Source organism: Mesorhizobium sp. WSM3873 (genome assembly GCF_001672445.1).
Taxonomy (GTDB): domain Bacteria; phylum Pseudomonadota; class Alphaproteobacteria; order Rhizobiales; family Rhizobiaceae; genus Mesorhizobium.
This window is the reverse complement of the sequence record NZ_LYTM01000045.1, coordinates 224,143-312,035: the sequence shown is the minus strand read 5'-3', so window position 1 is coordinate 312,035 and position 87,893 is coordinate 224,143. Positions and strand designations below refer to the sequence as shown.

Genomic DNA, 87,893 nt, shown 5'->3' with positions numbered 1-87,893 from the left:
CACCGCGTGGCGTGGTGGCCGTCGACGGCAAGGCGCTGAGGCGCGGTTATGAGAAGGGCCGTGCCTTCATGCCGCCGCTGATGGTCAGTGCCTGGGATGCCGAGACGCGGCTGGCGATTGCGGCAACGCGGGCGCCGGCCTCCGACGAGGTTGCGGCGACGCTGGCGCTGCTGAAGAGCCTGGATCTCAAGGGCTGCACGGTGACGGCCGACGCCTTGCATTGTCGCCCCGAGACGGCCAAGGCGCTGCTGGCGCAGAAGGCGCATTATGCCCTTGGGCTGAAGGCCAACCGGGGTCGTCTGTTTGCCGCGGCCGAGAAAAGCTTCGCCGCGGCGGGCGAGATCGCCGGCTTCGAAACACGCGACAGCGGCCATGGCCGCACCGAAGTGCGCCGCGCCAGCGTGCTGCCGCTTGCCAGGCTCAAGGACGCGCCCGCCTTCCCCGGCCTCAAGGCCATTGGCCGTGTCGAGGCCCTGCGCACCACTGCCGACGGCAAGACGACCACATCGGTCCGCTATATCGCCCTCTCCAAGGTGCTGACGCCCAACAAATTGGCTGAGACGGTTCGTGCCCACTGGACGATCGAGAACCAGTTGCACTGGAGCCTTGATGTTGTCTTCCACGAGGATGACGCCCGCACCCGAAAGGACAACGCGCCACAAAACCTGGCCGTCATCCGCAGGCTCGCCCAAAACATCTTGGCTGCCCATCCGCTCGACAAACCAATCGCCAGCAAGATGCGCAGGGCCAACTGGAGCAAAGACTTCTTCTATGAACTCTTTACTCATATGCGATAGCCCTGCCTTCTCCCCCGGGGGAGAAGGGGAAGACAAGTGCTACTATTTCAGCACGTCGGCCCATTCCGGATGGCGGCGGAACTGGGCGTTGGCGAAGGGGCAGAGCGGGATTATCTTCTTGCCCGCCGCGCGCGCGTCCTCGACGGCGCGGGTTACCAGGCGAAGCCCGGCGCCCTGGCCGCGAAAGACATCCGGCACCTCGGTGTGATCGATGATGAGCTGGTGCTCGCCGACCTTGGTGAAGGTCATTTCGGCCTCGGCGCCGCCCGGTCCGCGCAGCAGGTAGCGACCCTTGGAGCCGCGATCTTCCAGTTCGATCCCGGGCAGCTGGTCAGCCATTTTTTGCGCCTCCTTCGCTGGCGGGCGTGAGGGCGAACAGCCGCCGCGCCGCTTCGATTTCATTCGGCCGCACCTCGTGCCCGCCGTCGTGCCATTCCACTGTGACATCGGCCCCGTCAGCGCGCAAATAGGCCTCCAGCCGCGTTGTCAGGTTCGGCGGGCAGATCGGGTCGCGCCTGCCGGCCGTGATCAGGATGCGGCGCCCGGCAAGGCTGCCCTGCACCTGCGGCTCGAACGGGATCAGCGGATGCATCAGCACCGCGGCATCGAACAGTCCTGGCTCGGCGAACACCACCGAGGCCAGGATGTTGGCGCCGTTGGAATAGCCGAGGCCGAACACCGCCGAGGGCTTTGCCGCCTCGACATGCGCCTTGACGAAGCCGGCCATCTTGGCCGTCGCCCGCGCGAGGTCGTCCATGTCGTAGACGCCTTCGCCGGTGCGGCGGAAGAAACGGGCGGCACCTTGCTCCGACACATCGCCGCGCGGCGAGACTAACGTCGCCGAAGGCGCGAGCTCGCGACCGAAGGACAGAAGCTGGTTCTCGTCGGCTCCGGTGCCGTGGAAGACGAACAGCAGCGCGCTGCCCGGCGAACCGGGCAGCACTTTGTGGATGTAGGCGTCCTTGCTCATGGCGTCAGTCTTCCAGCTTCTGGAGATGCTGTTCGAGATAGGGTCTCAGATGCTGATGCTGCGTCGGCAGCTTCAGCGCATCGCCGAGATGCGCTGTGTCCTCGTCGCGGTTGAAGCCCGGCTCGTTGGTCGACACCTCGAACAGCACGCCGCCCGGCGTGCGGAAATAGATCGCCCAGAAATAGTCGCGATCGATGACCGGCGTCACGCCGTAACCTGTGTCGACAAGCGCCTTGCGCACTTCGAGCTGCCTAGCGCGATCCTCGACCGCGAAGGCGACATGGTGCACCGAGCCGGCGCCGAGATTGGCAAAGCCTGCGCCCGGCAGCGATTCGATGTCGACGACGTCGGCGCCGTTGCCGTTCTTGATCGCCATCCGGCGGATGTTGCCGGACTTGTCGACCTCTTCATAGCCCATGAACTTCAGCAGCTCCTCGGTGGCGCCGCCGTCCTTCAGTCTCAGCGCGACGGAGTGGAAGCCGCGGATCGCCTCATCGGCGGGGACGCCGCCCTTCACCCAGGGCGCTCTGCCGTCGGCCTTGTCTTCGACCAGCGCAAAACTGTCGCCGTCGGGGCCGGTGAAGGCAAGCCGCTTCTCGCCAAAGCTTTCGCTGCGGCCAACACCGCTGACGCCCTCGTCGGCGAAGCGCTTTTCCCAATAGCCGAGCGTGCCTTCCGGCACTGAGAAGACGGTGGTGCCGACCTCACCCACCCCATGCCGGCCCTTGCCGATGTCGGGGAACGGGAAATAGGTCATCACCGAGCCCGGCGTGCCGAACTCGTCGGCATAGTAGAGGTGATAGACGTCCGGTGCGTCGAAATTGACGGTCTTCTTCACCCGACGCAGGCCGAGCTTCTTGGTAAAGAATTCATTGTTGCGGCGCGCATCGCTTGCCATCGAGGTAACGTGATGCAGGCCCTTGATCTGATTGAGCATGGTCTTGCTCCTTCCCTATCCTTGCTGCGGCCCTTGCCGCTGTCCACCGCAATATGAGGATAGCGCCGGGCCCGGCAAAGCGACCAAACTCAGAATGGACTGTATCACAAGAGTGAACGGCCATAAGACCGATGTTCACCAATTGATGAAACTGCCTCCTTGCGCCGATCGGGATATTTCGGCTCCATGAGCGGGCGCACCGTCTTGAGGAGAAGAGTTTGGAGAACCGAGTGAGCCGCCCGAATGTTCTTCTCATCACCTGCGACCAGTGGCGCGGCGATTGTCTGTCGGCGGCGGGACATCCGGTGGTGAAAACGCCGAATGTGGATGCGCTCGCGGCCGAGGGCGTGCTGTTCCAGCGCCACTACGGTGGAGCGGCGCCCTGCTCGCCGGCGCGCGCCTGCCTCTACACCGGCCTCTATCAGATGAACAACCGGGTCTGCCGCAACGGCTCGCCGCTCGACGCCCGCCACGGTAACATCGCGCTTTCCGCTCGCGCGGTGGGTTATGACCCCACGTTGTTCGGTTATACCGATATGGCGCCGGACCCGCGCCGGCTTGCGGCCGGCGATCCGCGGCTGAGGAGTTATGAAGGCGTGCTGCCCGGCTTCAGCGTCCGGCAGTTGCTGCCCGAACATCAGAAGCAGTGGCTGTCCTGGCTGCGGACGCAAGGCATCGACACGAGTGCCGGGGCACCGGGCATCCATCGTCCGGCTGGCAAGCAGGGCAAGGTCGGCGATGATGTAAGCAACGCGCCGCCGGTCTATTCGAAGGACCAGACGCCGGCGGCCTTCCTGGCCGGCGAATTCATCCGCTGGCTTGGCGAACAGGAGCAGTCGGCGCCGTGGTTCGCGCACATCTCCTTCATCAGCCCGCACCCGCCTTTCATCGTGCCGCAGCCCTACAACACCATGTACGACCCGGCCGACGGCCCCGCTTTCCGGCGCGCGGCGAACTGGCAAGCCGAGGCGCAAAGCCACCCCTACCTCGCATACGATCTTGGCCTGCAGAAGCGGACGAAGTTCGTTCCCGGCGTCGAGGGCAAGGTGCGGGATTGGAGCGAGGAGAATTTCCGCCGGATCCGTGCGCTTTACTACGGCATGATCTCCGAGCTCGACGCGCAGCTCGGCCGCATCTGGGAAGCGCTGAAGGCGGCCGGCAGTTGGGATGACACTGTGGTTGTGCTCACCTCCGACCATGCCGAGATGATGGGCGACCACTTCATGCTCGGCAAAGGCGGCTTCTTTGACGCCAGCTACCACATTCCGTTGATCGTGCGCGATCCGCGCCGGACAAAAGCGGCCGGCGCATCCATCGATCGCTTCACCGAGGCGGTGGACGTCTTCCCGACCTTGCTCGACCTGATCGACGCAGCACCCGAACCGCACCTCGACGGCAGGTCGCTGGCGTCCTGGCTCGACGGCGAGGAGCCGGCCGACTGGCGCGACGCGGCGCAGTGGGAATTCGATTTCCGCTCGGCCGCCGACGGCGAAGCCGAGCGGCATTTCGGCATCGGCTCACGCGACTGCAACCTTGCCGTCCTTCGCACCGAGGCTTTCAAATATGTCCATTTCGGCGGCGGCCTGCCGCCGCTTCTCTTCGACCTGGCTAGCGATCCGGACGAGTTGAGCAACGTCGCGCACGACCCCGCCTATCTGCCGGTGCGCGTGGAACTCGCCGAGAAGATGCTCACCTGGCGCGCCAACCATCTCGACCAATCACTCGCGCTGGCGGAGCTGACAAAGGACGGAGTGGTCGGCCACGTGAGCAAGACAGCAGGCAGCAGGGAATAGCGAAACGCGTATTCCCTGCTGCCCGCTGCCCGCTGCCTGGTCCCTTACTGCAGGACCATCCTCTGCTTGTCGCGGTTTGCGGCATAGGAGCTCTTGTCGTAGGCTGCCTGCGCCTCCAACTGCTCCTTGGTGAAGTTGGTGTAGAGATACTTATTGCCGTCCTTGTCGGTCATGAACTTCAGCTTATCCATGCCGAGGGCGACTTCCTTCTCGCCGATGCCTAGGAAACCGCCGACATCGATAACCACCGCATCCGGCTTGTTGTCGGGCGTCAGCACGACGTCGCCAATCTCGCCGATCTCGACATCGTTGGCGCCGTATACCGTGGTGCCCTTCAGGTCGTCGACTCTGATGTTGCCCATCGGCATTTCGTTCAACGTCGATTTGTCGATCGAGGCTGTCTTGGTCGTGTCGGTGGCGGCTGTGCCGGTATCGGCCGGCTTGTTCTCAGCCGTCGTATTCGCAGCCGGCGCCGCGGGCTTGGTCTCAGCCGTCGTCTGGGCCGGCTGAGCCGGTTTGGCCTCCTTGTCGGCCGTGGTGTCGGACGAGGTCACGGCAGGGGTGGTCGTTGCCGGAGCAGTGTTCGAAGCCGTGGTGGCTGCGGCCGGCGCCGGATCATAGGCCTTGCGGTTGAAGTCCGGCTGAGCCTCCAGCTCTTCCTTCGTCGTCTCGGCGATCAACCAGCGATCGCCATTCTTTTCTGCCCATTTGGCCTTGGCGAAGTCGAAGGTAACGTTCTTCTCGCCAATGCCCAGGAAGCCGCCGACGCCGATCACGAGGGATTCGGCCTTGCCGTCCTTGGCAAGAACGATGTCGTTGACGTCACCGATCTTTTGGGCGTCGTCGGCGGTGCCGTTATAGACCGACTCGCCCATGATGTTGGTGGCGAGATTGCCTTCAGCCTTCTCTACCGGCTGGGCCGGCTGCGCGGGCGCTTGCGCCGTTCCGGTGTCAGTGGTCGCAGGCTGCGTGGCATCGGTCGTTTGCGCCGGGGCCGGATCATAGGCCTTGCGATCGAAGGCCGCCTGTGCGTTCAGCTCGTCTTTGGTCGTCTTCGCTACGAGCCAGCGGTCGCCGTTCTTCTCGGCCCATTCCAGCTTGTTGTAATCGAAGGCGACATCCTTGGTGCCGACGCCAAGAAAGCCGCCGACGCCGATGATGACGGATTTTACGTTGCCGCTTGCATCGAAAACGACGTCATCGACCTTGCCGATGTCTTCGGCATCGTCGCCGGTCCCATTATAGACGGACTCACCGATGATGTTGGTCATCAGCGCCCCGTCTGCACGTACTACTGGAGCTTGGGTCTCGGCGGCGGGCGCGGGGGTTTCGGTGGCGGGCGCCTGCGCCGGTGCAGGCGTTGTGTTCTGCGCAATGGCCCCGGTTGCTAGGAGGGTTGCAAGCGCGGTCGTTGCAAAAAGAGTGCGGATCATGATCGTCTCTCCTCGTGCCTGATTTCCTACGCGCCGCGTTCGCGGCCTCGCACAAGGCAAGGGCGAGCGCGGCAATATTCCACGATTTCACAACGTCGTGAGGGGAGCCTTGTTCCAAACGGCGCCCGTCCACGGCGCTTGACTTGCTCGCTGACGCGGAACCTTCGGCGGCCCCTTTCCGTTTCAGCCTCCGGCTGAGAGCTCGTTTTTGGCCTAACAATAGCAGGACGGAGAGGGGCATGCGGTTTGCTGCGGTGCTGAACAAGGACGGGGGCACCCTGCGCACGACCGATGTTGCAGCCTTTGCCGACCGGGTCCGCGAGCTTCTGGAAGCGGCCGGCCATTCGGTTCAGATCGACATCGTTGCGGGCGGCGAAATCGCCACGGCTTTGGAAAAGGCCATAGCCAGGCGCACCGTCGATGTCGTGCTGGCCGGAGGCGGCGACGGAACGGTGTCCACCGCCGCCTCGCTTCTGATGAACAAGAAGAAGGCGTTGGCCATATTGCCGGCCGGTACGATGAACCTTTTCGCGCGCAGCCTTGGCATCCCCCAAACGCTGGAGGCCGCCTTGAAGGCCTTTACCGACGGCGAGGTCAAGGCTGTCGATATGGCGACCGCGAATGGCCGTCCCTTCGTGCATCAATTTTCAATCGGCATGCATGCCAGAATGGTCCAGCTCCGCGAGAAGATGGATTTTGGCTCGCGGCTGGGAAAGATGCGGGCGTCGGTTCGCGCCGCATGGGCAACGATCAAGAACCCGCGCACCCTCAAGGTGACCTTGACCATCGGCAAGACCGACATCATCACCCGCGCGACCGGAATTGGCATCAGCAACAATCTGTTCGGCGAGGGCCATCTGCCTTATGCGGACAATCCGGCCGGCGGCGTGCTTGGCATCTATGTCAGCGTTGCGCGCCGGCGCCGTGACTTGGTAAAATTGCTGCTTGCCATGCTGCGCGGCCGGTGGCGCCAAAGCGAACATGTCGAGATCCACCAGGCTGACAAAGCCGTGCTGAAAATTCATTCCTCGCCGACAAAGTTCAAGGCGGTGATGGACGGAGAGTTGGTCAAGCTGGAACGCGAAACCACGGTCGAGATCCATCCAGCAACCCTTAACGTGCTGGTCCCTAGAAGCAGCGCGCAGGCAAAGGCAGCCTGAATGAAGCCAAGACCTCAAAACTACTGTGTTTGACCGCTGGGAGCAGGCGCCTGCTCGGTCCCTGGAGGTTGTGGGACGTGCTGCTGCTCGGTGCTCGGCTCTTTGATCAGCACGCCATAAATCTCGGCTACGCCCCAGGCGATGAATACCAGCAGCAGCCCGGCGACGAGAATCCTGAGCGCATGCCAGCCCCAGTGCCCCTGGCGGGCTTCGTTTTCAGGAACGGTCTTGGGCATTGTCGGTCTCCAGGTGTGGGGGCGCGCACGCCGAGCACGGCATGGTCGGGTAACGGACCCTTTCCGCGAAAGTTCCCAATCCGACAGCTATATCCGGCACGGTCGGCCGCCCCGACCGGCTTGCCGCGCCTATGGCGTTTCGCTGCGATCCTTGTCTCGAGGCCCAGCCTTCACGTTCTCGCGGTAGATGGCGTAGGCGGCGAGCGCGATCGCGGGCGCGAGAAGCGTCCCCAGGCCGCCCTTGCTTTTCGCGAGCGCCGGGAGCAGAGCGAGCGCCGCGGTAACGCCAACCGCCGTCATGTCGGCCTTTCGCCTTCGCGCGCGCCGCCGCGCCCGCATGCTGGTTGTGAGCTTGTGGATCACGACAATCAGCCCGGCGATCACCAGGAAGCCGATGCCGAAGCCGAGGCTGGTCGCTAGCGGCCCGTAGCGCGCCGCCAGCCAGATATAGGCCGCGCCGATGAGGAAACCGACGCCGCACAGGGCAAAAACACCGGCAAGTCCGTAGAGGATTGCGGTCAGCCGCGCTCTTTGCAAGGCCGCCACCGCCTCGCCGGAAGCAAGGCCGGAAATAAGCGAAACCAGCGTCCCCATATGAGGGCTGCTAGCGGCGCGACAGCATCGCGAACAGGAAGCCTACTCCCGCCGCAATCGCCAGCGACGTCACCGGCTTTTCGCGAACGCTGGCTATCAACTGCGCTTCCAAATCCTGAGCGCTTCCGCGCATGCTTTCGAACGCTGCCTCGCCGTGCGCGCGCAGCTGCTCGACGCCTTCGGCGGCCGCGCGGCGCGCTGCCCCGTAACTGTCGTCCCGGGTCTTGGCCAATTGCCTGGTGAGCTCTTCGATATCGGCCTTCAACTGCCGGATGTCGGCTTCGAGGTCGGCGCTGGGGGGAGTATCTGTTGCGGATCTGCCTGCGGCGGTCGCCATTGCGTAACTCCTTAAGTTTGCTTCCATTTCAACGCTTGGCCGAGACCGGGGTTCCGTTCTGCCGGTCGTCGTCAGATGAGCGGTCTGCGCTCCTCACCCAAACCTTGCCAGCCGGCCAACTCCGTCAGCCCCTCATGGCTGATAACCTCGCAACCACCGTCACGCCAAATGATCAGCTTACGGTCCATCAGCTTGCGGATCGTCTTGTTGGTATGCACTAGCGACAGGCCGAGCGTATCGGCGATATGCTGCTGCGTGATCGGGATCTGCACCGGCCGCTTGCCGTTAAGGCCTGCGCCCCGGGCACGGCTGGAGATGAAGGCGACAAGATAGGCGGTGCGCTCCAGCGCGGAACGGCGACCGATGCTGAGCAGGTTTTCATCGAGCATGCGCTCCTCGCGCGACGCCATCCAGGTGATGTCATAGGCCAGGCCCGGGTAGTTGCGGTAAAGCTCGTGCAATTGGTCGCGCTCGAAGACGCACAGCAGCATCGGCGACAAGGCCTCGACGGAATGCTGCATCTCGCCCATTAGGCTGCCTTGCAGGCCGATGAGATCGCCGGGCATGGAATAGTTGAGGATTTGCCGCCGCCCGTCGCGCAACAGCTTGTAGCGGAATGCCCAGCCTGAAAGTATGGTGTAGAGATGCGCGCTGTGGCTGCCTTCGACCAGCACGGTCGCCCCCTTGTCGACCGCAAGCTCTCCTTTCTTGAACCCGCTGACGAACAACAGCTCCTGACTCTCGAATTCGCGAAAGACTGGCAACGGCCGCAACGGGCATTTGCCGCAAGGATATTGGCGGTTGGCAAGGGAATATGCGCTCTGGCTGGACATTTCGACCCCTCTTCGAAACCCCTGCCCCGATAGGGCGAATACAAACGCTTCACCCGGACCGAGGTTCCGCCGCTCACGCAATGCATCGCCGGTCATGTCTTTTTTAAATGACAGAGCGCCAAATACCGCGCATGACTGCAGCCTTATAGGAGTCGCCGCCACGTGCCCCCATTGCTAGACGGATTGCGTATCCTGGTCTTGGAAGACGAATTCCTGATAGCGATGGATGTCGAGCAACTATGCCGCGACCAAGGCGCCGCCGAGGTCGCGATTGTTGGCGATCTGGCTGAAATCGACCTGCGGGATGGGTTTTCCTGGTTCGACGCCGCTATCGTCGACCTGATGCTCGGCGGCACCTCGACACTCGACTTCGCCGAGCGGCTGCGCAGCGCGGGCATTCCATTCGTCTTCGCGTCCGGCTACTCCGACGCCGAGGATCTCGAAGGCTCTTTTCCCGAGATTAAGCTGGTCACCAAGCCCTACTCGGGAGACGATCTGATCCAGGCCCTGGCGCTCGCCTGCAGGCGTGCGAAAGCGGCGTGACGACGTAGCGTCGAAGAGCCGGAGGTCGGTGTCAGGCGGCGTTTGATCCTGTAACCTGCGCCGAGATCGCGTCGGGGCCGTATTCGTCCTCGCCAGAAATCTTCAGGATGTCCTGCAGCCGGGCGCGCGCGCGGCTGACCCGGCTCTTGATCGTGCCCACCGCGCAGCCGCAGATCTCCGCCGCCTCTTCGTAGGAAAAGCCGGACGCGCCGATCAGGATAATGGCTTCGCGCTGATCCTCCGGGAGCTGCTCCAGCGCGCCGCGGAAATCCTTGAGGTCGAGCTGGCCATGCTGGGCCGGGTGGACGGCGAGCCTGGCGGTCATGATGCCGTCGCTGTCCTGCACCTCGCGGCCGCGCTTGCGCATCTGCGAATAGAATTCGTTGCGCAGGATCGTGAACAGCCAGGCCTTGAGGTTGGTGCCCGGCTGGAAACTCTCATGTTTGTCCCACGCCTTGACCAGGGTTTCCTGGACGAGGTCGTCCGCCTTGTCGGCATTCTGCGTCAGCGACACCGCAAAGGCGCGCAGGCTTGGGATCGCGCCGAGCAGCTCGGTCTTGAAGCTCTGGGAGACCGCCGCCATGTCTCAGTCCTTTTTCTCGGCGGGTTCGGCCTTTTCCAGCTGGCTGAGCAACTGAGCGAAGCGATCCGGCACCTGATCGGAGACCAGCTCGTCGTAATATTGCTTGAGTTTGCGGGCGATTTCGGAGTTCGGTCCGAGCGGACTGCTACCCCCGTTCCGGTGCCTGCTCGGGGCGCCAGTTATTGAATTCTTTGACATTTCTTTCATGTTTGCCCTAAGTCCCAGCACCTGAAACCGCTTTAAAACCATAGATCACGACGCAAGCGGCACCCTTGTCTGGTTGCCCATCCCAAAGCCGGAAACGCCCGCTTCCTAATTTAGTTCCCTGCCCGGCGGAACTTTTTCAGAAAGCCGACGTTGGTTTTGCCGGGACTTCCAGTGAGTCTAGCCTTTGCAATGCAACAACGTCATCTGAGGGAGACGTCAAATATGAGCCTGTCCGCAACCATCGCTCCTCATCTGCCTTTCCTCCGCCGTTTCTCGCGCGCCGTGTCGGGATCGCAGGAAAGCGGTGACGCCCTGGTTGCTGCGATGCTGGAGGCCATCATCGCCGACACCGAAGTTTTCCCCAAGGCATCGAGCGATCGCATTGCGCTGTACAAGGTCTTTGCCAGACTTTTCACTTCGATTGCGATCCGCGTGCCGCAAGAGCATGCGCAGACAGCTTGGGAGCAGCGGGCGGCCGCCAATCTGAACGCAATCGCGCCGCGGCCGAGGCAGGCTTTCCTGCTGGTCGCCGTAGAGGGTTTCAGCGAGGATGAAGCCGCGGAAATCCTCGATGCCGACGAACAGGAGTTCTCCGAATTGCTTGCCCAGGCAAGCAGCGAGATTTCTCGCCAGGTCGCGACCGACGTGCTGATCATCGAGGACGAGCCGCTGATCGCCATGGACATCGAGGAAATGGTCGAAAGCCTCGGCCATCGCGTTGTCGGCACCGCCCGCACGCACGCCGAGGCGGTCGCCGTTTTCGGCAAGACGCGTCCGAAAATGGTGCTGGCCGACATCCAACTCGCTGATGGCAGCTCGGGCATAGAGGCGGTCAACGAGATCTTGTCCTCGACGCCGGTGCCGGTGATCTTCATCACCGCTTTCCCTGAGCGCCTGTTGACCGGCGAGCGTCCCGAACCGGCGTTTCTGGTGACCAAGCCCTTCAATCCAGACATGGTGAAGGCCCTGATCAGTCAGGCGCTGTTCTTCGACCGGCAGGCGAAAGCCGCGGCCTGACCGCATGTCCGATCATTGAGCTCTCATGCGAGGCGCCCGCGCCTCGCACGATGCGGCGCGGAGTCCCATCCGTGAAGCGTTTTCAGGGGATCGTCTTTTTCCGCAAATGGTGGAACAAACGCCATCCAGCAACGTTTTTTCCAGGACGTTAGAAGGAGAGATATCATGCTGTACTGGGCGCTCGTTTTTCTTGTGGTCGCGATCATCGCCGGCGCGCTTGGGTTCGGCGGCATCGCCGGCACGTCGGCTGGCATCGCGCAGATATTGTTCTTCGTCTTCCTTGCTTTCCTGGTGATCTCACTCATCGCCGGCCTCGTCAGGAGAACCTGACCAGGGGCAGTGCCGAACACTGGAAGCCGCACCCCTCAAACGGTTTCCAGCCACCGCCGGGCGATGTCCCCAAAAGGATGTCGTCCGGCGGACCGCTTTTGGGCAGCGTAAGTGTCAGTAGGTCAAGACCGGGGCAGCATCGTAAGCCGTTCGCGCCTGGATGCGGGAAGTATCGAATGCGTTCCAAGGCCTCAGAGAAGGACTATACGCAAGAGCGCAGCGACGAAGTAATCGCGATGCATCCGGCGGAAAGCGGGATGCAGGTGGGGCGCGCGCTGCTCCACGCGCTCCACAATGCTGGAATTTCGGTCCTCTACCAGGATCGTGAAATGAAGACCGTCTGGGCGCGCAACATGCGCGTCCCGTGGGCCTGCGAGACGGCCGAGGGCAAGGGTGTGCTTTCCCCCGCGCAGTCCGAGCGCATAGGCGCAGCCAAGCGCAAGGTGATTGAAACCGGCAACCCGGATCGCCTCGAGCTCGGCATTTCCGACAGTGACGGCGTGCGCTGGTTCCATGTCTGGATCGATGCCGATCGCAGCGACTCCGGCGAGGTTCAGGGCGTAGTCACCACCATGGTCGAGACGACGGAGCAGAAGCGCCGCGAGCAGACGCTGAAGACGCTGCTGCGAGAGGTCAGCCATCGCTCGAAGAATCTACTGGCCATCATCCAGAGCATAGCCACCCAGACCGGACGCTACTCGGAGACGCTCGGCGATTTCCTGACGCACTTTCGCGGCCGCATCCAGTCGCTCGCCTCGTCTCAGGATCTGGTGACATCCTCCAACTGGCGGGGAGCGGCGCTTCGTGAGCTCGTGTCCGGCCAGGTCGGCCGCTATAGCGCCGATCCAAGTCGCAGCCTGCGTTTCGATGGGGAGAACCCTTACCTCAATCCGAACGCTGCCCTTCATATCGGACTGGCCATGCACGAGCTGGCCGTGAATTCGGTAAGCTACGGCGCGCTGTCGCAGCCTGACGGACGGATCAGGGTAAGCGCCAGGATCGCGGCCGGCAGCGAGACTTCGCCTGGCCTTTTGCTGATTTGGACAGAAAGGATCGGCGCCGGTCGGCGCACCGAAAATCGTTTTGGCAGCGTCGCCCTCGAACGCGTCGTGCCGACGTCGCTGAACGGCTCCGCCAGTCTCGATATCGACGACGATCGTCTCGAATATCGCCTGACCATCCCGCGCGGCAATTTCGAGATAGAATGACAACCACGTCCCGGGGCAACGGTCAGCCGCCGGAGAGGCGTTTAACCTGCTGTTCACCATAAAATCCGATTGTGTTCCCCGGCAGAAGCAACTCCAGGATAGCGCGCAATGCCCTTCCGAGTTGCGTAAACCTTGGAGTGGATCGGCGATCCCGTGAGGAGCTGAACCGCTCGCGACGCATCAAACCCAGCCGCGCAATCACACCGCGATTTGGGAGGAACCGAATGATGATTGCCGATATGAACAGGCTGGAGCGGGCCGCCCGCGTCTCGATGGGCGGCTTCCAGGACGCCGAAGCACCGCCCTCGCCCCGTTCCTCCCATCCATCGCTTCGCCTCGGCGCCGTCGCGCTTGTTGCTGCTCTCGTGCTGGCGATGGCCTGGCAACTGGCCTGATCTTTCCAATCGAGCAGCCGGCCGGCGCCAAGGCACGCGCCATTGCGCGCCGACTCCGCCGAGCAGGAACTTTTGAGCGGCAACAATCGTTCTTTGCGGCGGGAGGATTCGACCCGTGGAACACATCGCCGCCTTGCTCCTCGTCATTGGCTGCTCGGACACCATGACCGATTGCCGCGAACTGTCGTTGCCGGTCAGCGTCTTCGAGACTTTCGAGGCTTGCATCGCCGAACGGCCGTTTGCGCTGGGCGACCTGCAGGGGCGCACGCCGCGTGTCAAGGGCGAGTGCCTTGCCGTCGATCCGGCACTTGAAGACGACTACGATCAACTGCTGTGGACCGTGCGTCCCGACGGCAGGCTCGTCGCGTCGCTGGAAACTTCCGGCGCGCTTGTCGCGTCAAACGGCGCACGCCCGTAAGACACTCTCTTCAGCAATAACAAGATCGGGCAGGCAAAGCCCGTTTTTTCGTGCTAAACGGCGGTTGGCACTGCCAAAAGTGAGGACAAAATTAAGGAGCTATTTATGCGGAAAATGATCATTGCCATGGTTGCCGTGGTCGCCGTCAGCGGCTGCACCACGACCGAGCAGGATGTCGTCGGGGGCGGCTTGATCGGCGCCGGCGTCGGCGGCCTGGTCGGCGGCGGCAGGGGCGCGCTGATCGGCGCGGCTGTGGGCGCCGGGTCCGGCCTGTTGGTTCGCAACCTGCGCAATGGCTATTGCATATATCGCCACGCTGACGGCACGAGATACAAGGCCCGCTGCAACTGATTTTCCGCGAGACACAGTCATCTACCCGGGGGCCGACCAGCGGTCCCCGGGTAGATCGTTGTTAGACCCTGACTGACAGGCGCTCAGCCTGGCAGGGGTATTCGGATTTCCACCTTAAGCCCGTCGGCCCGGTAGTCGCGCTTGATCGTACCGCGCAATTCTCGCGTGACATTGAGATCGATCAGCTTGGTGCCGAAACCGGTCTTTGCCGGCGGCTCCAGTTTCTTTTGCCCGGCCTCGCGCCAATCGAGCACCAGCGTCCGCTCCGGGCCACGTCCTTCGACCCGCCAATCGACCTTCAGGGCGCCCACCGAGTTGCCGGCCTCGCCATATTTCAGCGCGTTGGTGGCAAGCTCGTGAAAGGTCAAGCCAAGCGCCTGCGTCGTCGTCTCGTCAAGCAGCACTTCCGGCCCCGACAATATGCCTTCGGAAAGCTCTTTGCCGAACACCTGCCCAAGCTCGGTGCGCAGCAGGTCGCCGAGGTCCGCCTTCTGCCAGCGCGAGCGTGTCAGCATATCCTGCGAGGCAGCCATCGCCTGCAGCCGCGCCGAGAATGATGCCGAGAACTCCTTCACGTCGGTGGCCTGCGAAGCAGTCTGCCGCGCGATCGCCAGTACCCTGGTGATCGAGTTCTTGATGCGGTGCTTCATCTCCTGCAGGATCAGCTCCTTTTCCAGCAGGCTCTTCTCCGTCGCCTCATGCAGCAGCGACTTCGCCTCGTAGGCGCGCTCCTGATAGCGGGCCACCAAGGCGATCGCCCCGGCGAGCAGCAGACCGAACAGCCCGAGCATCACCGGGATGGCGCGCGAGGAAGGCAGCGCGAAGGCGCTCGTCGGCCGAAACAGGATAGTCCAGGGTCGGCCGGCCACGACGATATCCCGGCGCGCCAGCAGCTTTCCGCCGAGCGATTCGGCCGGCGGCGCCTCCGACCGGAACAGGAGATTGTCGGCTCCCGGCTGGCCGTCAAAGATTTCGACGTTGACCGGCAGCAGCGGAGCCTTGCTGAGCGCCACCTGGAACAGATCGCGTGCACGGAAGGAGGCGTAGAGGAAGCCGGCGGTCGAGGAGCGGCTGGCGTTGATGACGTCCGGGGCCGTTTCCACGTTCAGCCGCACGAAGACCAGAAATCCGGGGAAGGTCTGCTCCAGCCCTTGTCCCTGGCCAAGTTGAACGAGCCCGCTGGCATGCTGCTGGTCGTCGGCCATGGCCTTCTCGATTGCCGCCCGCCTTGCCGGGTCGCTGAACATGTCGAAACCGATGATCGACTGGTTGGAGGTATCGAGCGGCTCGAAAAGCACGATGGGCGTGCGCCATTGCTGCTGCGTGATGGCCGGATAGACCGGGTGGGCCGAACCGCGAGCGCGCAGGATGTCGCGCTCGAGCTTGGCCTCGTCGCCGGTCTTGGCCAGCCTCAGGAAGCCGATGCCGCGCAGTCCGGCGAAGTTGTCGTCGATGTCGAGCGCGGTGAGGAAGGCCTTGAACTCGCCGCGCGTGATATCGCCGTTACGAGCATCGAACAGCGCCTGGGTCGAGCGCAGCAGCGACAGATGCAGGTCGATGCGGCTCTCTATGCGGTTGAGCGCATCGTCGGCGGTTCCCTCGAACTTGATGCGTGCCGCCTCCTGGGTCGCGAAATAGGCGAACCCCGCCATCGTCAGGCTGATCAGCGCGACGGCGATGAAGGCGACGATCGGGAAAAGCTTTTTCAATGCAGGGTGCGGCCCATGGATGGTTGGCCACCTTTATGGGCAAGTCTCCGCGCCAATACAATGGCAAGGCCAACCCAACGCCGCGATTGGCTCATCAAACAAGTCGCAAATTAGGCAACCAATTTATGGTCTTAGGCCGCGATTTTCAGCGCTCCCGGGCCTGGCATGGCGCCCGGCGGGCACTTGCCCAGAATGATCATGCCGAGCACCTCGTCCTGGGTCACGTCGCTGGTGCGCGCCGTGCCCACGACCTGGCCGTTCTTCATGACGCAGACCCTGTCCGCCAGCTCGAACACGTCATGGATGTCGTGGCTGATCAGGAAGATGCCGATGCCGTCGGCCTTGAGCTGCCGCACCAGTTCGCCGACCTGGGCCGTCTCCTGAGGGCCGAGCGCTGCCGTCGGCTCGTCCATGATCAGGATTCGCGCGTTGAACAGGATCGCGCGCGCGATCGCCACCGACTGCCTCTGTCCGCCGGACAGCTTGATCACCGGCTCCTTGAAGCGCTGGAAGCGCGGATTGAGCCGGCCCATCACCTTGCGCGCTTCGGCCTCCATGGCGACGTCGTCAAGCGTGCCCCAGGCGGTCATCAGCTCGCGGCCGAGGAAAAGGTTAGCGGCGGCGTCGACGTTGTCGGCAAGCGCCAGCGTCTGATAGATGGTCTCGATGCCGTATTTCTTGGCATCGCGCGGGTTGGAGATTGCTGCCTCCTCGCCGTTGACGAAGATCTGCCCGGCATCGCGCTTGTAGGCGCCGGACAGTATCTTGATCAGCGTCGACTTGCCGGCGCCGTTATGGCCGAGCAGCGCCACCACTTCGCCGGGGAAGAGATCGATGGAGGCGTCGTCGACGGCGCGAATGCCGCCGAAGGCGATCGAGATGTTGCGCATGTCGACCAGCGGGGCGCCGGCGGGAGCGTTCTTGTCTGCCATGATGCAGCCTCCTTCACACCCGCTTGCGGTAGATTGTGTCGAGCCAGACCGCGATGACCAGCACGGCGCCGACGACGATGCTTTGCAGCGGCGAATCGACGCCGAGGAGCACCATGCCGGACTGCAGCGACTGCATCAGCAGCGCCCCGAGCATGGCGCCGAGCACGGTTCCCGAGCCGCCGGCGAGCGAGGTGCCGCCGATGACCGCCGCGGCGATGACCAGGAGCTCGTCCAGCGTGCCGAGCGCATTGGTCGACGAATTCTGCCGCGCCGACGAGATCGCCGCGGCGATCGTCGCCAGCACACCCATGATCATGAACACCTTCATGGTGATCCAGCGCGTGTTGATGCCGGCAAGGTTGGCCGCTTCCGGATTGCCGCCGATGGCAAAGACATAGCGGCCGAAGCGGGTGCGCTTGGTGATGAAGGTCATGACGAGACCGACGGCGATCGCCATCAGCACCGGAATGGCGATGCCGTGGGCGATGAACAGGCCGCCTTCGGGGACGGCGATGTTGTTGGCGGCGGCGTAGCGGTTCACGATGCCGACCGGCCAGGGATAGGAATTGGCCAGCCACACCGCGCCCATGATGACCGCGCAGGTGACCGCGCCGAGCAGCGTCTCGGCCCAGATCGGACGCAGCGGGAAACGGAAGCGCTTGCGCTGCACCCTGCCGTTGAACAGCGCAAACACCACGGCAACACAGGCGACGGCGCCGACGATCCAGCTCCATCTGGCGCCGATCGAGCCGGCCGGTCCGCCGCCCATCAGCTGGAAGGTGGCGTCGAGCGGCGCCACCGTCTGGCCGCTGGTGACCCACCAGGCGGCACCGCGCCAGACCAGCAGCCCGCCAAGCGTCACGATGAAGGCCGGCACTTCGAGATAGGCGATGACGAAGCCCTGGAAGGCGCCGATCAGCAGGCCGAGCGCCAGGCCGATCAACAGTGCCAGCACCCAGATCCAGGGAGTGCCAAGCTCGAGCCCAACCATTCGCACCAGGAAATGCACTTGGGCAAAGCCCATGACCATGCCGATCAAACCCTCGGCGGATCCGACGGAGAGATCGATGTTGCGCATGACGATGACCAGCACCATGCCGGAAGCCATGATGGCCACGGCCGAGGTCTGCACCGACAGGTTCCACAGGTTGCGCGGCGTCAGGAACGTTCGACTGTCGAAATCGAGTGGATTGACGCCGAGCCGCAGGCTCGAGATGACATGCAGGCCGATCCAGATGATCAGCAGCGCGCCGACCATGCCGAGCATGCGTGTGTCGAGCTCAGTCGCCTTGAGGAAGCGCCCGACGGTGCTCAGTTCGGAAGGCCGCGCGCGATCCGCCGCCGGGTTGGCCGGCGTATCAGAGGTCGTATCGGTCATGATCTCCTCCCACCGGCTTGCCGTCTGGCGCGGATGCCGGACCACGATGCTAGAGCAATTCCAGGAAAAAGTGCGTAGCCGCCTGGAATTACGCACAAACAAACGGCTGGAGCAGTTCGGCGATCCTGCCGGACAGTGAACTGCCCCAATGGTCTCCGGCTTCAGTACGCCCGAAAGCCTTTGGAGAAACGCCGCGGCCCAACGGCCGCGGCGCTGCGTTTGAACCTGACGGCCAGCTTAGTTGCAGACCGCGATGCTGCCGGCGGCAACACCCGCGCAGACTTCATCCTTCTTTATCCAACCCGCGTCGATGACGAGGTTGAGATTATCCTTGGTGATTGCGACCGGGGTCAGGAACAGCGACTTGACGGTGTTGCCGCCAGGCGTCGTGAAGTCCTTGGCGCCCGCGATGTCGGTCATCTTCTTGCCGTCGGCGAGCTGCGAGGCGATCTCGGCGGCGTGCTTGCCGAGCTCGCGCGCGTCCTTCCACACCGACACCGTCTGGGTGCCGAGCGCGATGCGGTTCAGCGCGGCATGGTCGCCGTCCTGGCCCGAGACCGGAACGGTGCCGGCCAGCCCTTGCGCCGTCAGCGCCGCGACGACGCCGCCGGCAGTGCCGTCATTGGCCGCCACCACCGCGTCGACCTTGTTGTCGTTGGCGGTCAGGAACTGCTCCATGTTCTTCTGCGCGTTGGCGGGCAGCCAGCCGTCGGTATAGGCCTCGCCGACATTCTTGATCTTGCCGCTGTCGATGGCTTCCTTCAGCACTTCCATCGAGCCGGAGAACAGGAAATCGGCATTCGGGTCGGCGCCCGAGCCCTTGATAAAGACGTAATTGCCCTCGGGCTTGGCCTTGAACACCTCGCGGGCCTGCATGCGGCCGACTTCCTTGTTGTCGAAGGTCAGATAAAACACGTCCTTATTCTCGATCAGGCGGTCGTAGCCGACGACCGGAATGCCTTCGTCGAGTGCCTTCTGCACCGCCGGCCCGATCGCGGAGGCGTCTTGCGCCAGGATGATCAACGCATTGGCGCCCTGCGAGATCAGGCTTTCGACGTCGGTCAGCTGCTTGCCTGGATTGGACTGTGCGTCGGCGGATATGTACTTGTCGCCGGCGGCCTCGATCGCCTTCTTCATCGCCGCTTCGTCGGTCTTCCAGCGCTCTTCCTGGAAATTGGACCACGAGACGCCGATCACCTTGTCCTTCGCCTCGGCGACCGACGCCAGCGTCAACGACATGGCGATGCCCGCCAGCATGGCGGTTGCGAATCTCTTCATGATATCCTCCCTGCGCCCCTCGCGGCGCGATCCAGATTGGCCCCGAAGGCCATGTAGAAACTTTTTTTCGAGCCTCGAAAAAATACTGATCCAAGGCTAAGGTACTGTCAACTGCAATTCTGACGGTTTTTGAGGTGTCGCGTACTTTTTTCGAGACCCGCAATAAATAATGACAGTGCCGACCGCTTCTGCCACTATCGCGCAACAGTTCGGTGGAGGCGCAGCCCGCGTCCACCGAAACTTGCAAAAACCGGGACGGTTCGGGTGCCGGCGTCCGGGACTGAACCGATCTGGCGCGTCGCCGGGTCCTGTGCATGATCGAGAGGCCGCGCTGACTGGGAGGAGAAAAAATGTCGGTCGGAATCCGCCACGACGATCTGCGCCGGCGCAACCGCGCCATGGTGCTCTCGGCCGTGCGCCGGGCCGGCCAACCGTCGCGCACGGAAATCGCCGCGACCACCGGGCTCAGCCATTCGACCATTTCGGCGATCTCTTCCGACCTGATCCAGGAAGGCATCTTGGCCGAGAGCAAGCCGAGCGAGACCGCGTCTCTGAAGCGCGGCCGGCCACAGGTGGGCCTCGCGCTCAGGCCTGAGGCGGCGGCGGTGGTGACGGTGGTGCTGTCGCTCAATTTCCTCTCGGTCGCCGTTATTGATTATGCGGGCCAGGTCATCGCCGAGGAGCAGCGCCGCCTCGATACCCTCACCATGCCGCGCAACGAGCTGATCGGCGAATGCTTGGCGATCGTGCGGCGCCGGCTGGACGATCCGGACCTCGACGTCGGCAGCGTCGCCCGCATCGCCATGGGCATCCAGGGCATCACCGATTCCCATGCCCGCGCCATGCTGTGGTCGCCGATCACGCCGCTGACCGACATTCCCTTCGCCGACATCCTGGAAAAGGAATTCGGCATTCCGGCCACCATGGAAAACGACTGTAACATGATGGCGGTGGCGCTGCAGTGGCGCGATCCCGACCGCTATCGCGACAATTTCATCGCCATCCTGCTCTCGCACGGCATCGGCATGGGCCTGGTGCTGAAGGGCGAGCTGTTCACCGGCACGCATTCTTCCGGCGGCGAGTTCGGCCACATGATCCATCGTCCGGGCGGCGCGCTTTGCCGTTGCGGACGCCGCGGCTGCGTCGAGGCCTATGCCGGCAACTACGCCATCTGGCGCAGCGCCATGAAGATGAGCGAGGACGCCGAGCCGGTCGATGTCGGCGACGCCGACATGCGGGCGCTCGCCGCCAAGGCGCGCGAGACGGATGGCCCGGAGCGCGAGGCCTATCGCCGGGCCGGGGAGGCGCTGGGCTTCGGCCTTGGCAGCCTGTTCGCGCTGATCGACCCGGCGCCGGTCGCCATGGTCGGCGTCAGCGCCGCCGCCTTCGACCTGATCGAGCCGGCGCTGCGCGAGGCGATCGGCCAGACCGCCGGAGGCCAGCATTCAAACTCGATCTCCTTCGATACCGAGCCGAACGAATTGCCGCTGATCCGCGAGGGCTGCGCCATGCGCGCGCTGACCTTCGTCGACCAGGAGATTTTCGCCTCGGGCGTGCAGGCGAGAATGGGCAAGAACGTGGCCTGAGCAGCTTCGATAGCGATCGTTGGCTTCTGTGCGTCCTGCAGACGCCGGAGATTAGCGAAGGCCCCGCAGCTTCGTCATTCGGGCGGAGCAGGAGCGAAGCTCCGTCGCACAGATCCTGGAATCCATGCCATTACCGGCGGAGCAGAATTTCTGCACCGCCGCGGCGCGAGGAAGTCGCGTGGATCGTCGGGTCTGCGCCGCGTCGCGACGCTTCGTGCTCCGCCCGTGGACGGCGAAGCACCAGTGTCTCGATAACCCGCCAGCGCAGATAGAACCCGTCAGACCTTCGGTGCCCTGGCTCTAGTCTTCCCTGATCGCGTAGCCCGCCCCACGGATGGTACGTATGACGTCCGGCATGCGGCCGTTGTTGACCGCCTTGCGCAGGCGGCCGACATGCACGTCCACGGTGCGCTCGTCGATATAGATCGTCTCGCCCCAGACATTGTCGAGCAGCTGGCTGCGCGAGAACACCCGGCCGGGATGCCGCATCATGAATTCAAGCAGCCTGAACTCGGTCGGGCCGAGCCGGATCTCGCTCTTCTTGCGGTAGACGCGGTGCGATTCGCGGTCGAGGACGATGTCGCCGACCTTGAGCACGCTGGACAGCACCTCCGGCTTGGCGCGGCGCAGCAGCGCCTTGACCCTGGCCATGAATTCCGGCGTCGAGAACGGCTTGACCAGATAGTCGTCGGCGCCGGTCGAGAGGCCGCGCACCCTGTCGCTTTCCTCGCCGCGCGCCGTCAGCATGATGATCGGCAGGCGTTCGGTCTCGGGCCGCATCCTGAGGCGCCGGCAAAGCTCGATGCCGGACACCGCCGGCACCATCCAGTCGAGCACCAGAAGGTCGGGCACATTCTCCTGCAGGCGGATCTCGGCCTCGTCGCCGCGCGTCACCACCTCGACCTGATAGCCCTCGGATTCGAGGTTGTAGCGGAGCAGCACCCCCAGCGGCTCCTCGTCCTCCACCACCATGATGCGTGGCGCGATCATTTAGCAGGCACCTTCGCTGTCAGGCCGCCGGCGCCGACATCGCCGTCTCGTCCTGCTTAGGACGATTCGCGGGCAATTGCGTGCCGGTCAGCACATAGTAGGCGTTCTCGGCGATGTTGGTGACGTGGTCGCCGATGCGCTCCAGATTCTTGGCGCAGAACAACAGATGCGTGCAAGCCGTGATGTTGCGCGGATCCTCCATCATGTAGGTGAGGAGCTCACGGAAGACGGAGGTGTATTTGACGTCGATGCGCTCGTCGTCGTTGCGGAGCTTGGCGAGCGCCGTGGCGTCGCCGGCCGCGTATTCCTCGATCACGCCCTGGACCTGGATCAGCACCAGCTGCGCCATCGAGTCGATGGAGTGCGACAGATCGCGCGGCGCGGCGCTGACGCCGACCGAGCCGACGCGCTTGGCGATGTTCTTGGCAAGGTCGCCGATGCGCTCGAGATCGCCGGCCATCCGGATGGCGCCAACGACGCTGCGCAGGTCGTCGGCCATCGGCTGGCGCTTGGCGATCAGCGTGATGGCGCGATCGTCGAGCTCGCGTTGGCGCGCGTCCATGATGGCATCGTCGGAGACCACGCGCTGCGCCAGCGCGTTGTCGGAATTCAGCAGAGCCTTGGTCGACGCGCCGACCATCGAGCCGGCAAGATCGCCCATGTCGCGGATGAGCTGGCTGATCTGCCTCAGATCCTCGTCGAAGGAAGCGACCGTATGGGCCATGGTTATGTCCTCGTATGAACTCAGCCGAAGCGGCCGGTGATGTAGTCCTGCGTGCGCTTCTCGCGGGGCGAGGTGAAAATCTTCTCGGTCCGGTCGAATTCGATCAGCTCGCCGAGATACATGAACGCCGTCTGCCGCGACACGCGCGCCGCCTGCTGCATGTTGTGGGTGACGATCACGATCGTGTAGTCGGCCTGCAGCTCGTCGATCAGCTCCTCGATCTTGGCGGTCGAGAGCGGATCGAGCGCCGATGCCGGCTCGTCGAGCAGGATGACCTCCGGCTTCACCGCCACCGTGCGGGCGATGCAGAGCCGCTGCTGCTGGCCGCCCGAAAGGCTCTGGCCACTGGCGTTGAGCTTGTCCTTGACCTCGTTCCACAGCGCGGCGCGCTTCAGCGCCTGTTCGACGCGATTGTCCATCTCGGCCTTGCTGATCTTCTCATACAGCCTGACGCCGAAGGCGATGTTCTCGTAGATCGACATCGGGAACGGCGTCGGCTTCTGGAACACCATGCCGATCTTGGTCCTGAGCAGGTTGAGGTCCTGCGAGCGGTCGAGGATGTTCTTGCCGTCGAGCAGCACCTGGCCTTCGGCGCTCTGCTTCGGGTAGAGCTCGTAGATGCGGTTGAGCACGCGCAGCAGCGTCGACTTTCCGCAGCCCGAAGGTCCGATGAAGGCGGTGACGCTCCGCTCGGGCAGCGACAGGTTGATGTCCTTCAGCGCCTTCGACTGGCCATAGTAGAAGTTGAGGTTCTTGACTTCGATCTTGGCCTTCTCGGCGGTCGTCTCGGCTACGTTCAGGTCGGTGGACAACATCGGTTTCATCTGTCCTCTCTGCGTCCGGTAAGGCTGCGGGCGAAGATGCTCAGCCCGAGAACCGTCAGGGTGATTATCAGTGCGCCCGTCCAGGCCAGTTGCTGCCATTCCTCATAAGGGCTCAGCGCAAACTGGAAGATGGTCACCGGCAGGCTGGCCATCGGCGCGTTGAGATTGCTCGACCAGAACTGGTTGTTGAGCGCTGTGAAGAGCAGCGGCGCCGTCTCGCCCGAAATGCGGGCGATCGCCAGCAATATGCCGGTGACGATGCCGGACAGTGCGGCGCGATAGGCGACCGAGCGGATCACCACCCAGCGCGGCGCGCCGATGGCGGTGCCAGCCTCGCGCAGCGCGTTGGGCACAAGGTTCAGCATGTCCTCGGTGGTGCGCACGACAACGGGGATCACCAGGATCGACAGCGCCACCGCGCCGGCGATCGCCGAGAAATGACCCATCGGCCGCACCATCAGCTCGTAGACGAACAGGCCGACGATGATCGACGGCGCCGACAACAGGATGTCGTTGATGAAGCGCACCACTGTCGTGAGGCGCGAGAAGCGCCCGTACTCGGCCATATAGGTTCCGGCGAGCACGCCGATCGGCGTGCCGACGACGATGCCGATGACGGTCATCACGATGCTGCCGTAGATGGCGTTGAGCAGGCCGCCGGCGTCGCCGGGCGGCGGTGTCATTTGCGTGAACACCGAAAGCGAGAGCCCCGAGAGTCCCTTATAGAGAAGGGCGCCGAGGATCAGCGCCAGCCAGACGAGGCCGATGCCCGCCGCTATGGTGCACAGCGCCATCATCACGGCGTTCTTGCGCTTGCGGCTTCGGTGGAGCGATGCGGCTGTCGACATCGGTCAGGCTCCCGTGCGGCTATCGATGCGCAACAGCATGTAGCGTGCGAGCGCGAGGATGATGAAGGTGATGATGAACAGGATCAGTCCGAGTGCCACCAGTGAGGACGTGTAAAGCTCGCCGTCGGCTTCGGTGAATTCGTTGGCGATGGTCGCCGAGATCGTCGTGCCGGGCGCAAACAGCGAGGCGCTGATGCGGTGCGCATTGCCGATGACGAAGGTGACGGCCATCGTCTCGCCGAGCGCGCGGCCAAGACCGAGCATGACGCCGCCCATGATGCCGACCCGCGTATAGGGGATGACCACACGCCGGGTCACTTCCCAGGTTGTGCAGCCGATGCCGTAGGCCGATTCCTTCAGCACCGCTGGCACCGTGTCGAACACGTCCTTGGTGATCGAGGTGATGAAGGGCAGCACCATGATGGCCAGGATCAGCGACGACGTCAGCAGGCCGATGCCGTAGGGCGGACCGGCAAACAGGCTGGCGAGACCCGGTATGCCGTGGAAAAGATTGATGATGAACGGCTGTACCGTCGTCTGCAGGAATGGCGCGAAGACGAACAGGCCCCAGATGCCGTAGATGATCGAGGGAATGCCGGCGAGCAGCTCGACCGCGATACCGATCGGGCGCCTGAGCGGGCGCGGGCAGAGCTCGGTCAGGAAGACGGCGATGCCGATGCCGATCGGCACGGCAATGAGGATGGCGATGGCCGAAGTGACGACGGTGCCGTAGATGGGCGCGAGCGCGCCGAAATTCTCGGTGACCGGATTCCAGGATTCAGTCGTCAGGAAGGAGAAGCCGAACTTCGATAGCGCCTCCCACGAGCCGGCGATCAGCGAGACCGCGACGCCGCCCAGAAGAACCAGCACGAGTATGGCGGAGAGGCGCGTGACCGTTCGGAAGATCGTGTCGGTCAGGGCGAAGCGGCGCACCGTCGCTTCCCTGGTCCGTATGGCGGACGATGTCACGGCTTCGGAAACGGCTGTCATTTGCCCCTCGCATTTCGAAAGAGACAGGAGGGCGCCCGAGGCGCCCTCCTTATTCCGGAGGAATTACATGCCGGAGTAGAGCGGCTTGCCGTTGCTGTCGACGATGTCCTTGCTCCACATTTCCTCGACGCTCTTCACGACCGCGTCGGGCATCGGAACATAGTCCAGCTCGGCGGCCATGTCGTCGCCCTTGGCGTAGGACCAGGCGAAGAACTTGAGTGCTTCGGTGGTGGCCGCCGCATCATCGGGCTTCTGGTAGACGAGGATCCAGGTCGCGGAGGTCATCGGCCAGCTTTCAGCACCAGCCTGGTTGGCCAGAATGACGCCGTAGCCAGGCTTGGAGCTCCAGTCGGCATTGGCTGCAGCGGCCGAGAACGCGGCAGCGGTCGGCTCTACCTTCTTGCCGTCCTTATTGATCAGGTCGGTATAGGTGAGCTTGTTCTGCTTGGCATAGGCATACTCGACATAGCCGATCGCGCCACCGGTCTGCGCTACGTTGTTGGCGACGCCTTCGTTGCCCTTGGCGCCGATGCCCACCGGCCACTCGAGCGCGGTATTGACGCCGACCTTCGACTTCCAGTCGGCGCTGACTTCGGCCAGATAGTAGCTGAAGTTGAACGTGGTGCCCGAGCCGTCCGAACGGTGGACGACCGCGATCGCCTGGTCGGGCAGCTTGACGTCGGGGTTGAGCTTCTTGATCGCCTCGTCGTTCCAGTTGGTGATCTTGCCGACGAAGATGTCGGCCAGCGTCGGGCCGTCGAGCACCAGTTCGCCCGGCTTGACACCTTCGAGGTTGACGACCGGAACGATGCCGCCCATCACCATCGGGAACTGCGCGAGCCCGGTCGACTTGAGATCCTCGCCCTTGAGCGGCGCGTCCGAGGCGCCGAAGGTCACGGTCTTGGCCTTGATCTGCTTGATGCCGCCGCCGGAGCCGATCGACTGATAGTTGAGACCGATGCCGGTCTCCTTTTTGTAGGCGTCGGCCCACTTGGCATAGATCGGATAGGGGAAGGTAGCGCCGGCACCGGAGATGTCGGCCGCCATAGCGGCGGAGAGGGAAAGCGTGGATGCCGCAGCCATTGCAATCGCAACGGCCGCCGAGCGGATGAAATGTCTCATGTGGCCTGCTCCTGTTCGGAATATGGTCTTTCGGCAACCCTTGTCTATCGGCGCCTGGTGAGCGCAATAGACTTCGATTATTACAGTCGCATGACAGTTTCGTGTCAGCCCGGTAACGCCTGAACAGGGATGCCTGGGGGGCCTGCGGCCGCCATTTGCGGACCGAGCCGAAGTTTGCTGCGGGAATCAGCAGCTTGTCGACTTTTGAATCAAAAATTATCCCGGCGGCCGGGATCTCCGGCCGCCGGTAAATAAAATCCGGACGAGAGCGCGTTGCCTGTGCGCCAGAGCGGATCATGGCCTGGCCATCGCCGAAAACAGGTCCGTTGGGGTAGAGTCGACGCTGTTCCTTGCCGGCGGTCGCTGCTCCCGCCCGTAACCGAAGGGCGGAATCGACAGGAACTATTGTCCTGACCTGGCCTTCGTTTTGTATGGTGCGATCACACCATATGTCTGCGTTGGACGCAGATGACGGGCCTCGTCGACGACGCCGTGAACGGCCGCGCAGAAAGGCTGTTATCCGGCGCTGCGGCGAACTTCCGCGCCCGACCCGAGCCATCTTTCAAGCTTCTCGAGCAGCGCCTTCGGGCTGATCGGCTTCGGCAGGTAATCGTCCATGCCGGCTTCCAGGCAGCGCTCGCGGTCGCCCTTCAGCGCATGCGCGGTGACGCCGACGATCGGCACATGCGTGCCCATCTCGGCTTCGAGCCGGCGGATGGCCGCGGTCGCCTCCAGGCCGCTCATCTCGGGCATCGACACATCCATCAGGATCATGCGCGGGTTGAGCCTGCCGAAGGCGTCCAGCGCCTTGCGGCCGTTGCCGACGATTTCGAACTGGTATCCGGTCTCGCCCAGGATTTGCGTGAACACCATCTGGTTCACCTCGTTGTCCTCGGCGACGAGAATGTCGAGCCCGCGCTCCGCGCCGGCCAGGCGTGGACGGGCACGCGCCGGCGGCGGCTGCAGCAGGACGCGATCGGCCACCGTCGCCTGCGCCGTGGACGCCGGCGGCGCGCCGGCCGCAGTCTCGACGCCGCCGATCAACGGCGGGTGGATGGCCGCCGTGCTGTGGCGATGACGCTGGATGGTGGCGACCAGCGTCTCCAGCAAGATCGAGGAGCGCGCCGGCTTGATCAGCTGCGCATCGATGCCGAGATCGCGGTAGGCGGCGCTGGCGAGCGACTGGTCGACCGAGGTCAGCATGATGATCGGCGTGTGCGCGAGGCCGGCGGTGTTGCGCACGATGCGCGCCATTTCGGCGCCCGTCATGCCCGGCATCTGGTAGTCGAGCACGACGCAGTCGACAGGCACGCCGTAAGCGGCAGCCGCAATCAGCACCTTCAGTCCCTCGCCGCCGCTTTCGGCCGCGCAGGAATCGAAGGTCCACGAAGCCATCTGCTCGCTGAGGATCGCGCGGTTGACGGCATTGTCGTCGACGATCAGCACGCGCGCGCCGGTCACGTCGACCGGCATGATCCGCTGCCCGCCTCGCTCGGCCCGCGGCAGCGTGACGGTGAACCAGAAGGTCGAGCCCTTGCCCTCGGCGCTGTCGACGCCGATCTCGCCGCCCATCAGCTCGACCAGCCGGGAGGTGATGGCAAGGCCGAGCCCGGTGCCCTCGTGCCGTCTTGTCGAGGAGGTGTCGACCTGGCTGAATTTCTCGAACACCAGCTTCAGCTTGTCTTCGGGAATGCCGATGCCGGTATCGGTGACCGAAATGGCGAGCTTCGTCCCCGACGGAACCCGCACGCCGGTCACGTCGACCAGCACATGGCCCTTGTCGGTGAACTTCACCGCATTGCCGAGCAGGTTGGTGACGATCTGTCGGATCCGGCCGACGTCGCCGACGAACTGCCCGTCGAGCCCGGGCTGGACGCGAACGATGAGCTCGAGGTCCTTTTCCTTGGCGCGCGTCGACACCAGCGTCGCCACATCCTCGATCGCCTCGGCAAGGTTGAAGGGCGCCGGGTCGAGCACGAGCTGGCCGGCGTCGATCTTGGAGAAGTCGAGGATATCGTTGATGATGGTGAGCAGCGCGTTGCCCGATTTGACGATGATGTCGGTGAACGTCTTCTGCTTTGGGTCGAGGTCCGACTTGGCGAGCAACTCGGCCATGCCGAGCACGCCGTTCATCGGCGTACGGATCTCGTGGCTCATATTGGCGAGGAACTCCGACTTGGCGCGGTCGGCAAGCACGGCGCGCCGGCGCGCCTCGCTGAGCTCGGCCTCGCGCTGTTTCAGTTCCGTTATGTCCGTGGTCGACCCGATCAGATAGAGCGAACCGTCCGACGCGATCATCGCGCCCTTGCGCGCGAACTGGTGACGCACGCTGCCGTCCGGCAGCGTCACCTGTTCTTCGATCTCCTGCGTCTCGCCGGTGCGCAGCACCGCCAGGTCGCCGGCGACGAAAGCTTCGCCGTCCGCGCCGAAGATCTCGACGTCGGTCTTGCCGATCGCCTCTTCCTGGCTGAAGCCGGTAAGATCGCACCAGCCCTTGTTGACGTAGAATTGCCTTAGATCCGAACGCTTCGCGTAGATCGACACCGGCACGTTGTCGATCAGGTTGCGGAACACCTCGTTCTCGCTCATGCTTTCCTTGAGTGCCCGCTCGCGCGCCTTGACCTCGGTGATGTCGGTGCTGGAACCGACCAGACGCACCGATCCGTCGGTCGCGACGAGGCGGCTCTTGCGCGTCATCAGCTGCCGCACCGTGCCGTCGCGATGGCTGACAGGCTCCTCGACTTCGCGCCCCTTGCCGGTCGCGATGACCTCGGCATCGTCATGGCTGTAGCTTTCGGCGTCCTCGGCGCCGAAAAGCTGCCGGTCCGTCTTGCCGATGACGTCTTCCTTGGCAATGCCGGTCAGCGCGCACCAGGCCTTGTTGACGAACTCGATTGTAAGATCCTCGGCCTTGATGAACGCCGCCACCGGCAATTCATCCATGACATGCCGGTAAAGGTCGATCTGCCGCATCGAGTCGCGCAGCGCCTTCTCGCGGGCCTTGATGTCGGAAATGTCGACGCGCACCCCTATGAAAGTGCCGTCGTCCGCTCTCATGTCGTAGACCTGGAACCAACGACCGTCGGGATTGAGCCGTTCATAGGACGAATTGGGCAGGTGGTAACGCTTCAGCATGGCGTCGAGCCAGCGTTCTTTGTCGACACCATAGAGATTGTCGATCTCGACGTCGCCGCTCGACCGGAAATAGCCGGCGGAATGACCGAGAGCGAGCGCCTCGCGTAAGGTGCGGCCCGGCTGCCAGGCCGGCTTCAGCGCCGGCAAACTGTCATGCAGCTTGCGGTTGGCGAAGACGAATTCATCGTGGCGGTCATAGATGATGACGCCGGCCGGCAGCGACTCCAGCACCGTGGCGAGATTCTTGCGCGCATCCTCTGCCTCGGTCTCGCGATGCTTCATGTCGGTGATGTCGACATAGGAGATCAGACGCTTGCCGCCGGCAAGCGGTGCCAGCGAGGCGATCAGCACGCGGCCGTCATTGCGCGGCAACTGCCTGGAACCGGCAACGCCCGCCCGGATTTCGGCCTCGCGCTCGGAGATGTGGCGTTGCCAGCCCACCTCGTCGGCACCATAGGGGTCGGCGTCGCGGCTGGCCTCCATCAGCTCGCGGAAGCCGCAGCCGGCAGTGGCGCGAAGCGGATCAATCTTCCAGAAGTCGTAGAAGGCGCGGTTGATGATCTCCGCCCTGAGGTCGGCATCGAGGACAATGACGCCGATCGGCATCGAATCGACCGTCAGGCGAAGATTGGCGAGCGCCTCCGAGGTCGCGGCCGCATGCTGATCGGGGGCGCGGGGGACCTCCGCCTCGCCGCGCTCGACCGCGCCTTCGAAAAAACGGGCGGCGCCCATCTCGAAAGTACCGTCCGTATCCGCCATCCCTACCCCCAGGCCGAACCCTCCCGGTTCGCCGGCGGAATGTGCCCGACAAGCATTAACGATCGGCTAACCTTAACGATTCGCAACCGAACACGCCCGATGCCGTTAACGGGTTTTAGTCGGACGCCGGTCCGATCTCGCTGCGGTAATCCGTCCGTTGGCGAACCCACCGCTGCCGGGCTATAAAATCGGTGGGGGTATAGCTGATGCTTGGTCGAATGCTGACTTTTGTTCTCTGTCCGGCGCTGCTCGCGGCGAGCGGCTGCACGCGCAGCGACGACGGAACCGTCATCATTCCAAGCCGGATGGACGTCAGGCGCATTTGGGACAAGGCCCCGCCAGGGACAACAGCTTCGCGGCAGATCGCGACGGACGTATTTCCCCAGCCGCCGAGCGCCCCGGTGAGTTCCCCCAGTCGAAGACGTGTTTCGACGGCCCCTTCCTTTCAGCCGGATTTGGCTGATGCGTCCTCCCAGCCACAGAAGGCGCTCGCCTGCCGGAATGTCAGCGAACCCGGCAAGCGCTATCGCGTGGTCTGCGAGTAGCGTCGCGGCTACGATCAAGATCGCTTGTTTCCTCACTGCGCGTGAAACCTTTGTGTGGCGTCTGGCGTTATCGGCGCAGCACGAAGGGGAGCGAAGATGTCTGTTCATTTCACCGTCTCAGGCCTGACCAGAAACCTGATCCATTCGCTTGGACTGGATCACGAGCGGGCCCCGAGGCGTCTGACACCCGAGCAAAATCTATTGCTGGAATGCTATCTGGCCGGACAAATTCCGGAATCGGCCTGGAGCGACTATGTCTTCGAGATGCCGCAACTGGAAAAACACGCCAATGCCCGCCGCGGGCGCAATCCGGCGTAGCGCTGTCCAGCAACAAAGCGCCACCTAGAAAGCATAGCCGTTTTCTGTTGGAAATCGGCGAAGGCGAAACTGAGCAACTTGGCAGTTCTACTGCTGAATTGCTTTGGCGTTGTCCTTCGGCGAATTGAATTGAAGCGTAAAGATCTTCCCGGGAATTCCTTTTGCGAGGTCCGGCGAAAAGCTGAGCGGCAGGCAATTTCGCAGGGCGGCGGTCGCCGCGTCGACATAGGCCTGACGCGCCTTGTCATCCCCGTTGACCTTGATGGCCGTTGGCTTCGGCGGGCCGATCAGCGTGCCGTCGCGCTTGAAGCTGAAACTCAAGGTGACCGAGGCAGTTCCGGCTTCGGCCGGCGGCGTCCAGCACGCCTGCAGCGCGGCGCCGACCTCGTTCATCGTGTTGAGCGATGCGGCATCTGCCGGAAAAGGCATCGCCAGCAGCGCGCCTGCGATCGCTGAAAGTCTAGCCGTGCTTCTCATGGCTCTGTCCTCGCCGCTTTCGCCCGTTCGCATGGTACGATCAACGACGCGGATGACAATAGAATTTCAACCGCGCCGGCAAACCGACAAAATCATGGTGTCGTGACGCTGGCGCGCCGGCGCAAAAGCAAAAGGCCGGCGCTGAGCCGACCTTTCCTTCTCCTCGGCAATCGCGCCAGTACATCCGTGGTCGCAGCGAGGACCGAGACACTAGACAAGGGTTTGGTTAACGAAACCCTAAACCTCGCGCATTTCTTAAGCCGTGGCCTGAGCCTTCACATGGGCGATGTAGCCGCGTACGTCGCCGGCCGGCTCAACATAGGCCTTGCCGAGCTTCTTCTCGATCGCAGCCATATAGTCCTTCGCCCAGCTGGGCAGCGCATAGTCGATGACCGCCAGAAACTCCAGTGTCGCCGCCAGACGGATGTCGGCGATCGACGGGTTGTTGCCGCCGATGAAAGGCTTGCCGTCCCTGAAGAAGCTATGAAAGACCTCCAGCGGCTCGGCGATTGCGGCGATGGCAGCCTTTTGCGCCTCCGATTTCTTGTCGGGATGGGCATCGCTGTGGCCGACCTCGCCGGCATATTGCGGAAAGCCAAGTGCCGGATAAGTGGCCCTGGCCACATAGGGATAGAGCGTTCCGACCAGGTAGAACATGGCGCTGTCGACCATCGCCCGCTTGGCCGGCGCCTTCGGATAGAACTTGTCCAGCCCGTGCTTGTTGGCGAGGTACTGCATGATTGCGCAGCTTTCCCAAAGCACGCCTCTGGGAAGTCCTTTGTCCTCGATCATCGGAGTCAGATGCGCCGGGTTCCGCGCCAGGAATTCCGGCGTGCGCGTCAGGCCCCAGGCGTCGGTCTCGGCATGGTCGAGCCCGGCCGCTCGCGTGAACACCCGGACCGTCATGTTGTTGACGCTGGGCCTAAGCATGCTGAGCTTGACCGCGGGCTTCTTCGCCGGCTTCGCCTTGGCTTTAAGCGCGGCCTTTGCCGTTGCTTTAGGCGCGGCTTTTGCCGTCGCTTTAGGCGCGGCTTTTGCCGTCGCTTTAGGCGCGGCTTTCGCCGTCGCGTTAGGCGCGGCTTTCGCCGTCGCGTTAGGCGCGGCCTTTGCGGCCCGCTTGACTGCTTTGGCCGACATCTTGGCGGCAGTCACCTTTGCCGCCGGCTTTGCGATCTTCGCTGCCGGCTTGGCGGCCGCCTTCTTCATTCCCTTCGTTGCAGCCTTTGCCATCTGGTCCTCCCTCTGACCTGTTCAGTATGGATTCTTCGCCGCCCGGTTCTCGGACAATGTTTCGCGCGATCGCTCGACCAGCGCCTGGATGGCGTCGGCAAGGTGCGCCTCGGCGATATTGTAGTCGCCGCGCGCAACGCGGATCTTGTGCGCCGCCATCAGCACGTCGGCATGGCTGAAGCCCGCGGGCGGCTCGAACCGGTAGGAGGCAAGCTCGATCAGCAGCCCAAGCGGATCCTCGAAATAGATCGAATCCATAAAGCCGCGATCCTTTACGCCGCTGTGCTTGATGGCGCGCTCGTCGAGCCGGCCGACTGCCTGCAGGAACGTCACGCGCGACACCGAGAACGCGATGTGGTGGACACAGCCCGTATCGGTCGGTGTGCGCCGCTTGACCGGGCTGCGGCTCTCGTCGGTGAAGACCGTGATCAGCCGGCCATCGCCCGGGTCGAAATAGAGATGGCTTTCGCTCGCTTTGTCGAGATTGGGCTGCTCGAAGATGAATGGCATGCCGAGCACGCCTTCCCAGAAATCGACGGAGGTCTGGCGATCGGCGCCGACCAGCGTGATGTGATGGACGCCTTGCGACTGCAGTTTTTGCATTGGCTCCTCCCGGCGCCGCCGCGCCTGCCGCCGGACGATGTGGTCAGGCAGCCTCTAAATCGGCGCCCGGCAGGCGACCGCCGCGCGGCTTCGCTCCCCTGGGTTCCGCATTCCGCATCCTGCTGGATCGCGGCCGAAACTTTGATTATCGGATGCTAATTCAATCCGAGGCGTTGCGCCAGAAGCGGCGACACGGCATCGCACCAGCAGGTCATCGCCGGCCGCAAGGAGGATGCGCAAGGCTCTGCTGCACCATGCTCGAGGGCCGGCCGGGCCAGCGGAACCGCCTGCCCGACACCGCCGTTTGCAACGATGGCATTGGCTGACGACATCCAAATGGCGTTCTGCAGGCCGAGCAGCACATCAAGCGCCAGCGCGCGCGCATCGCTGCGCTAAAGCGCTGTCGGTTACCGCGAGGCGAGGCGTCCAGCTTTCTGCAGTTGCTTGAAGACGCCCAATCGATCCACCTGCATCAGCTGTCGCTGTTGTTGGAGAGGGCGTCTCGTGAACGGACCCGAGCCGGCATTTTAGACTTGGCCGCTTGGTTCAGTGTCGGCAGCCTGCGGAAGCCTTATTTGTAGACCGTCCTTGAGGGCGCCCGAAATGGCGCCACCGCTACGCTTTCACGTCGCCGATCAGCGAAGCTTCTCAGCGATAGCGGCGACACTCACGCCGTCCTCGCGCCGCATGGCTCCTCATGGTAGCCCGCTCTCGGGTGTTACTACCCGCAGCGCGGACACTCTCTCAATCTACCTTCGAAGAAGAAGCACTACTCCGACTTCGCCGGGGTTTCTTTCTTGATTTCCGTCGATGTTGACGTGTCGGACTTGTCAACACTCGCCGTCTGCTGCGCGTCGACTGAGGCTTGATCCTTCGCGTGTGCCGGGCAATTGGCTGATGCTGCAGAGACGGACAGGCCCAGCGCTAAGATCGTTCCGAGGAAGGCTTTCATCATCATCCTCCTTTTGGCAAGTGACATAGCGTAACCCGCGCGTTGCGCGCCGCAAAATCACTTTTCACTCCCCGCATCACAGCTGGCTCGCGCGTCGAGGCCGCAGAGAACTTTATTGAGCGGATGGACCGAGCTGCGTTGCTCCGGGGATGGAGGCGCTGTCTACGCGCCAGAGCGTGAAGCCCCCAAGCCCTTCGCCTGGGGGCGATATGGTCAAACGCGATTTGCGTAGCGCGCCCGATCGCGTTCGATCTCGTCGGCGGTGTAGTTTTCGGCGCCAGCGTCAAAACTCGTCCAGCCGTCCGCTTCGTAGGCACTGCGGCGATCTTCCAAGTTCACCGATCTTGATTGACCGAGGATGCTCTCGGCTTCGCCGGCCAACGCGTCGCTAACCTTGGCCGTGACCAACGTCCCGCCGCGGCGCACACCTTCGGCGTAGACATGAGCATCCCTTTCCGGGACCCCGGAGTCGGTAAGGGCTCCGACGATGCCCCCGGCAGCTCCGCCGACAACTGCGCCTCCCAATGCGCCTGCAGCGGTAGCGGCGAGCCACCCTGCGGCGACAACAGGGCCCACGCCTGGGATAGCCATGATCCCTAGCCCCGTCAGCAACCCGCCGGCGCCGCCAATGAGGGCACCCACACCGGCACCGCCAGCCGCATCTTCGGCGGCATTCGAGCGATCATCTTGGTACCAGCCGGTCGAATTATTGGCGACGATGCTGATGTCGGAATGCGGAACGCCGATTGCTTCGAGTTCACCGACGGCATCGGAAGCGTCGTCATAATTGTCAAATAGTCCGGTCACGGTTCTCATGGTTGAACTCCAATCCGTTCTCAGTTGCTGCCGGCAACGACGTTGCCTTGATAATCGAGCGCCACGGTTGTCTTCTTTCCGTCCTTGGTGGCCTGACCGCGCCAGATGCCTTGATCGTCCTTGGTTAGCGCTGAGACATCCGAGAAGCCGGCATCCTGGATCCGGCTCTTGGCCTGGTCTTCGGTGAAGCTATTGGCGCCTGGCACCGGAGCAGCCGGATTTTTTGTGTCGGTCGTGGTGACGGCGGGAGTTGTCGAACTCGTCGTCGTGCCGGTCTCATCGTCCATGGTGGAAGCGATCTTCTCGATCATTTCCTTATGCATTTTGAGTGTGGGCAAGGTCTCCGAAGCGAACGCCTTGAGCTGGGGATTGTCGCCATCCTTGGCGTAGTTCTCGAACAGCTCCACGGCATCCGCGTGCGCATCACGCTGCATCTGCACATAGGTCTTTTCGACCTGATCCTTGCCGTTCTGAAGGGCGTCGAGGTCGCTCTTGTGCTTGGCATCCGTCTCGGCGGGCACTTTGAGCTTCTGCTCGCCGGCAATCGTTTCGAGTTTTGCATTGGCCGCCCCATGCTCGTCGATCATCTTTTGGGCGAAGTCTTTGACCGCCTGATCCTCGGCTTTGCCTTGGGCGATCTTACTCGACTCGACCTCGAACATCCCCCCGTTGGCAGCCTTGTCGACGAACCCCTGGGCGTCGTCGGCGGCAAAGGCAGGCACTGCGAATGTGATGGCGGCGGCTGTGGTCAGCGCAACCAGTAGATGGCGATTTTTCATGGAGAAGTTCCTAGTTGGGCAGATGTGCTGCAAACCCAACAAGCGTCCGACACCTTTGTTCCGAGCGCTGTTTGATTTAGCCGAGGAGTACCGGCATTCTTTTCCCTAGGACCCGGCTGCCGGGTTTTCGGTCCCGCCACGCTCCTGAACAAAAGCCAATAGGGATCGCGGCCAGCAGGATTCTTTCAGTATGGCTTGTCGCCAATGGCAAGCAGGTTGAAGGGGGTGCCACCGGAGATTTTTGCGGCTTTCCGAGCGGCCTTCGTCCAGGACTTTATGCGTCTAAATCAAGCGGCTCGTGATCCAGCCTGTTGATTGCAAGATGACCTCGCTTGCTGGCCTCTCGGCAAACTTTTCACGTTAGACGGAACCTTCGTGATCACCGGCTCTTCCCTTGTAATTGCTGGGAGGCAATCAATGGCAAACCTGGGAAGACTGGCTGTCGCCATATTGGGCATTCTCGCCTACCAAAATCGCGACAAGATCGGAGAGCTGCTCCGTGGCGCGGGAAATCGCGATCCAAATAGTCTGCAGGGAGGGATCTTGGATCAACTGTCCAAAGGCGTATCGGGGACGGCGCTTGGGGATATTGTCGACCGCTTCAGAAATGCGGGAGCCGGTTCCAAGGTGGATTCTTGGGTTAGTAGCGGACCCAACCAGCCGATCGAGCCGAAAGATGTCGAGGCGGCAATAGACGATGAAACACTGGCTTCTCTTTCAATGCAGACCGGCTTGTCCCGCGATGAGCTGATAGCCAGGATAACCAGGGACTTGCCCGAGGCGGTCAACAAGCTGACGCCCAATGGCGAACTGCCACCCGCGGGGCCCGACGATGTCACCCTGCTCGATCCGGTGCCACCACAGCGTTGATGGCGCGGCAAGGTCACACTCCAAGTCCGTCAGCGTTTGCGAAAAGCCTGTCTTGAGAAGCGCGAGGACTTGCAACGGTCATGGCGCAACTCATCCCGCTTTCGCAGGTGAGCGGTTTGCCGCTTCCGTTTGGGAGCGTGCTGACTATGAGCGGTCAATCCCATCAGGGGTGTAGCCGCAGAGGCAACCAAAGGTCCCTCGCTTGCGCTCATTAATCGCGACGGCGTTTATTAGCTACGCCTAAAGTTCTGATGTCAGCCGTCGAAAGGTGGCGCATAGTACAGACTTGCCCCTTGCCCACATGGGGTAAAAGGCCCGGCCTGTCTGCCTAGGTCCCCGATCACGCAGGCCGGGCGCCCCCATCTTTAGGCTGCACTGTTCCGCGCCGCCTTTTTTAGCAAGCGCGATAGATTCACGTCGTGAAGCTCCTGAATGCTTTGAAGAAGAGCGCCTTGGCGGTGGGCAATTCGAGGCGTTGTAGTTCGGCTGGGGAACAAGGGAGCGTTAGCTCGCATGGTGGAGGCCACTGAACAGGCAGCGGAGCTATCCGTCTTTGCGCCTACTGCAGATAGATGAGCCGCTTCTCCAATCGATACGATGAATCGCATCATTGCCCGATGCTACTTTGAGGAGGCAACCGGTTTTGCAGCCCTAGCAGCCAATAGGCTTGAGGGGTTGGATATGAGCAGAACAACTCTCGTTGCGATTGCTTTCCTCGTCATCAGCATCGGCCCGACCGAAGCCAATGGCCATAAAGTTTTGCCGGTTTGCACCGCGTCGAGCTCACTGTCCGAGGTCTTGCATGGCAAGTGTTTTCTCGTCAAAGGCTCGATGATATATGGCGACATCGCCGATCTTTCCCAGATAATCCAATTGGGATGGTAGCCAAGGCCGAATCGGTGCCTAGACGCTATCGCATGACTGAGCCACGCCGTTTCTTACCGGGAAATAGCGGAGCGCCTTCCTCTCATGGGGAGCGGAGAAACAGGGGCTTCAAAGCCCATGGGCAAAAAAGCGCCGCTCCGATATCGAGTATAACGCCAGGCGCGCGCCAGTGGCGGATTCGTGCGCCTATCTTCCATCCCGGCGCGTAACGCATTGCCGCCGCAAACTGGCGCGGTTCATTCTGGTCGCGAGCCCATAGAGTGGATGCGTGGTTGCATTCCAGGCTGGAGGCCTTTGCCGCATCAACCGAAAATCAAGCAGAAATACGCGGCCGACAGCCTGTCGCGACCGGCCCCTAAAGGTCGACCTTGGCGACATTATCCTTGTATTCCTGCTTCGGGTCATATCCGAGCAGCATCTTGATGCCCGAAACCACGCTCGACGCATCGAGCCAGATTTCGGCTCGGTCCGGATCGAAGCGCAACAGCGTGAGTTTCGGATCGTCTTTGCCGCCCTCGAACCATGCTTCGACATAGGGGTTCCAGAGCCGATCGATCACAGCCCGATCATTGTCGACGCGAAGCTTGCCCTGCACCGTTGCGAAGAGGTCATGTCCCTTGGAGACGAACGTGGCCGTTGCCTGGTCGCCGCCGGAAAGGCCCATCGGAAGCTCCGTGTCTTTCGCCGTGAAAAACCAGATCGGACCGGTATCGTCCTTCTCCAGTTGTGCCGTCATGGGCCGAGGGATGATGTTGGAGCCGTCGAGGCCGATCATCATCGTCATGTCAGATTTCAGTGCTTTCCAGAATTTCGCTTCGAGCTCAGCGGGTGTCGGCATGTCTCATCCTTTCACTGAAAGAAAGGCAAACGGCCGACGGTGCTGTGTGTTCCTTCGCGCATTGCCTGGCTAAGGCTTCTCGATCGCTATTCGACGCGTCGTCGTTCAAAGCAGCTAAATTATTGGAATCAATGGTACGCCCAAGGGGAATCGAACCCCTGTTCCCGCCGTGAGAGGGCGGTGTCCTGACCGCTAGACGATGGGCGCGCTCAAGAACCGGCTACATAGGATGAAGGCCGGAAAAAAGCAACTGGGGTTTCGGACTGTTCGCGGACTTTGCGGACTGCCCTCGTCAACCCTGCCGTTTCGGCTCGATCAGATCCCAGAGATTGCCGTAGAGATCGGCAAACACCGCCACCGTGCCATAGGGCTCGAAGCGCGGCGCCTCGCGGAATTCGACGCCCCTGCCAAGCATCGCCTGATGGTCGCGGGCGAAGTCGTCCGTTTCGAGAAAAAGAAACACCCGGCCGCCGGTCTGGTCACCGATGCGGCTTGCCTGCCTCTCGCCGGAGGCTGCCGCCAAGAGCAGCCGCGCGCCCTGCCTGTTTGCCGGCGTGACCGTCACCCAGCGCTTGCCGCCGCCGAGGTCGACATCCTCGCTCAGCACAAAGCCAAGCCGCTCGACATACCAGGCTATCGCCTCGTCATAGTTTTCGACGACGAGCGCCACGGTCGCAATGCTGCGGTTATCGGCAAAGCCGCTCATTTGTTCCGAATCGCGAACTGGCCGATGACGCGGCGCTCGGCAATGTCGTAGAGAAAGATGGAACGGCTGCCGTCGGCGAGCTCGGCATCGATCGACAGGCGGTTGCCGGACAGTGCCTGACTGACGACCTTGGCGCCGACCGGCAGCACGATATCGCCGGAGAGGGGCGCGCCGGCCGGAGCCTGGACATCGCCGGCATGCACCGATCCGGCGCCGGGCGCATTGCGGGCTTTGTAGACAAGGGCTCCGATCACCACCATAAGGGCGAGGAACAGAAGACCGAGATTGACGATCATGAAGCGGATGAGTTTCCGGCGCACTTTTTCGGCCGCAGGGTCGAGCGGCTTCTCCTCATCTTCTTCGGCGATCGGCCGGGCCATGACTAAACAATCCGCAACGGGTTTCGATGAGCGCTCATAGCGAAGAGACCTCGATTTTGATAGGGCCCCGATTTTGAGACAGGATGAATTGCCGGGCGATGAGTTGGATGGAGCGGTGGAGCTGGAAACCGGCGCCGATGCCGCAGGCCAGCGCCTCGACCAGTGGCTCACCGCCCAGCTCGGCCCGGAGATCTCACGCAGCCGCGTGCAGGCCCTCATCAAGCAGGGTGCGGTTACGATCGCCGGCAAGCCGGTCGAAGAGGCAAAGCGCAAGATGGCGCCGGGCGAGCGTGTCGCGGTCATCATGCCGCAGCCGGAGCCTGCCGAGCCGCAAGGCGAGGCCATTCCTCTCGACATCCTTTACGAGGACGACGAGCTGATCGTCGTCAACAAGCCGGCGGGGCTGGTTGTGCATCCCGGCGCCGGCAACTGGACCGGCACACTGGTCAACGCGCTGATCCATCATTGCGGCGACAGTCTTTCCGGCATCGGCGGCGTCAGGCGACCGGGCATCGTCCACCGGCTGGACAAGGAAACCAGCGGCGTCATGGTGGTGGCCAAGACCGACCGCGCCCACAAGGCACTGTCCGAGGCCTTCGCCGATCATGGCCGGACGGGCGACCTCGAACGCGCCTATCTGGCGCTGGTCTGGGGCATTCCGCAGCGGCCGACCGGCACCGTCGAGGCCGCGCTCGGCCGCGCCGCCGACCGGGTGCGGCGCGCGGTGGTTCCCGAAGGCCGGGACGACGCCCGGCATGCCGTCACCCATTTCACCGTCGTCGAGCGTTTCGGCGGGCGGCAGAAGGAATTCACCACCGCAAGTCTGATCGAATGCCGCCTCGAGACCGGCCGCACGCACCAGATCAGGGTGCATATGGCGCATATCGGTCATCCGGTGGTCGGCGATCCGGAGTACGGCCAGGCCTTCCGCACCAAGGCCAACCGGCTGCCGGAACCGCTGAAAGGCGAGGTCAAGGCATTTTCCAGGCAGGCGCTCCATGCCTGGCTCCTTGAATTCCGACACCCGACCACCCATCTACCGATGCGGTTCGAGGCGCCGATGCCGAGGGACATGGAGGAACTTGTCGGCGGCTTTCGAATGCTCTGAACCGCCATCAAGACGCTTCAAACCAGCCATCAAAAAACCTGACTGGCGTTGTTCACTTCAGCGTGACACACTGTTTCGTGTTGAACAAATGCCTGTCCTTTCTGGTTTTGTTCCTATATACAGCAGTTGCCGCGAGTGAGCCGATTGGCATTCGCGTCACATGCCCGCCGCGTTACGGGGGCATCACTCCAATAGAGAGGGGGCGCTATCATGGCCCAGTCACTACCCAGTATCGTTTCCGGTGAAGGCGGTCTCGCCCGCTACCTGGAAGAAATCCGTCGCTTTCCGATGCTTCAGCCCCAGGAAGAGTACATGCTCGCCAAGCGTTATGCCGAGCATCAGGACACTTCCGCCGCGCACAAGCTCGTCACCAGCCATTTGCGGCTCGTCGCCAAGATTGCCATGGGCTATCGCGGCTACGGCCTGCCGATCGGCGAGGTGATCTCGGAAGGCAATGTCGGCCTCATGCAGGCTGTCAAGAAATTCGAACCGGAGCGCGGCTTCCGGCTCGCCACCTACGCTATGTGGTGGATCAAGGCCTCGATCCAGGAATACATCCTGCGCTCGTGGAGCCTGGTCAAGATGGGCACCACCGCCAACCAGAAGCGCCTGTTCTTCAACCTGCGCAAGGTGAAGGGCCGGATCCAGGCGCTCGACGACGGCGACCTCAAGCCCGACCAGATCGCCGAGATCGCCACGCGTCTCAACGTTTCCGAGGCCGAAGTGGTATCGATGAACCGTCGCCTGTCGGGCGACGCTTCGCTCAATGCCCCCATCAGGGCGAGCGAAGGTGAGTCCGGCGAATGGCAGGACTGGCTGGTCGACGACCACGAAAGCCAGGAGGAGATGCTGATCGAGCAGGACGAGCTGGAAAACCGGCGCTCGATGCTGTCGGGCGCACTGTCCGTGCTCAACGACCGCGAGCGGCGCATCTTCGAGGCGCGTCGTCTGGCCGAAGAGCCGCTGACGCTGGAAGAGCTGTCGGCCGAGTTCGACATCAGCCGCGAGCGCGTGCGCCAGATCGAGGTGCGCGCCTTCGAGAAGGTGCAGGACGCGGTCAAGGCCGCGGCCAAGCGTCAAAATCAGGCGCTGCGCACCATCGAAGCGCAGCCGGCGGCGTAAAAGCTCGAGGCATTACGCAAAGACAAAACGGCGGCGCCAGCGTCTGGCGCCGCCGTTTTTTAACGTTGCAACACCTGCGCTTTGGCAAGCTTCGCAAAGGCAGATGCAAATGTCTTCCCGCCAAGACAAGAAGAGAATTTGGCACGTTTGCGAGTTGCACCGCCAAAGCCTTGGCAAATGTTGCTATCCGTATTACGACAGGTATCGGCGTAGGAAATTTAGCGCTCTGAACGAGCAGACACATGTGCAGAGCGATGCGTCAATGAAAAATGTTCAGTTAATCGATGGCGCCGACAACACCGCGTACAATATCTATGCAGTTTCAGATGAAGATTTTGAGTTAATTTTTCCGAATGGTCAGGATATCGAGTTCATTGAGGATTTCTTTAAGCGCGTTGGGAGCAAAAGGGCGAAGCAGGTTCAAGAAAGTTTAAGTAGAGGTTTACAAAGAAAAACCGAAGTTAATGGTATACACGGAACACTGTTCTATCAGCTAAAACGGCAGAAGAAGCGCTATTACCCAAACAAAAAGTTTTCAGACGACCCTTCATCGACGCGTTGATCGTACGCGAGCAGTCAGAATTGGTATATTAACTCGTCGACCTCCGGCTTCGCGCTTTTGCGGTCCGACAATACGTTCCAACGCCTGCGATTGGCGAAGGCGGCGAAACAAGCCCTTTCTCCCCGTCACGATACGGGGAGAAATGTCCGGCAGGACAATGAGGGGCAGCGCCGACGCTGCAAGGTTGATTGCTCAGCAAAAATCTCCGAGCAGCTTGGCGCTCATCTATCGAACGCCGCGCCGCCCCTCATCCGCCTTTCGGGCACCTTCTCCCTGTGGGACGGGGAGAAGGAAAGCTCACGCTGTCGGCTGCTTGGTCTTGCGCAGATACGGCAACACCGTCTCGTAGGCGCCGAAGCGCTTGATCGCGTCCTCGTTGGAGACGGCGGCGGTGATGATCACGTCCTCGCCCTGCTTCCAGTTTGCCGGCGTCGCGACCTGGTGCTTGGCGGTCAGCTGGATGGAATCGATGACGCGCAGGATCTCATCGAAGTTGCGGCCGGTGGTCATCGGATAGGTCAGCACCAGCTTGATCTTCTTGTCCGGGCCGATGACGTAGACCGACCGCACGGTGGCGTTGTCGGCCGGCGTGCGCCCTTCAGAGCTCTCGCCGGCGCCCGCCGGCAGCATCTCGTAAAGCTTGGCGACGGCGAGATCCTTGTCGCCGATCAGCGGATAGTTCACCGTCTGGCCGGTAGCTGTCTTGATGTCGGCCTGCCACTTTTCGTGGCTCGACACCGGATCGACGGAAATGCCGATGATCTTGACGTTTCGCTTTTTGAATTCGCCCTCGAGCCCGGCCATCGTGCCGAGCTCGGTCGTGCAAACCGGCGTGAAGTTCTTCGGATGGCTGAAGAGCACTGCCCAGCCGTCACCGATCCATTGATGGAAATTGATCGTCCCTTGCGTGGTCTCGGCCGTGAAATCCGGCGCGATATCGTTGATACGAAGGCTCATCGCGGGCTCCCTACCCTGTGACATGGCGCCGGCATGGGCCAACCCCAGCGGCGCGCGTCAGCTTCTATACCGCCGGAAGGAACGGTTCAAAAGGCTTGTGTCTGCAAGCGTGATCGGAACGACGGAAAAATTTCTGCTTTTCCTGGAAAAGACAGCAGAATTTCCATAGCGGACGCAGGGGATTGGTGGCTTAAGCCTTCTTCACCGCCAGCGTCGTCGCAAGGTCTTCCATGCGCTGCGCAAGTGCCGCGAGCGCGGTCGTCAGCACGCTGTCGCTCTTGTCGGCCTTGGTCAGCGCCTCGTCGCGCGTCTTGCGCAGCGTCAGCACCTCGCTCTCCATGCCCTTGACCCGCTTGTTGAGCTCCGAAAGCTCATCCATCACCATGATGCCGGCCATGACCGTCAGCCGCTGGTCGCCGATCTCGCCGAACGAATCCTTCAAATGCATGACATACCGGTCGAAGCGCTCGGCGAGGTCGATCAGATGCTCTTCCTGGCCCTCGTCGCAAGCCATCCTGTACTGCTTGCCGTCGATGGAAACGGTGACCTGTGCCATTGGCTTACCTGTCCAGTACCGCGCGAATGGTTTCCATGGCGGTCACCAGCCGGCGCGACACTTCCTTGTTGGCGTCTTCCAGCCGTTCGGCGCGCGCCTCGGAATTGTCGAGCTCCTGCGCCAGCCGCGAGCGGTCGGCGTTCATGCGCTGCACCTCAGCCTCGGCTTCGGAATAGTCGCGCTCATGCTCGAGCCGCGCCGCGACGGCGTTTTCCAGTCCCTCCATGGCTTTGCCTAGCCTGGCGATGACTTCCTTGAGGGTCGTTTCCCCGGTCATGGCCTTCGTCCTATGCCCTGCCCGTCACCGAATCGCTCGCGTTCAGAACGCGTTATCTCGGAAAGATTAGGCGCCGGGTGAAGCGCGCGTCAACAAAGCTCTCGCGACTGTCCCCCGCTAACGCTAATGTAGCGTCGCCGGCGCCTTCACAAGGCCGGCAAAAAAGCACCGATTTGTTGACTCAAAGGCCGCGCCTGCTATGTGTCGCGCACCCTTTCCACGGGCTCTCCCAAGGCTCCAACCCCTATTCCGGAGGAAGCATGACCTCGCGTGAACAACATGATCGGATGGCCAATGCGATCCGTTTTCTTTCCATGGACGCCGTCGAGAAGGCCAATTCCGGCCACCCCGGCCTGCCCATGGGCTGCGCCGACATCGCTACGGTGCTGTTCACCCGCTTCCTGAAATTCGACGCCAAGGCCCCGCACTGGGCCGACCGCGACCGTTTCATCCTGTCGGCCGGCCACGGCTCGGTGCTGCTCTATTCGCTCCTGTACCTCACCGGCTACGAGGACATGACGATCGACCAGATCAAGAATTTCCGCCAACTCGGATCTAGGACCGCCGGCCATCCCGAATACGGCCATGCCGCTGGCATCGAGACCACCACCGGTCCGCTCGGCCAGGGCCTCGCCAACTCGGTCGGCTTCGCGCTCGGCGAGCGCATCATGAACGCCGCCTTCGGCAACGACCTTGTCAACCACTACACCTATGTGCTGGCCGGCGACGGCTGCTTGATGGAGGGCGTCTCCCAGGAAGCCATCGCGCTCGCCGGCCATCTCAAGCTCAACAAGCTGATCGTCTTCTGGGACAACAACAACATTTCGATCGACGGCCCGGTCTCGCTCGCCGACAACACCGACCAGGTCGCCCGCTTCCAGGCCAGCGGCTGGAACGCCAGCCACATCGACGGCACCGATCCGGAAGCCATCGCCTACGCCATCGAAGCCGCCCGCCATTCCGACAAGCCGACGATAATCGCCTGCAAGACGACCATCGGCTTCGGCGCCCCGACCAAGGCCGGCACCAACAAGGCGCATGGCTCGCCGCTCGGCGCGGACGAAATCGCTGGCGCCCGCAAATTCTTCAACTGGGAATCGCCGCCCTTCGAGATTCCGGCCGACATCCTCGACGCCTGGCGCGGCGTCGGCACCGCCGGCGCCAAGGCGCGCGCCGATTGGGAAGGCCGCCTTGCCAAGGCCGACGCCAAGCTGAAGGGCGAATTCGAGCGCCGCCTCGCCGGCAAGCTGCCGGACAATTTCGACGCCGTCATCGCCGAGTACAAGAAGAAGCTCTCGGCCGACAAGCCGAAGGTGGCCACCCGCAAGTCCTCGGAAATGGCGCTGGAAGTGATCAACGGCGCTGTTCCCGAAACCATCGGCGGCTCGGCCGACCTCACCGGCTCCAACAACACCAAGACCAGCCAGACCAAGAACATCACTCCGGACGACTACGGCCAGCGCTATGTTCATTACGGTATCCGCGAGCACGGCATGGCGGCGGCCATCAACGGGTTGACGCTGCATGGCGGCCTGATCGCCTATGGCGGCACCTTCTTGTGTTTTTCGGACTATGCCCGCCCTTCGATGCGCCTTGCCTCGCTGATGGGCATCCGCTCGATCTTCGTCATGACCCATGACTCGATCGGCCTCGGCGAGGACGGCCCGACCCACCAGCCGGTCGAGCATCTGGCCGCACTACGCGCCATTCCGAACCACAACGTCTTCCGCCCGGCCGACGCGGTCGAGACGGCGGAATGTTGGCAGCTGGCGCTGGAGTCCGAAAAGACGCCTTCGACGCTCGCGCTGACCCGCCAGAACCTGCCGACCGTGCGCAGCGAACACAGCGAGAAGAACCTCAGCGCCTCGGGCGCCTATGAGCTTGCCGCGGCAAACGGCGAGGCGGCCGTGACGATCTTCGCCACGGGCTCGGAGGTCGAGGTCGCCCTTGGCGCCCGCGAGTTGCTCGAAAAACACGGCCATCCGACCCGCGTCGTATCGGTGCCCTGCTTCGAGCTGTTCGACCAGCAGGACGAGGACTATCGCAGGAAGACCATCGGCAACGCCAAGGTGAAGGTCGCTATCGAGGCCGGCATCCGCCAGGGCTGGGACCACCTGATCGGTATCGACGGCATCTTCGTCGGCATGACCGGCTTCGGCGCCTCCGGCTCGATCGAGCAGCTCTATCCGCATTTCGGCATCACCGCCGAGGCCGCGGCCAAGGCCGTGGAGGCGCGCCTGCACGGCAAGTGAGCCATCGCATGTCGCTCAAAAGCGCGCAGCGATCTCGAGCGGCATGCATAAAAAGCAACGCCCCGTCCGGCGAAGCCCATTCAAAGGATGTCGCCGGACTGGACCAACCTAATCGATTTAAATTCCGGCTTCTGCGGCTGGATTCTTTGCACGCCCGCCGCTATGAAGCAGCGGACCCATCCACTTTCCAGCCCCTGGGAGAGAAACATGACCGTCAGAGTTGCCATCAACGGATTTGGCCGCATCGGCCGCAACATCCTGCGCGCCATTCATGAATCCGGCCGCAAGGACATCGACGTCGTCGCCGTCAACGACCTCGGCCCGGTCGAGACCAACGCGCATCTGCTCCGCTACGACAGCGTGCATGGCCGCTTCCCGCATGAGGTGACGGTCGACGGCGACCAGATCTCCGTCGGCAAGGAGAAGTTCAAGGTCACCGCCATCAAGGATCCGACCCAGCTGCCCTGGAAGGATCTCGGCATCGACATCGCGCTCGAATGCACCGGCATCTTCACCGCGCGCGACAAGGCTGCCGCGCATCTGACGGCCGGCGCCAAGCGCGTCATCGTCTCGGCCCCGGCCGAAGGCGCCGATCTCACGGTCGTCTACGGCATCAACCACGACAAGCTGACCAAGGACCACGTCGTCATCTCCAACGCGTCCTGCACCACCAACTGCCTGGCGCCGCTTGCCGCCGTGCTGCACGAGACCGTCGGCATCGAGAAGGGCATGATGACGACGATCCACTCCTACACCGGCGACCAGCCGACGCTGGACACCATGCACAAGGACCTTTACCGGGCCCGCGCCGCGGCACTGTCGCAGATCCCGACCTCGACCGGTGCCGCCAAGGCGATCGGCCTGGTGCTGCCCGACCTCAAGGGCAAGCTCGACGGCATCTCCATCCGCGTGCCGACCCCGAACGTCTCGGTCGTCGATTTCAAATTCATCGCCAAGCGCTCGACCACCGCGCAGGAGATCAACGAAGCGCTGATCGCCGCCTCCAAGGGCAAGCTGAAGGGCGTGCTCTCGGTCACCCATCACCCGAACGTCTCGATCGATTTCAACCACGATCCGCACTCCTCGATCGCGGCGCTCGACCAGACCAAGGTCATGGACGGCAACTTCGTCTCGGTACTCTCCTGGTACGACAACGAATGGGGCTTCTCGAACCGCATGGGCGACACGGCTGTCGCCTTCGGCAAGACCATCGCCTGACCTCAGGGCTTCCTTTTTGATCGTGTGAAACGCCCGGCTTCGGCCGGGCGTTTTCGTTCGACGCAGCGGCATGGGGCAAAAAAGCCACGCTGCCGCCTTGCACTGGTCATGTGTTCGCCCCACTCTGCCGTAAAGCGGGAGGGACGCGGATTTGAGGGGCAATTCCGGATGGAGCATGCGATCTATCTCGTGACGCTGGTCGGCACAGCGCTTGTTGTCGCCGCCGCCTTTTCGAGCCTGATCGCCTTCCGCTTCGGCGCGCCGCTGCTGCTCCTCTTCCTCTGCATTGGCCTTGCCACCGGCGTCGACGGCCTTGGCATCGAATTCGACAATGCGCGGCTGGCTTACTTCGCCGGCTCGTTGGCTCTGGCCATTATCCTGTTCGATTCCGGTTTCGGCACGCCGCTCAACGCCTTGCGCCAGGCGGCCGGGCCGGCGCTGTCGCTGGCCACCGTCGGCGTCCTCCTGACCACCGGCATCTTCGGCGTCGCCGCCTACTACCTCCTCAATCTCAGCTGGCTGGAATCCTCGCTGCTCGGCGCCGCCGTCGCTTCCACCGACGCAGCGGCGGTGTTCTTCCTGCTGCGCGCCGGGGAGATCCATTTGCGCGAGCGCGTCCGCTCGACGCTCGAGGTTGAATCCGGCACCAATGATCCGATCGCCATCTTCCTCACCATCTCTTTGGTCGAGATAATCGCCGCGCATGCCAACCCTGAGGCAAACGTTCTCGCCACCAGTTTGGTGATCGGCTTCTTCATCAACATGGGACTCGGCGCCATCATCGGCGTGCTCGGCGGCTTGGCGATCGTGCGCCTCGTCGAGCGGCTGAACCTCGACCACGGCCTGCTGCCGATCTTCGTGCTGACGCTGTCGCTGATGGTGTTCGCTGCGGCCGGCGCCGTCGGCGGCTCGGGCTTCCTTGCGGTCTATCTCGCCGGCCTCGTCGCCGGCAATTCCGACATTCGCGCCGTCACCATCCTGAAGCGTTTCCAGGACGGCATGTCGTGGCTGGCGCAGATCATCATGTTTTTGATCCTCGGCCTGTTTGCCACGCCCTCGCAATTCCCAGCGATCCTGCTGCCGGCGATCCTGCTCGGTCTGTTCCTGATCTTCGTGGCGCGGCCCTTGGCCGTCTGGCTCTGCCTGATGCCGTTCCGCCTGCCGCGTCCGGAGGTCGCCTTCGTCTCCTGGGTCGGGTTGCGCGGCGCCGTTTCGATCCTGCTTGCCATCACGCCACTGCTCGGCGGCCTCGCCAACGGTCGCCTCATCTTCAATGTCGCCTTCATCATCGTGCTGGTCTCGCTGGTGGTGCAGGGCTGGACCGTCGGTCCGCTGGCGCGCCGTCTCGGCCTCATCGTGCCGGCACGGCTTGGACCGCTCGACAAGGTCGAGCTCGAGCTGCCGGGCTCGGCCCACCACGAGCTGCTCGCCTATCGTGTCGCTCCCGGTAGTCCGGTGGCGCGCGGCGAGCGCATCCCGCGCTGGGCAAGGCCTTCGCTGGTGCTGCGCGACGGCCGCTCCATGCGATTCCAGGACATGGGCCGGCTCGCCGCCGGCGATCAGGTCTACATCTTCGTGCCGGATCGGTATCCGCGCCTGCTCGACAAGCTCTTCGCCAGCCGCGCCGTCGTCGACCCCGAGGATGCCGACTTCTTTGGCGCCTTTGCCGTCGATCCGGCCCGCTCCGCCGCCGAGCTCGAAGCCGCCTACGGGCCCGGCCTCACCGAGGCCGAACAGAAGCTCACCGTCGCGGCACTGGTCACCGAGCGGCTCGGCGGCCAGGCCGAATATGCCGACCGCGTGATGATCGGCCCGATCGAGCTTATCGTGCGCGATGTCGACGAGAAGGGCCGGATCACCGGCCTCGGCCTGTCCTTCGAGCCGACCGCGCCGGTGGCGCGCGTGCCGGTTTTCCTGAGCGCCGGCGAGATCGCCGACCGCGTCGCCGCCTTTATCCGCGGCTGGCGCAAACCGGCGCCAAGCCAGATCCCCCAAAGCGAGCCGGACGAAATGACGACGTCCGAGCCCGTAGCGCCAAAATCAGCCAGCGAGAGTTGACGTCACACAACGACATCATTTTTGCACGCGCTGTGCGGCCCAGGCCTTGCATCGTGCCCGGTGGCGGGTAAGGTCGCCGCGTTTTTGGCGGAAAGGAACGACCATGGCCGGCTTCAAGACACTCGACGATATCGGCGCCGTTGGCGGCAAGCGCGTCCTGGTGCGCGTCGACCTCAACGTTCCCGTCGCCGACGGCAGGGTGACAGACGCCACCCGCATCGAGCGCATCGCACCGACCATTTCCGAGCTCTCCGGCAAAGGCGCCAGGGTGATACTGCTCGCGCATTTCGGTCGTCCGAAGGACGGCCCGTCGGCCGAATTCTCGCTGGAGCCGATCGCTCGCGCCACGGCGGAAGTGCTCGGCCGCCCGGTCGGCTTCGCCTCCGACTGCATCGGCGACAAGGCCGCCGACGCGGTTGCCGCCATGAAGGATGGCGACGTCCTGCTTTTGGAAAACACCCGCTTCCACAAGGCCGAGGAGAAGAACGATCAGGCCTTCACCGAAAAGCTCGCCGCCAATGGCGACATCTACATCAACGACGCCTTTTCCGCCGCGCACCGCGCGCATGCGTCGACCGAAGGCCTGGCGCACCGCCTGCCGGCCTATGCCGGCCGCACCATGCAGGCCGAGCTCGACGCGTTGGAACAAGGTCTCGGCAATCCGGTGCGGCCCGTCGTGGCCATCGTCGGCGGCGCCAAGGTCTCGACCAAGATCGATCTTTTGATGAACCTGGTGAAGAAGGTCGACGCGCTGGTCATCGGCGGCGGCATGGCCAACACCTTTCTCGCCGCGCGGGGTACCGATGTCGGCAAATCGCTCTGCGAGCATGACCTGGCCTCCACCGCCAAGCAGATCATGATCGAGGCGGCCGAAGCCGGCTGCGCCATCATCCTGCCCGCCGACGGCGTCGTGGCGAAGGAATTCAAGGCGGGTGCCGCGAGCCAAACCGTCGCCATCTCCGACGTACCCGCAGACGGCATGATCCTCGATGTCGGCGAGAAAACCGTGAAGAGCGTCACCGATTGGATCGACCGTGCTGCCACGCTGGTCTGGAACGGCCCGCTCGGTGCATTTGAGATCGAACCCTTCGACCGCGCCACGGTGGCTGCGGCAAAGCATGCGGCAGCCCGCACAAAGGAGGGCAAGCTGGTTTCGGTCGCCGGCGGCGGCGACACGGTGGCCGCGCTCAACCATGCCGGCGTCGCCGACGATTTCACCTATGTCTCCACCGCCGGCGGTGCCTTCCTCGAATGGATGGAGGGCAAGCCGCTGCCGGGCGTCGACGTGCTGAAGCGCTGAGTCATTCAAGACTTTCCGAGCGGACGCAGCTATCGAGACTTTCAATCGATTCGAGCTTTTCGGCGTCATTCCTTTGGCGGTAGTGTTCTGCTAGCGCGGAATGAAACGCACCTTAGGAGAGCACCATGAGCGAACGTCTCGAAGACATTGCCGCCGCGATCGTGGCGGATGGCAAGGGCCTTTTGGCCGCCGATGAGAGCTCCGGCACCATCAAGAAGCGCTTCGACGTCATCGGCGTCGAATCGACCGCCGACAATCGGCGCGACTATCGCGAGATGATGTTCCGCGCCAAGGAGGCGATGACCAAGTATATTTCCGGCGTCATTCTCTATGACGAGACCATTCGCCAGAAGGCTGCCGACGGCACGCCGCTGGTCGACATCATCAAGGCCGCCGGCGCCATTCCGGGCATCAAGGTCGATGTCGGCGCCAAGCCTCTCGCCGGCTTTCCCGGCGACACCATCACCGAGGGTCTCGATGGCCTGCGCGAGCGGCTGGCGGACTACTATAAGCTCGGCGCCCGGTTCGCCAAATGGCGCGCGGTGATCGACATCGACACCGCCAAGGGCGTGCCGTCAGCCACCTCGATCGCCTCCAACGCGCATGCGCTGGCACGCTACGCCGCGCTCTGCCAGGAGGCAGGCATCGTGCCGATCGTCGAGCCGGAAGTGCTGATGGACGGCGCCCACTCGATCGACACTTGCTACGAGGTGAGCAAGGCGACCCTGCTGAAGCTCTATGGCGAGCTTTATGCCGCGCGCGTGGTGCTCGAAGGCACCATCCTCAAGCCGAACATGGTCATCTCCGGCAAGAAATCGGGCAAGAAGGACAGTCCCGAAGCGGTCGCCCAGAAGACGATCAAGCTGTTTCGCGAAGCCGTGCCTGTGGCGGTGCCCGGCATTGCCTTCCTGTCGGGCGGCCAGGACGACGAGGAAGCGACGGCCAACCTTAACGCCATCAATGTCATCGGCCCGCATCCGTGGAAGCTCTCCTTCTCCTACGGCCGCGCCCTGCAGGCGGCCGCGCAGAAGGCCTGGAGCGGCCAGGCGTCGAACGTCGCCGCCGGCCAGGCTGCCTTCATCCATCGTGCCCACATGAATCATCTGGCGGCGCTCGGACAATGGCAGCCGGCGCTGGAAAAGGCCGCCTGATAGCAATGCATGTCGCCAGAAGTGTGCAGCGGTTCTGGGGCAACGACATGCATCAACAACGGCTTGAAGCGCGTCGACGCGCTTTGAGCTTTCCCTAAAGCGCTGAAACCCGGTCCAAGGCCCGGCCAGGCCAAGGCCCGGGTTTTGTTTGCCGGCCGCACTCTTAGCTGAGGCGTCGAACCAGCGGGGGCCAGCGCCGCCCTTCGCAGGCCGTCATCACCTGATATCGACGTGCCTCAAGCCCAATGACCAAGCACGGCCGCCAGCGAGATTGCGGCCATTGCAAGCAGCGCCAGCTTCCAGAAATCGCTGCGGCGCTTCAGCCCCGGCCAGCCGAGCGGCTTGATGATTTGGATGAGCATGATGCCGATGATGACAAGGGCGAGCAGTTTCGTCATGCCGCCTTTGACCAGCATCTTCGGCGGCTGTCAAAGCGGTTCTTGGCGCTTTCGCCACCGCATCGCTCCTGACAAACAAAGGGGCGCCCTGGGACCGCGCTGATCGTTCTGGCGCCGGCTTCGGCTACCTCGCACCCCTGCTGACAGACTGCTGTCAGCAGGGGTGTGAGATACTCCTCTCGTCAAAAAGAGGAGCTCGGTCATGAACGGTTTTACCATCCTGCGTAGCGTGCAGCACTATGTCGGCAAGATCCGCACCGTGCGGAACGAGATCCGGACCCAGCGTTTCCTGAACACTTTGCCGGCGGACATTCGCAAGGACATCGGTTGGCCGGACCTTTATAACGGCCGCGTGCGTGAGAACTGAAATTTTTCGGCGCATGACTTGGATAGCGGCCATGCCGCGCCCAGATGTAATGTCGGTTGAAACGCTGGGTTTCAGGAAAGACGCCGTTGTCCGGTGGTGGAGTGGCTGCAGCCTCCTGACACTATGTTGTCAGGAGGCGTGCGCTATTGAAGCAGCCTCGAACCTGCGGGAACCGGTTTTGGGACCGCGGCATGCGTAGAACCGAAGCCAAGGGGTCAAACGATGCGCCGCGCCGACAGGCTTTTCCAGATCGTGCAGCATCTGCGCGGAGGCAGACTGGTCACCGCGCAGAAGCTCGGGACGTGGCTCGAGGTGTCCGAGCGGACCATCTACCGCGATATAGCCGACTTGCAGTCGACCGGCGTGCCGATCGACGGCGAGGCGGGTGTCGGCTACATGATGAGGGAGGGTTTCGACCTTCCGCCGCTGATGTTCACGCGTGACGAGATCGTGGCGCTGGTTGCCGGCGCCCGCATGGTGCGCGCCTTTGGCGGCGCGGCGATGGCAAGGGCCGCCGACGAGGCGCTGGTCAAGATCGGCGCGGTGCTGCCCGACACGGAAAAGGATCGCATCGCCCGCACCGAGATCCACACGCCGATGTGGGTGGTGAGCGATGCCGCGCGCGAGGCGATCGACCTCATCGAGCGCGCCATCGAGAAGCGCCAGGTGCTCACCATCGACTACTCGGACGAAGCCGGGCGGGGCACGGCGCGCGACATTCGGCCGCTGGGCCTCTGGTTCTGGGGCAAGGTATGGACCCTGGTGGCTTGGTGCGAGATGCGCGACGATTTTCGCGCCTTCCGCATCGACCGCATCGCCTCGGTGGTGATTGCCGGGCGTATCTACAAGCCGGAGCGCGGCAAGCAGCTCGCCGACTTCTATCGCGCCGTGGAACGCAGCGAGGATTACGGCATGGCGCCCGACCGAGCGGCGCGGACCTGACCTCCCCAGGCACCGCCGACAAAAAAGCCCGCGCGAAGCGGGCTTTTTTGTCGGGCTGGGAGAGCTTACTCCTCTTCCCCATCTTCTTTCTTGTCCTTCGACTTCAGCGCCGAAAGCTTGGCGAACACGGCGTTGGCATCGAGCTCCTGATCCTCGTCCTTCGGCTTCTCCGGAGCCGGCGTCAGCCTTTCGGTCAGCGCCGCCGGCAGCAGCGTGTCGCCGGCCACCGGCTGTGCCTGCTCGCGGCCGCGCGAGGCGCGGTTGACTTCCATGTCGAGGTCGATCTGCGAGGTCAGGCCCAGCGTCACCGGATCCATCGGCTGCAGATTGGCCGAGTTCCAATGCCGGCGCTCCCGAATCTGCTCGATCGTCGACTTGGTCGTGCCGACCAGCCGCGCGATCTGCGCGTCCTTGAGCTCGGGATGATTGCGTACCAGCCAGAGGATGGCGTTCGGTCGGTCCTGGCGCTTCGACAGCGGCGTGTAGCGCGGGCCCTTGCGCTTCGATTCCGGCACCCGCACCTTGGGGTCCGAGAGTTTCAGCCGATGGTTCGAATCCTTCTCGCCGCGCGCGATCTCGTCGCGGGTGAGCTGGCCGGTCATGATCGGGTCCATGCCCTTGATGCCCTGCGCCGACTCGCCGTCCGCGATCGCCTTGACCTCCAGCGGATGCAGCCCGCAGAACTGCGCGATCTGCTCGAAGGAGAGCGCGGTGTTGTCGACCAGCCAGACGGCGGTGGCCTTGGGCATCAGCAGCGTATTGGCCATGTCAAAAATCCTTCTCGTTCGCCCGCGTTCCCGCGCGGGCGGTGGTTTTAGAGCCACCAAAATGGGAAATTCGCGGCCTGTATAAACGCTCCGTCACGATTTCGCAATGTTTTTGGCAGGGGAGCAGCTGGGACCCAAAAAGACAAAACCCGCCGGACGGAGTCCAGCGGGTTCGGAACCGGAGACGAGCAAGCGTCTGCGACGGCTCTGGCTTCGAGACTACGGCCCGGCCTTGCGGCCGGGTCGTGCTTCAAATCAAAGAGCCTGGCGGGCGATGCGCTCGATGTCGCCGCGGTTGATGCCGAGGTCGTTCAGCTGGCGGGCGTTCAGCTTGTTCAGCTCACGCACGGTCTCATTGTAGAGGCGCCAGTTGCGGAAAGCGCGGATCGGGTTCATTTCAGTCCTCCATTCGTGGGATCAGTTGTTCGATGCCGCGTAAATAGGCACCCTTGCCTACGAATTGAACGGACTCTTTTGCATGGCGGCAATGCATTTTGTGCATTGCAGCATTAGGCCTTTGTTCAGTCTCTCGCCAGGGATCCGAACGCCCAGGATGCGTCGAGGATTCAGGTCAGGCCAAGCCCAAACGGTTGGTCCGCAAACCGGAGCGGAACGTACTTAAAGTACGTGAGCAGCGGAAGCGCAGGACACAATTGCTTGCAGGCCGGCCTCACCTATATCGGGCGCATCCTAGCCGACGTCGAGGACGATCTTGCCGATATGCTCGCCCTCCTCCATCCGCTCATGCGCCCGCCAGGCCTCCGTCAGCGGGAAGATCATGTCCATGACCGGAGCGACCTTTCGGGTGCCGAGCAGCGGCCAGACCTGAGCCTCGAGCGCCGCCGCGATGGCTGCCTTGAATTCGACGGTGCGCGGCCGAAGCGTCGAGCCGGTATGGACAAGGCGTTTGACCATGAGCTTTGCGAAGTCGGTGCTGGCGACCGCACCGGCCTGTACGGCGATCTGGACGATGCGTCCTTCGACCGCCGCCGCATCGTAGTTGCGCGCCACATAGTCGCCGCCCACCATGTCGAGGATGACGTCGGCGCCCCGGCCGCCGGTTGCGTCCTTGACCTCGGCAACGAAGTCCTGCTGGCGATAATTGATCGCCCGGTCAGCGCCGAGCCTAAGACAGGCGTCGCACTTCTCCTTGCTGCCGGCGGTGGTGATGACATAGGCACCAAATGCCGAGGCGAGCTGTATGGCCGTCGTGCCGATGCCGGACGAGCCGCCATGGACAAGCACCGTCTCGCCTTTCTTCAGCCCGCCGCGCTCGAACACGTTGTGCCAGACGGTGAAGTAGTTCTCCGGCACGGCCGCGGCCTCGGAATAGGTAAAGCCCGCCGGGATCGGCAGCACGCTGCCGGCGTGGACCTTGACATATTCGGCATAGCCGCCGCCCGGCGTCAGCGCGCAGACCCGGTCGCCGGTGCGCCAGCGCGATATCTCGTCGCCGAGCGCCGCGATCTCACCGGCCGCCTCGAGCCCGGGCAGGTCCGAGGCGCCGGGCGGCGGCGGATAGGCGCCTTTGCGCTGCTGCACGTCGGGCCTGTTCACGCCGGCCGCGTGCACGCGGACGAGGACCTCGCCGGGGCCGGGCGTGGGCACGTCGCGCGTCTCCGGCTTCAGCACCCTGGGACCGCCAGGCTGCGAGATTGCGATCGCCGTCATCTTTGCCGGAATATGCTGTCCGCTTGCCATGAATTGTCCCGTTTCCTCATGCCGCTGGCCGGCTGTTTGCATCGGCATCCCTGCCCTATGTATGCTCATTACCAAATCAGGCAAATGGTGAAATCAGGGAGAAGCGACGATGGCGATCTTCGACGACGAACCCAGGAAGAAGCCCCGCCCACACGAGATCGGACAGGATCTGTCGCTGCTGTCTGTCGATGATTTGTCCGAGCGCATTGACCTGCTGCGCGAAGAGATCGCGAGGCTGGAAGCTGAGCGGGCCGCCAGGGGCGCCACCAAATCCGCCGCCGAGGCACTGTTTCGCCGCGGATAATCCTGCTGCATGGCCAGCCGCCCCGGAAAAGCCTGAAAGCGACTGCCAGAGCTGCACCCTCAAACAGACCTGCGCTTCGAAATTACCAGCCGGATCAGCCTATGTTCGCAACCTACCGACCGATCCTCTCGCTGCTGCGCGGCACCGCGTTCCTGCTGGCGGCCTCCGGCCTGCATGGCCTGCTTTTGCCGCTGCGCGGCCAGCTTGAGGGGTTCTCGACCGCCTCGCTCGGCCTGATGGGCACGGCATGGGCCGGCGGCTTCGTCACTGGCTGTTTCTTCGCGCCGCGGCTGGTGCGCCGTGCTGGCCATGTCAGGGCGTTCGGCGCCTTCGCCGCCTCCGGCGCAATCATTGCGCTCCTCACCGGCCTCATCATCGACGAGTATTTCTGGATCCTGCTGCGCGCCTTCACCGGCTTCACCATGGCCGGCGCCTTCATGGTCATCGAAAGCTGGCTCAATGAGAAGGCCACCAACGAGAATCGCGGCACCGTCTTCGGCCTTTATATGATGGTGACCTATGCTTCGATCATGGGCGGCCAGATGATCGTCGCCGGCGGCGATGTGAAATCGGCCTCGCTGTTCATGATCACCGGCATCCTGTTCTGCCTGTCGCTCCTTCCGACTGCGGTATCGACTCAGTCGCATCCGAAGCCGCTGCAGGATGTCAAGCTCGACGTCAAAGGCCTCTACGCCAATTCGCCGGTGTCGGCGGTTGCCTGCCTCCTGATCGGCATAGCCAATGGTGCCTGGGGCACGCTCGGCGCCGTCTATGGCGCCCGCATCGGCATCTCTACCGCCGAGATCGCGCTGATGATGAGCCTGGTGGTCATCGCCGGCGCGGCCATGCAGCTCCCCGCGGGCCGGCTATCCGACACCACGGACCGCCGTTTCGTGCTGGCGGGCGCAGCCTTCGGCGCGGCACTGTTTGCCGTGCTGGTCTTTCTGGTCGAGCCGCGTTCGGGCGTTTTCGTCATCTTGCTGACGGCCGCCTACGGCGCCTTCGCCTACACGCTCTATTCGATCGCCGTCGCGCATGCCAACGACCACGCGCGGGCGGAGGATTTCGTCAAGGTTTCCGGCGGCCTGCTGTTGCTCTATGGCTTCGGCACCATGATCGGACCGCTGCTGGCCGCCGCTTTGATGGGCTGGCTGCGCCCCGAAGCGCTCTTCCTTGCGACCGCGCTCGCGCATCTCTGCCTTGCCGGTTACACCCTGCTCCGCATCCGCGCCCGCGCGCCGGTTCCGATCGAGAACCGCGATGCCTTCAAGACGCAGCCGGCAGACCGCGCCGTCACGCCGGAAGCCTTGCGGCTCGACCCGCGCACAAAGGTTGAAACCGATGGTTGAGATTTGGGGAACTTTGCCCCACAAATGAGGCATGATGTTTTCCGACGCTTTCGTGGCGATAGCCGATCCCAACCGGCGCTATCTCTTGGAAGAGCTCCGGCGCGGTCCCAAGACGGTGAATGAGTTGGCCGCCGGTTTGCCGGTTTCGCGCCCGGCCGTTTCCCAGCATCTGAAAGTCCTGCTCGACGCCGGTCTGGTCAATGCCAGGGCCGAGGGCACCAGACGCGTCTACGCCGTCAGCACCGCCGGCTTCCTCAGGCTGAATGTCTGGCTGGATCAGTTCTGGGAACTCTCCCCTGGAGAGTGACCGCTGGCCACCAGCGAGAGGCCCTCAGTTCGCTGCCTGCAGCGCCGCGCCAAGCGCGTCGAGCAGTTCGCCGGTGCCATGCTCGCGCGTGGCCGGCGAGTCGATGCCGTCGAAGAAGGCCCCTTGCTCCGTAAGGATCAGTCGCGTTCCCTTGCCTTCCGCGATGAGCTCGATCGTCGCCAGCGAAACCGAGACTCGGGTTTCGCCGAACAGCAGCTCATAGCTGTAGACGATGCGTTTGTTCGGCACGATGTCCTGGTAGACGGCGTTGAAGAAATGCGTCTGCCCGTCGCTCGGGCAGCCGGCATTCACCTCCTTGCCGCCGATGCGAAAGTCCATTTCATGCCGGCTCGGCATCGGGTTGTCGGGATCAAAAAACCAGCGCTTCTTGGCCGCCGGATCGCTGAGCGCGAAATAGACCCTTTCGGGCGACGCCGGATAGAGCCGTTCGATGACGAAGGTGGAATGGACGACGGATCGTTCGGTCATGACGGACCCCTTCAGGTTTGGTCGTTGATGTCCGTGAGAAAATCGCCGAGCCGGTCGAGCCGGCGTTCCCAGGCCAGTCGCCGCTCGTTGATCCAATGCTCGGCTGCCCGCAATGCGTTTGGCTCGATCCGGCAGGTTCGCACCCGGCCAAGCTTCTCGGTGCTCACCAACCCGCTCGTCTCGAGAACGGCGAGATGCTGGACGACGGCCGACAGCGACATCGCCAGCGGCTCGGCGAGCTGACTGACCGATGCCGGTCCGCGCGACAGACGCTCCACCATCTGGCGCCGGGCGGGATCGGCAAGCGCCTGGAACATCAGATCGAGCTGGGCGGGATCGTGCAGCATCGAGGCCTAGCCATTGTTGTAGGGGAAGAACTTGAAATAGGGCTGCGCCTCCTCGATCACGCGGGCGAAGCTCGGCCGTTCGAGCAGACGGTCGTGATAGCGCTTCACGGCGGGGAATTTGTCGCCGAACGGCTCGACCTTGTTGGCGTAAAACAGCGCAGGCGAGGCGGCGCAGTCGGCCAAAGTGAAGTGGTCGCCGACTGACCACGTTTTTGACTGCATCTCCCGTTCGATGATGGCGTAGGAATTGCGCAGCTGCTCGCGCGCCTGCTCGACTCCGAACGGATCGGTCTTGTCTTGCGGCCGCAGCCGGTCGCCGACGATCTTCTGCATCGGCTCCTGCACGTAGAAGTCGTAGAAGCGGTCTGCCTGGCGCACCTTGATGGCGAGGTCGACGTCGGCGGGAATGAGCTCGACCGGCCCGGGATAATAGGCGGTGAGATATTCGATTACGATGGTCGATTCCAGCACCGTGCGGCCCCGCGCGTCATCGCGCAGGGCCGGCATCTTGCCCGTCGGCGAAACCTTCAGGAAAGCCGCGCGTGACTGCGCATCGCCGAGATCGACGATCTGAGGCGCAAACCGCGTGTTGTTTTCGTAGAACGCGATCAGCGGCTTCCAGCAGAAGGACGCGAGCGGATGGAAATACAGCGTCAGGGACATTTTTTCTCCTGTCGGCGGAGATCGAGGCAATACTGAAGTGATCACTTAACTATTTTCGCAGACCGCTGGTGTCAATCCTAATCCCGCCGGGCTAGCCAAATGCGGCGATGGCTTCGAGGATTTGCGGCCAATCGTTGCGGTGCAGTTCGTGGCCGCCGCCTTCGATCCGCACCAGCCTGCCGCCGGCAACCGCGCCGGCGAGCGCCTCGCCGTGCTCGATCGGGAAGAGCGGATCGGTAGTGCCGTGGATGACGAGCAGCGGCACGGTCAAATCCCTTATTCGCCGCTCCGGGCCGCTGCTCTTCAGCAGGAAGTGGTTGGTGGCGCTGGCGAGACCGCCGGACCGATCGTAGTCCTCCTCGATCATCGCGCGAGTCCGTTCGCTGTCGAACGAATGCAGGGTGCTGGCGATTGCGCGAGCGTCCCTGACCATGAAGTCGATGACCTGTTGCCGATTCGACCAATCGACATCGGCACCTTCGGCGGAATGCTCTCGGTAGGCCTCGCTCGTCCCCGGCAAACCGGACGTATCGACACCGAGCGGTGAGTTGGAGATCACGGTGAGCGCGCTGACCCGTTCGGGATATTTCAGCGCTACGATCTGCGCGATCATGCCGCCCATCGACATGCCGACGACCTGCGCCTTGGCGATATTGTGATCGTCGAGCACACGGACGGCATCATCGACCATGTCCTCGAACCCGTAAGGCGGCGCGCCCGGCGTGTACTTGGTCGAGAGACCAGTGTCGCGATTGTCGTAGCGGATGACGAAACGGCCGCGCTCGGCAAGCGCCCGGCAAAAGGCTTCCGGCCACCAGAGCATCGAGGCCATGGCGCCCATGATCAGAAGGATCGCCGGGTCGGCCGGGTCGCCGAAGCTTTCCGAATGGATCTCAGGGCGAGGCAAGACGGTCATCCTTCCCTCCTCTATCTCTCAATCTGCTTGCATATTGCAATCAGTTGCACGATAAGCAGGCTGATATCATAGTGCAACCGGTTTTTTGGAGACTGGCATGAACACCGAGCACCGCTCCGGCTGCCCGATCAATCTGTCGCTGGAAGTTTTCGGCGACCGCTGGAGCCTGATCATCCTGCGCGACATTATCTTCGGCGGCAGGCGTCATTTTCGGGAATTGCTCAACGGCTCGATCGAAGGCATTGCCTCCAACATCCTGGCCGATCGCCTGAAGCGGCTGATGGAGCTCGGCCTCCTGACCAAGGCGGACGATCCCAGCCACAAGCAGAAGGCGATCTACAGCCTGACCGAGATGGCAATCACCCTTGTGCCGATCATGGCGCATCTCGGCGCCTGGGGCCGCGTCTGGCTGCCGGTCAGCGAGGAGCTGTCGATCCGAGCCGAACTGCTCGAAAAAGGCGGCCCGCCGTTGTGGGATCGGTTCATGGACGAATTGCGCCACGAACATCTTGGAGCGCCGGTGAAGACGCCGCCCGGCACGCCGACCGTGCGCCGGCAGTTGCAGACCGCCTATGAGGCGGTTGTCGCCCGTAAGCCCCGGGCCGCCGCCGCGGGTTGACGGCGTTTTGGACCGCGGGTCGCCGGGTGCAATCCTAGTTTAAGTTGATATCCCGGCTTGCCGACCGCATCGACACGGAGAAGCCGGCCAGCACATCGAACAGCGCGATGATCATCAACGTGAAGAACACCGAATGCGCGGCGCCCTTCACCAGCAGGAACTCGACCAGGAAGGCGATGAAGACCAGCGTCGACAACAGATGATCGAGGATCGACGCATTGGTGGTGCGCACCGATTTCGATATCTCGACGAAGAGGAAGATCAGCCCGATTAGCACCATCAGGTCGCCGAGCGTAATCGAGAAGACGCCGCCTGACATCATCCGGAACGAGAACATTTCGATCGTCCACGGATCGTCGCCGCCGCCGAACAGGCCGAGCAGTCCGAGGTTGTAGAGGACGAAGGGCACGATCAGCAGCGGGATGGCACCGAACATCTGGGCGTCTCCAATGAGGCACCCTTTTGTAAAAGGCGCGGCGGGCACGCCGTCAAGGCTTTTCGGCGATGGCGCCGAACACGCTCTAAATCCTAATGAAATAACGATGTCAGCCGTTTTTCCGCTGCCTTTTCGGCGGCTCGTGCCCAGCCAGCGCGAGGACCTTCATCCGGTCGCCAGAATCAAAAAGACCGGCCAGCGGCCGGTCCTCTGAAAACGTCACAACCATGGAAGCTTCTCAGCTTTCCCGTGCAAGCTTCTCAGCTTTCCTTCGGCTCCAGCACCTGGCGGCCGCGATACATGCCGGTCTTCAGGTCGATGTGGTGCGGCCGGCGCATTTCGCCGGAATTCTTGTCCTCGACATAGGTCGGGGCCTTGAGGGCGTCGGCCGAGCGGCGCATGCCGCGCTTCGACGGAGAGGTTTTTCTTTTTGGAACGGCCATGGATATGCTCCACTACATGGTCAAAATGCCCCGGCAACCCTCGCGAAAGGGCCGCATCGAGGCCATAATCTGAGAAAGTCGGGTGCCTATACACGCCTTGCGCCGTTTTGGCCAGCACTGGCGCGAATTTTTTTGAGCCGGCGCCGCTTCGCCTTAATCGAGGCAACCGACATAGGCGCCCGAACGCCCGGCGCGCCGCTCGATCAGATTGGCGAGACGCCTCAACCCCGGGCCTGGCCTGGCCGGATTGCGCGCGATCGGGTTGGGCAGGCTGACGGCAAGCAGCGCTGCCTGCCGGCGCGACAATTGCCTGGCCGAGACGCCGAAATGATGCTGCGCGGCCGCCTCGATGCCGTATATGCCTGGCCCCCATTCCGCGATGTTGAGATAGATCTCCATGATGCGGCGCTTCGACATCACCGCATCGAAATAGACGGCCAGTGGCAACTCGACCACCTTGCGCACGCTGCCCAGCGGCCGCGACCACAAAAACAGGTTCTTCACCGTCTGCATGGTGATGGTGGAGGCGCCGCGCGTCGCCTCGCCGGCAAGCGCATCGTCGACCACGCCGCGCAATTCGCCGAGGTCGACGCCGCGATGGAAGCAGAACTGCCCGTCTTCCGACATGATCACCGAATGCATGAGCACCGGGGCCACATCGTCGATCGAAACCCAGCGCCGGTCGTAGCCGGAGAAGGTGACGAGATCCTTCAGCATCAGCGTCGAAACCGGATGCACGAAGGGCGGCAGATAGAGAAAGGTGAGCGCGACCGGCATCGCAGCCAGCACGATCGCCGCGACTAGGCAGCGCCGGCCAAGGCGCTTGAGACCGGCGCGGTTCAGGCGCCGCGGCCGTGCCATGTCCAGCCCTTCGCTTTCATGTTCGACGATCGGTTCCGTCAAGTCGCCCCACCCGTGCCACCCGCTACTTCGGCATAATGGCGCGAGGCTGCTTGCGCAACGTCTGAGTGTCGGCTACCGGTCCCGGCCATGTTGAAAGACGACCAGATGGCCTTCGAATCCGCGCTTTTTACGCGCGCCGCAGCAGTCGAGATCCTGCTGCGGCAGGTCTTCGATGCGCCTCTGCTTTCCGGCGAGATCGTCCGGCCGGAACGCCTGATGGCGGCGATGCGCCATGGCGTGCTCAACGGCGGCAAGCGGCTCCGACCTTTTCTGGTGATGGAAAGCGCGGCGCTGTTTTCGGCAGATGACGAGGCGGCGCTGCGCGTCGCCGCCGCGCTCGAATGCGTGCATTGCTATTCGCTGATCCATGACGATCTTCCTGCCATGGACGACGACGATCTGCGCCGCGGCCAGCCGACGGTGCACAAAGCTTTCGACGAGGCAACCGCGATCCTTGCCGGCGACGCGCTCTTGACTTTGGCCTTCGACATCATCGCCGACGAGGCGACCGCGTTGCCGGCCGAGCGACGGGCGGCGCTGGTGCTGGCACTCGCCCGCGCCGCCGGAGCCGGCGGCATGGTCGGCGGCCAGACGCTCGACCTCGAGGCCGAGCGCAAGCGGCCGGACGAGGCCGGCGTCATCCGTCTGCAGGCGATGAAGACAGGCGCGCTGATCCGTTTCGCCTGCGAAGCAGGCGCCATCATCGCCGGCGCATCCGCCGTCGACCGTGAAAGGCTGGCGGAGTTCGGCTCGGCGATCGGTCTTGCCTTCCAGCTAGCCGACGACCTGCTCGATCTCACCGCCGACGCAAAGCAGATGGGCAAGGCGACCAAGAAGGACGCCGCCGCCGGCAAGGCGACACTTGCCGCGCTGCACGGAGCCGATTGGGCGCGCGAGCAACTGCACGGCCTCATCGACCAGGCGCATGCGCTGCTGGAGCCCTATGGCGAGCAGGCGGATTTGCTGAAGGCGGCGGCAACGTTTGTCGCCACGCGGAGCAGCTGAGACCGCAGCTGACGCCGCGGACCTCAGGTCGCGGTTTTCACCCCCGCCCCGCGGCGTTCGCCACCACGAAAGCCGCGTAAAGCGACTGCCGCGCCGTGATGAACAAGCGATTGCGCTTGGGACCGCCGAAAGTCAGGTTGGCTACCGTCTCCGGGATGCGGATCTTGCCGATCAGCGTGCCGTCTGGATCGAAGCAATGGACGCCGTCGCCGGCCCCTGCCCAGACGCGGCCGGTCGTGTCCACCCTGAACCCGTCGAACAGACCGGCCGTGCAGGTGGTGAAAACGCCGAGTTCGCGCAGATTGTTGCCTTCGACAGCGAACTTGCGGATGTGCCTTGGCCCGTCCTTCTGATGCGTGACGCCTGTGTCGCCGACATAGAGGATCGTCTCGTCCGGGGAGAAGGCGAGGCCGTTGGGTTTTGCCATCGTCGGGACAACTCGCGTTACCTCACCGGTTCCAGGATCCGCACGATAGACATGACATCCCTCGATCTCTTGCTCGGCGCGGTCGCCCTCGTAGTCGGTGGCGATGCCGTAGGGCGGGTCGGAAAACCACACCGTGCCATCCGAGCGCACCACCACATCGTTGGGCGAGTTCAAGCGCCTGCCTTCGAAGCGGTCGGCGATCACCGTGATCGAGCCGTCATGCTCGGTGCGGGTGACGCGCCGCGCTTGATGCTCGCAGGTGACCAGCCGCCCCTGCGTATCGACAGTGTTGCCGTTGGCGTTGTTTGACGGCGAGCGGAAGACCGAGACCGTTCCGCTGGTGTCGTCGTAGCGCATGATGCGGTCATTCGGGATGTCGGAGAAAAGAAGATACCGGCCGGCGGCGAACCACGCCGGGCCCTCGAGCCAGCGCCCGCCGGTCCACAGCCGCTCGACCGCAACGTGACCGACGAAACACCGCTCGAACCGCTCGTCGAGAACTTCGAACCCAGCGCCTTCAATGTCTCCGAACATGGTACTTCTCCGCGAAAACCGCCTCATCGATAGCCGGCGCGTTGATCCATTTTCAAGACTTGACCTGCATAAATGTTAGCGATAACATCGGTCGCAATTCAGTCATTTGCTTGGCTTGGGAGGAGGCCAAATAATGCGGCCCAGGCTCATCGAATTCATCGACATCTCCAAGCGCTTCGGCGGCACCCTGGCGCTGAAGTCGGTCTCGCTCGACATCCATGAGGGCGAGATCGTCGCGCTGCTCGGCGAGAACGGCGCCGGCAAATCCACGCTGATCAAGACGCTCGCCGGCATCCACAAGCGCGACCAGGGCACGATCCGCTTTCGCGGCGAGGATTATCACCATCGCCCGCCCCGCCCCAATCAGCCGCAGAAGGTCGCCTTTATCCATCAGGACCTCGGCTTGATCGAATGGATGACCGTGGCCGAGAATGTCGGCATGGCGCAGGGCTTTTCGCGCCGCATCAGCCTGATCGACTGGCAAGACACCGAGCGCCGCGCCGAGCGCGCGCTGGCGCTGGTCGGCTGTGCCTTCGATCCGGCGACGCGAGTGCAGGACCTCTCGCGCACCGAAAAGTCTCTGGTGGCGATTGCCCGGGCTTTGGCCACCGAGGCCGACGTCTTGGTTCTCGACGAGCCGACGGCGAGCCTGCCGGCGGACGAGGTCGAGCGCCTGTTCGAGGCGCTGCGGCCGCTGCGCGAGCGCGGCGTCGGCATGATCTATGTCTCGCACCGGCTGGACGAGGTGTTCCGCATCGCCGACCGCGTCGCCGTCATGCGCGACGGCCGCATGGTCGCCGTCAAGCCGGTGGCCGAGACCACGCCGCAGGAACTGGTCGATCTCATCGTCGGCCGGCCGGCGCACCAGATGTTTGCCAAGTCGCATTGGCAGGACGGGCCGGAGCGGCTCAGGGTGGAAAACCTCACTTGCGGCAGTGTTGGTCCGGTTCGCTTCGAGGCACGGTCCGGCGAGTTGCTTGGCCTGGTCGGTCTGCGGGGCGCCGGGCAGGAAGCCGTCGGCCGCGCGCTGTTTGGGGCCGAAGCTTTCGACGGCTTGGCCTGGCTCGACGGCAAGCGCCTCGACCTGTCCTCGGTCGGCGCCGCTCTTGCCGCCGGCGTCGGACTGATTGCGCGCGACCGCACCGAGGAATCCGTGGCGCTGTCGCTCTCGGTGCGCGAGAACATGTATCTCAACCCCTCGGCCGTCGGCCGCGGGCTGTTCTCCTTTATGAAGCCGGCCCGGGAAAGCGAGCTGACGCGGGAGCTCGGCGCGCGGCTGGGGCTGCGGCCCAATGACCCGCACCTGCCGATCGAGGCGCTCTCTGGCGGCAACCAGCAGAAGGTGGTCGTCGGCCGCTGGCTGGCGACGGGCCGTAAGCTTCTGATCGCCGAGGATCCGACGGCGGGCGTCGATGTCGGCGCCAAGGCCGAGATCTATCGGCTGATCGCCGCCGCGGTCGAAGCCGGGCTGGCAGTGATCGTCGTCTCCACCGATTTCGAGGAAGTCGCCCACATCTGTCACCGCGCGCTCGTCTTCTCGCACAATCGCATCGTGCGCGAGCTCGCCGGCGATGCCTTGACGACGGCGGCGCTCATCAGCGCCGCTTCCGTGTCCGAAGCCGCCTGAGGAGGATCCATGAACTCGATCAAATCGACGGCGCTGGAGCCGACCCGTTCGGAGCTCGCCGGACTGAGCTACGGCCAGAAGGCGGCGCGCTATCTGCCGGTCTACGGCCTGCCGATCCTGACGCTGCTCCTGATCCTGCTCTTCTCGCTGTTCCTGCCGCGGACGTTCCCGACGCTGCTCAATTTGCGCTCGATCGTTTCCGACAAGGCGATCATCGCGCTCTTGTCGCTGGCGGCGATGATTCCGATGGCTTCGGGCCGCATCGACCTCACCGTCGGCTACGGCATCGTGCTCTGGCACATCCTTGCCATCAGCCTGCAAACCGCCTTCGGCGTGCCCTGGCCGCTCGCGGTGCTCATCGTCATCCTGCTCGGCGTGCTCACCGGCTTCATCAACGGCCTGCTGGTCGAGGTGGCGCGCATCGATTCCTTCATCGCCACACTCGGCACCGGCACGGTGCTCTACGCTTTGGCAATGTGGTACACGGGCGGCCGCCAGGTCGTCGGCGTGCTTCCCGACGGTTTCCTTTCCCTCAACGGCACCATGCTGTTCGGCTTGCCGATCACCGGCTACTACGTCGTCGTGCTGGCGCTGGTGATGTGGCTGGTGCTCGAATATATGCCGCTCGGCCGCTACCTCTACGCCATCGGCGCCAATCCGAAGGCGGCCGCGCTCAACGGCATTCCGGTGCAGAAATTCGTCATGGGGGCCTTCGTCGCCTCCGGCGCGCTCACCGCCTTAGGCGGCGTGCTGCTGGCCTCGAAGCTCAGGATCGGCCAGGCCAGTGTTGGCCTCGAATACCTGCTGCCGGCCCTGGTCGGCGCATTCCTCGGATCGACCACCATCAAGCCGGGCCGCGTCAATGTCTGGGGCACGATCGTCGGCGTCGTTATCCTCGCCGTAGGCATTTCCGGCATCCAGCAGTTCGGCGGGTCGTTCTGGGTAGAGCCGTTGTTCAACGGCGTCACCCTGCTCGTCGCGATCGGCATTGCCGGCTACGCGCAGCGGCGCCGCGGCGCGGTGGTGCCGGCATCCGCGCCCACCAGCCGACCAGCCACCAGCCAATCAACAAATACAACCGACAATGCTTAATGGGAGAAACGATATGCAGCGCAGAACAGTCCTACAGCTCGGAATTGCCTGCCTGGCGCTTGGCATCGCCTCGCCGACGCTGGCCGACCCGATGGCCGACGCCAAAGCGGTGGTGGATAAATATGCCAGCAAGGTCGAGAAGTGGGACGGACCGACCACGGGACCGAAAGGGGCTGCCGGCAAGACCATCGTCGTGCTTGGCGCCGACATGAAGAACGGCGGCATCCTCGGGGTCACCAAGGGTGTCGAGGAAGCCGCTGCCGCCCTGGGCTGGACGGTCAAGACGCTTGACGGCGCCGGCTCCATCGGCGGCCGCACCGCTGCCTTCGGCCAGGCGCTGGCGCTCAATCCCGATGGCATCATCATCAACGGCTTCGACGCCGTCGAGCAGAAGCCGGCGATGGAGCAGGCCAAGGCGGCCAAGATCCCGATGGCGGCATGGCATGCAGGGCCGACGGTCGGCCCGATCGACGATCTCGGCATCGTCGCCAACGTCTCGACCGACCCGATGGAAGTGTCGAAGGCGGCCGCCGACTGGGCCTTCGTCGATGCCAAGGGCAAGCCCGGCGTCATCATCTTCACCGATTCCACCTACCAGATCGCCATCGCCAAGGCGGACCGGATGAAGAAGGAGATCGAGGATCTCGGCGGCAAGGTGCTCGAATATGTCGACACGCCGATCGCCGAGACCTCGCAGCGCATGCCGCAGCTCACCACCTCGCTGCTGCAGAAATACGGCGACGCCTGGACCCATTCGCTGGCGATCAACGATCTCTATTTCGACTTCATGGGCCCGTCGCTGGCGGCGGCCGGTAAGTCCGGCACCGACGCGCCGATCAACGTCGCGGCGGGCGACGGTTCGGAATCGGCCTACCAGCGCATCCGCTCCGGCCAGTTCCAGAAGGTGACGGTGGCCGAGCCGCTGAACCTGCAGGGCTGGCAGCTTGTCGACGAGCTCAACCGCGCCATGGCCGGCGAGAAATGGTCGGGCTACATCTCGCCGCTGCATGTGGTGACTTCCGACAATGTCGAGTTCGACGGCGGCCCGGACAACCGTTTCGACCCGGGCAACGGCTACCGCGACCAATACAAGAAGATCTGGGGCAAATAGACGCCATCCAGAACGATCAGCGAGCGGTCGGCGATCATCCCGCCGGCCGTTCGTTTTTTCCGACGCTTCAGGCCGTGTGTCGCACAACAACCTTGGGCGTCATGCCGACTACGACGCGGTCATCGAGCGCTCGCCGCCCGTTGAGCAGGTCGAGCACCAGCTCGGCGACGCGGATGCCGATCTCATGCGCGCCGACGTCGATCGTGGTGATCGAAGGCACCGACTGCTCGGCGAGATCATAGGCGCCGAAGCCGGCAATCGCCACGTCGTCCGGCACGCGGATGCCGCGTCGAACGCATTCCATCAGGGCGCCGAAGGCGGAGAGGTCGGACACGCACATCACCGCTTGTGTATCCGGCCAGCGCGAGATCATCTCGACCATTGCGGTCGCGCCCTCGCGCATCGAGATCGGCGGCACGCCGGAGGCAATCACGCGCGAAGCGTCGAGGCCGCGGTCCTCCAGCGCCGCGACGAAGCCGCGCCGGCGGTCCAGGCCGCGGGTGTCCCGCGAGGTGTCGCCACCGATAAAGCCCAGCCTCGAATAGCCGCGCTGGACGAAATGATCCACCATCAGCCGCCCGGCATCGGCATTGGAAAAGCCGACGACGTGGCCGATGGGGTCGGCCGGCAAATCCCAGGTCTCCACCACCGGAACGCCGGCATTGGCCAGCAGCTTGCGGCAGCGCGGCGTGTGCCGGCCGCCGGTGACGATGATCGCCTCCGGGCGCCGCTGCAGCAATTGCCCGACCAGGCGTTCCTCCTCCTCGACATTATAGTCGGTGAAGCCGAGCAGGATCTCCCGCCCGCTGTCGCGCAGGCCCTCGGTCATCCCGCGCACCGTGTCGGCGAAGTTGGCGTTGTTGATCGAAGGGATCGTCGCGGCCACGAACCCCGACCGCCGCGACGACAGGTTGGCGGCGGTGCTGTCGAAGACATAGCCGAGCTCTTCAGCCGCCTTTAGGATACGGTCGCGCGTATCGGCGCTGACCGAAGCGTCGCGCTTGAAAGCGCGCGACACGGTCATCGTCGAGACGTTGGCGCGATGCGCGACATCGGCCATGGTCGGCCGTTTGGGCGAAGATTGCATGGCAGTACGTTATCGATATCACGGCGGAATGCAACGCGCCGTTGCAGCTCACGCAAACACGATCTGGACCTTCATCGCCTGGCTGCGGTCGTTGGCGAGCTCGAAGCCGGAAAGCGCCTCGTCGACCGGCACCGAGTGGGTGATCAGCGGCTTCACGTCGATCAGCCCCTTGCGCATCAGCTCGACGCCGACGGCGAATTCGGGATGGAAGCGGAACGAGCCGTTGATCGACAGTTCCTTGGCGGTCACCGTTGACATCGGCAGTGCCATCTCGGCGCCGCCGAGGCCGAGCTGGACGATGGTGCCGCGCGGACGCAGCGCCGCGATGCCTTGCGCCAGCGCCGCCGCCGCGCCCGAACATTCGTAGAGGATGTCGAACGTTCCCTTGTCGGCAAGGTAGGGCGCCAATCCTTCCGGCTCGCTTCGGGTGTTGATGGTCTTGTCGGCGCCGGCGCGCATGGCCATCGACAGCGTGAAACCGGTGATGTCGACGGCGACGATCTCGGCGGCACCCGCGCGGCGCGCGCTGATGATCGACAGCAGGCCGATCGGGCCGCAGCCGGTGACCAGCACGCGTTTGCCCAGCATCTCTCCGGCCCGGCGCGTCGCGTGCAGACAGACCGCCAGCGGTTCGGCCATCGCCGCCTCGCCGGCGGTCAGCCCGTCGGCCGGGATGCACTGAATCGCGTCCGCCACCAGCATTTCACGAAACGCGCCCTGGATATGCGGGAACGGCATGGCGCTGCCGTAGAAGCGCATGTTGAGGCACTGGTTGTGCATGCCCTCGCGGCAATAGCGGCAGCTGTAGCAGGGCCGCGACGGAGACACGGCGACAAGCTGTCCCGTCTGCAGTCCATTCACTCCCGGCCCGAGGCTCTCGATCACGCCGGAGACTTCGTGGCCGAGGATCATCGGCTCCTTCAGGCGCACCGTTCCGAAGCCGCCGTGATTGTAGTAGTGCAGGTCGCTGCCGCAGATGCCGCCGGCGGCGAGACGCAACAGCACCTGGCCCGGCCCCGGCTCCTCGACCGGACGGTCCTCGATGCGCAGGTCTTTGGCGGCGTGGATGACGATCGACTTCATGGCAGGCGAACTCCTCAACTGTGCAGGCAGGCTTTGCGTGAAAACTTGCGTTGAAACAATTTCACAGCACCGGCGTCAGCAACGGCTGGCCAGCAAAATGAGCGGCAAGGTTGTCGCGTACCAGCTTGCCCATCGCCTTGCGCGTCTCGATGGTGCCCGACGCATGGTGCGGCTGCAAAAGGACGTTGTCGAGCGCCAGGAACCGCGGATTGAGCTTCGGCTCGCTCTCGAAAACGTCGAGCGCGGCAGACCCGAGCGCCTTCCTCTCGAGCGCATCGAGCAGCGCATCCTCGTCGATATTGGAGGCGCGCGAAATGTTTATCAGCATGCCGTCCTCGCCAAGCGCCGCGATTACCTCGCCATTGACGATGTGGCGCGTCGCGGTCGACGCTGCGAGCGTCACGAACAGGAAATCCGAACGGCCGGCCAGGGCGACGGGATCGGCGACGAACTCCCAGTCCGCAGCGAAATCCTTCGGCGCGACGTCGCTGTAGGCGATGTCCATGCCGAAGCCGGCCAGACGCTTGGCCACCTCATAGCCGATGCGGCCGAGGCCGAGCACGCCGGCCCGCCGGCCCCAGACCCGGCGCTTCAGCGGGTAAAGGCCCTTAGAGGCCCAACTGCCATCGCGCACCCAGCGCTCGGCGCCGATCATGCCGCGCGACAGGCACAGCATCATGGCGATGCCGAGATCGGCGACATCGTTGGTCAACACATCAGGCGTATTGGTGACCCGCACGCCGCGCTCCCGGCACGCCGACAGATCGACCGCGTCGAAGCCGACGCCGTAGACGGAGACGACCTCGAGCGCCGGGCACGCCTCGATCATGGCGCGGTTCGCGCCGAGTTCGCCGCGGGTGGCGATGGCGCGGACCTGCGGCCCGACGTCGGCGAGGAAGGACGGCTTGTCCTCGGCCGCGAAATAACGATGCACCACGAAGGCTTCGTTGAGCGGCACCTCGTCCCACGCGGGATAAGGTCCAACCTGAAGGATATGGGGCCGCTGCATCGGTTTTCGCTCCACTTGACTTGACAGCTGATGTTATCGATAACATAAAGCGGACAGCGACGAGAGGCAATCGAGAAAATGTCGTCCACCTTGTTCGATCTCACCGGGCACACCGCGCTCGTCACCGGCTCCTCGCAAGGCATCGGCTTTGCATTGGCAAAGGGGCTCGCCGGTGCCGGGGCCAAAGTGGTCCTCAACGGCCGCGACGAAGCAAAACTCGCCGTTGCGGCCGCGCAAATCCCCGGCGCTGCGACGCTCGCTTTCGATGCGACCGACCATGATGCGGTACGCGCCGCCATCGATGCGTTCGAGCAGGCTCAAGGAGCGATCGACATCCTCGTCAACAATGCCGGCATGCAGTTCCGTACGCCGCTCGAGGACTTTCCCGCCGACGCGTTCGAGCGCCTGCTGCAGACCAACGTCGCCAGCGTCTTCCATGTCGGCCAGGCTGTGGCGCGCCACATGATCCGGCGCGGCCGCGGCAAGATCATCAACATGGCCAGCGTGCAGACCGCGCTCGCGCGGCCGGGTATCGCACCCTACACGGCGACCAAGGGCGCGGTCGGCAATCTCACCAAGGGCATGGCGACCGACTGGGCCAGGCACGGCCTGCAATGCAACGCCATCGCGCCCGGTTATTTCGACACGCCGCTCAATGCGGCCCTCGTCGCCGACCCGGCCTTCAGCGCCTGGCTTGAAAAGCGCACGCCGGCCGGCCGCTGGGGCAAGGTCGAAGAACTGGTCGGCGCCTGCGTCTTCCTGGCGTCCGACGCCTCCTCCTTTGTCAACGGACATGTCCTCTATGTCGATGGCGGCATCACAGCTTCGATCTGACCTGCCGCCGCGCATGGTCGTCATGGGCGTCACCGGTTCGGGCAAAACGACGGTCGGCGAGGCGCTGGCCCGTGCGATCCACGCGACGTATGTGGAAGGCGACAAGCTGCACCCCGGGGCCAACATCGCCAAGATGAGCGCAGGCATTCCGCTTGACGACGCCGACAGGTGGCCATGGCTTGCGAAAGTCGGCGGAACGCTGAGGCTGCAGCCCGCACCGGTCATCGTCGGTTGTTCGGCGCTGAAGCGCGCCTATCGCGATTTCATCACCGAGCAGGCCCGCGCGCCGGTGCTGTTCATCTATCTCGATGGTTCGCGTGAACTGATTTCCCGGCGCATGAGCGAGCGCACCGGCCATTTCATGCCGACCGGCCTGCTCGACAGCCAGTTCGCGACGTTGGAAGTGCCAGGCAAGGACGAGAATGCCATCGCGGTGGCGATCGACGCACCGCTCGAAAAGATTGTCGCGGACATAACGTCCAGATTTGAGGAGCGACCGTCATGACCAACATAGTCGCGCTAATCGGTGCCGGTGCCATGGGCGGAGCGATCGGCGATCGCCTGCTCGCTACCGGCAACCGGCTCTTCGTGTTTGATCTCGACACGGCCAAGGTGGAAACGCTGGTTGCGAAGGGCGCCAGCGCCGCAGCCAGCGCGGCCGCGGCCGCCGCAGCGGCCGACTTCGTCATCCTCAGCCTCAATTCCGCGGCGATCGTGCGCCGCGCCGTGTTCGGAGATGGCGGCGTCGCCGCCGGCGCGAAGCCCGGCACGCTGATCATCGACATGTCGTCCATCGACCCCGACGCGACGCGCCAGCTGGCGGCGGACGCCGGCGAAAGGAGTCTGCGCTGGGTCGACTCTCCGCTCTCGGGCGGGGCGCCGAAAGCCCTCGTCGGCGAGCTGACGCTGATGGCCGGCGGCAAGGCGGAAGATGTGGCGGACGCGCACAAGGTGCTCCACCAGGTCGCCAGCAACTATACGCATATGGGCCCGGCCGGTGCGGGGCAGACGACCAAGCTGATCAACCAGGTGCTCTGCGCCCTGAATTTCATGGCTGTGGCGGAAGCGACCCGGCTGGCGCTGGACGCCGGTGTCGACGCGCTCAAGATTCCGCAGGCGCTGAAGGGCGGCCGCGCCGACGGCGCCATCCTGCAGGAATACCTGCCGCGCTTCGCCACCCGCGACTACCGCCGCACCGGCCGCATCGACAACATGGTGAAGGACCTCAACGCTGCGCAGGACCTGGCGCGGCGCACGCATACGGCAATGCCGCTGACGGCGCTGTGCGCCGAGGTACATCGCCTGCTGACGGCCGCCGGACTGGGTGGCGAGGACCAGGCCGCTTTGATGGAATTTTTCCGACGCAAGGATGAGGAGGACAACAAATGATCACGCGCTACGCATTGTTCGAGGGCAAGGTGAAGGACGGTCAGACGGAGGCGTTCCGCAGGGACGTGATCGAGACCGTGCTGCCCAAATGGAAGGCGTTCCCGGGCGCGCTCGACGTACGCGTCAGCTTTGCCGAGAAGCGCGACGACGGCGCGCCGGAATTCCCGATGATCCTGGCGATCAATTACCGCGACATGGCGGCGGTAAACGCGGCCCTCGCTAGCCCAGCCCGCGCCGAATCGCGCGCCGCGACCGAAGCGGTGCTGTCCCGATATTTCGAGGGCCGCATTCACCACCACGTCACCATCGCCAACGAGTTTCCCTTGTCGACGGATTGACGAGCTTAAATCTTCCCCTGAGCCCTCAATGCGCAGGCAAGACAGGCAGCCGCACCAACGAAATCTTAATGTAAATCAAGCGTAATCCCGACCGTTAAAATTGTGCGTTTGGGTTGGGGTTGCGCATGCCGGAGTATTCCTCCTTCATCCGGTCGATCCGGGTCCGCTATATTTCGGGATTGCTCGTCTTTGCCCTGGCCTCGGCGGCCGTCATGTTCGCGCTCAACCGCGTGAACTCATACCGCCACGAGGTCGATGCCTTGAGCGCCAATTTCGTCATCTTCTCGCGCGACCTGCGCAACGCCACCAATTTCGCCGAGACGACCGGAACCGTGTGGCGGGCCGAGACCCGCGATGGGCTGACCGCAGCCGCGCGCGGCCATTCCGAACGGCTGATGGGCGAGATCGAAATCCTGAACGCGCAGCTCGCGGCGATCAGGCCGCGGCTGTCGAAGAATACGCTCAATGCGCTCGAATCCGCTTCGGTGAACGACGATCTGTTCTGGTCGGCGCGCGACATGGTGCGCAATTTCAACCTGATGTCGGTGGCCCAGACAGTCGACGAATGGAGCTACCGCGAGATCCGCAACCAGAACGATCTTTTCGCCCAGCCGATGCTGGTGCGCGTGCGCACCGCGCTCGATGACGAGCGGCGCCTCGCCGATGCCGCCAGCGACCGGCTGCTCCTATGGGCGAGCGGTCTGCTGATCGCCGTCATCGCCATCGCCGCGGTTCTGATCTTCCGGCCGATGGAGAACGCGATCCGCCGCGCCTTCGCCGAAACCGCCGCATCGTTGTTCAAGGCCGAGGCGGCCGACCGGGCGAAATCGGAATTCCTCGCCAATATGAGCCATGAGATCCGCACGCCGATGAACGGCGTGCTCGGCATGGCCGAGCTTCTCGCCAAGACCGAGCTGACGCCGCGCCAGAAGACCTTCACCGACGTCATCGTCAAATCCGGCAACGCGCTGCTCACCATCATCAACGACATTCTCGATTTCTCGAAGATCAATGCCGGCCAGCTGACGCTCGACCCCGCCCCGTTCCGCCTGGCCGAAGCGGTCGAGGACGTGGCCACGCTGGTCTCGGCCCGCGTTGCCGAAAAGAACCTCGAGCTCATCGTGCGCGTCGACCCGCGCCTGCCTGGCTTCGTCGTCGGCGACGCCGGCCGTTTCCGCCAGATCGTTACCAACCTGCTCGGCAATGCGGTGAAGTTCACCGAGAAGGGGCATGTGCTGATCGATGTCGGCGGCGATGTGGTCGATGGGACCGTCCAGCTCAAGGTCCGCGTCGAGGACACCGGCATCGGAATCCCCGCCGAAAAGCTGCAGAGCGTGTTCGAGAAATTCGCCCAGGTCGACGGCTCGTCCACCCGTCGTCACGAAGGCACCGGGCTCGGCCTTGCCATCTCCGCCCGCCTCGTCGACCTGATGGGCGGCAAGATCGGCGTTGAGAGCGAGATCGGCCGCGGCTCGGTCTTCTGGTTCGCCGTACCGCTGCCGGCACACAAACAGCAAGCGCGCGACGAGATCGTGCCGGTCGACGTCACCGGCGCCCGCGTCCTGGTCATCGACGACAACCCGGTCAATCGCGAGATCCTGCTCGAGCAGCTGCGCAGCTGGAGCTTCGACTGCGCCGCGGCCGAAAGCGGCGCCGTCGGCCTCGCCTTCCTCGACCGCGCCTGCCAGCTCGGCGCTTCGGTCGACTGCATCATCCTTGACTACCAGATGCCCGGCATGAACGGCGCCGACGTCGCCAAGGCGATTGCCGCCGACAGCCGCCTGTCTTCCATTCCGGTCGTGCTGCTCACCTCGGTCGACCAGGTCGATTTCGGCCGATTGGTGATCGATTTCGGCATCGTCGCGCATCTCACCAAGCCGGCGCGTTCGGCGGTGCTGCTCGGCACCGTGATCTCCGCCATCCAGAAGGCGCGCACGCAAGGCGGCAAGGCGCATTTCGTGCGCGAGCCGGTCGTCGTCCAGTCAGCTCCGCCGCCCTTCACCGTCATCCGCGGTCCAGCCGTTCCGGTCCTCGCGCCCGAACCGGCGGCGGCGCCGGGCGGTCCGATCGATATCCTGATCGCCGAGGACAATGACGTGAACCAATTGGTCTTCGGACAGATCCTCAACGGCCTCGGCCTCAGCTATCGCATTGCCGGCAACGGCCGCACCGCGGTCGAGATGTACCGCTCGCTGCGGCCCCGGCTGGTGCTGATGGACGTCTCCATGCCGGAGATGAACGGTTACGAGGCGACGCGCGCCATCCGCGCCATCGAAGGGCAGAACGGCAGCCATACGCCGATCATCGGCGTCACCGCGCATGCGCTGAAGGGCGACCGCGAAAAATGCATGGAGGCCGGCATGGATGACTACCTGCCGAAGCCGGTCTCCCCGGACCGCCTCGGCGCCAAGATCGGCACCTGGCTCAGCGAGACGGTGGCGACGAAGACGGCTTGAGCTACCGGTTTCGCATAACCAGGCACGCCCCGCCGACGCTTTGCAGCTTATTGCAGATGCCGTTGGCCTCGGCGCGCGAGTCGGCACCGATCCTGACCGCATAGATGCCGCGCCGGCCGATCGGCGTGCGCACGCGGCTGACCACAGGATCATGGCTGCCAAGCAGGGAAGGGAATCGGCCGCGAACCCGCAACCACTGGCTGATTGCGGCGGAGCGGCGGAAATTGCCGGCCACCTGGACGCCCCATGGCTTGACGTTGATCGAGGCCATGGCGACGGTCTGCGACATGATCACCGGTAGCCTGCGGCAGGCGACCGCGAAGCTCATCTTCGCATCGAGCGGCCGGATAGTGCCGGCATAGGCGGTGTCCGAGAACTTGTCGACCGGCTCGCCCATGATGTCGAAGACATAGCTTTCGGTCTCCATCGGCAGGAAGCCGCCGGAGGACAGCCAGCGCGACACGCGGTTCTCGCCCGCATTGTAGGCGGCAGCCGCGAGGCCGAGATTGCCGTAGCCCGCCTTCATCTCGGCAAGATACTTGGCCGAGGCGGGGATCGCCTGCCCGATGTCGAAGGGATCGGCAAGCCCGCGCAGCTTGGCGGTGCCCGGCATGAACTGGGCGATGCCTTCGGCGCCCACGGGGCTCACCGCGTTCGGATCGAAGCGGCTCTCCTTCCAGATCAGCCGGGCGAAGAAATCCTTGGGCAGGCCATTTTGCTCGGCCTGAGTTTCGATCAGATCACAGACGCGGTTGATTAGCCGTTTTGCGGCCGATCGCGACTGCGGCGGATCGGCGAATGCCTGACCGGCAGGGATCAGCGCGCAAATCAGGATCAGTGCCGTCCTGAGCAAGCGCTGCATGGCTTATTCCGCGGCGGCTTTGCCGTGTCCGTACCGCTGCTCGATATAGTCGGCGACCATCTTTTCGAAATCCTGCGCGATCGAGGGACCACGCAGCGTCGCCGCCTTCTTGCCGTCGATGAACACCGGCGCCGTCGGCGTCTCGCCGGTTCCGGGCAAAGATATGCCGATGTCGGCATGCTTGGATTCGCCGGGGCCGTTGACGATACAGCCCATCACCGCGACCTTGAGGTTCTCGACGCCCGGATATTTCTCGCGCCACACCGGCATGTTCTTGCGGATGTCGGCCTGGATGCTCTGGGCCAGTTCCTGGAAGACGGTGGAGGTCGTGCGGCCGCAGCCGGGGCAGGCCGCGACGATCGGCACGAACTGCCGGAAGCCCATCGTCTGCAAAAGTTCCTGCGACACCTGCACCTCGCGCGTGCGGTCGCCGTTCGGCTCCGGCGTCAGCGAGATGCGGATCGTGTCGCCGATGCCCTGCTGCAGAAGGATACCCATGGCAGCTGAGGAAGCGACGATGCCCTTGGTGCCCATGCCGGCCTCGGTCAGCCCGAGATGCAGCGCATGGTTGGAGCGGGTCGCAAGCTCGGTATAGACGGCGATCAGATCCTGGACCCCGCTGACCTTGGCCGACAGGATGATCTTGTCGCGGCCGAGCCCGATCTCTTCCGCCATCTCCGCCGACAGGATCGCCGACTGCACGATCGCCTCGCGGGTGACTTCCTGGGCGGTGAGCGGCGAGCCCTGGGCCTGGTTGTCATCCATCAGCCGGGTCAAGAGCTCCTGGTCGAGCGAGCCCCAGTTGACGCCTATGCGCACCGGCTTGTCGTATCTGATCGCCATCTCGACGATCGCGGCGAACTGGCGGTCCTTCTTTTCCTTGAAGCCGACATTGCCGGGGTTGATGCGGTATTTCGCCAGCGCCTCGGCGCAGGCCGGGTGATCGGCGAGCAGCTTGTGACCGATATAGTGGAAGTCGCCGACCAGCGGTACGTTGACGCCGAGCCGGGCCAGCCGATCACGGATGCGCGGCACGGCGGCGGCGCTTTCGTCGCGGTCGACGGTGATGCGCACGATCTCCGAGCCGGCGCGATGCAGCGCCGCCACCTGGGCAACGGTTTGATCGATGTCGGCGGTATCGGTGTTGGTCATCGACTGCACGACGACCGGCGCGCCGCCGCCGACCATCACGCCGCCGACATCGACGCCGACCGATGCGCGCCGCGGGAAAGGAGAAGAAAAATATCCGGTCATGCCGGCCGCCTTCATCTGGAAGTTCCGGGCATGAGGTGGCGGAGCAAAGATGGCTTGTCAATGGCCGGTGACAGCCACGGTCCGCAAATCGGCTGCCCCTTCGGCGGCGGCCGTGCGGTTCAGCAGCCCACATCGGGCTGCGGTTGCATTCCGGGAAGAGTTCGGGAAATTCAGCGTAAACTCACCGGACCGGCGGCATTCTTGCCACCGGTTGGGTTGCACCCGACGGGTGCGGTTATGCTGCCTAGAGGAGTTTCAGTGTGCCGTCGGTTTCGCCTTCAGCTTTTCAATCTCGTCCTTGATTGCCAGCTTGCGCCGCTTCAGAGTGGCGATCTCGAGGTCGTCTACCGAAGGATGATTCATCGCGTCGATAAGCTCGCGCTCGATGTCGCCGTGCTTCCGCTGCAGCTCATCAAGATGGGATGCAAGAGACATGATTGGTTCTCCCTTTCATGGATTCCTCGATTGCAGCCGTCTCAGGCACGTCCACCGCAGGTCGCTACTGTGACGGCACGATGACAGTTTGCCACCAACCAATCTCGATGTCGAATGCCGCGTGGTAGCATTCCACGACAATGTGAAATGTGATATCAGCGGCCCGCCGGTCACAAACCCCACCGGCCCCGCCCAAAGGCCCATCCCTGGGCGACGCATACGCAGACGGTAGATAATGTCCGAACAGGAACAGGCTGAGATACGCCTCGAATATTCCCGGCTCAAACAGGAACACGCCGATTTCGACGCCGCCATCAATGCGATGATCGCCATGGGTTGCGACCCGCTGCAGATCCAGCGCATGAAGAAGAAGAAGCTGATGCTGAAGGACCGGCTGATGGCGCTGGAAGACCGCATCATCCCCGACATCATCGCCTGACCGGCAGCTTCCTTCGCTCGACGGCTAAGAGATCGAAAGCCGCGCGGCGCGGTCACGCAGCAGCGCGACCAGCTCGCCTGTCCGATCTTCCGACGTGTCGATCGGAACCACCAGGCACATCGTCGCCTCGATCTTCCCGGGCGCTGAAAAGACCGGCGCCGCCAAGCATTTGGTATAGGCGTCGACAAGGCCCGACGTCACGCAATAGCCGGTGACGCGGGCTTTTGCGATGTCGTCGATGAAGTCGTCGAGCTCGATCTTGCGGCCATCCGGCAGCACGAGGTCGTCCGGGGAGATCATCGCCTCGATCCGGCTGCGTTCCAGGCCGGCGAGCAGCAGCCGGCCCGACGCGGTCCAAGGCAGCGGGATCTGCAGGCCGGTGGCCGAGCTGATGCGGAACGGCCTGGTGCCCGGGCTCGAATGGACGATCGTGTAGCGGCCGCTCTGCAGCATGCACAGCTCCGAGGTCTCGCCGGTCTCGCGCGACAGCGTGTCGACCTCCTGCCGTCCGCGCCTGAGGAGGTCGTTGCCGCGCATATAGGCCATTCCGTAGAGGTAAAGCTTCTTGCCGAAATAGACGCGGTTGCCGTCGCCGGCCATCTCCAGGAGACCGGCACCGACCAGCTCGCGAACGAGCGTGTAGGTCGTCGAGCGGGGGGCGTTGAGCCCCTTGGCCAGCTCGCCGATGCCGATCGCGCGCTGCCTCGCATGCAGGAACTCCAGAATGTGCAGCGCGCGGTTGAGACCCTTTTCGCGAGAATTCGCGGGCCTCTCTTCGTCCGAACCTGCGGCCCGCCACTCGGTCAGTGCTTCGCCATCTTGCATTGTCGATTCCCGGTGTTAGTATCTGTCTTGTACAGGATACATACGTCTCTTGTAAGAGACAATCGTATATCGATTGCTGACGCGTGTATTCATGGGGAACACACCACCAAAGGAGGTCGCCGTGAACGACACATCCGGAAGACGTGATTTTCTGAAATTGGGAATGGCCGGACTTGCCACCGCCGGCGCGCTCACCGCGGTCAGCGCCGAGAAGGCCGCCGCGCAAGCCGCGTCCGACAGCGTACTGCGGACCGCGCTCGATCGCGGCAAGCTGATCGTAGGCACCGGCAGCACCAACGCGCCGTGGCATTTCGAGAACGATGCCGGCGAGCTGGTCGGCATGGACATCACCATGGGGCGCATCCTCGCCAAGGGCCTTTTCGATGACCCGACCAAGGTCGAATTCGTCATGCAGGATCCGGCGCAGCGCATTCCGAACGTGACCACCAACAAGGTCGACATCACCATCCAGTTCATGACCATGACGGCGCAGCGCTCGCAGCTGATCCACTTCTCGCGCCCCTACTATGTCGAAGGCGTCGCGCTGCTGACGCTGCCCGGCTCCGAGAACAAGACTTTCGACAAGCTGCTGGCGAACGGCTCGGCCACGCGCATCTCGATCCTGCAGAATGTCGATGCCGAAAACTCGGTGCACTTTGCCCTGCCGCAGGCGCAGGTGATGCAGATCGACACCCAGGCCAACGTGCTGCAGGCGCTGGAATCCAAGCGCGTCGACGCCGCCGCGGTCGACCTCTCCACCGTGCGCTGGCTCGCCTCGCGCAACCCGGACAAATATTTCGACGCCGGCAAGAGCTGGTATTCGATGCTTTACGGCGCGGCCATCAGGCAGGGCGACCTCGACTGGCTGACCTACGTGAACCAGACCTTCACCATCGCCATGTTCGGCCACGAGACGGCGCTCTACGACGCTGCCTTCAAGGAATATTTCGGCCAGGAGCCGCCGCCGCGCCATCCGGGCTTCCCGGTCATCTGACGAGGCCCGTCTGACTTTAGCCGGCGGAGGGACGCAACAAGCGCCCTTCCGCCTGTTCTCCTCGACACGGGTTCCTGCAGTGGCGAATTCTTTATCGTCACCAAGGCCATTGAGACGGACGCATGGGCTATACGCTCAATTTCAACCTGATCTGGCGCCATTTCGACAAGCTGTGGGGCGGACTGCTGCTCAGCCTCGAGCTTGCCGTGATCTCGATCGCCATCGGCATTGTCATCGGGCTGGTACTGGCCGTCTGGTATGTCTCGGCCGGGCGCGTCGTGCGCGGCATTATCGCGTCTTACGTCGAATTCATCCGCAACGTGCCGCTGATCCTCTTGGTCTATCTGGTCTTCTACGGTCTGCCGACCGTCATCGACCTGGCCTACAGCGCGCAGACGTCCTTCGTCGCCACGCTTGCCGTCTACAGCGGCGCCTATCTGGTCGAAGTGTTCCGATCCGGCCTCGAAGCCGTGCCGCGCGGCCAGATCGATGCCGGCAAGGCGATCGGCCTTACGCCATGGCGGCGGCTGGTCCATGTGCGGCTGCCGACGATGATGCGCATCACCCTGCCGGCGCTTTCGAACACCTTCATCTCGCTGTTCAAGGACACGTCCGTCGCTTCCGTCATCTCGGTGCCCGAGCTGACCTACGGCGCGCAATGGATCAACTTCAACACCTTCCGCATCGTCGAGGTCTATCTGGTGGTGACGGCGATGTATCTGGTGACGGGTTACGCCCTGCTCTTCGCGCTCCGGCTGGTCGAGCGCTGGTATAGGACGGCGCGCTGATGCTTGGCCAGATCGCCTACGCCCTGCCGTTCCTCGCCGAAGGCTTCGCGCTGACGCTTTGGGTGTCGCTGCTCGTCGTGGTGCTGTCGCTGATCGCCGGCGTTGTCCTCGGCGTCGGCCTCGTCTACGGGCCCGCACCCTTGCGCTGGGCGGTGCGGATCTTCAGCGACACCGTCCGCGGCATCCCGATCCTGGTGCTGATCTTCTTCGTCTATTACGGCCTGCCGGCCGTCGGCGTGCATCTCCAGTCCTTCTGGGCGGCGGTGCTGGCGTTGACCTTGTTCAAGACCGCGCAGGTCGTCGAATATCTGCGCGGCGCGGTCGCCTCGATCCCGAAAGGCCAATCGGAAGCGGCGATGGCGATCGGCCTGACCTTTCGCCAGCGCCTTACCTACGTGATTTTCCCGCAGGCCTTCCGCCGCTTCCTGCCGCCTTGGATCAACGGCGTCACCGACGCGGTCAAGGGCAGCGCGCTGGTCTCGCTGCTCGGCATCACCGATCTGATGCAGGCCATCAACCAGGTCATCGGCCGCACCTATGAGGCGATGCCGCTCTATATCCTCGGCGCCCTTCTCTATTTCGGCGTCAACTACGCGCTTTCGCTTGCCAGCCGACGGCTGGAGCAGCGCTTTGCCTTCATCCGGGAATAGCACAATGGCCACCACTTCCGATAACAGCCCTGCGCTTCTCGATATCGCCGAGGTCTCGAAATCCTTTGGCTCGGTCGAGGTGCTGCGCTCGGTCAGCCTCAAGGTGGCGAAGGGCGAGGTGGTCGCCATCATCGGACCGTCCGGCAGCGGCAAGACCACGCTGCTGCGCTGCGTCAACTTCCTCGAAAGCTACGACAGCGGCTCGATCCGCATCGACGGCAAGGAGGTCGGTTTTCGCGACGGCGGCGCGCGCCAGCGCCGCAGCGAGCGCGACTTGGCCGCCATGCGCGCCGAGACGGGCATGGTGTTCCAGGGCTTCAACCTGTTCCCGCATCTGACGGCGGCCGGCAACATCATGCTCGGCCTCACCAAGGTACGCGGCAAGAGCAGCGGCGAGGCGCGCTCGATCGCCGAGCACTGGCTGGGTCGTGTCGGTCTCGCCCACAAGGCCGACAGCCTGCCCGCCGAGCTTTCCGGCGGCCAGCAGCAGCGTGTCGGCATCGCCCGCGCCGTCGCCATGGAGCCGAAGATCCTGCTGCTCGACGAGATCACCTCGGCCCTCGATCCGGAACTCGTCGGCGAGGTTCTGGCCGTGGTGAAAAGCCTCGCCGAGGACGGCATGACCATGGTGATGGTGACGCATGAGATGGCCTTCGCCCGCGACGCCTCAAGCCGCATCGTCTTCATGGCCGACGGCGGCGTCAGCGCCGTCGGGCCGCCGAAGGAGGTGCTTGCCGCGGAGACCACGAACGAGCGCCTGCGGACTTTTTTGGCGCGCTTCCGCGCCTCGCAATTCTGACATCGGATGGCAAATGCCATCCAAGGAGCATTCTTCCATGACGCCTTACACCCGGCTCGCCGAACTCGGCCTGACGCTGCCCGAGCCGCCAACGCCCATCGCCAACTTCGTCACTCATGCCGAGAGCGGCCGGCTGATCTTCCTCTCGGGCCAGGGGCCGCTGCGCGCCGATGGCACGCTTTGCACCGGCAAGGTCGGCGAGGACGTCACCGTCGAACAGGCCTATGAGCATGCCCGGCTCACCGGCCTCAACCTGCTTGCCGTCATGCACGCGGCGGCGGGCGACCTCGGGCGCATCGTGCGCGTCGTCAAGCTGCTCGGCTTCGTCAATGCGACGCCGACCTTCAGCGATCACCCGAAGGTGGTCAATGGCTGCTCCGATCTCTTCGCCGATGTCTTCGACAAGATCGGCGGCCACGCGCGCTCGGCGATCGGTGTCGGCTCGCTGCCTGGAAACATCACCGTCGAAATCGAAGCGGTCGTCGAGATCGCCGCCTGACACTGGGATCTGCTGCCATGAAAACCTATTCCGAGAACGGCTCCAACACTACGATCCGCGAGCGGCTGGGACTCCGTCCGATCATCAACGTCTCGGGCACGATGACGACGCTCGGCGCTTCCATCATCGTCCCGGAAGCGATCAGCGCCATGGCCGAGATCGCCTCGCAATGGGTGGAGATGGACGATTTGCAGCGCGCCGCGAGCGCAGTCGTCGCCCGTCTCACCGGCAGCGAGGCCGGCTTCATCACCGCCTGCTGCGCCTCAGGCATCACAATGGCGATCGCCGGCGCGATGACCGGCACCAACCTGCTGGCCATCGAACGGCTGCCCGACGACACCGAAGGGCTGAAATCGGAGGTCGTCATCCAGCTCGGCCATATCGTCAATTACGGCGCGCCGATCGATCAGTCGATCCGCGTGGCCGGCGCCAAGGTCATTCCGGCGGGCACCGTCAGCGTCACGCAGGATTACCACGTGCGCGAGGCGATCAACGAGCGCACGGCGGCCGCGCTTTACGTCGTCGCCCACCACACGGTGCAGTACGGCATGCTTTCGCTGGAGGAGTTCTGCGAGATCTGCCACGCCAAGAATGTGCCGGTGATCGTCGATGCCGCTTCGGAATACGATCTGCGGACATTTCTCGCGCAAGGCGCCGACATCGTCGTCTACAGCGGCCACAAATTCCTGAGTGGCCCGACCAGCGGCATCGTCACCGGCCGCAAGGATCTGGTGCGCGCCGCCTATCTGCAGAATCGCGGCGTCGCCCGGGCCATGAAGGTCGGGAAGGAAAGCATCGCCGGCACCATGGCGGCGCTCGACGCCTGGGAAAAGCGCGACCATGCCGGCATCCGCCGGCGCGAAGAGGCAGCGCTCGATCTGTGGAAGGATGCGCTGCAAGGCATTCCGGGCATTGGCGCTGAGATCGTGCCCGACCCAACCGCCAACCCGCTCGACCGCCTGCAGGTGTTCGTCCGTCCGGAGAGCCGCTTCACCGCCGCGGGCCTAGCCTCGGCTTTGGCCGCCGGCTCCCCGCCGGTTATTGTGCGCAACCACGAGGTCGAACGCGGCCATTTCTTCCTCGACCCCTGCAATCTCCATCCCGGCGAGGCCGAGATCGTGGCCGAGTGCTTGCGCGCGGTACTGACTGCCTCGGAGCGTCCCGCGGATGCGATGAAAGCGGCGCGCAAGGATTCGGCGGGCGCGCTGCGCTGGCCGGACTAGGCCTCGCCACCGTCGGCCCGCAGCCGCGACAATCCTTGCGGCTGCCGGCGAATTCCGCTAAGGCGCGCCTTTGCCGCCGGGAGCGAAAACCTTGACCGATCAGCGTGCCGACGTCGCCATCATCATGGGCAGCCAGTCCGACTGGGCGACGATGCGCCAGGCGGCGGAAACGCTTGACGCGCTGGGCATCCTGCACAAAAAACTGATCGTCTCGGCACACCGCACGCCGGACCGCCTCTACGAATTCGCCAAGGGCGCCAAGGCGGCCGGCTACAAGGTGATTATCGCCGGCGCCGGCGGCGCGGCGCACCTGCCCGGCATGACGGCGGCGATGACGCCGCTGCCCGTCTTCGGCGTGCCGGTGGAATCCAAGGCGTTGTCCGGCCAGGATTCGCTGCTCTCCATCGTGCAGATGCCGGCCGGCATTCCGGTCGGAACGTTAGCCATCGGCAAGGCCGGTGCTGCCAACGCCGCCCTTCTCGCCGCGGCCGTCCTGGCGCTGAGCGATGAAAAACTCGCCGCCCGCCTCGATGCCTGGCGCACCGCACAGACCGCCAAGGTCGCCACCGAACCGGCAGATACCCCGTGAGCCTGGCCCCGGGATCGACCATCGGCATCATCGGCGGCGGCCAGCTTGGCCGCATGCTGGCTATGGCAGCCGCTCGCCTTGGCTACCGCACGGTCGTGCTGGAGCCACAGGCCGACAGCCCGGCGGCGCAGGTCGCCAACCGGCAGATCGTCGCCGCCTATGACGATCCGGCGGCCCTTGCCGAACTGGCCGGCGCCAGCGCTGTCGTCACCTACGAATTCGAGAATGTCCCGGTTCAAGCGGCGCAGACACTCGCGGCGCACGTTCCCGTCTATCCGCCGGCGCGCGCCCTCGAAGTCGCGCAGGACCGTCTGACCGAGAAGAATTTCCTGAACGGCATCGGCGTTCTCACAGCCGAATTCTGCCCGGTCGATACTGGCGACCATCTGTCGGCCGCGCTGAAGAAATTCAGCGGCAGCGGCGTGCTAAAGACGCGCCGCATGGGCTATGACGGCAAAGGCCAGCGCGTCTTCCGCAACATGGAGACTGGCGGCTTTGCCGGTATCTGCGAGGCGATGGGCAATGTGCCGCTGATCCTCGAATCGCTGGTCGCTTTCGAGCGCGAAATTTCGGTGATCGCCGCGCGCGGGCAGGACGGCTCGGTTGCCGCCTACGATCCGGCCGAGAATATCCATCGCGAAGGCGTATTGCGAACGTCGACATTGCCGGCCGCCATCGCTCCGGACACCGCATCGGCGGCGAAGCAAGCGGCAGCAAAAATCCTTGCGGCGCTCGACTATGTCGGCGTCATCGGCGTCGAGTTCTTCGTCCTTGCCGACGGTTCGCTTTTAGCCAATGAGCTGGCGCCGCGTGTCCACAATTCCGGCCACTGGACGGAGGCCGCCTGCATCGTCTCGCAGTTCGAACAGCATATCCGCGCCGTCGCCGGCCTGCCGCTGGGCTCGCCTGCCCGGCATTCCGACTGTGTCATGGAAAACCTGATCGGCGATGACATGCTGAAGGTTCCGGCGCTGCTCGCCGAGCCCGACCTGATGCTGCATCTCTACGGCAAGGCCGAGTCCCGACCCGGGCGCAAGATGGGCCATTTCACGCGCATTGAGCGTCGGCGCTAACGCCGACTACTGCACGTCTTCGTCCTCGTCCGGGCTGGCGCAGCTCGGATCGCCTTCCTGGCAGTTGGGGCCGGAGGTGAGTTGCTTGGTGCGCTCGGTGGTCAGCTCCGTCAGGCATTGCGAAACCTCCATCGGGTGGATGG

At 63.7% G+C, this 87,893-nt stretch carries 99 protein-coding genes and 1 tRNA gene (1 of these 100 running past the window's edge); 46 read left to right on the top strand and 54 right to left on the bottom strand.

Annotation, left to right across the window (positions count from 1 at the left end; all coding sequences use genetic code 11):
- On the top strand, window positions 1-797 hold a 797-nt coding region (locus tag A9K71_RS24500; protein WP_082980685.1), incomplete at its 5' end, for an ISAs1 family transposase.
- A 42-nt stretch (window positions 798-839) separates the two neighbouring features.
- Here the strand turns inward: A9K71_RS24500 and A9K71_RS24495 are convergent.
- From A9K71_RS24495 to A9K71_RS24485, 3 genes are read right to left on the bottom strand one after another with little or no spacing between them, the layout of a single operon-like run.
- On the bottom strand, window positions 840-1,136 hold the full coding sequence (locus A9K71_RS24495) for a GNAT family N-acetyltransferase (protein WP_067002152.1): 297 nt from the start codon (window positions 1,134-1,136) through the stop codon (window positions 840-842).
- Complete coding sequence (locus A9K71_RS24490; protein WP_067002149.1) at window positions 1,129-1,767, bottom strand: alpha/beta hydrolase; 639 nt, start codon at window positions 1,765-1,767, stop codon at window positions 1,129-1,131. The genes A9K71_RS24495 and A9K71_RS24490 overlap by 8 nt, the downstream gene beginning before the upstream one ends.
- Window positions 1,768-1,771: 4 nt before the next feature.
- Complete coding sequence (locus A9K71_RS24485) at window positions 1,772-2,704, bottom strand: VOC family protein (protein ID WP_067002146.1); 933 nt, start codon at window positions 2,702-2,704, stop codon at window positions 1,772-1,774.
- 230 nt (window positions 2,705-2,934) lie between these two features.
- On the opposite strand from A9K71_RS24485, the gene A9K71_RS24480 reads away from it, so the two are divergent.
- Window positions 2,935-4,497 (top strand): alkaline phosphatase family protein, encoded by a 1,563-nt coding sequence (locus A9K71_RS24480; protein WP_245299757.1) that lies wholly within the window; start codon window positions 2,935-2,937, stop codon window positions 4,495-4,497.
- 44 nt (window positions 4,498-4,541) lie between these two features.
- Here the strand turns inward: A9K71_RS24480 and A9K71_RS24475 are convergent, their stop codons facing one another.
- Window positions 4,542-5,930: a PRC-barrel domain-containing protein gene (locus A9K71_RS24475; RefSeq protein ID WP_067002140.1), complete on the bottom strand. Its 1,389-nt coding sequence runs from the start codon at window positions 5,928-5,930 to the stop codon at window positions 4,542-4,544.
- A 239-nt stretch (window positions 5,931-6,169) separates the two neighbouring features.
- Here A9K71_RS24475 and A9K71_RS24470 point away from each other — a divergent pair, with 239 nt between their 5' ends.
- Window positions 6,170-7,090, top strand: a complete 921-nt coding sequence (locus A9K71_RS24470) for a diacylglycerol kinase family protein (protein ID WP_067002137.1) — start codon at window positions 6,170-6,172, stop codon at window positions 7,088-7,090.
- A 20-nt stretch (window positions 7,091-7,110) separates the two neighbouring features.
- Here the strand turns inward: A9K71_RS24470 and A9K71_RS24465 are convergent, their stop codons facing one another.
- The 4 genes from A9K71_RS24465 to A9K71_RS24450 all read right to left on the bottom strand — a co-directional run bounded on the left by A9K71_RS24465 (window position 7,111) and on the right by A9K71_RS24450 (window position 9,090).
- Window positions 7,111-7,326, bottom strand: coding sequence for a hypothetical protein (locus A9K71_RS24465; RefSeq protein ID WP_067002134.1), 216 nt, complete (start codon window positions 7,324-7,326; stop codon window positions 7,111-7,113).
- Window positions 7,327-7,455: 129 nt separating this feature from the next.
- Window positions 7,456-7,920 carry a phage holin family protein gene (locus tag A9K71_RS24460; protein WP_067002131.1) on the bottom strand — a complete coding sequence of 155 codons (465 nt, stop codon included), beginning with the start codon at window positions 7,918-7,920 and terminating at the stop codon, window positions 7,456-7,458.
- Window positions 7,921-7,930: 10 nt separating this feature from the next.
- Window positions 7,931-8,257 (bottom strand): DUF883 family protein, encoded by a 327-nt coding sequence (locus A9K71_RS24455; RefSeq protein ID WP_067002128.1) that lies wholly within the window; start codon window positions 8,255-8,257, stop codon window positions 7,931-7,933.
- A gap of 71 nt (window positions 8,258-8,328) precedes the next feature.
- Window positions 8,329-9,090, bottom strand: a complete 762-nt coding sequence (locus A9K71_RS24450; protein WP_067002125.1) for a Crp/Fnr family transcriptional regulator — start codon at window positions 9,088-9,090, stop codon at window positions 8,329-8,331.
- A gap of 198 nt (window positions 9,091-9,288) precedes the next feature.
- On the opposite strand from A9K71_RS24450, the gene A9K71_RS24445 reads away from it, so the two are divergent.
- On the top strand, window positions 9,289-9,633 hold the full coding sequence (locus A9K71_RS24445; protein WP_348627023.1) for a response regulator: 345 nt from the start codon (window positions 9,289-9,291) through the stop codon (window positions 9,631-9,633).
- Window positions 9,634-9,664: 31 nt separating this feature from the next.
- Here the strand turns inward: A9K71_RS24445 and A9K71_RS24440 are convergent, their stop codons facing one another.
- Together A9K71_RS24440 and A9K71_RS24435 are read right to left on the bottom strand one after the other, a co-directional pair.
- Window positions 9,665-10,216 carry an RNA polymerase sigma factor gene (locus A9K71_RS24440; protein ID WP_040973662.1) on the bottom strand — a complete coding sequence of 184 codons (552 nt, stop codon included), beginning with the start codon at window positions 10,214-10,216 and terminating at the stop codon, window positions 9,665-9,667.
- Between the two features lie 3 nt (window positions 10,217-10,219).
- Window positions 10,220-10,423, bottom strand: a complete 204-nt coding sequence (locus A9K71_RS24435) for a NepR family anti-sigma factor (RefSeq protein ID WP_067002232.1) — start codon at window positions 10,421-10,423, stop codon at window positions 10,220-10,222.
- 222 nt (window positions 10,424-10,645) lie between these two features.
- Between A9K71_RS24435 and A9K71_RS24430 the strand changes: the two genes are divergently transcribed.
- The 6 genes from A9K71_RS24430 to A9K71_RS24410 all read left to right on the top strand — a co-directional run bounded on the left by A9K71_RS24430 (window position 10,646) and on the right by A9K71_RS24410 (window position 14,142).
- Window positions 10,646-11,440: a response regulator gene (locus tag A9K71_RS24430; protein ID WP_067002122.1), complete on the top strand. Its 795-nt coding sequence runs from the start codon at window positions 10,646-10,648 to the stop codon at window positions 11,438-11,440.
- Window positions 11,441-11,605: 165 nt separating this feature from the next.
- Window positions 11,606-11,770, top strand: coding sequence for a DUF1328 domain-containing protein (locus A9K71_RS24425; protein WP_067002119.1), 165 nt, complete (start codon window positions 11,606-11,608; stop codon window positions 11,768-11,770).
- A 176-nt stretch (window positions 11,771-11,946) separates the two neighbouring features.
- Window positions 11,947-12,978 (top strand): sensor histidine kinase, encoded by a 1,032-nt coding sequence (locus A9K71_RS24420; RefSeq protein ID WP_067002116.1) that lies wholly within the window; start codon window positions 11,947-11,949, stop codon window positions 12,976-12,978.
- Window positions 12,979-13,202: 224 nt separating this feature from the next.
- Complete coding sequence (locus tag A9K71_RS32170) at window positions 13,203-13,373, top strand: hypothetical protein (RefSeq protein WP_170950281.1); 171 nt, start codon at window positions 13,203-13,205, stop codon at window positions 13,371-13,373.
- 115 nt (window positions 13,374-13,488) lie between these two features.
- Complete coding sequence (locus A9K71_RS24415; RefSeq protein ID WP_067002113.1) at window positions 13,489-13,791, top strand: hypothetical protein; 303 nt, start codon at window positions 13,489-13,491, stop codon at window positions 13,789-13,791.
- 105 nt (window positions 13,792-13,896) lie between these two features.
- A complete protein-coding gene (locus A9K71_RS24410) occupies window positions 13,897-14,142 on the top strand; it encodes a YMGG-like glycine zipper-containing protein (protein WP_067002111.1) in 246 nt (81 codons plus the stop codon).
- An 83-nt stretch (window positions 14,143-14,225) separates the two neighbouring features.
- On the opposite strand, the gene A9K71_RS24405 is transcribed toward A9K71_RS24410, so the two are convergent.
- From A9K71_RS24405 to xylF, 4 genes are all read right to left on the bottom strand, one after another.
- Window positions 14,226-15,851 (bottom strand): CHASE domain-containing protein, encoded by a 1,626-nt coding sequence (locus tag A9K71_RS24405; protein ID WP_067002108.1) that lies wholly within the window; start codon window positions 15,849-15,851, stop codon window positions 14,226-14,228.
- 131 nt (window positions 15,852-15,982) lie between these two features.
- Complete coding sequence (locus A9K71_RS24400) at window positions 15,983-16,783, bottom strand: ATP-binding cassette domain-containing protein (protein WP_067002105.1); 801 nt, start codon at window positions 16,781-16,783, stop codon at window positions 15,983-15,985.
- A 13-nt stretch (window positions 16,784-16,796) separates the two neighbouring features.
- Window positions 16,797-18,161, bottom strand: a complete 1,365-nt coding sequence (locus tag A9K71_RS24395; protein WP_067002229.1) for a sugar ABC transporter permease — start codon at window positions 18,159-18,161, stop codon at window positions 16,797-16,799.
- A 237-nt stretch (window positions 18,162-18,398) separates the two neighbouring features.
- Window positions 18,399-19,439 (bottom strand): D-xylose ABC transporter substrate-binding protein, encoded by a 1,041-nt coding sequence (gene xylF / locus A9K71_RS24390; RefSeq protein ID WP_067002103.1) that lies wholly within the window; start codon window positions 19,437-19,439, stop codon window positions 18,399-18,401.
- Window positions 19,440-19,789: 350 nt separating this feature from the next.
- On the opposite strand from xylF, the gene A9K71_RS24385 reads away from it, so the two are divergent.
- Window positions 19,790-21,025, top strand: a complete 1,236-nt coding sequence (locus A9K71_RS24385) for an ROK family transcriptional regulator (RefSeq protein WP_067002099.1) — start codon at window positions 19,790-19,792, stop codon at window positions 21,023-21,025.
- Window positions 21,026-21,325: 300 nt separating this feature from the next.
- Here A9K71_RS24385 and phoB read toward each other — a convergent pair whose 3' ends face one another.
- From phoB to A9K71_RS24350, 7 genes are all read right to left on the bottom strand, one after another.
- Window positions 21,326-22,015: a phosphate regulon transcriptional regulator PhoB gene (phoB, locus tag A9K71_RS24380; RefSeq protein ID WP_010911896.1), complete on the bottom strand. Its 690-nt coding sequence runs from the start codon at window positions 22,013-22,015 to the stop codon at window positions 21,326-21,328.
- Between the two features lie 19 nt (window positions 22,016-22,034).
- Complete coding sequence (phoU, locus tag A9K71_RS24375) at window positions 22,035-22,739, bottom strand: phosphate signaling complex protein PhoU (RefSeq protein WP_067002096.1); 705 nt, start codon at window positions 22,737-22,739, stop codon at window positions 22,035-22,037.
- A 20-nt stretch (window positions 22,740-22,759) separates the two neighbouring features.
- Entirely contained in the window at window positions 22,760-23,563 is an 804-nt protein-coding gene (gene pstB / locus A9K71_RS24370; protein ID WP_067002093.1) for a phosphate ABC transporter ATP-binding protein PstB, read from the bottom strand.
- Entirely contained in the window at window positions 23,560-24,411 is an 852-nt protein-coding gene (gene pstA, locus A9K71_RS24365) for a phosphate ABC transporter permease PstA (protein WP_067002090.1), read from the bottom strand. Before pstA ends, pstB begins: the two co-directional genes overlap by 4 nt.
- A 3-nt stretch (window positions 24,412-24,414) precedes the next feature.
- Window positions 24,415-25,401 (bottom strand): phosphate ABC transporter permease subunit PstC, encoded by a 987-nt coding sequence (gene pstC, locus A9K71_RS24360; protein WP_067002087.1) that lies wholly within the window; start codon window positions 25,399-25,401, stop codon window positions 24,415-24,417.
- 63 nt (window positions 25,402-25,464) lie between these two features.
- Complete coding sequence (gene pstS, locus A9K71_RS24355) at window positions 25,465-26,523, bottom strand: phosphate ABC transporter substrate-binding protein PstS (RefSeq protein WP_067002085.1); 1,059 nt, start codon at window positions 26,521-26,523, stop codon at window positions 25,465-25,467.
- A 516-nt stretch (window positions 26,524-27,039) separates the two neighbouring features.
- Window positions 27,040-30,417 carry a response regulator gene (locus tag A9K71_RS24350; RefSeq protein ID WP_245299755.1) on the bottom strand — a complete coding sequence of 1,126 codons (3,378 nt, stop codon included), beginning with the start codon at window positions 30,415-30,417 and terminating at the stop codon, window positions 27,040-27,042.
- A 641-nt stretch (window positions 30,418-31,058) separates the two neighbouring features.
- Here A9K71_RS24350 and A9K71_RS24345 point away from each other — a divergent pair.
- Window positions 31,059-31,280, top strand: a complete 222-nt coding sequence (locus A9K71_RS24345; protein WP_067002082.1) for a hypothetical protein — start codon at window positions 31,059-31,061, stop codon at window positions 31,278-31,280.
- A gap of 87 nt (window positions 31,281-31,367) precedes the next feature.
- Here A9K71_RS24345 and A9K71_RS24340 read toward each other — a convergent pair whose 3' ends face one another.
- The 6 genes from A9K71_RS24340 to A9K71_RS24310 form a co-directional block, all read right to left on the bottom strand.
- The gene (locus tag A9K71_RS24340; RefSeq protein WP_348627021.1) at window positions 31,368-31,673 is read right to left on the bottom strand and encodes a hypothetical protein; all 306 of its coding nucleotides are present in this window, start codon (window positions 31,671-31,673) and stop codon (window positions 31,368-31,370) included.
- 339 nt (window positions 31,674-32,012) lie between these two features.
- Window positions 32,013-32,894 (bottom strand): glutathione S-transferase family protein, encoded by an 882-nt coding sequence (locus A9K71_RS24335; protein WP_082980676.1) that lies wholly within the window; start codon window positions 32,892-32,894, stop codon window positions 32,013-32,015.
- A 114-nt stretch (window positions 32,895-33,008) separates the two neighbouring features.
- The gene (locus A9K71_RS24330; protein ID WP_067002080.1) at window positions 33,009-33,590 is read right to left on the bottom strand and encodes a VOC family protein; all 582 of its coding nucleotides are present in this window, start codon (window positions 33,588-33,590) and stop codon (window positions 33,009-33,011) included.
- Window positions 33,591-34,359: 769 nt separating this feature from the next.
- On the bottom strand, window positions 34,360-34,542 hold the full coding sequence (locus A9K71_RS24320; protein WP_067002221.1) for a hypothetical protein: 183 nt from the start codon (window positions 34,540-34,542) through the stop codon (window positions 34,360-34,362).
- Window positions 34,543-34,755: 213 nt separating this feature from the next.
- Window positions 34,756-35,358, bottom strand: coding sequence for a hypothetical protein (locus tag A9K71_RS24315; RefSeq protein ID WP_067002074.1), 603 nt, complete (start codon window positions 35,356-35,358; stop codon window positions 34,756-34,758).
- Between the two features lie 20 nt (window positions 35,359-35,378).
- Entirely contained in the window at window positions 35,379-36,137 is a 759-nt protein-coding gene (locus A9K71_RS24310) for a DUF4142 domain-containing protein (protein ID WP_067002071.1), read from the bottom strand.
- Between the two features lie 417 nt (window positions 36,138-36,554).
- Between A9K71_RS24310 and A9K71_RS24305 the strand changes: the two genes are divergently transcribed.
- Together A9K71_RS24305 and A9K71_RS24300 are read left to right on the top strand one after the other, a co-directional pair.
- Window positions 36,555-37,007: a YidB family protein gene (locus A9K71_RS24305; RefSeq protein WP_067002068.1), complete on the top strand. Its 453-nt coding sequence runs from the start codon at window positions 36,555-36,557 to the stop codon at window positions 37,005-37,007.
- A gap of 597 nt (window positions 37,008-37,604) precedes the next feature.
- Window positions 37,605-37,892, top strand: a complete 288-nt coding sequence (locus A9K71_RS24300) for a hypothetical protein (protein WP_245299753.1) — start codon at window positions 37,605-37,607, stop codon at window positions 37,890-37,892.
- A 355-nt stretch (window positions 37,893-38,247) separates the two neighbouring features.
- On the opposite strand, the gene A9K71_RS24295 is transcribed toward A9K71_RS24300, so the two are convergent.
- The 4 genes from A9K71_RS24295 to A9K71_RS24280 all read right to left on the bottom strand — a co-directional run bounded on the left by A9K71_RS24295 (window position 38,248) and on the right by A9K71_RS24280 (window position 39,816).
- Window positions 38,248-38,730, bottom strand: a complete 483-nt coding sequence (locus A9K71_RS24295) for a pyridoxamine 5'-phosphate oxidase family protein (protein ID WP_067002065.1) — start codon at window positions 38,728-38,730, stop codon at window positions 38,248-38,250.
- A gap of 132 nt (window positions 38,731-38,862) precedes the next feature.
- A tRNA-Glu gene (locus A9K71_RS24290) sits at window positions 38,863-38,937 on the bottom strand.
- Between the two features lie 85 nt (window positions 38,938-39,022).
- Window positions 39,023-39,436: a VOC family protein gene (locus A9K71_RS24285; protein WP_067002062.1), complete on the bottom strand. Its 414-nt coding sequence runs from the start codon at window positions 39,434-39,436 to the stop codon at window positions 39,023-39,025.
- Complete coding sequence (locus A9K71_RS24280; RefSeq protein ID WP_067002059.1) at window positions 39,433-39,816, bottom strand: fimbrial protein; 384 nt, start codon at window positions 39,814-39,816, stop codon at window positions 39,433-39,435. Before A9K71_RS24280 ends, A9K71_RS24285 begins: the two co-directional genes overlap by 4 nt.
- A 115-nt stretch (window positions 39,817-39,931) precedes the next feature.
- Between A9K71_RS24280 and A9K71_RS24275 the strand changes: the two genes are divergently transcribed.
- From A9K71_RS24275 to A9K71_RS24265, 3 genes are all read left to right on the top strand, one after another.
- Window positions 39,932-40,924: an RluA family pseudouridine synthase gene (locus tag A9K71_RS24275; protein ID WP_245299751.1), complete on the top strand. Its 993-nt coding sequence runs from the start codon at window positions 39,932-39,934 to the stop codon at window positions 40,922-40,924.
- Between the two features lie 210 nt (window positions 40,925-41,134).
- Window positions 41,135-42,046, top strand: a complete 912-nt coding sequence (gene rpoH / locus A9K71_RS24270) for an RNA polymerase sigma factor RpoH (protein ID WP_067002056.1) — start codon at window positions 41,135-41,137, stop codon at window positions 42,044-42,046.
- Between the two features lie 244 nt (window positions 42,047-42,290).
- Complete coding sequence (locus A9K71_RS24265; protein WP_197504270.1) at window positions 42,291-42,608, top strand: hypothetical protein; 318 nt, start codon at window positions 42,291-42,293, stop codon at window positions 42,606-42,608.
- A 297-nt stretch (window positions 42,609-42,905) separates the two neighbouring features.
- Here the strand turns inward: A9K71_RS24265 and A9K71_RS24260 are convergent, their stop codons facing one another.
- The 3 genes from A9K71_RS24260 to A9K71_RS24250 all read right to left on the bottom strand — a co-directional run bounded on the left by A9K71_RS24260 (window position 42,906) and on the right by A9K71_RS24250 (window position 44,398).
- Window positions 42,906-43,565, bottom strand: a complete 660-nt coding sequence (locus A9K71_RS24260) for a peroxiredoxin (RefSeq protein ID WP_067002051.1) — start codon at window positions 43,563-43,565, stop codon at window positions 42,906-42,908.
- Between the two features lie 190 nt (window positions 43,566-43,755).
- On the bottom strand, window positions 43,756-44,121 hold the full coding sequence (locus A9K71_RS24255; RefSeq protein ID WP_067002048.1) for a cell division protein ZapA: 366 nt from the start codon (window positions 44,119-44,121) through the stop codon (window positions 43,756-43,758).
- A gap of 4 nt (window positions 44,122-44,125) precedes the next feature.
- A complete protein-coding gene (locus tag A9K71_RS24250) occupies window positions 44,126-44,398 on the bottom strand; it encodes a DUF4164 domain-containing protein (RefSeq protein ID WP_040973690.1) in 273 nt (90 codons plus the stop codon).
- A 260-nt stretch (window positions 44,399-44,658) separates the two neighbouring features.
- On the opposite strand from A9K71_RS24250, the gene tkt reads away from it, so the two are divergent.
- The 5 genes from tkt (at window position 44,659) to A9K71_RS24225 (ending at window position 52,377) form a co-directional block, all read left to right on the top strand.
- A complete protein-coding gene (gene tkt / locus A9K71_RS24245) occupies window positions 44,659-46,650 on the top strand; it encodes a transketolase (RefSeq protein WP_067002045.1) in 1,992 nt (663 codons plus the stop codon).
- A 207-nt stretch (window positions 46,651-46,857) separates the two neighbouring features.
- Window positions 46,858-47,868, top strand: a complete 1,011-nt coding sequence (gap, locus tag A9K71_RS24240) for a type I glyceraldehyde-3-phosphate dehydrogenase (protein WP_067002042.1) — start codon at window positions 46,858-46,860, stop codon at window positions 47,866-47,868.
- A gap of 168 nt (window positions 47,869-48,036) precedes the next feature.
- Window positions 48,037-49,926, top strand: a complete 1,890-nt coding sequence (locus tag A9K71_RS24235) for a potassium/proton antiporter (RefSeq protein ID WP_067002040.1) — start codon at window positions 48,037-48,039, stop codon at window positions 49,924-49,926.
- 103 nt (window positions 49,927-50,029) lie between these two features.
- A complete protein-coding gene (locus tag A9K71_RS24230) occupies window positions 50,030-51,226 on the top strand; it encodes a phosphoglycerate kinase (RefSeq protein WP_067002038.1) in 1,197 nt (398 codons plus the stop codon).
- A 125-nt stretch (window positions 51,227-51,351) separates the two neighbouring features.
- Window positions 51,352-52,377, top strand: a complete 1,026-nt coding sequence (locus tag A9K71_RS24225; protein WP_067002037.1) for a class I fructose-bisphosphate aldolase — start codon at window positions 51,352-51,354, stop codon at window positions 52,375-52,377.
- A 236-nt stretch (window positions 52,378-52,613) separates the two neighbouring features.
- Here the strand turns inward: A9K71_RS24225 and A9K71_RS24220 are convergent, their stop codons facing one another.
- On the bottom strand, window positions 52,614-52,793 hold the full coding sequence (locus A9K71_RS24220) for a hypothetical protein (RefSeq protein ID WP_067002035.1): 180 nt from the start codon (window positions 52,791-52,793) through the stop codon (window positions 52,614-52,616).
- A 184-nt stretch (window positions 52,794-52,977) separates the two neighbouring features.
- On the opposite strand from A9K71_RS24220, the gene A9K71_RS30815 reads away from it, so the two are divergent.
- Together A9K71_RS30815 and A9K71_RS24215 are read left to right on the top strand one after the other, a co-directional pair.
- A complete protein-coding gene (locus tag A9K71_RS30815) occupies window positions 52,978-53,142 on the top strand; it encodes a hypothetical protein (protein WP_082953649.1) in 165 nt (54 codons plus the stop codon).
- Window positions 53,143-53,364: 222 nt separating this feature from the next.
- A complete protein-coding gene (locus tag A9K71_RS24215) occupies window positions 53,365-54,084 on the top strand; it encodes a YafY family protein (protein WP_059189944.1) in 720 nt (239 codons plus the stop codon).
- A 65-nt stretch (window positions 54,085-54,149) separates the two neighbouring features.
- On the opposite strand, the gene A9K71_RS24210 is transcribed toward A9K71_RS24215, so the two are convergent.
- The 3 genes from A9K71_RS24210 to A9K71_RS24200 form a co-directional block, all read right to left on the bottom strand.
- A complete protein-coding gene (locus A9K71_RS24210) occupies window positions 54,150-54,851 on the bottom strand; it encodes a DUF1013 domain-containing protein (RefSeq protein WP_067002033.1) in 702 nt (233 codons plus the stop codon).
- A gap of 255 nt (window positions 54,852-55,106) precedes the next feature.
- Complete coding sequence (locus tag A9K71_RS24205) at window positions 55,107-55,247, bottom strand: DUF1127 domain-containing protein (protein WP_067002031.1); 141 nt, start codon at window positions 55,245-55,247, stop codon at window positions 55,107-55,109.
- 294 nt (window positions 55,248-55,541) lie between these two features.
- Window positions 55,542-56,552 (bottom strand): NAD(P)H-quinone oxidoreductase, encoded by a 1,011-nt coding sequence (locus tag A9K71_RS24200; protein WP_067002214.1) that lies wholly within the window; start codon window positions 56,550-56,552, stop codon window positions 55,542-55,544.
- 109 nt (window positions 56,553-56,661) lie between these two features.
- Between A9K71_RS24200 and A9K71_RS24195 the strand changes: the two genes are divergently transcribed.
- Genes A9K71_RS24195 through A9K71_RS24185 form a run of 3 tightly spaced genes read left to right on the top strand, consistent with a single transcriptional unit; the run spans window position 56,662 to window position 58,512 of the window.
- A complete protein-coding gene (locus A9K71_RS24195; RefSeq protein WP_067002029.1) occupies window positions 56,662-56,856 on the top strand; it encodes a DUF1192 domain-containing protein in 195 nt (64 codons plus the stop codon).
- Window positions 56,823-58,205: an MFS transporter gene (locus A9K71_RS24190; RefSeq protein ID WP_348627028.1), complete on the top strand. Its 1,383-nt coding sequence runs from the start codon at window positions 56,823-56,825 to the stop codon at window positions 58,203-58,205. The genes A9K71_RS24195 and A9K71_RS24190 overlap by 34 nt, the downstream gene beginning before the upstream one ends.
- 31 nt (window positions 58,206-58,236) lie before the next feature.
- Complete coding sequence (locus A9K71_RS24185; protein WP_067002023.1) at window positions 58,237-58,512, top strand: metalloregulator ArsR/SmtB family transcription factor; 276 nt, start codon at window positions 58,237-58,239, stop codon at window positions 58,510-58,512.
- 24 nt (window positions 58,513-58,536) lie between these two features.
- Here the strand turns inward: A9K71_RS24185 and A9K71_RS24180 are convergent, their stop codons facing one another.
- The 4 genes from A9K71_RS24180 to A9K71_RS24165 all read right to left on the bottom strand — a co-directional run bounded on the left by A9K71_RS24180 (window position 58,537) and on the right by A9K71_RS24165 (window position 60,927).
- A complete protein-coding gene (locus A9K71_RS24180) occupies window positions 58,537-59,001 on the bottom strand; it encodes an SRPBCC family protein (RefSeq protein ID WP_067002021.1) in 465 nt (154 codons plus the stop codon).
- Window positions 59,002-59,012: 11 nt separating this feature from the next.
- Window positions 59,013-59,348, bottom strand: coding sequence for a metalloregulator ArsR/SmtB family transcription factor (locus A9K71_RS24175; protein WP_067002018.1), 336 nt, complete (start codon window positions 59,346-59,348; stop codon window positions 59,013-59,015).
- 6 nt (window positions 59,349-59,354) lie between these two features.
- Window positions 59,355-60,011 (bottom strand): glutathione S-transferase family protein, encoded by a 657-nt coding sequence (locus A9K71_RS24170; RefSeq protein ID WP_067002016.1) that lies wholly within the window; start codon window positions 60,009-60,011, stop codon window positions 59,355-59,357.
- Window positions 60,012-60,102: 91 nt separating this feature from the next.
- Entirely contained in the window at window positions 60,103-60,927 is an 825-nt protein-coding gene (locus A9K71_RS24165) for an alpha/beta hydrolase (RefSeq protein ID WP_067002013.1), read from the bottom strand.
- Window positions 60,928-61,024: 97 nt separating this feature from the next.
- On the opposite strand from A9K71_RS24165, the gene A9K71_RS24160 reads away from it, so the two are divergent.
- Complete coding sequence (locus A9K71_RS24160; protein ID WP_067002010.1) at window positions 61,025-61,546, top strand: helix-turn-helix domain-containing protein; 522 nt, start codon at window positions 61,025-61,027, stop codon at window positions 61,544-61,546.
- A gap of 34 nt (window positions 61,547-61,580) precedes the next feature.
- On the opposite strand, the gene A9K71_RS24155 is transcribed toward A9K71_RS24160, so the two are convergent.
- The 3 genes from A9K71_RS24155 to A9K71_RS24145 form a co-directional block, all read right to left on the bottom strand.
- Window positions 61,581-61,982 (bottom strand): hypothetical protein, encoded by a 402-nt coding sequence (locus A9K71_RS24155; RefSeq protein ID WP_067002007.1) that lies wholly within the window; start codon window positions 61,980-61,982, stop codon window positions 61,581-61,583.
- A gap of 260 nt (window positions 61,983-62,242) precedes the next feature.
- Window positions 62,243-62,425 carry a 50S ribosomal protein L32 gene (gene rpmF, locus A9K71_RS24150; protein WP_006203806.1) on the bottom strand — a complete coding sequence of 61 codons (183 nt, stop codon included), beginning with the start codon at window positions 62,423-62,425 and terminating at the stop codon, window positions 62,243-62,245.
- Window positions 62,426-62,578: 153 nt separating this feature from the next.
- A complete protein-coding gene (locus tag A9K71_RS24145; RefSeq protein ID WP_067002212.1) occupies window positions 62,579-63,286 on the bottom strand; it encodes a transglycosylase domain-containing protein in 708 nt (235 codons plus the stop codon).
- Between the two features lie 129 nt (window positions 63,287-63,415).
- Between A9K71_RS24145 and A9K71_RS24140 the strand changes: the two genes are divergently transcribed.
- Window positions 63,416-64,333, top strand: a complete 918-nt coding sequence (locus tag A9K71_RS24140) for a polyprenyl synthetase family protein (protein ID WP_067002005.1) — start codon at window positions 63,416-63,418, stop codon at window positions 64,331-64,333.
- A 37-nt stretch (window positions 64,334-64,370) separates the two neighbouring features.
- On the opposite strand, the gene A9K71_RS24135 is transcribed toward A9K71_RS24140, so the two are convergent.
- On the bottom strand, window positions 64,371-65,294 hold the full coding sequence (locus tag A9K71_RS24135; protein ID WP_067002002.1) for an SMP-30/gluconolactonase/LRE family protein: 924 nt from the start codon (window positions 65,292-65,294) through the stop codon (window positions 64,371-64,373).
- 130 nt (window positions 65,295-65,424) lie between these two features.
- Between A9K71_RS24135 and A9K71_RS24130 the strand changes: the two genes are divergently transcribed.
- Genes A9K71_RS24130 through A9K71_RS24120 form a run of 3 tightly spaced genes read left to right on the top strand, consistent with a single transcriptional unit; the run spans window position 65,425 to window position 69,124 of the window.
- Window positions 65,425-66,921, top strand: a complete 1,497-nt coding sequence (locus A9K71_RS24130; protein WP_156752758.1) for a sugar ABC transporter ATP-binding protein — start codon at window positions 65,425-65,427, stop codon at window positions 66,919-66,921.
- A gap of 9 nt (window positions 66,922-66,930) precedes the next feature.
- Entirely contained in the window at window positions 66,931-68,013 is a 1,083-nt protein-coding gene (locus A9K71_RS24125; protein ID WP_067001996.1) for an ABC transporter permease, read from the top strand.
- A 13-nt stretch (window positions 68,014-68,026) separates the two neighbouring features.
- The gene (locus tag A9K71_RS24120; RefSeq protein WP_067001993.1) at window positions 68,027-69,124 is read left to right on the top strand and encodes a substrate-binding domain-containing protein; all 1,098 of its coding nucleotides are present in this window, start codon (window positions 68,027-68,029) and stop codon (window positions 69,122-69,124) included.
- 67 nt (window positions 69,125-69,191) lie between these two features.
- Here the strand turns inward: A9K71_RS24120 and A9K71_RS24115 are convergent, their stop codons facing one another.
- The 3 genes from A9K71_RS24115 to A9K71_RS24105 all read right to left on the bottom strand — a co-directional run bounded on the left by A9K71_RS24115 (window position 69,192) and on the right by A9K71_RS24105 (window position 72,303).
- Window positions 69,192-70,211 (bottom strand): LacI family DNA-binding transcriptional regulator, encoded by a 1,020-nt coding sequence (locus A9K71_RS24115; RefSeq protein WP_067001990.1) that lies wholly within the window; start codon window positions 70,209-70,211, stop codon window positions 69,192-69,194.
- 48 nt (window positions 70,212-70,259) lie between these two features.
- On the bottom strand, window positions 70,260-71,294 hold the full coding sequence (locus A9K71_RS24110) for an L-idonate 5-dehydrogenase (protein WP_067001987.1): 1,035 nt from the start codon (window positions 71,292-71,294) through the stop codon (window positions 70,260-70,262).
- 61 nt (window positions 71,295-71,355) lie between these two features.
- Complete coding sequence (locus tag A9K71_RS24105; protein WP_067001984.1) at window positions 71,356-72,303, bottom strand: 2-hydroxyacid dehydrogenase; 948 nt, start codon at window positions 72,301-72,303, stop codon at window positions 71,356-71,358.
- 78 nt (window positions 72,304-72,381) lie between these two features.
- Here A9K71_RS24105 and A9K71_RS24100 point away from each other — a divergent pair, with 78 nt between their 5' ends.
- From A9K71_RS24100 to A9K71_RS24080, 5 genes are all read left to right on the top strand, one after another.
- The gene (locus A9K71_RS24100; RefSeq protein ID WP_067001981.1) at window positions 72,382-73,137 is read left to right on the top strand and encodes an SDR family oxidoreductase; all 756 of its coding nucleotides are present in this window, start codon (window positions 72,382-72,384) and stop codon (window positions 73,135-73,137) included.
- Window positions 73,106-73,642 carry a gluconokinase gene (locus tag A9K71_RS24095; protein ID WP_082980674.1) on the top strand — a complete coding sequence of 179 codons (537 nt, stop codon included), beginning with the start codon at window positions 73,106-73,108 and terminating at the stop codon, window positions 73,640-73,642. The genes A9K71_RS24100 and A9K71_RS24095 overlap by 32 nt, the downstream gene beginning before the upstream one ends.
- Entirely contained in the window at window positions 73,639-74,526 is an 888-nt protein-coding gene (locus A9K71_RS24090; protein WP_067001975.1) for an NAD(P)-dependent oxidoreductase, read from the top strand. The genes A9K71_RS24095 and A9K71_RS24090 overlap by 4 nt, the downstream gene beginning before the upstream one ends.
- The gene (locus tag A9K71_RS24085; protein WP_067001972.1) at window positions 74,523-74,864 is read left to right on the top strand and encodes a hypothetical protein; all 342 of its coding nucleotides are present in this window, start codon (window positions 74,523-74,525) and stop codon (window positions 74,862-74,864) included. The genes A9K71_RS24090 and A9K71_RS24085 overlap by 4 nt, the downstream gene beginning before the upstream one ends.
- A gap of 125 nt (window positions 74,865-74,989) precedes the next feature.
- Entirely contained in the window at window positions 74,990-77,320 is a 2,331-nt protein-coding gene (locus A9K71_RS24080; protein WP_067001956.1) for a response regulator, read from the top strand.
- Between the two features lies 1 nt (window position 77,321).
- On the opposite strand, the gene A9K71_RS24075 is transcribed toward A9K71_RS24080, so the two are convergent.
- From A9K71_RS24075 to A9K71_RS24065, 3 genes are all read right to left on the bottom strand, one after another.
- Entirely contained in the window at window positions 77,322-78,182 is an 861-nt protein-coding gene (locus tag A9K71_RS24075; RefSeq protein ID WP_067001953.1) for a lytic transglycosylase domain-containing protein, read from the bottom strand.
- 3 nt (window positions 78,183-78,185) lie between these two features.
- The gene (gene ispG, locus A9K71_RS24070) at window positions 78,186-79,436 is read right to left on the bottom strand and encodes a flavodoxin-dependent (E)-4-hydroxy-3-methylbut-2-enyl-diphosphate synthase (protein ID WP_067002210.1); all 1,251 of its coding nucleotides are present in this window, start codon (window positions 79,434-79,436) and stop codon (window positions 78,186-78,188) included.
- A 255-nt stretch (window positions 79,437-79,691) separates the two neighbouring features.
- Window positions 79,692-79,871, bottom strand: a complete 180-nt coding sequence (locus A9K71_RS24065; protein ID WP_040998838.1) for a YdcH family protein — start codon at window positions 79,869-79,871, stop codon at window positions 79,692-79,694.
- 235 nt (window positions 79,872-80,106) lie between these two features.
- On the opposite strand from A9K71_RS24065, the gene A9K71_RS24060 reads away from it, so the two are divergent.
- Window positions 80,107-80,310, top strand: coding sequence for a DUF465 domain-containing protein (locus tag A9K71_RS24060; protein WP_067001951.1), 204 nt, complete (start codon window positions 80,107-80,109; stop codon window positions 80,308-80,310).
- A gap of 24 nt (window positions 80,311-80,334) precedes the next feature.
- Here A9K71_RS24060 and A9K71_RS24055 read toward each other — a convergent pair whose 3' ends face one another.
- Window positions 80,335-81,135, bottom strand: coding sequence for an IclR family transcriptional regulator (locus A9K71_RS24055; RefSeq protein WP_067001948.1), 801 nt, complete (start codon window positions 81,133-81,135; stop codon window positions 80,335-80,337).
- Window positions 81,136-81,298: 163 nt separating this feature from the next.
- On the opposite strand from A9K71_RS24055, the gene A9K71_RS24050 reads away from it, so the two are divergent.
- The 8 genes from A9K71_RS24050 (at window position 81,299) to A9K71_RS24015 (ending at window position 87,750) form a co-directional block, all read left to right on the top strand.
- Window positions 81,299-82,129, top strand: coding sequence for a transporter substrate-binding domain-containing protein (locus tag A9K71_RS24050; protein ID WP_197504271.1), 831 nt, complete (start codon window positions 81,299-81,301; stop codon window positions 82,127-82,129).
- A 122-nt stretch (window positions 82,130-82,251) separates the two neighbouring features.
- Window positions 82,252-82,917, top strand: a complete 666-nt coding sequence (locus A9K71_RS24045) for an amino acid ABC transporter permease (protein ID WP_067001944.1) — start codon at window positions 82,252-82,254, stop codon at window positions 82,915-82,917.
- The gene (locus tag A9K71_RS24040; protein WP_067001941.1) at window positions 82,917-83,567 is read left to right on the top strand and encodes an amino acid ABC transporter permease; all 651 of its coding nucleotides are present in this window, start codon (window positions 82,917-82,919) and stop codon (window positions 83,565-83,567) included. Before A9K71_RS24045 ends, A9K71_RS24040 begins: the two co-directional genes overlap by 1 nt.
- 4 nt (window positions 83,568-83,571) lie before the next feature.
- Window positions 83,572-84,366, top strand: coding sequence for an amino acid ABC transporter ATP-binding protein (locus tag A9K71_RS24035; RefSeq protein ID WP_067001938.1), 795 nt, complete (start codon window positions 83,572-83,574; stop codon window positions 84,364-84,366).
- A 37-nt stretch (window positions 84,367-84,403) separates the two neighbouring features.
- Window positions 84,404-84,865: a RidA family protein gene (locus A9K71_RS24030; RefSeq protein ID WP_067001934.1), complete on the top strand. Its 462-nt coding sequence runs from the start codon at window positions 84,404-84,406 to the stop codon at window positions 84,863-84,865.
- Window positions 84,866-84,882: 17 nt separating this feature from the next.
- Window positions 84,883-86,088: an aminotransferase class V-fold PLP-dependent enzyme gene (locus A9K71_RS24025; protein ID WP_067001931.1), complete on the top strand. Its 1,206-nt coding sequence runs from the start codon at window positions 84,883-84,885 to the stop codon at window positions 86,086-86,088.
- Between the two features lie 91 nt (window positions 86,089-86,179).
- Window positions 86,180-86,677, top strand: a complete 498-nt coding sequence (gene purE, locus A9K71_RS24020) for a 5-(carboxyamino)imidazole ribonucleotide mutase (protein ID WP_067001929.1) — start codon at window positions 86,180-86,182, stop codon at window positions 86,675-86,677.
- Window positions 86,674-87,750 (top strand): 5-(carboxyamino)imidazole ribonucleotide synthase, encoded by a 1,077-nt coding sequence (locus tag A9K71_RS24015; protein WP_067001927.1) that lies wholly within the window; start codon window positions 86,674-86,676, stop codon window positions 87,748-87,750. Before purE ends, A9K71_RS24015 begins: the two co-directional genes overlap by 4 nt.
- A gap of 6 nt (window positions 87,751-87,756) precedes the next feature.
- On the opposite strand, the gene A9K71_RS24010 is transcribed toward A9K71_RS24015, so the two are convergent.
- Window positions 87,757-87,893: the final stretch of a lysozyme inhibitor LprI family protein gene (locus A9K71_RS24010; protein WP_067002206.1), read on the bottom strand. It continues 280 nt past the right edge of the window; the window shows 137 of its 417 coding nt (coding positions 281-417); its start codon lies off the right edge, out of view; it ends in the stop codon at window positions 87,757-87,759.

Bases quoted from the DNA above. Each gene is read 5' to 3' on its own strand.
- A9K71_RS24420 (WP_067002116.1), top strand. From the start codon at position 11,947: ATGCGTTCCAAGGCCTCAGAGAAGGACTATACGCAAGAGCGCAGCGAC.
- A9K71_RS24395 (WP_067002229.1), bottom strand. From the start codon at position 18,161: ATGACCGATACGACCTCTGATACGCCGGCCAACCCGGCGGCGGATCGC.
- A9K71_RS24250 (WP_040973690.1), bottom strand. From the start codon at position 44,398: ATGACCGGGGAAACGACCCTCAAGGAAGTCATCGCCAGGCTAGGCAAA.
- A9K71_RS24425 (WP_067002119.1), top strand. From the start codon at position 11,606: ATGCTGTACTGGGCGCTCGTTTTTCTTGTGGTCGCGATCATCGCCGGC.
- pstC (WP_067002087.1), bottom strand. From the start codon at position 25,401: ATGACAGCCGTTTCCGAAGCCGTGACATCGTCCGCCATACGGACCAGG.
- A9K71_RS24095 (WP_082980674.1), top strand. From the start codon at position 73,106: ATGTCGATGGCGGCATCACAGCTTCGATCTGACCTGCCGCCGCGCATG.
- A9K71_RS24105 (WP_067001984.1), bottom strand. From the start codon at position 72,303: ATGCAGCGGCCCCATATCCTTCAGGTTGGACCTTATCCCGCGTGGGAC.
- A9K71_RS24145 (WP_067002212.1), bottom strand. From the start codon at position 63,286: ATGGCACGGCCGCGGCGCCTGAACCGCGCCGGTCTCAAGCGCCTTGGC.
- A9K71_RS24410 (WP_067002111.1), top strand. From the start codon at position 13,897: ATGCGGAAAATGATCATTGCCATGGTTGCCGTGGTCGCCGTCAGCGGC.
- A9K71_RS24195 (WP_067002029.1), top strand. From the start codon at position 56,662: ATGGCGATCTTCGACGACGAACCCAGGAAGAAGCCCCGCCCACACGAG.
- A9K71_RS24400 (WP_067002105.1), bottom strand. From the start codon at position 16,783: ATGGCAGACAAGAACGCTCCCGCCGGCGCCCCGCTGGTCGACATGCGC.
- A9K71_RS24140 (WP_067002005.1), top strand. From the start codon at position 63,416: ATGTTGAAAGACGACCAGATGGCCTTCGAATCCGCGCTTTTTACGCGC.
- A9K71_RS24230 (WP_067002038.1), top strand. From the start codon at position 50,030: ATGGCCGGCTTCAAGACACTCGACGATATCGGCGCCGTTGGCGGCAAG.
- A9K71_RS24115 (WP_067001990.1), bottom strand. From the start codon at position 70,211: ATGCAATCTTCGCCCAAACGGCCGACCATGGCCGATGTCGCGCATCGC.
- pstS (WP_067002085.1), bottom strand. From the start codon at position 26,523: ATGAGACATTTCATCCGCTCGGCGGCCGTTGCGATTGCAATGGCTGCG.
- tkt (WP_067002045.1), top strand. From the start codon at position 44,659: ATGACCTCGCGTGAACAACATGATCGGATGGCCAATGCGATCCGTTTT.
- A9K71_RS24285 (WP_067002062.1), bottom strand. From the start codon at position 39,436: ATGAGCGGCTTTGCCGATAACCGCAGCATTGCGACCGTGGCGCTCGTC.
- phoB (WP_010911896.1), bottom strand. From the start codon at position 22,015: ATGATCGCGCCACGCATCATGGTGGTGGAGGACGAGGAGCCGCTGGGG.
- A9K71_RS24260 (WP_067002051.1), bottom strand. From the start codon at position 43,565: ATGAGCCTTCGTATCAACGATATCGCGCCGGATTTCACGGCCGAGACC.
- A9K71_RS24495 (WP_067002152.1), bottom strand. From the start codon at position 1,136: ATGGCTGACCAGCTGCCCGGGATCGAACTGGAAGATCGCGGCTCCAAG.
- A9K71_RS24455 (WP_067002128.1), bottom strand. From the start codon at position 8,257: ATGGCGACCGCCGCAGGCAGATCCGCAACAGATACTCCCCCCAGCGCC.
- A9K71_RS24320 (WP_067002221.1), bottom strand. From the start codon at position 34,542: ATGAAAGCCTTCCTCGGAACGATCTTAGCGCTGGGCCTGTCCGTCTCT.
- A9K71_RS24330 (WP_067002080.1), bottom strand. From the start codon at position 33,590: ATGCAAAAACTGCAGTCGCAAGGCGTCCATCACATCACGCTGGTCGGC.
- A9K71_RS24175 (WP_067002018.1), bottom strand. From the start codon at position 59,348: ATGCTGCACGATCCCGCCCAGCTCGATCTGATGTTCCAGGCGCTTGCC.
- A9K71_RS24465 (WP_067002134.1), bottom strand. From the start codon at position 7,326: ATGCCCAAGACCGTTCCTGAAAACGAAGCCCGCCAGGGGCACTGGGGC.
- A9K71_RS24055 (WP_067001948.1), bottom strand. From the start codon at position 81,135: ATGCAAGATGGCGAAGCACTGACCGAGTGGCGGGCCGCAGGTTCGGAC.
- A9K71_RS24435 (WP_067002232.1), bottom strand. From the start codon at position 10,423: ATGAAAGAAATGTCAAAGAATTCAATAACTGGCGCCCCGAGCAGGCAC.
- A9K71_RS24045 (WP_067001944.1), top strand. From the start codon at position 82,252: ATGGGCTATACGCTCAATTTCAACCTGATCTGGCGCCATTTCGACAAG.
- A9K71_RS24085 (WP_067001972.1), top strand. From the start codon at position 74,523: ATGATCACGCGCTACGCATTGTTCGAGGGCAAGGTGAAGGACGGTCAG.
- pstA (WP_067002090.1), bottom strand. From the start codon at position 24,411: ATGTCGACAGCCGCATCGCTCCACCGAAGCCGCAAGCGCAAGAACGCC.
- A9K71_RS24080 (WP_067001956.1), top strand. From the start codon at position 74,990: ATGCCGGAGTATTCCTCCTTCATCCGGTCGATCCGGGTCCGCTATATT.
- A9K71_RS24065 (WP_040998838.1), bottom strand. From the start codon at position 79,871: ATGTCTCTTGCATCCCATCTTGATGAGCTGCAGCGGAAGCACGGCGAC.
- A9K71_RS24470 (WP_067002137.1), top strand. From the start codon at position 6,170: ATGCGGTTTGCTGCGGTGCTGAACAAGGACGGGGGCACCCTGCGCACG.
- A9K71_RS24440 (WP_040973662.1), bottom strand. From the start codon at position 10,216: ATGGCGGCGGTCTCCCAGAGCTTCAAGACCGAGCTGCTCGGCGCGATC.
- A9K71_RS24035 (WP_067001938.1), top strand. From the start codon at position 83,572: ATGGCCACCACTTCCGATAACAGCCCTGCGCTTCTCGATATCGCCGAG.
- A9K71_RS24155 (WP_067002007.1), bottom strand. From the start codon at position 61,982: ATGTTCGGTGCCATCCCGCTGCTGATCGTGCCCTTCGTCCTCTACAAC.
- A9K71_RS24225 (WP_067002037.1), top strand. From the start codon at position 51,352: ATGAGCGAACGTCTCGAAGACATTGCCGCCGCGATCGTGGCGGATGGC.
- ispG (WP_067002210.1), bottom strand. From the start codon at position 79,436: ATGACCGGATATTTTTCTTCTCCTTTCCCGCGGCGCGCATCGGTCGGC.
- A9K71_RS24160 (WP_067002010.1), top strand. From the start codon at position 61,025: ATGAACACCGAGCACCGCTCCGGCTGCCCGATCAATCTGTCGCTGGAA.
- A9K71_RS24315 (WP_067002074.1), bottom strand. From the start codon at position 35,358: ATGAGAACCGTGACCGGACTATTTGACAATTATGACGACGCTTCCGAT.
- A9K71_RS30815 (WP_082953649.1), top strand. From the start codon at position 52,978: ATGAACGGTTTTACCATCCTGCGTAGCGTGCAGCACTATGTCGGCAAG.
- A9K71_RS24310 (WP_067002071.1), bottom strand. From the start codon at position 36,137: ATGAAAAATCGCCATCTACTGGTTGCGCTGACCACAGCCGCCGCCATC.
- A9K71_RS24050 (WP_197504271.1), top strand. From the start codon at position 81,299: ATGGCCGGACTTGCCACCGCCGGCGCGCTCACCGCGGTCAGCGCCGAG.
- phoU (WP_067002096.1), bottom strand. From the start codon at position 22,739: ATGGCCCATACGGTCGCTTCCTTCGACGAGGATCTGAGGCAGATCAGC.
- A9K71_RS24345 (WP_067002082.1), top strand. From the start codon at position 31,059: ATGTCTGTTCATTTCACCGTCTCAGGCCTGACCAGAAACCTGATCCAT.
- A9K71_RS24170 (WP_067002016.1), bottom strand. From the start codon at position 60,011: ATGTCCCTGACGCTGTATTTCCATCCGCTCGCGTCCTTCTGCTGGAAG.
- A9K71_RS24475 (WP_067002140.1), bottom strand. From the start codon at position 5,930: ATGATCCGCACTCTTTTTGCAACGACCGCGCTTGCAACCCTCCTAGCA.
- A9K71_RS24205 (WP_067002031.1), bottom strand. From the start codon at position 55,247: ATGAACCCGATCCGCGCTTTCCGCAACTGGCGCCTCTACAATGAGACC.
- A9K71_RS24485 (WP_067002146.1), bottom strand. From the start codon at position 2,704: ATGCTCAATCAGATCAAGGGCCTGCATCACGTTACCTCGATGGCAAGC.
- gap (WP_067002042.1), top strand. From the start codon at position 46,858: ATGACCGTCAGAGTTGCCATCAACGGATTTGGCCGCATCGGCCGCAAC.
- A9K71_RS24060 (WP_067001951.1), top strand. From the start codon at position 80,107: ATGTCCGAACAGGAACAGGCTGAGATACGCCTCGAATATTCCCGGCTC.
- A9K71_RS24280 (WP_067002059.1), bottom strand. From the start codon at position 39,816: ATGGCCCGGCCGATCGCCGAAGAAGATGAGGAGAAGCCGCTCGACCCT.
- A9K71_RS24295 (WP_067002065.1), bottom strand. From the start codon at position 38,730: ATGCCGACACCCGCTGAGCTCGAAGCGAAATTCTGGAAAGCACTGAAA.
- A9K71_RS24490 (WP_067002149.1), bottom strand. From the start codon at position 1,767: ATGAGCAAGGACGCCTACATCCACAAAGTGCTGCCCGGTTCGCCGGGC.
- A9K71_RS24235 (WP_067002040.1), top strand. From the start codon at position 48,037: ATGGAGCATGCGATCTATCTCGTGACGCTGGTCGGCACAGCGCTTGTT.
- A9K71_RS24460 (WP_067002131.1), bottom strand. From the start codon at position 7,920: ATGGGGACGCTGGTTTCGCTTATTTCCGGCCTTGCTTCCGGCGAGGCG.
- A9K71_RS24255 (WP_067002048.1), bottom strand. From the start codon at position 44,121: ATGGCACAGGTCACCGTTTCCATCGACGGCAAGCAGTACAGGATGGCT.
- A9K71_RS24125 (WP_067001996.1), top strand. From the start codon at position 66,931: ATGAACTCGATCAAATCGACGGCGCTGGAGCCGACCCGTTCGGAGCTC.
- A9K71_RS24215 (WP_059189944.1), top strand. From the start codon at position 53,365: ATGCGCCGCGCCGACAGGCTTTTCCAGATCGTGCAGCATCTGCGCGGA.
- A9K71_RS24185 (WP_067002023.1), top strand. From the start codon at position 58,237: ATGATGTTTTCCGACGCTTTCGTGGCGATAGCCGATCCCAACCGGCGC.
- A9K71_RS24340 (WP_348627021.1), bottom strand. From the start codon at position 31,673: ATGAACGAGGTCGGCGCCGCGCTGCAGGCGTGCTGGACGCCGCCGGCC.
- A9K71_RS24030 (WP_067001934.1), top strand. From the start codon at position 84,404: ATGACGCCTTACACCCGGCTCGCCGAACTCGGCCTGACGCTGCCCGAG.
- A9K71_RS24165 (WP_067002013.1), bottom strand. From the start codon at position 60,927: ATGACCGTCTTGCCTCGCCCTGAGATCCATTCGGAAAGCTTCGGCGAC.
- A9K71_RS24200 (WP_067002214.1), bottom strand. From the start codon at position 56,552: ATGGCAAGCGGACAGCATATTCCGGCAAAGATGACGGCGATCGCAATC.
- A9K71_RS24305 (WP_067002068.1), top strand. From the start codon at position 36,555: ATGGCAAACCTGGGAAGACTGGCTGTCGCCATATTGGGCATTCTCGCC.
- A9K71_RS24210 (WP_067002033.1), bottom strand. From the start codon at position 54,851: ATGGCCAATACGCTGCTGATGCCCAAGGCCACCGCCGTCTGGCTGGTC.
- A9K71_RS24120 (WP_067001993.1), top strand. From the start codon at position 68,027: ATGCAGCGCAGAACAGTCCTACAGCTCGGAATTGCCTGCCTGGCGCTT.
- A9K71_RS32170 (WP_170950281.1), top strand. From the start codon at position 13,203: ATGATGATTGCCGATATGAACAGGCTGGAGCGGGCCGCCCGCGTCTCG.
- A9K71_RS24450 (WP_067002125.1), bottom strand. From the start codon at position 9,090: ATGTCCAGCCAGAGCGCATATTCCCTTGCCAACCGCCAATATCCTTGC.
- A9K71_RS24040 (WP_067001941.1), top strand. From the start codon at position 82,917: ATGCTTGGCCAGATCGCCTACGCCCTGCCGTTCCTCGCCGAAGGCTTC.
- A9K71_RS24135 (WP_067002002.1), bottom strand. From the start codon at position 65,294: ATGTTCGGAGACATTGAAGGCGCTGGGTTCGAAGTTCTCGACGAGCGG.
- A9K71_RS24025 (WP_067001931.1), top strand. From the start codon at position 84,883: ATGAAAACCTATTCCGAGAACGGCTCCAACACTACGATCCGCGAGCGG.
- rpmF (WP_006203806.1), bottom strand. From the start codon at position 62,425: ATGGCCGTTCCAAAAAGAAAAACCTCTCCGTCGAAGCGCGGCATGCGC.
- A9K71_RS24180 (WP_067002021.1), bottom strand. From the start codon at position 59,001: ATGACCGAACGATCCGTCGTCCATTCCACCTTCGTCATCGAACGGCTC.
- A9K71_RS24090 (WP_067001975.1), top strand. From the start codon at position 73,639: ATGACCAACATAGTCGCGCTAATCGGTGCCGGTGCCATGGGCGGAGCG.
- A9K71_RS24100 (WP_067001981.1), top strand. From the start codon at position 72,382: ATGTCGTCCACCTTGTTCGATCTCACCGGGCACACCGCGCTCGTCACC.
- A9K71_RS24075 (WP_067001953.1), bottom strand. From the start codon at position 78,182: ATGCAGCGCTTGCTCAGGACGGCACTGATCCTGATTTGCGCGCTGATC.
- A9K71_RS24220 (WP_067002035.1), bottom strand. From the start codon at position 52,793: ATGCTGGTCAAAGGCGGCATGACGAAACTGCTCGCCCTTGTCATCATC.
- pstB (WP_067002093.1), bottom strand. From the start codon at position 23,563: ATGAAACCGATGTTGTCCACCGACCTGAACGTAGCCGAGACGACCGCC.
- A9K71_RS24430 (WP_067002122.1), top strand. From the start codon at position 10,646: ATGAGCCTGTCCGCAACCATCGCTCCTCATCTGCCTTTCCTCCGCCGT.
- rpoH (WP_067002056.1), top strand. From the start codon at position 41,135: ATGGCCCAGTCACTACCCAGTATCGTTTCCGGTGAAGGCGGTCTCGCC.
- A9K71_RS24110 (WP_067001987.1), bottom strand. From the start codon at position 71,294: ATGAAGTCGATCGTCATCCACGCCGCCAAAGACCTGCGCATCGAGGAC.
- A9K71_RS24350 (WP_245299755.1), bottom strand. From the start codon at position 30,417: ATGGCGGATACGGACGGTACTTTCGAGATGGGCGCCGCCCGTTTTTTC.
- A9K71_RS24300 (WP_245299753.1), top strand. From the start codon at position 37,605: ATGAATCGCATCATTGCCCGATGCTACTTTGAGGAGGCAACCGGTTTT.
- xylF (WP_067002103.1), bottom strand. From the start codon at position 19,439: ATGAAGAGATTCGCAACCGCCATGCTGGCGGGCATCGCCATGTCGTTG.
- A9K71_RS24385 (WP_067002099.1), top strand. From the start codon at position 19,790: ATGTCGGTCGGAATCCGCCACGACGATCTGCGCCGGCGCAACCGCGCC.
- A9K71_RS24335 (WP_082980676.1), bottom strand. From the start codon at position 32,894: ATGTCGGCCAAAGCAGTCAAGCGGGCCGCAAAGGCCGCGCCTAACGCG.